The sequence below is a fragment of the Streptomyces sp. NPDC096012 genome (genome assembly GCF_040426375.1).
Classification (GTDB): Bacteria; Actinomycetota; Actinomycetes; order Streptomycetales; family Streptomycetaceae; genus Streptomyces.
On sequence record NZ_JBEOTD010000018.1, the window covers coordinates 1 to 98,640 of the forward strand.

Below are 98,640 nucleotides of genomic sequence, written 5' to 3' on the forward strand. Positions count from 1 at the left end.
TCCGGGTCCCGGGTGCGTGCCGCCCGCCGGGTGCTGGGGCGCGAACGCGGCGGTGACTCGGGGGGGCCGTTCGGCCCCCGGCGGCGTGTGCCACCGGCGGCCGTCCGGGACGGGGGCCGTCACTCGACGAACTCCGGCAGCACCCGCGGGGGCCACTGCCCCGCGGCGAAGAGGCCCGACGCGTGGGCGCGCGCCACGAGGGCGGGACGGTTGGGAGCGTCGAACCGGCGCAGCAGCAGTCCCACGCGGTACTCGACTCCCTGACGGCTCAGGTAGAGGCGCCCGGCCAGCTGAACGGTCGACGCACCGCCGGCCACGCCTTCGAGCACCCGCGCGTCGAGTGCGCTCAGCATCTGGTCGCGCGGTCGCGGCGGCCCCGTGTCCGCCACGGGGCGGAGCAGGATGACCAGTCCGGCCGGGCCGGCCGGACCGGTGACCGCTGTGGCCGTGAGGTCCGCGCAGAAGGTGCGGCCGCTGTCGCTCAGGCCGGTCACCCGCTCCGTGAACCGGTTCGAGCGGCCCTCGGAAAGGTCGGTGAAACGATGCCGCAGACGTGCGGGCGATCCCTCCCGCAGCAGTTCGCACAGCTCCCGGCCGCATATCTCGCCGGGGCTCGAACCGAACTGCTCGGCGAATTCCGTCTCCGCCGCCGTGATCGTCAGGTCCTTCGGGGAGGCGTGGGCCGTGTACGTGCGGCGCCTGCGCGGACCGCCGGGTTCGCCGCGGCCCGCGGCTGCCTTTTCATCGGCGGTGGACGAGGCGGTGATGCTTGTGGTCACCACTGACATACCGTCTTCCCTTTGCACATGGGGGGTTGTGATGCACCGCTCCGCGTCCCGAGCGATCGGGCGCTCGGCACCGGAGGAGGCTCCTGGCCATACTGGATTGGTCGGCAACATGACAGTTGACTCGTGGACAACGTTGTCAGCCACACTCGGCCGCGCGGCTCCCGCCGGACACAAAGGCGCAAGGGGCCACGGAAACCTCCGGCGGGCGAGGGTGAAATCGCATCAGGTCGGCACCTTGGAGACTAAGGTCGGACAACCCCCCTGGCAAGGGTTTGCCTACGTGGTCAACTACATTGCCAACAGTTTTGGCCATAGCCCTGTTTCGGCCATCCACGGACCGGCGCGAAGGCGGGCGGAAAGGCAACCGACGCGGAAACCACGGCAAATGGCAGGGGAAATCTCGCGCACGCAACTGTGTTGCCCCCCTTGCCAAGGCTCCCTAAAGTATGGGCACCTTCCGGACGCCGCCCCGTGAACACATGGCGCGAAGAAGACTCAAAAGGACCTCAGGGGATCAGAGGGCGAAATGCTTGAGCAGCCGCACTTCGGCCGACAGCTGAGGAGGCTCCGGCTGGAGCGGGGCCTGAGCCAGGCAGCGGTCGTCGGCGAGGGCATGTCGACGGGCTACCTCTCACGCCTGGAGTCGGGTGAACGCAGGCCCACCGCGCGCGTCGTCGGCTACCTCGCACAGCAACTCGGCGTCGACGTCCGCGCCCTGACCGAACCGCGCGCCGCCGGCTGTCTGAGCCAGGCGCTCGCCGCGGCGGCCTCGGCCCCGCCCGGCACGGACTGCGCCACGGAGCTGCTCCGGGCGGTGCGGGACGACGCGCGCGACGATCCCGCCGGCCGCTGGCAGGCGCTGTGGCTGCTCGGTCGCATCAGCAACCGCCACGGTGACTACGAGCAGGAACGCGGCCACCTCCTGGAACTGATCGAACTGAGCGACCTGATCGGCGCGCCGGAGCTGAGGGTGCGCTCGAACGTCCGCTACGCACGCTGCCTGTGTGCCCTCGGCGACATGCGAGCGGCCGAGCCGCCGGCCGCCACCGCCCTCGCCGTCGCACACGGCGCGCACCTGCCGGCGGCGGACACCCTTGCCGCGCTGACGGCGCTGATCAGCGTCGAGACCGAGCTGGGCCGGCTGGACTCGGCCGACCGGCACGTCCGCGAGATGGAGCGGGACCTGCTGCCCGCCGTCGCCCCCTCCCAGGCGGCCGAAGCCCTGTGGACGGCGTCCCTGGTCAGCGACCGCCAGGGCGATCACGCCGCCGCCCGGTCCCGGCTGGAGGCGGCTCTCGGCCTGCTCCAGGGCAGGGACGGCCCGACCCTGTGGACGCGGCTGCGTACGGCCGCGTCCGCCGCCGCGCTCCGGATGTCACCGCCCCGCGTCGAGGCGGCCGAACGGTGGCTCGGCGAGGCCGGGGTCATCCTCGAAGTGATCGGTACCCCGCTGCAGTTGCAGGAGCTGCAGGCGCTGCGCGCCCATCTCGCCTTCCACACCGGGAGACTGGACGACGCCCGGGCGCTGTGCCAGGGCCTGCTGTCGCTCGGGGAACTCAGGCTGCCCCATGGGGACCGGGTACGGCTCGCCGTCCTCGAAGGCCGGCTGATGATCATGGACGGCCGCACCGAGCAGGGCATCGCGGCGCTCCGCCGGCTCGGCGAGCAGGCGACCGAGGCGCGCAACCTCGACCTCGCCACCCACGTCTGGCAGTCCCTGGCCACGACCCTGGCCGACGCCCGCGCCCAGGACAGGGTGGCGCGGGCGCCGTACGGTAGCCGGCCCGGTCCACCGGGACGTCGTTGACGAGAGCACGGGTGGTCTCCGGGCCGACGGGTGCCGCGCGGGATCTGTCGCCGAAGTGCCGCGGAATCGTCCGTGATCGGTAACAGAGGGATCCCCTGATCAACCTCGTCCGTCATCACAGGTGCACGGAGACCAAGGGACACGGCAAGGGGTGGGGCGGACATGGCGCGGCATGGCGGGCGGGGATGGTACGGCCGGGTGGTCGCGGCGGCGCTCGGGGTCACCACGGTGGCGGCCGCCGCCTCGGTGTGGACCGCGCAGGCCGGACAGCCGGGGGGCGCGAAGGCCGACCCCGGCGTGTCGGCGCGGCGGACCGCGCCCGAGCGGGCGGCGGTGTCCGACGTCATCGCGCATGCCTCGGACGGTGGTGCGCACGCGGTCAACATCACCATCGACGACGGTCCGGACCCGGTGTGGACCCCGCAGGTGCTGCGACTGCTGCGGGACAACGGCGTGAAGGCGACCTTCTGCATGGTCGGCCCCCAGGCGCAGGCGCACCCGGACCTGGTCAGGCAGGTGGTGGCGGCCGGGCACCGGCTGTGCGACCACACGGTGACGCACGACACCGCCATGGACAAGAAGTCCGAGGCCTACCAGTCGCGGCAGGTCCTGGACGCGGAGCGGCAGATCACCGAGGCGTCCGGCGGTGTGCGCCCGATGTACTACCGGGCCCCGGGCGGCGCCTTCACCCCCTACAGCCGCCACCTGGCGGCCTCGCACGGGATGCGGCCGCTGGGCTGGAACGTCGACTCCAAGGACTTCGAACGGCCGGGCACCGACGCCATCGTCACCACGGTCAGGAACGAGCTGGCCAACGGGCCCACGATCCTCTTCCACGACGCGGGCGGCGACCGCTCCCAGACCGTGGCCGCCCTGCGGACCCTGCTGCCCTGGCTGAAGCAGCAGGGATACTCCTTCGGATTCCCGGTGCGCTGAACGGACGGCGCGCCGGTGGCCGGGCCGCGGGGAGGACGCGGACCACGATCACCGGCGGTCCGGGCCGTGCGCGGGCGCGGACCGTGCCCACGCCGGCGGTCCGGGCGCGCCCGCGGCAGGGGACCGCGGTGCCGCCGGCCGCGGGGTCACGGCAGTACCGCGCACCCCGGGGGTCAGGGCAGCGGGGTGCCGCCGGTCGCGTTGAGGATCTCGGCGGTGATGTAGCTCGCCTCGGGCGAGGCGAGGAAGACGTAGGCCGGGGCGAGTTCGGCAGGCTGGGCCGGGCGGCCGAGCGGCGCCTGCTTCCCGAACTCCTTCGTGTCCGGCATGGTCGCGGGGATGAGCGGCGTCCACACCGGGCCCGGCGCCACCGCGTTGACCCGGATGCCGCGCTCGGCGACCATCTGCGCCAGCCCCTGGGTGAAGGTGACGATCGCCCCCTTGGTCATCGCGTAGTCCAGCAGATGCGGACTCGGCTTGTACGCCTGCACCGACGTGGAGTTGATGACGCAGCCACCGGACGGTATGTGCGGCAGGGCGAACTTGGTCAGCCAGAACATGCCGTACAGGTTCGTGCGCATCACCCGGTCGAACTGCTCGGTGCTGATCGCCTCGATACCGTCCGGCTGGGACATCTGATAGGCGGCGTTGTTCACGAGGACGTCGATGTGCCCGAACTCGGCCACCGCCCGCTCGACCAGCGAACGGCACTGGTCCTCTTCGCGGATGTCGCACGGGACCGCGATCGCCTTGCGGCCCGCGTCCTCCACAAGCCGGGCCGTCTCGCGGGCGTCGTCCTGCTCCTCGGCGAGGTGGGTGAAGAGCACGTCGGCACCCTCGCGGGCGAAGGCGAGCGCCACCGCGCGTCCGATACCGGAGTCCCCGCCCGTGATCACGGTCTTGTGACCGTCGAGCCGGCCGGAACCGCGGTAGGACTCCTCACCGTGGTCGGGCGGCGGGTCCATCGCGCCGGTCCAGCCCGGATGCGGCTGGTCCTGGGAGGGGAAGTCAGGGCGTGCATGCTGTGTGGCCGGGTTCGGCCGGTCCCCGTGCTGGTCCGTCACGGCTGCCTCCGGTGTCTCGGTCGGACAGGTCGGACGATCGGGTTCCCGGATCACACTTCCTGAAAAGTCACAGGTCACTCCTACCGGGAACCGGCCGGCGGCGGAAACCCGCTCCGGGCGGAAAGCCCCGACCACACGGCCGGAAACCCACGATCACGCCCCCCGTGAGCCGCGACCGAGGGCCGGGGCCGTGCGGCTCCCGCCGGCTGCGTCGGGCAGGTCACCGGGCGCTCACCTGCCGGTGGCGCGCATCTGCTCCCTGCGGGCGTTGTTGTAGATCCGCAGAAGATGCTTCGCCACGGCACAGCGCGCGGAGTCGGCATGGCACTGGCGGCACGTGCGCATGTGCTGGTCGTACATGTGGCGCGCGTTCTCGAACGCGTCGTTGACAGAAGACATGGCCATCTCCGGGCAGGGCGCGTCCTGGGACCGGACCGCGCCGAATCGACTGACTGGTGCACCCGAAGACAAGGTGATCATGTTACTGGTGGTACTGGGAAACGCGTCCCGGCACCGCGCCCCTCCCACCGCTCCCCCACCGCTCAGCCCCTCCACCAGGCACGCTCCGTCACAGCCGCCCGGCCGACGCCGCCTGGCCGCCCTCCCCCGGCCGGCCTGCCCGGTCATGCCTACCGGGCTTCTCGCGGGGCGCGGGCGGTGCCGGGTGCCGCCGAGCCGACCGGACCGCGCACGCCCGAGCACCAGGCACCGCCGAACCGACCGGACCGCGCACGCCCGAGCGCCAGGCACCGCCGGGGTCGGCGGGCGCCGACCTGCCGTCCTGGCCGACTCGCCGGGCACCGCCCCGCCGGCCCTTCCTCCTACTCGGTCCTACTCGGTCCTACTCGCCCGGTGCCAGTGTGCGGGCCGCGATGCGCGCCGCCTCGGCCACCAGCGCTTCGTCCACCGGTGCGTCCTGGGCGCCCTTGGTCGACAGCACGGCCAGCACGACCGGTGTCCCGCGGGTCGTCCAGGCCACGCCGATGTCGTTGGCCGTGGCATAGGAGCCGGTGCCGGTCTTGTCGGCCAGGACCCACTCCCGCGGCAACCCGGCGCCGAACCGGCCGGCGCTGGTGGTGTTGCCCTTCAGCCAGGCGACGAGCCGGTCCCGGGCGGAGCCGTCCAGGGCCCGGCCCAGGGTCAGCCGCTCCAGGCTCCCCGCGACGGCCTGCGGGGTCGTGGTGTCACGGAGGTCACCCGGGATCGCGGTGTTCAGTTCGGGCTCCCAGCGGTCGAGCCGGCTCACGTCGTCGCCGAGCGAGCGGAAGAAGCGGGTCAGGCCCTCCGGGCCGCCGATCTGCCGCAGCAGCAGGTTTCCGGCCGCGTTGTCGCTGTACTGGATGGCCGCGGCGCACAGGCCCGCGACGGTCATGCCGGTCCCGACGTGCTCCTGCGTCCTCGGCGAGTTGGGCAGGATGTCGTGCGGCGGATAGTGGACCACCTTGTCCAGCGGGGCACAGCCGCCCTGGTCGCGCAGGACGGCCGCGGCGGCGAACGCCTTGAACGTCGAGCACATCGGGAACCGCTCACCGGCACGATGGGCCACCGTCCGCCCGGTGCGGACGTTGCGCGCGTACACGCCGAGCCGGGCGCCGTACCGCTGCTCCAGGTCGCCGAACCCGGCGTCGGCGGCACGCGGTCCGGCGGCCGCGGTGGCGGGCGTGGCCGTGGCGGCCACGGCCGTGGTGGTCAGCGCGAGTCCCGCCTTGAGCAGGCCACGTCGGGGCATCGGGTCGGTGCTGGTCATGGGCGCAGTCCTCCCAGGGAGTCCGCCGTCGGCGGTCGCCGTGCCGACGGCTGTCGGATCTTCGACGCGGACAGCGAAACAGCCGGACGCCACTCATGTCCAAGAGTGAACTGTGAACACGACATGCCTTTTTGATATGACTGCCGGGTGGATCTTCTCGCACACCTGGAGGCGTACGTGGCGACCGCCGACGAGGCGGGCTTCTCCCGGGCGGCCGACCGGCTCGGCATCGCCCAGCCGCTGCTCAGCCGCCGCATCAAGACGCTGGAGGGGCACTTCGGCGGAGCGCTGTTCGACCGTTCGCGGCGGCAGGTCACGACCACGGAACTGGGTGTGCTGCTGCTCCCGTACGCGCGGGACGTGCTGGACCGCGCCCAGCGGCTGCGCCAGGCCGCCCACTCGGCCGTGCGGTCGCGGGTGAGGGCCGTGGGGGTGCCCGCGGACTGCGCCCCGGCGGCGCTGGCCCGGGTCATCCGTGCCGCCACCGAGCGCGGGATCACGCTGGGGGTGCGGGAACTGCCGCCCGCCGAACGGCTTTCGGGGCTCGCCGACGGTTCGCTCGCCTACGCACTGCTGCGGGTCCCTCCGGAGCAAGCCGCGTTCCGGGTGCCGATGGGACTGGCGTCGGCGGCGGACGGTCCGGATCCTGGGCACGGGTCGCGGCGTGCGGTCCATCTGGAGGACCTACGGCCGCGCCGCGGCCGCGCCGCCGAACCGTCGGCCCCGACGCCGGTCCTCGTCCTGACGGAGGATCAGACTGTGCATGCCGAGGACCGGTTGTGCCGGGCCGCGGCACGCGCCGGGCTGCCCGAGGGGCGGATCCGGCCCGCCGGGCCGGCGGCCACCGCGCTCGCCGAGACCCTGGCGGGCCGCGCGCTGCTGCTGTGCGCGGAGCCGTTCGCCCGGCGGCACGGAGCACGGTGGGCGCCGCTGGGCGACCGCTCGCTGCACCGCGGGTACGACGTGAGCACGCACCCGGACCGGCACGGCACCGCGGAGGTCCCGGACTGGCTGACCGCCCTGCTCGGAGCGGCCGTGGGAGCAGCGGCCCCCGGCCCCGGCGCACGGCCGTCCCCGGACCCGGGCGACGACACCCCGGCACGACTGGCGGCACGCGGATGAACCCGGCTCCGGCGTACGTCGGTGACGACGGCACCCTGCTGGACGTGGCCGAGACGATCGCCGCCGACTGGGCGGCCCTCGGCGTGGACGGCTCCTTCCTCGCCCTGAACCTCGACACCGGGGAGCAGCTCGGCTTCGACGTCACGCGGTCGATGCCCCTGGCCTCGGTGGTGAAGGTCCCGGTCGCCCTGGTCGTACTGGACCGGATCGCGGCCGGGGACCTGGACCCGGCGCACCCGGTGACCGTCGACCCGGCCACCGGCAGCGTCGGTCCCACCGGGCTGGCGGCGTTCCGGCACCCGGCCACCGTGGCCGTCGGCGATCTGGTCCAGCTCATGCTGTCGGTGAGCGACAACGCCGCCGCGGACGCGCTGCTCGACCTGGTGCCGGTGGCGCGGATCGACGCGTCTCTGCGCGCCTGGGGCTGCGCCGGCATCCGGGTGCGGCACCGGATGAACCACATGTACGAGTGCGCGGCCGGTGCCGCGGGCAACGACTTCTCGCTGGCTCTGGAACTGGCCGTGCGGGACGCGCGCGCCGGCCGGCACACCATCGAGACCCTCGACCCGGCGCATGCCAACGCCGGTTCGGCAGCGGCACTGGTCGGCCTGCTCCGGCGCGTGTGGTGCGACGGGATCTCCGCTCCCCGGGCGACCGCGGAGCTGCGCCGGATGATGGGCCTGCAGGTCTTCACGCACCGGCTGGCGAGCGAGTTGCGCGCGGACACGCTGCGGTGGAGCGGCAAGACGGGCACGTTCCTGCATCTGCGCCACGAGATCGGCGTCGTGGAGGCGGCCTGCGGCACCCGGGTGGCCATGGCCGCGCTCACCCGCGCGGACCGGCGGGCCGGTCAGGCACCCGACATCGACCTCGCGATCGGGGTCGCGGGCCGGGAGGCGTTCGAGGCGCTGCGCCGCTGAGGCCCGCCGGGACGCCCTCGTCGGCGGCCTCGTCCGCACCCGGCGAGGCCTCGCCGCCATGGCGCTGCCACCGCCGCTCCGGGGGCGGCGCTGTGTCGCCGCCGGTCGGGATACGGCGGGGCGGACGGCAGGACGTCCGGGTCCGCGCCTGGCGGCGGGCCCGGACGTCCTGGGGGTGGATCAGACGAGGTCGAACCGGTCCAGGTTCATGACCTTCTCCCACGCGGCGGCGAAGTCCTTGACGAACTTCTCCTTGGCGTCGTCGCTCGCGTAGACCTCGGCCAGCGCGCGCAGCTCGGAGTTGGAGCCGAAGACCAGGTCGGCACGGCTGCCGGCCCACTTCACCTCGCCCGTGGCCTCGTCGCGGCCCTCGAAGGTGGTCTGGTCCTCGGAGGTCGCCTTCCACGTCGTGCCCAGGTCGAGCAGGTTGACGAAGAAGTCGTTGGTGAGGACGCCGGGCGTCTTGGTGAAGACGCCGAGCTGGGAACCCTGGTGGTTGGCGCCCAGGACACGCAGGCCGCCCACGAGGACCGTCATCTCGGGCGCGCTCAGGGTGAGCAGGTTCGCCTTGTCGAGCAGCAGGAACTCGGCCGGCAGCCGGTTGCCCTTGCCGAGGTAGTTGCGGAAGCCGTCGGCCGTCGGCTCCAGCGCCTCGAAGGACTCGGCGTCGGTGTGCTCCTCGGTGGCGTCGACACGGCCCGGGGTGAAGGACACCTCCACCTCGAAACCGCCCTCCTTGGCGGCCCTTTCCACGGCCGCGACGCCGCCGAGGACGATGAGGTCGGCCAGGGAGACCTTCTTGGCGCCGGAGGAGGCGTGGAAGTCCTGCTGGACGCCCTCGAGGACGCGCAGCACCTGCGCCAGCTCGTCGGGGTTGTTGACCTCCCAGCCGCGCTGCGGCTGCAGGCGGATGCGGCCGCCGTTGGCGCCACCGCGCTTGTCGCTGCCGCGGAAGGTGGACGCGGACGCCCAGGCGGTGCTGATCAGCTGGGAGACGCTGAGACCGGAGTCGAGCAGCTTGGTCTTCAGGACCGCGATGTCGGCGGCGTCGATCAGCTCGCCCTCGCGCTGCGGCAGCGGGTCCTGCCACAGCAGGGTCTCCTCCGGGACCTCCGGGCCGAGGTACAGCGACTTCGGGCCCATGTCGCGGTGGGTCAGCTTGTACCAGGCGCGGGCGAAGGCGTCCGCGAACTCCGCCGGGTTCTCGTAGAAGCGGCGGGAGATCGGCTCGTAGATCGGGTCGAAGCGCAGCGCCAGGTCCGTCGTGAGCATGTTCGGGGCGAGCTTCTTCGTCGCGTCGTGCGCGTGCGGCACCGTCCCCTCGCCGGCGCCGTCCTTCGGCTTCCACTGGTGGGCGCCGGCCGGGCTCTTCGTCAGCTCCCACTCGTAGCCGAAGAGGTTCTCGAAGAAGTTGTTGCTCCACCGGGTCGGCGTGGTGGTCCACGTGACCTCGAGGCCGGAGGTGATGGCGTCGGCGCCCTTGCCGGTGTTGTAGGTGCTCCGCCAGCCCAGGCCCTGCTCCTCGAGGCCGGCGGCCTCGGGGTCGACGCCGACGTGGTCGGCGTCGCCGGCACCGTGGGTCTTGCCGAAGGTGTGGCCGCCGGCGATCAGGGCGACGGTCTCCTCGTCGTTCATCGCCATGCGGCGGAACGTCTCGCGGATGTCGCGGGCCGCGGCCAGCGGGTCCGGGTTGCCGTTCGGGCCCTCGGGGTTGACGTAGATGAGGCCCATCTGGACGGCGCCGAGCGGGTTCTCCAGCTCACGGTCGCCGGTGTAGCGCTTGTCGTCGAGCCAGGTGGTCTCGGGACCCCAGTAGACGTCCTCCTCCGGCTCCCACACGTCCTCGCGGCCGCCGCCGAAGCCGAAGGGCTGGAAGCCCATCTGCTCCAGTGCGACGTTGCCGGTCAGGATCATCAGGTCGGCCCAGGAGATGCTCTGGCCGTACTTCTTCTTGACCGGCCACAGCAGGCGGCGGGCCTTGTCGAGGTTGACGTTGTCCGGCCAGCTGTTGAGCGGGGCGAAGCGCTGCTGTCCGGCGCCGGCGCCGCCGCGGCCGTCGCTGATGCGGTAGGTGCCCGCGCTGTGCCAGGCCATACGGATCATCAGCGGGCCGTAGTTGCCGAAGTCGGCGGGCCACCAGTCCTGCGAGGTGGTCAGCACCTCGGCGATGTCCCGTTTCACGGCCGCCAGGTCGAGACTCCTGAACGCCTCGGCGTAGTCGAACTCCTCGCCGAGCGGGTTGGCCACGGCCGGGTTCTTGGCAAGGATCTTCACATTGAGCCGCTCCGGCCACCACTGGCGGTTGCCGCCACCCTGGGTGGGGTGCAGGGCGCGGTCGTGGGCGACGGGGCAGCCGCCGCCGCCCTCCGCCTTGGCGTCAGTGACGATCGCGTCGTGGTTCTCAGTCATGGCAATCCTTCCGAACTGTGCGGAACTCGGTGCTCAGGAACTGCGGCCGGTGGAACAGTCGGGGCAGGTGCCCCAGTAGACGACCTCGGCCTCGTCGATGGTGAAGCCGCGGTCGTCGGAGGCGGTCAGGCAGGGCGCGTCGCCGACCGCGCAGTCGACGTCGGCGACGGCGCCGCACGACCGGCACACGATGTGGTGGTGGTTGTCGCCCACGCGTCCCTCGAACCGGGCGGGATGGCCGGCCGGCTCGATACGGCGCACGAGTCCCGCCGCGGTCAGGGCGTGCAGCGCCTCGTAGACGGCTTGCAGGGAGATGTGACCCACGCGGTCGCGGACTCCGGAGGCGATCGCCTCGACACCGAGGTGGTCGCCCGCCCGGACGGTGTCCAGCAGCGCGACTCGGGCTGCCGTCACACGCAGTCCGGCACCGCGCAGCTCCTCGGCGGTCGTCGGGTGCGGGGAGGCGGTCATGCGGGCGAACCTACCCCCATAAACACGAACGGTTCAAGAAAACGAGCGATCCAATTTCGGAAAACGTTCCGGCACCGGGCGCTCGCTTCCGGCCGGACCGTCGCGGATCCCTCCGCGAGGAGGCGTCCCTGCTCCTGGGCACCACTGCGGGGATGCGCCCCGGACGGTGAGAGCGATGGTCGGGGCGGTGGTTGGGGCGGTGGCACGCGGACCGGCGGTCGGGGCATGCACGCATGATGTGTCCGCACCCGCCCGGCGGCCGGGCGGCAAGCCGGGACGTCCTCCTAAGGGGTGAGCGGGGGCCGACGGCAGGTGACCGTCGCCGGACCGGCGGTGGGTGACCCGTGGCCGTGCCGCGGCGTCAGCGTCAGCGTCAGCGTCAGCGTCAGCGTCAGCGGATGGTGACCGCGCCCGCATCACCCCGGCACCGCTCGCGCGCATAGCGGTGGGCCAGCGCGTGGAAGGCCTCCTTCGGCTCCCAGTGCCATCCGGAGGCGGGGTCGTACGGGTGGTCCTCGATGGTCCTGGTGATCGAGTAACTCGCCATGTCGAGGTCGTGCAGCGGGTCGCCGGGGCGGTGCGGTGCGTCGGGGGTCACGAACTCGAAGGCCATCGCCGCGTGCAGGTTCAACGAGGCGAAGACGTCGACGAGTTGCATCAGGTATGCGGCCTGTGTGCGCTCGCTGCGGACCAGGTGCTTCTTGATCTCCTCGGGCTGCTTGTCGTGGTCGACGACGTCCCAGCCCATCCCGGCGGTCTCGGGCGCCCCGACATAGGCGCAGGTGCCGAACTCGGTGATGACCAGCGGCTTGCCCCACCGCAGGTAGCGCCTCAACTCCCGGGCGTAATGGGTACTTTCGGTGAAGTACGAGTAGTAGTCGATGCCGATGAGGTCGAACAGGCGCCAGTCGACCCGGTCGTCCTGGGCCGCGGCGTAGCCGAGCCGGCCGTGGAAGACGGAACGCCCCACCGCGGCGGCCCGCGCCGTGAAGCGGTCCAGCCGGCGTTGCACGGCGACGGGGTCCACCCGGCCGTCGAGCAGGTTGCGGATCCGGTCGAGGACGGTGTCGCCCGGCACGATGCCGGGCACGAAGAGCCAGAACTCGCAGCCCACGCTCAGCTCGACGGCGGCGCCCTGCCCGCGCAGCCGCTCCGCGAACCGGCCGGTCTCGGCGAGGTGTTCGAGGATGTCGTGCTCGGGGACGTCGCCGAGGGTCGGCTGGAGCCAGACGCGCAGGCCCTGCTCGGCGGCCTCGGCGGCGGTGGCCGTGAGGCGCTCGACCCCGTCCCCGGTGACGTCCACGGTGTCGGCGTGCAAGGCGTCGCGGATCACGCGGATGTCCCGCCGCATCCGGCCGGCGCTGAAGGCGGTTCCCGGCTTCTCGCCCGCACCCACGGTGTAGACCACGCCGCGATGCCGGAGTCCCGGCCTCGGCCCGCTCGCCCCGGCCGGGACCGGCAGCGCCGCGGCGGTGTCCACGGGGCCCGCAGCGGCGGCCGGGGCGGGCAACGCCGCGGCGAGCCCGGCGGACGCCAGGGCGGCCAGGAACCGCGCGCGCCCGACGCCCGCGGTCTCCGGTACAGGGGTTCGGACCTGCCGTGTTCGGTCAATAGGTTTCCGCATACGGCCACCCTGCCGGGACCCACCCCGCCGGCGCCGTCCGCCGACGGTCTGCCGCGCGGGTCCGACCGTCTACGGGCGGGAACCGAAAGGTGCGGGATCCGGCACCGGAAGTCGCACCCACGGGAGTCGGTACGCCTCGCCGGCGGCGCCGGTCACGGCGGACGCGCCTCGGCTGCGGCGCCGGTCACGGCGGACCCGTCTCGCCGGCGGCGCCGGTCACGGCGGACCCGTCTCGCCGGCGGCGCCGGTCACGGCTGACCGGTCCCCTCCCGGAGCGGCCTACCCGGACGAACCACCCCGTACGACGCATGGAGCCCACACCGTGCGACACTCGGATCCCGTCACCGGGGTGGCAGTCGAGAGGGACGCTGGTGGACCTGGACGCCGTCGCCGACGAGCTGTACGCGCTGCGGCCGGACGAGTTCGTCGCCGCTCGTGACCGGCACGCCCTGGACGCCCGCCGCTCCGGCGATCGGGACCTCGCCAAGGAGATCGGCGCGCTGCGGCGGCCGAGCCTGGCCGCCTGGGTGAGCAATCTCCTGGTGCGCCGGCAGCCGGAGGAGGTCCGGCCGCTGCTCGGCCTCGGCGAGGAACTGCGCAGGGCGCACCGCGAACTGGACGGTCCGCAGCTGCGCCGGCTCGCCCGGCGGCAGAACGAGGTGATCGGCGCCCTCGGCCGGCAGGCCCGGCGGCTCGCCGCGCAGGCCGGACATCCGGTGGGCGAGGGCGTCCAGCGTGACGTCGAGGAGACTCTGCACGCCGTGCTCGCCGATCCGCGTGCCGCCCGGGAGTGGGCTGCGGGCCGCCTGGTGAAGCCGCTCAGCGCCACGATCGGATTCCCGGCGGCCGACGAGGCCCTGCCGGTACGCCGTCCCGCCGCCGGGGCCGGACCGGGCGAGCACGCCCGGGACCGGAGACCCCCGAGCCGCGCGGGCCGTGCCGAGAACGCCCGGAACGCCGGGAGCGAGGAGCGCCGCCGCCTTCTGGCCGAGGCCCGCGGCAGGGTCCGGGACGCCGAGCGGGAGCTGCGCGCCAGGCAGGAAGAGGCCGAGGCCGCCGAGCGGGAGGCACGGGAAGCCGCCTCCCGGGAGGCCGGGCTGGCGGAGCACGTCCAAGAGCTGCGCGCGCGGCTGCGGCGCGCCCAGGAGGAGCAGCGGCAGGCCCGCACCGACGCGCAGGCGGCGCGGGAGCGGGCGCGCCAGGGCGACCGTGCCGTGCGCGAGGCCCGGCGCCGGGTGGAGGCGGCCACCGCACAGGCGGAACGACGGGCCCGTGCGGCCCCCTCGGTCGCGTCTCCCGGCGATGCGTGACCCCACGACCTCGCCCGACGCCCCCACACGTCGCGTGCCCGGGACTCTCGGGCGTACCGCAATCCCCGAACCGACCCTCACCCGACGCCCCCACCACGTCACGCGCGCGGGACTCTCGGGTGCACCGCAATCCCCGAACCGACCCTCACCCGACGCCCCCACCACGTCACGCGCGCGGGACTCTCGGGCGTACCGCGATCCCCGAACCCGCCCTCACCCGACGCCTCCCACCACGTCACGCGCGCGGGACTCTCGGGCGTACCGCGATCCCCGAACCCGCCCTCACCCGACGCCTCCCACCACGTCACGCGCGCGGGGCTCACGGGCGTACCGCGATCCCCGAACCCGCCCTCACCCGACGCCTCCCACCACGTCACGCGCGCGGGGCTCTCGGGCGTACCGCGATCCCCGAACCGGCCCTCACCCTGAGCGACGGCCGCCTCGATCACCGGACCGGCCCTCGCCCTGAGCGACGTCCGCCTGGCGGGCGGCCAGGCGCGGGCGCCGCCATTTCGTCGCCGCTGCACGGCAGGTCACCGGACAGTGCTGCTGTCGCCCACGGCGGCGAACGGCGTACGCACCGCGCGCGACCGGTGGCGGAGCGACAGCACTCCCCGGACACTGTCCGTGGCAGGTCTGTCCCGCGTTCGCCGTACTCCGGGGCGCACACAGGCGGGCCAGCCGTCCCGGACCCGTCGCCGGAAGGCCACCGACGCCCGACCGCCACGGGATTCGGCCGCGGAATCCGAGACCCCCAGGCCGCCGGCCGGCACCACGGGAAGCGAGGAGCCATGGCGAGACCCATCTGGACCGGCGTCCTGACCTTCGGGCTGGTCACGCTGCCCGTGGGGCTGTACACCGCGACCGAGGACCACACCGTGCACTTCCACCAGCTCCAGCGCGGCACCTCGGACCGCGTGCGCAACAAGCGGGTCAACGAGCGCACGGGCAAGGAGGTCGACACCGACCGGATCGTGAAAGGGTACGAAGTCGGTGACGGCGAGTACGTGGTCGTGGAACCGGAGGAGCTGGAGGAGATCGCGCCGGGCCGCTCGAAGGCGATCGACATCGCGGGGTTCGTCGATCTGCGCCGAGTCGAGCCCGTCTACTTCGCCCGCACGTACTACGTCGGCCCGCGCGGCAAGGAGTACGTGAAGGTCTACGAGCTGATGCGCGCGGCGCTCGAGCGTGCGGACAAGGCCGGGATCGCCACCCTCACCATGCGGGGCAAGGAGTACCTGACCGCGTTGCGCGCCCAGCCCCGCGTCCTCGTCCTGCACACCCTGCACTGGGCCGACGAGGTACGCGACCCCGCCGACGTGGTCGACCTGCTGCCGGACGGGCACACCAAGGTCGGCGACAAGGAGCTGCAGGCGGCCGAGCAGCTGATCGACGCGCTCACCGTCGACTGGGACCCGGCGGAGTACCACGACACCTACGAGGAGCGCGTCGGACGTCTCGTCGCCGCCAAGCGGAAGGGCGAGGAGGTCGTCGGCGAGGCGGAACCGCCGGAGGCCACCAACGTCGTCGACCTCATGGAGGCGCTCAGCCGGAGCGTCGAGGAGAGCAGATCCCGGGGCCGCGAGGGCGGCGACGCCCGGCGCGCGGGCCGCTCGGCCGGCCGTCGGCGCGACGGCGAGGGCGACAGCGGCACCGGCCGTCGCGGCGGCACCGGCCGTGGCACCGGCACCGGGGAGAGCGCCGGACGCCGTGGGCAGACCGACGGCCGCGGGCGGACCGCCGGGGGCAAGCGAGCCGCCGCGGGCAAGCCGACCGCCGCGGGCAAGCGGACCGACGGGCGCGAGCCGGCCGGCGGCCGTAAGCGGGCGGCCGGGCGCAAGAAGTCCGCTGAGCTGGCGTCCCTGTCGAAGGCGGAACTGTACGAGCGGGCGAGCCAGGCAGGTGTGCCGGGCCGCTCCAGGATGACCCGGGAGCAGCTCGCCGAAGCCCTCGCCGGCCCCGGCGCGGCGGCCTGACCTGTACCGACGGACCGGAGACGGGCCGAACCGGGGGGCCGGGAGCAGGGCAGGATCACCCCACCGAGCCCCGCCCGCCGCGCCCCACCCGTACCGGTGTACACGGTCCCGGCACAGGCCGGACCGGGTGAGCCGGGAGCAGGGCAGAACCGGCCCACCGAGCCACGCCCGCCGCGCCACCCGTACGGGTGTACGCGGTCCCGGCATCGGGCCGAACCGGGGGCCGGCAGCAGGGCAGGACCGGCCACCGAGCTTCGCCCGCGACGGCCCCACCCGTACGGGTGTACGCGGTCCCGCCGTCCGTGGCATACCGGGGCCATGTCGACGGGCAGCAGTGTGATGTTTCCGGAGTGACGTGATGGATGCGGGGCCACCGGCAAGGCTCCCCTCCATGCTCCACGCGAACGCCCTGCGGCAGGTGATCCGATGACCACGGCGACGACCCGGGCGCTCCGGACCACGAGAACCGGCGGCGAGCGGTCCGCCGGAGACGCATCCCCGTCACCCGCCGCCCGGCCCTCGCTGCCGTCGCTGACCGGACTGCGCTGGATGGCCGCGCTGCTGGTGTTCGGACTGCACGTGAACAACTTCGGTTACTTCGCGGGCATCGGCGGTCGCGCGGTGTCCTGGGCGTTCGGTGCCGGCGCCACCGGGGTGTCGTTCTTCTTCGTCCTGTCCGGGTTCGTGCTGACCTGGTCGGCACGGCCCGGTGACCGCGCCCTCTCCTTCTGGCGGCGGCGCGTCGCACGCGTCTACCCGGTACATCTGGCCACCCTGGCCATGGCCCTGGTGCTGGCGTACACGCTCGCGCACGAGCCACGCCCGACACCGAAGCAGACGGTGGCCAACACGCTGCTGCTGCACTCCTGGTGGCGCCCGTGGTGGCAGACGCTGAACCCGGTCAGCTGGTCCCTGGCCTGCGAGGCCTTCTTCTACGCCGCCTTCCCGCTGCTGTTCCTGGTGCTGCGCCGGCTCGGCGCCCGCGGGTCGGCCGCGCTCGGCGTGCTGTCGCTGGCCGCGGTCCTGGTACTGGCCCGGTCCGAGGTCCACCACTGGTGGACCTATTCGCTCTATTCCCTTCCCGCGGCCCGGCTGCCCGAGTTCGTGCTCGGCGCGGTCACGGCACGGCTCGTGCTGCTCGGCCGGTGGCGCGGGCCGGGTCTCGAGGCGTCGCTGGCCGTGGCCCTCATCGGCTACTTCTTCGTCCCGCAGCTCAAGCCCGGGTACGCCACGGTGTGCACCGTCGTCGGGTTCGTGCTGCTGATCCCGGCGGCGGCCGTCGCGGACCTGCACGGGCGGCCCTCGATGTGGCGGCGCCCACGGCTCGTGCGGCTCGGTGAACTGTCGTTCGCCTTCTACATGGTTCACCTGCTGGTGCTGCGCGCCGCCACCCACCTGCTGGGCCGGAAGCCGCACTTCGGGCTGCCGGCCGGGGCGGCCGTCACCGCGGCCGTGTTCGCGGTGTCGCTCGCGCTGTCCTGGGCGCTGTACGAGGCGGTGGAGTGCCCGGCGCGAAGGCTGCTGCTGAGGCGCCGCGGGAGGCCCTCGCCGGCCGCGCAGCCCGGGCAGGCGCGCCGCGAGTCCCCGGTGGCGGCGCGGGACTGACACGCGCCGGTCCGGGCGGACACACCGGCACGCACTTTCCTTCGGTCGCCGCGTCCAGGCATAACCCTGGCGCAGCCAGGAACCCGATCCTCTCAACCAGCCGACGCAACGAGAGGAAGTGTTCATGTCTCAGGTCGAGGAGTCCGTGCGGGTCGAGGTGCCGGTGCACACCGCCTACAACCAGTGGACCCAGTTCGAGACCTTCCCGGAGTTCATGGAGGGCGTCGAGCGCATCGAACAGCGGACCGACACGCTCACCCACTGGGTGACGAACATCGGCGGGGTCCGGCGCGAGTTCGACGCCGCGATCACCGAGCAGCGGCCCGACGAGCGGGTGGCGTGGACCACAGTGGACGGTTCGGCCCGGCAGGCCGGCGTGGTGACGTTCCACCGCATCGACGACTCCAGCACGAAGGTGATGCTGCAGCTGGACTTCGAGCCCGAGGGTGTGACCGAGACGGTCGGTGACCGGCTCGGCCTGGTCAAGCGACGTGTAACGGGTGATCTGCACCGCTTCAAGGAGTTCATCGAGGAACGCGGCGGCCGGGCGACCGGGGCCTGGCGCGGCGAGGTCGGCGGCCCCGAGGGCGGCGGCCTGTCGTGACCGGTCGCACTCCCGGGTGACGTCGGCAACACCGGCGGGAGTCCGGCGTGATTCGGGGTAGACGGCTCAGCGACACCGGCCCGGCGGCTTGCAGCCGCCGGGCCGAGACTGCTTGACGCAAGAAAGGAGCCGTGTCGACGTGCGTGGGAAAGAGACCGTGGTGCGGCGGCGGGCGGACGCCGGCCCGTCCGCCGTCCCTCCCCGGCGGCGGCGACCCGCCCGCCCCTCGGCCCGACGGCAGCCCGCCCTCCACCCGTACGAGGGCGAGGACGTGCCCGGGCCCTACCGGAGTGCGGGCACTCCCGCACCGTGCGGGTGCGCGGGCACTCCCGCACGGGAGCGGCGAGCGGGCGTCGCCCGGCCGTACCGCCGTGCGGGCACCCCTCAGCCGTGCCGGCGGGCGGGCACTGCCCGGCCGTACCGGTACGCGCGCGAGCGGAAGGCCACCCAGGGGCACCTCTCACCGGCGCCGGGGCGGTCGTCGGCGTACTAGGCGGCGGCCCCGGAGGGAGCGCCGCCGGTACATACGCCCATGTGGGGACCGTCGAACAGACCCGGTACCGTCGGGCCGCAGGTGTCCGGCTCCCGCCGGACCCCGGAGGCGGACCGGGCGGTCCGCGGGCGAACCGGACGTCGCGGACACCGGCGGGCGGGGAGCCCGCCGAGGAGTTTGGCCGGGCACGGACCGGCGGCTACTGTTGCCGTACGGCAATGATCGGCTCGGAGCCGGCCGACCCGCGACGGCACCCGGCTGCGTGAGAGGAGAGGATGTAAGTGTCCGAGCAGGACGCGGCCGAATCGGCGCCGCAGGTGGTGAGTTCCTTCCTGGAGGAGCGCCGCGAACAGGTCGCGCAGCGCTGGGCCGACGCGTCGCTGTTCCGCTCCGTCTTCACCGTCTCCCGCGACGAGGCGGTCGAGGCGTGCAAGGCCGTGGTGGACGCCCTGTCGGAGGTGGCGGCGAGCGGCCGGCTCGAGGACATCGGGGCACCGGGATTCAGACCGGTGCGCGAGCAGCTGGGGCGGATGACCCAGACCCGGGCCCGCGGGGGCTCCACGCCGGCCCAGATCGCCGACGAGGTGGCCGCGCTGCGCGTCCCCGTCGTCGAACTGCTGCGGGCGGAGCTTTCCGACCCCGCCACCCCGCAGAGCCAGGAGAGCGTGCTCGCGCTGACCCTGCTGATGTGCACCCTTCGCCTGGTGGTGATGGAGACGGCCCTGGACGCGAACGCGGAGCTCATCGAGCGCCAGCGCCAGCAGCTGCTCGAAGTGGCCACGCCCGTCATCAAGTTGTGGGAGGGCACGGTCGCCGTACCGCTGATCGGCACGCTCGACAGCGCGCGCAGCCAGGTCGTCATGGAGTCGCTGCTGGAGGCCATCGTCGAGCAGCGGGCCCGGTACGCCATCCTGGACATCACCGGGGTGCCCACGGTCGACTCGCTGGTAGCGCAGCACCTCATGAAGACGGTGGCGGCCGCGCGGCTGATGGGCGCGGAGTGCATCGTCTCCGGTATCCGCCCGGCCATCGCCCAGACCATCGTGCAGCTGGGCATCGACCTGGGCACGGTGCTGACGCGCGCCTCGCTGGCCGACGCGCTCGCCTACACGCTGAGCCGGCAGGGCATAGAGATCTCCCGTCCGGACGCGGGTGCGAGCGCCCGGTGAACCAGTCCACTCCCGGTCAGCCGACCCAGATCCCGGTGCTCGCCCTGGGCGACGTACTGCTCGTCTCGCTCCAGGGGGAGCTGCACGACGGCATGGCCGAGCAGCTTCAGCACGACATCACGAGCCGTATCGCCACGAACAGGGTGACCGGTGTGGTCATCGACATCTCCGGAGTGGACATCGTCGACTCGTTCCTCGGCCGGGTGCTCGCGGAGATCGCCTCCACGGCCCGGCTGCTGGCGGCACGTACGGTGCTGGCCGGAATGCGGCCCGCCGTGGCGATCACGCTGGTGGAGCTGGGCCTGACGCTGCCCGGTCTGGTCACCGCCCTGGACGTGGACCGTGCCATGGAACTGCTGTCCCAGAGGGGGACATGATGCGGACCTCCGGCCAGGCTTCCGCGACGACGATCCTGCCCATCGGCTCGGACGCGGATCTGGCCTGGGTGCGGCAGGAGGTGCGGCAGTGCGCGGCGCAGCTCGGTTTCGGCCTGGTCCAGCAGACGAAGCTGGTCACGGCGGCGAGTGAGCTCGCCCGCAACACGCTGGTGCACGGCGGCGGCGGCCGGGCGGAGATCGCCCCGCTGGACAACGGCCGCAGCCGGGGTCTGCGGATGCGCTTCATCGACGAGGGCCCGGGCATCCGTGACCTGGAGCTGGCCATGACCGACGGCTACACCAGCGGGGGCGGTCTCGGTCTGGGGATGAGCGGCGCCCGACGGCTGGTGCAGGAGTTCAGTGTGGACACCGAACCGGGCCGGGGCACGACCGTCACGGCCGTCGCCTGGGTGGCCCCGGTTCCCTCGTCGCGTCCGGGGCTCGGATGAGCCGGGTCTGGGAGGTGCCGGTGCACGACGCCACCCGGGTCCGGGACGCCCGGATCGCCGCCCGGGAGGCGTGTGACCACGCGGGCCTGGCGCCGCCGCGCACGGCCGCCGCGGAACTGGTCGCCACCGAGCTGGCCACCAACCTGCTCAAGCACGCGGGCGGCGGCCGCATAGCGGTGAACCTGGTGCTGCCGCCGAACGGCCGTACGGGCACCTCGGTGCAGGTCTTCTCCCTCGATCACGGGCCGGGCATCGCCGATGTCGCCGTGGCGCTGCGGGACGGCTACAGCACCGTGAACGCCTCTCTGGGCGCGGGCCTTGGCAGCTGTGTGCGCAGCGCGAACGCCTTCCACCTGTACAGCGCGCCCGGCCGCGGCACGGTGGCCACCGCGCGCATCGACCGGGAGCCGGAGGGCCGCCGGACACCGGCGGCGGACGTGCCGGCGGGCGGTATCGCCATCGCACTCGCGCAGGCCGAGGAGTGCGGTGACGCGTGGACCTGGGCGCGTTCCGGCCGGCTGCTGACGCTGCTGCTCGCCGACGGCCTGGGACACGGCCCCAAGGCAGCGCACGCGGCCGGTACCGCGGTGGCGGAACTGCACCGCGCCGCGCATCTGCCGCCCGTCGAGATCCTGCGCCTGCTGCACACCGCTCTGCGCCGCACCAGGGGCGCGGCGATCTCCGTGGCCCAGGTCGACACGGAGCGGGCGGAACTGTGCTTCGCCGGGGTCGGCAACGTCGGCGCGCGGATGTGGACCGGGGACGGCTGGACCTCCCTCGTCTCCCACCCGGGGACCGTCGGGGCCTACTTCCCCGCGCACGTCCCGGTGCGGCGGCTGCCCTGGGGCCGGGAGAATCTGCTCGTCGTGCACAGTGACGGACTGCCCAGCCGCTGGATCCCGCCGGAGGACCCCCATCTGCTCGGTCACGACCCGTCGGTGGTGGCCGCGACGATCCTGCGCGACGCCGGCAGCCCGGCCCGCCCAGAACGCGACGACACCAGTGTGGCCGTACTGGCCCCCGACCGCCGGACCAGCGCTCATGACAGCCACCTCTGACACCTGGACCATCGCCTCCGCCGCCGACGCGATCCGCGCCCGCGCGGTGCTGGCCCGGTTCACGGCGGACACCGGCGTGCCGGCGCCCGCACGCGCCCGGCTGCTGGCCGCGCTCGGCGCCCGGCTGCGCCGGGGCCTGGACGAGGCGTGCACGCGTCTGACGGTGACCGCCCACCCGGACGGCCGACTCGAGATCGCCGTGGCCGGGACCGAGCCGTGGCGGCACACGGTCGTCCGCCCCTCCCCCACGGCCGGTCCGCTGCCCGATCCGGCCGACCTGGACGACGCCGGGCTCGCCGAGGCGCTGCTGGCCGCCGACGAGGACGCGGCCGCCGCCCTGGCGGACGTGGACGAGACGGAGCAACTGGTCCGCTTCCACCGGGAGGAGCTGCACCAGACCAACCAGGGTGTGCTCGCCCTGCACGCCGAGCTGGAGGCCGCCGCGCTGGCGCAGCGCGAGCTCCTCGACGCCGAGCGGGCCGCGCGCGCGGAGGCCGAGAACGCCCGCCGGCTGCTGACCTTTCTGGCCAATGCCAGCGCCGCCCTCAACGCCTCCCTGGAGCACGACGACATCCTGCGCCGGCTGCCGGAGCTGCTGGTGCCGGAGTACGCCGCGCACGTGGACATCTGGCTCATGGACGACGAGCGCACGCCCCCGGGCGCGCGGGCGGCGGCCACGGTGGCGGCGGCCCGCACCGGCCGCCCCCAGCACGCCGGCCCCCACCCGGGGGAACTGCCGGGCGTGGACGACCTGCCGGCCTCCGCGCTGTCCCCGGACCGGCCGCTGCTGTGCCTGCCGCTCGGCGCCCGCAGCGTGCAGGGTGTGCTGACGCTGGCCGCGCCCGGCGACCGCTTCGAGCCGGACACCACCGTGATGCTCCTCGAGGTGGCCCGGCGGGCGGGCATCGCGCTCGACAACGCCCGCCGGTACGAGCAGCACCGCGACATCGCCGAAGCCCTGCAACGCGCCCAGCTGACCGACCTGCCCAGCACCGAGGGCCTCGAACTGGCCGCCCGCTACCTGCCGGCCACGCACGGCCTGAACATCGGCGGCGACTGGTACGACGCCTTCCCGCAGCCGGACGGCAGCGTGCTGACGGTGATAGGGGACGTCACCGGGCACGGACTGCGCGCCGCCGTCATCATGGGGCAGTTGCGCACCGCGCTGCGCGCGTACGCCGTCGAGGGCAACGGCCCCGCCCGCATCCTGACCCTGCTGCACCGGATGCTGCGCCACCAGCAGCCCGAGTTGTACGCGACCTGTGCCATCGCCCGGTTCACGCCCGGTGAGCCCGGTGTCGTGTGGGCCGCCGCCGGGCATCCGCCGCCCCTCACCCGGGGCCCCGGGGGCGAGGTGCGCGTGCTGGACGTCAAGCCGGGGATCATGCTGGGCGTTCCGGTGCCGTACGAGTACGAGGAGCAGAGCGTCGAGCTGCCGGCGGGCTCCACACTCGCGCTCTACACCGATGGTCTCGTGGAGCGGCGGTCGGCCGGGATCGACGCGGGCATAGACCGGCTCGCGCAGGCCATGGGCGCGCTCGGCGCCGCGGAGCTGGAGGACCTGGAGACCGCGGCCGACTCCCTGCTCAAGCCGATGCTGCAGGACTCCGAACACGACGACGACATCTGCCTGTTGCTGTGCCGGACGGCCGAATCCTGAACGGCCGCGCGCCATAGGGCCCGCCGCCGCACGGGCCGGGCCGCGTCCTGGGTACGCCGGCCGTGCCGCCGCCCGGGGGCGACGCTGCTGCCTGGCGCGGCGCGCGGCCCGACCAGGACGACGCTCCTGCCTGGCGCGGGGCAGGACCGGGACCGGGCCGGTGGACGCCCGGCCGCGCGTCGCCGCCGTGCCGGTCAGGCGACGGCGGACGGGAAGCGCTCCCAGACCCGGTGGGCGCCCAGCAGCCGGGTCAGCTGCTGCAGGACGTTCTCCGCGCTGTCGCCGACGACCACACCGGGGGCGTCGAGCGGGATGCCGGCCGCCTCCAGGGCGCTCTCGCCGCCCTTGGCCGCGCCGATGGCCTTGCCGTGCCGGTACGCCTCGGTCAGCAGCAGCCCGACCCGCGGGTCGGGGGTGGCCTGCTGGGATGTGGGCAGGCCCGCCTTGGCGTCGCGGGCGCCGTAGGCGTCCGCGCCGACGCCGGGGGTGCCCGCCACCAGCAGGGCGTCGAACTCGACGGAGCGGGCGGTGACGTAGGTCCGCTGTACGGCCAGCGCGTCCGAGCCGTCGCCGAGGGTGCCGCCGGTGGGTGCGACGACGAGCGGGACCATGCCGCCGTCCAGCACGGCCCGGCGCACGGCCCGTACGCCGTCGAGGTCGCCGTCGGGGCCGGTGACGATGCCGATGATCCGGCCGTCGGTCGGCCAGGTGTGTCCGAGCTGCGACAGGACCGGGCTCGGCGTGACGTCGGCCAGCGGCACGGTGGGCTCGGGCACGGGCAGGCCGAGGCCCGCCGCGACGCCGGCGCACAGCTCCGGGTCGATGTTCGCCAGGACCCGCAGTGCCCGCTCGCGGATGGCCACCTCGTAGCACTTGGCCAGTTCGAAGGTGTAGGCGCCGATGATGTGCTCGCGCTCCACCGGGCTCATGCTGAGCCAGAACCGGCGCGGCTGGCTGAAGTGGTCGGCGAACGACTCGGGTGCCGCACGGACCTTCGTCGACTCGGGCACCCGGACGGGGGCCTCGACGTACGCCCCGAGGTCGGCGCCGGCCGTGAACGGGCAGCCGCCGTCCAGGGAGTTGGGGCGGTAGGGGGCCACCCCCCGGTGCACGGCGGTCTGGTGCATGCCGTCGCGCAGCATGTCGTTGACCGGGGCATGCGGCCGGTTGATGGGCAGCTGCGGGAAGTTGGGGCCGCCCAGGCGGGTGATCTGGGTGTCCAGGTAGGAGAACAGGCGCCCGGCGAGCAGCGGGTCGTCGGTGACGTCGATGCCGGGGACGAGGTGGCCGACGTGGAAGGCGACCTGTTCGGTCTCGGCGAAGAAGTTCGACGGGTTGCGGTTCAGGGTGAGCAGCCCGATGGGCTGCACGGGGGCCAGTTCCTCGGGGACGATGTTCGTCGGGTCCAGCAGGTCGATGCCCTCGAAGGTCTGGTCGGGGGTGTCGGGGAAGGTCTGGATGCCGAACTCCCACTCCGGGTAGGCGCCCGACTCGATGGCGTCGGCGAGGTCGCGGCGGTGGAAGTCCGGGTCGACGCCGTTGATGATCTGCGCCTCCTCCCAGACCAGGGAGTGCACGCCCAGCTTCGGCTTCCAGTGGAACTTCACCAGGGTGGTCCGGCCGTCGGCGTCGACCAGGCGGAAGGTGTGGACGCCGAAGCCCTCCATCGTCCGGAAGGAGCGCGGGATGCCGCGGTCGGACATGTTCCACAGGGTGTGGTGGGTGGCCTCGGTGTGCAGGGTGACGAAGTCCCAGAAGGTGTCGTGGGCGCTCTGCGCCTGCGGGATCTCCCGGTCCGGGTGCGGCTTGCCGGCGTGGATGACGTCCGGGAACTTGATCGCGTCCTGGATGAAGAACACCGGGATGTTGTTGCCGACCAGGTCGAAGACGCCCTCGCTGGTGTAGAACTTGGTCGCGAAGCCCCGGGTGTCGCGGACGGTGTCGGCGGAGCCGCGGGAGCCCAGCACGGTGGAGAAGCGTACGAAGACGGGCGTCTCGACGTCCTCGGCGAGGAAGGCCGCCTTCGTCACGTTGGCCGCCGTGCCGTAGCTGCGGAACACCCCGTGCGCTCCGGCGCCGCGGGCGTGGACCACGCGCTCGGGGATGCGCTCGTGGTCGAAGTGCATGACCTTTTCCCGCAGGTGGTGGTCCTGCAGAAGCACCGGTCCGCGGGGTCCCGCCTTGAGCGAGTGGTCGGTGTCGTACAGCCGCGTGCCCTGGGCGTTGGTCAGATAGGCGCCGCTCTGCGCCATCCGTGCCTGGTCGGCGCCGGTGGGCTGGCCGGTGGGCGAGACGGTGGCCGGGCCGGTCTGGTCGGGCTTGGGGGGCAGCGGTTCACGGGGTTCGGTCGGTTCGGCGACCGGCGGCGACTCCGGGCCCGGCTTGCCGGGGATGCCGTTCTCGGGGCCCGCGGGCTCGCCCTTCAGAGCGTCCGACACCTTGTCCGCCGCTCGCTTGAGGGGGTTGGTCTCGCTCATCGGTACCTTTCTTCGCTGGTCACAGGTACGGGCCCGGCACGTGCGGAGGCGGGGTCTCAGACGTGCGGGGCCGCGCCCTAGGGTCATGCGACTGACAAATGAGAACAAAAAAGGTGAATAAGGTGAAAGCAATGAAAGCGGTCGGCGCGTTGCCGTATTGAGGTCCCCGGGCCGGGGCGTCCGAAACCGGGAACCGCGAGGGACTTCCCGGTCGGGGTGAAGTCGGGCCGTCTCCCATCGAGTTGCCGGGGCGGCAGGCCCGCCGGACGCACGGGTCCGGTCCCGGAGACCGCCGGGCAGGGCCGAGCACCCCCTGCCGAGGGGTGTCTTCGTCAGGAGGGCCGGCTTCTTGACCCGGGGAGCGGACGGCCACCGGGCCGCCCGCTGTGGTCACCCTAAGCGCTGGCCGCCGTCCACGCAGTTCGGGACATACCGGTCAGGTGCCGGCGATGACGCGCAGGGTCTTCAGGGAGGGGTCGGCCCCAGGGCCGCTTCGGGCCGCGTGCGCTCACCACCGGCGCCTTGGACGGCCTCGCGGCACTGGTGCGCACGGGCTGGAGCGCCGCACCGCTGGCTGACGGCACGGCCGCACGGGTGGGTGACGGGACGGCCGCACGGGTGGGTGACTGAAGAGCCGCCGCTCAGCTCAGTTCCGCGTACCGCAACTCCGGCTCCTCGCCGCGGCGGTCGGGAGCGCTGTCGCGGGCGTGTTCCACGGCGGCGGTCAGGGTGCGGCGGATCGCCTCGGGCAGCCGGCCGGTGGCCGGCCACTGCACCAGGCAGCGCGCCACCTCGCGCAGTTTGACGTTGGTGTGCTGAGAGATGTGTCTGAGCACCGCCCAGCCCTGCTCGGGACCGAGGGCACCGACGGTGACGACCACGCCGATCGCCTGGTCGACGAGGGCATGCGAGCACACGGCACGCCGCAGCTGGGCCACCTCCTCCCGGAGCGCCCCCAGCCGGTCCGTCTGTTCATCATGGTCGATCATGCCGCCACCATGCGCACCGCGGCCCGGCGGCGACAGCCCGTGGGCGAACAAAATGGCAGGTCGCAGGCCGAAAAACGAAAAACCCCTGATCAGCGGGCACATCACCGCGACACTCCGGGGCAATCGAGAACCATGGAGACGCTCACCTTCGACAGTGACGACCTGGACGTCACGGAGGACTTCCTCAGCCACGCCTACGCCAGGATGCGTATCGGCAGCGCCACGCCCGGCTCGAACCGCGCCCGGGTCCGGCGTGCCGGCATCTCCTCGGTGAGCGTCGACGAACTCTCGCTGGACTTCGAGATGAGCTACTCGGTGACGCCGCTGGGCCGGATCTGTCTGTGCGTCGTCCACGAGGGGACGGTGCGGGACCACGGCTTCCAGGGCGTCGAGGACTCGTTCGGGGCGGGCGACGTGGTGCTGTTCGCCCCACCGGACCTGCCGTATTCGGGGCGGATCTGCAACGCCCGCTACAACATCACGATGCTGGATCCGGCACTGCTCACCCAGGTGGCCGGCGCTCCGGACGGGGCAGGACCGGTACGGCTGACCGGTCACCGGCCGCGGTCGGCTGCCGCGGCCGCCCATCTCGCCCGCACCATCACCCATCTGCGGGATGCGGTGCTGTGCGATCCGCAGATCGCCGACCAGCCGCTCATCGCCGCCACGGCGGCCCAGCACCTGGCGGCGAGCGTGCTGACCGCGTTTCCCAGTACGGCGCTGCCCGAGCCGACCGCGGCCGACCGCAACGACGCGCATCCGGCGATGCTGCGGCGCGCGCTCGCCTACATGGACGACCACGCCGACCAGCCCACCACGGTCGCCGACGTCGCGGCCGCGGCGCATGTGACGGTCCGCGCGCTGCAGTACGCCTTCCGCCGGCATCTGGACACGACCCCGCTCGCCCACCTGCGCCGGGTACGGCTCGCGCACGTCCATCACGACCTGGTGGCCGCCGATCCGGGCTCCGGGGTCACGGTCACGGCGATCGCGGCCCGCTGGGGCTTCCATCACCCCGGCCGGTTCGCGGCCCTCTACCGCGAGACCTACCGGCGGGCTCCGTACGAAACCCTGACCGGGGACTGACCCACATGAGACGTCCCGGGCCGCAGCGGGGCACCGGCCCGGGACGAGGGATCCCGGCTACGGGAAGGACGTCACCTTGGAGGGGACGGTGCTCGTCCCCGAGGTGGGTGCGCCGGTGCTGTTGACGACGTGGGCGTACTGGCCCATGCCGCCGAGGGAGATCACCTGCAGGTCGTGCATCTCGATGCCGGAGCCGGTGGGCACCTGGAAGCCGTGCTGCTGGACGATCGAGGGGTCGGCCGTGTAGTTGCAGTAGCTGCCCAGGCCCCAGGCCTCGTGCGTGGTGACGGAGTCGGCGACCTTGTAGGCCGCGTAGCCGGTGATGCCGTCGTGGGTGACGGCGGCGGCGTTCGGGGCGTCGTACGCCTTCTCGTTCTGGAAGAAGACCGTGCGGCCGCGTTCTCCGCTCCAGTACACGTCGTACTTGTTGAAGTGCTCGACGAACAGCCCGGTGGCGAGGACGTCGTTGCCGTTGACGCGCAGGCCGTAGTCGGCGCGGTTGGTGTCCCAGCCGACGCCGCTGCCGTGGTCGGCGCGCCAGATCCAGGTGTGGTCGATGACGACGTTGTTGCTGTCGACCACCACGGAGTTGGTGGCGAGACCGGGTCCGGCGCCGCCGACGCGGATGAACACGTCCTGCATGGTGGTGGGATCGGCGGAGTGGTCCGCGCCGGCGCCGGGGGTGCCGATGCGCAGGAGCGTGTCGGAGTTGACCTGGCCCGCGTCGATGAGGAATCCGGCGAGCTTCACGCCGTCGACGTCGGCGACGTGCATCGCGTCGACGCCGTTGTCCGGGACGAGGGTGGCGAGACCGAGTCCCAGGACGACCGTACCGGCGCGGGTGACGTCGATGGTCCGGTCGAGGTGGTAGACGCCGGGCGTGAAGAGGAGGTTGAGGCCCTGGGCGAGGGCCGCGTTGATGGTGGTGGCGGTCGCGCCCGGCTTCACGACGTAGAACTGGTCGAGCGACAGGGACGTGCCCGCGTTCGCCGGCCAGGACACGCCTCGGGCGTTGGTGCGCTTGGCCGGGACGAACACCTTGTAGGCGGAGCCGTCCAGGTAGAGGAAGGGCTTCTCGCGGGAGACGGGGGTGGTGTCCAGCGTGGTGTACGGGCCGCTGTCGAAGTTGGTGGCCGGTGCGCCCTGGACGCCGGAGAACGTCATGTTCCACACGCCGTTGGTCCAGCCGCCGACCGAGCTGTCCCGGGTGTACCACTGCTGCTGGGAGTACGGGCCCACGGTGCCGTCGATCTTCGAGTCCGCGATGTAGCCGCCGGAGGCCCAGCCGTAGCCGTTCGGGGCGAGGTTGAGGCCGCCCTGGACGTGAATACGGCGGAACGGCGCCGCCTGGGCGACGGCCCAGCGGTCGGTGCCGTTGGACGGCCTGATCGCGAGGTTCTCCGCCGAACGCCAGAAGTTCTGCGTGGCGTTGCCGTTGAACCAGCCCGCGTCGACGGTGACGTCACCGTTGATCTGGGTGTCGTCCGGGTTCAGCCCGAGTCCGGAGATCGAGGTGTAGAAGCCGACTTGCGCGTTGATGCCGTTGTAGGTGCCCGGCTTGAGCAGGAACTGGTAGCGGCCGGTGCCGAACTGGGCCGACTCCTGCCGGGCGAAGACGTCGTCGAACTTCTGCTGGACGTTCGGGGTGGAGGGGTCGACGACGATGACGTTCGGACCCAGGTCGCCGCCGCCCTGGACCGGCGGGACACCGGTGGAGCCGGTGTGCACGGCGACCTCCCACAGGGAGTACCCGTATCCGGTGCCGCGTGCGGTGCCGTTGATCCGGACGTACCGGCCGGAGCCGCTGACGTCGTACGACGCCGTGCCGCCGGTCGCGCCGGTGACGCTCTTCAGGGTGCTCCAGTTCTGGCCGTCCGTGGAGGTCCGGATCTGGAAGTCCTTGCCGTAGGCGGCCTCCCAGTTCAGGTCCACCTTGCACAGGTCCTGGACGGAACCCAGGTCGACCTGCAGCCACTGGGGGTCGGCGGGCTGGCTGGACCAGCGGGTCGAGGTGCTGCCGTCGAAGGCGGCGGAGGCGGGGGTGCCGGCGTTCTCGGTGGAGGAGGCGGAAGCGGGCCTGCCCTGGGCGGCGTTGGCCGTGCCGCAGGCGGGCTGGGTGCCGCTGGTGCTGCCGAACACCTGGAACTCCCACAGGGAGTAGCCGTACGAGGTCGCGCGGTGCACGCCGAGCATGCGCACGTAGCGGCCCTGTCCGGAGACGTCCAGAGTGTCGACACCGCCGTCACCGCCGGTGACGGATTTCAGGTCGGTCCAGCCGGTGCCGTCCTTGGAGATCTGGACCTTGTAGTCCTTGCCGTAGGCGGTCTCCCAGTTCAGCACCACCTGGGTGACAGAGGCGGTGGCTCCCAGGTCGACCTGCAGCCACTGGTCGTCGGTGGCGGCGGAGGACCAGCGGGTCCCCATGTCTCCGTCGACGGCGCCGGCCGCGCCGGTGCCGTAGTTCTCCTCGGAGGACGCGGTGGCCGACTTCCCCTGGGACAGGGGGGTCTCGGCCGCGGCGGCCGGCGTGGGGGCGAGGGGCAGGGTGATCAGCGCGGCCGTGGCGGCCAGCGCGACCCCGAGGGGTCTGAGTCTGTTGCGGCGTGGTCTCATGCGGCGGCTCCCTGTGGCTACCGGGGTCGGATGGGCGACCCCTCGGCTTACTTCATGTTTTGATTTAAGTGATGAGGCAAGCGGGCCACAAGCCTTCGGAAGGCAATCACTTCAACGATGCCGCTGGCGCCGGGACTTGGTCGGGCCGGGCCGGGCCCGGTCGGACGGGCCCGGGCAACTGGTCGGGTGAGGACGGGTATCGGCAGGGTGCGGCCGCGAATCGGGTTAGCGGGGCCGGGACTTGGCCAGGCCCGGGACTTGGTCCGGCCGGGGCTTGGCCAGCCTGGGCCTTGGCCAGGCCCGGGACTTGGTCCGGCCGGGACTTGGCCAGCCTGGGCCTTGGCCAGGCCCGGGACTTGGTCCGGCCGGGACTTGGCCAGGCCTGGGACTTGGTCCGGCCGGGACTTGGTCCGGCCGGGACTTGGCCAGGCCTGGGACTTGGTCAGGCCCGGGACTTGGTCAGGCCTGGGACTTGGCCAGGCCTGGGACTTGGCCAGGCCTGGGACTTGGCCAGGCCTGGGACTTGGCCAGGCCCGGGACTTGGCCAGGCCCGGGACTTGGCCAGGCCTGGGACTTGGCCAGGCCTGGGACTTGGCCAGGCCTGGGACTTGGTCAGGCCCGGGACTTGGTCAGGCCCGGGACTTGGTCAGGCCCGGCGCGGGAGCCGGTGCTGACGCCGGTCGTGGCACGACCCCAGCGTGTCGGCGGGGTGGCGCCGGAGTCTTCGAACGCCGCCCGATCACGCTAACTCGACCGGCCCGCCTGGCCCTTGATCAGTTCCAGCAGGGCCGCGTGGGTCTGCGCGTCGGCCGCGGCGATCAGCCCGCCCGTGCCGCTGTGCACGGGCTCGCCGTACAGGTCGGACACGGTGCAGCCGGCCGCCCGGCACAGCGCGATCCCCGCCGCGAAGTGGACGCTCTCGCGCAGGTCGCCGTCGGTCACGTAGGCCGCCCTGCGTCCGGCGGCGACCCAGGCGACGGCGAGGGTGCTGGAGACCACTCGGGGCCGAAACCGCTCGGCGAAGCCGGGGTCGCCGAGCAGGCGTGCGGCCCGGAAGCCGGGCGCGTTCGGGAACGGCGGGTCCAGGTTGACGTCCACCAGCGCGGATTCGGCCGACGGTACCGCCACCTGGTCGGCGCCGTCCCGGTGGACCCGGGCCCCGGCGCCGTCGGCCCAGAAGACCTCGCCACTGAACGGGTCGGCCGTCGCCGCGGCCGTCACCTCGTCATCCACGCGCAGCGCGACGTTCACGCCGACGAGCATGGTGTGCACGGCGTAGTTGAGGGTGCCGCAGAGCGGGTCCACCAGCCAGCGCCGGGCGGTACCGGCCACTCCGGTGGGTCCGCTCTCCTCCGCCGTCACCGCGTCCGCGGGGCGGGCCTCGTGCAGCACGTCCAGGATGGCCCGCTCGGCTCGGAGGTCCGCTTCCGTCGCGAAGTCGCCGGCGGACTTCGCATAGTGCTCGAGCCGTTTGCCGTACAGGTGACGCACCACGGCCGCGCCGGCCCGGGCCGCCGTCACGGCCACCCGGGCGTCGGACTCCCCACTCCAGATCGACATGCGAGCAGGATAGGCACAACCCCCCGGCGGAACACGGGAGTCGGGCCCGGCCTCGCCCCGGGCCCGGGCTCCGCCCGGCTGCCGGGAACGGCGATCCGGGAACGGGGCTCCGGACTCCGACGGAGATCGGGGCGCGCGCCACGTGCTCGTAGAACGCCTTCCAGCCGCCGTTCTTGTCGACTCCGCGAGCCGTAGTAGACGTCTAAGTATCCGGAGGCGATGTCCACGAACAGGCGGTGGTCGCGGAACGATCCGGCCCCGGCACTCGCCCCGGCAATGGACTCCGCTGGTTCGCCTCTTGCACTCTCGCGCGCCCCGTACTGCGGCGGCCGCTGCGGTCAGTGCTCTTCGGACGGGGCGGCGGCGAGTGCGATGTCCCAGTGCAGCTGGCGGACGAGCGCCTCGTCCGGCTGCGCGGGACGGGAGGCGGCCGGGCCGGGGCGGGACGGGCCGCCGGTGCCGCGGGAGATGCCGCCGCTGACGGTGATGTTGTGCTCCACCCGCGGGCGGCGGTGCCGCTCGTACGCGGCGAACGCGCTCTCCGGGCCGGGCATGTCACGCAGTGCCTTGGCGAGGACGACGGCGTCCTCCAGGGCCATCGAGGCGCCCTGGCCGGTGGCCGGGGAGGCGGCGTGGGCCGCGTCGCCGACGACCAGGATGCGGCCGGAACGCCAGGTGGCGCCGAGGGGCAGCTCGGTGGCGTTGGTGACCATGACGGTGTCGGCGGCGTCGACGAGGTCCGCGGCCGGCGTGGCGTCCTTGCGCAGCAGCGGCAGCAGCCGCTCGCGCAGCACGGCGTGGGGCTCCGCGGACGCTCCCGGGGGCAGCGGGTCCGCGGCCACGCGGGCGAACCAGTAGGTCTCCCCCACCGGCGAGACCGCGTAGCCGAAGGCGGCCTCGCTGCCCCGCACCATGACGATCGTGCCGCCCGGATCGGCCGTGGGCACGGCGCCGGGGACGGCGGTGGCGGTGTAGCCGTAGTAGACGTGCTGGCCCGCGTAGACGGGGCGGACTCCGGGGGTGATGAGCCGGCGCACCGTCGAGTTCAGCCCGTCGGCGCCGATGAGCAGGTCGCCGGTGGCGCTGGTGCCGTCGGCGAAGCGGACGGTGATGCCGTCGGGGCCGTCCGTCACGGACTCCAGCCGGGCGCCGTGCCGCAGTGGGATGCCGCGCCGGAGCGCCTCGCCCTGCAGGGCCGCGTTCAGCTCGCCGCGGCGCAGGCAGCGGTAGCGCAGGGCGGGGTCGGCGGCCTCGCCGAGCGGTGCCCGCCCCTGCTCGGTGCCCCGGGCGTCGAGCAGCCGCAGGGAAGTCAGCGGAAAACCGACGGCCGTGACGGCATCGGTGGCGTCGAGCTGCGCCAGTGCGCTCATGCCGTTGCTCGCGAGGGTCAGGAAGGCGCCGATGTCCTCGGCCGTGTCGGGGTGCGCCTCGCACACGGTGACGTCGTGTCCGGCCTTGTGCAGGCCCAACGCGGTCGCGGTACCCGCGATGCCGCCGCCGATCACCAGCACCCTCGTCGCATCCGTTCTGGTCAAGACCCGCTCCCCGTGCCGACAGTGGTCATGACCCATCTAAGGGCAGCGTGGGCCGTACGAGGCTCAGGGGGGCCGGGATCCGGACAGGGCGGCCCGCACGGCGCCGGGCATGTGCGCCACGCGACCGGCTCGCCTCGGCCCGGGCGTGCATGGCGGGCTTCGCCGCGTTGTCCGCGTCTGCCGGGCGCTACGGGAGCCCGACAGGGCGGACCGCGCGGCACCGGGCATGTGCGCCACGCGACCGGCTCGCCTCGGCCCGGGCGTGCATGGCGCGCTTCACCGCGTTGTCCGCTCCTGCCGGGCGCTCCGGGATCCGGACAGGGCGGCCCGCACGGCGCCGGGCATGTGCGCCGCGCGCGACCGGCTCGCCTCGGCCGGGCCCACATGGCGCGCTTCACCGCGTTGTCCGCGTGTGCCGGGCGCTCCGGGATCCGGGCGGGGCGGACCGCGGGGCGCTCGGCCCGTGCGGCGCGCGCCACCGGCCCGTGTCGGCCCCGCCGGGCGAGCCGGTCCCGGGAGCACGTCCCGGCACGGTGTGCACCGGCGCGCCCCTCGTGTGACGGGTGGTCACCGGTGGAGTGGGTAGTTGCGGGCCATGCGGGTGAGTGTGGTGGATGCGGGGTCGAACACGGTCCGACTGGTGATCGCGGATGTGGAGGGTGGCGTTCCACTGCCGGTCCACACCGTCAAATGGAAGCTGCGCCTGTCCGAACACGTCGGTCCGGACGGCACCATCGCCGACGAGGCGGTGGAGCGCTTGGTCAAGGCGGTGGCCGCGGCCGGCCACACGGCCCGCAGGTGGCATGCGCCGGGCCCGCTGGCCTTCGCGACCGCGGTCGTGCGCGGCGCCCCCAACCGGCGGGAGGTGCTGCGCCGGGTGGCGTCCGGAACCGGGATCCGGATGTGCACCCTGCCGGGTGAGACCGAGGCCGAGCTGACCTTCCTGGCCGCCCGCCGGTGGCTGGGCTGGAGCGCGGGGCCTCTGGCCCTGCTCGACATCGGCGGAGGCTCGCTGGAGGTGGCCTTCGGCCGGGGCCGGCTGCCCGACTTCGCCGCCTCCCTGCCGCTCGGCGCGAGCCGGCTGACCCGGGAGTACCTGGGAGTCGAGGATCCGCCCGGCCCTGCCGAGTTGAAGGAGCTGCGCCGCCGTATCCGCCATGAGATGCGGGACGTGGCCTCGCGGATACGCTGGGAGAGACCGCGCACCGCCGTCGTCACCTCCCGTACGTTCCAGCAGCTGGCGCGGCTGTGCGGGGCCGCGCCCGGACGCCACGGCCCTTTCGTGGAGCGCGAGTTGGCCTGCCGGGAGCTGCGCAATGCGGTGCACGAGCTGGCCGCGCTGCCCATCGCCGAGCGCGCCCAGCTGCCCGGGATCTCCGCGCCGCGGGCGGCCCAGAGCCTGGCGGGTGCCGTCGTCGGGCACACGGCGCTCAAGCTCATGGGGCTGCGCCGGGCCGTGGTCTGTCCGTGGGCGATCCGTGAGGGCGTCCTGCTCCGTTACATCGAGGACGGCGCCGACTGGTGGACGGACGCCGCGCAGGGCACGGATCCGGAGGCCCCCACCCCGTCGCCCACGCTGCGCATCGCAAGTAGGCCCGGATAGCCGGGCGCGAGGCCCGGCAGAGCCCGTGCCGCCGTCCCCGCACAGCCCGCGACACCGGTCACGCACATGCCGCGACGCCGATCCCGCGCCGCCCGCGACGCCGGCCCGGCGCACCGTACGCCCATAGGAGCCGTCATGCCGGACCGGCGCACCGAACGCCCACCGGAACCATCACGCCGGACCGGCGCACCGCGTGCCGGCCGGGACGCCGTCGCGTGACGGTGATTCCGGCCGGAGCCGCCCCGGCGCCCCACGGTCCCGGTCGCCGGCCTCCCCCTCGGCTTCCGGTGACGGGGGACGACCGGCAGGCGCCCGTCCGGTTCAGGCGTGGCGCGTGCGGGTGGCCTCCTGGGCGCGCGTGCGCAAGGTGCCCACCGTCTTCAGCAGCCGGTCGGCGGGCTCGCGCAGCCGCGGGTGGGCCAGGACCGTGTTCCGCAGGCCGCGTACCGGCCGTCGCCACAGCCGCTGGGCCAGCGCCACCGGGTGCGGGCGGCCGGCGAAGCCTTCGGCGACCCGCAGTTCGCGGGTCTTGAGCCAGTCCTTGTACTCCTTGTCGCCGCGTCCGAGGTCGACGAGGGTCACCCCGTGCCGGGCGGCCGCCTCGGCGGTCCTCAGGTGCATCATCAATCCGGGCGAGTAGTAGTGGAGTTCGGGGTCGTACGCGGTGAACCAGGCCGCCAGCACCGTGCTGGACCGGGGTCCGAAGTGGGCGGCGACCGGGCGCTCGCCCGCGTACAGCACGGACAGCACCCCGGTGAAGTGCTCCTCGCGGACCTGGAACAGATGGTCGGCCAGACCGACGATCCACGGCCGGGAGAACCGGTCCATGCGACCGGTCCTGCGGTACTGCGCGGACTTCCACCGCATGAGGGTGCGCAGCATCGCGGGATCGCGCTCGTCGAAGACGAACCGGACGTCGCCGACGTCCCGGCCCAGCCGGCGTTCCTTCTTCAGGGTCGTCTTGGCCAGCCCCGGGTACGTGCCGCGCAGCCACTCCGGATAGCTGCCGTCGCCCGGTTTCACATCGATCACCGGTGAGGCGAAGGTGCCGGTGACGTGGGGTGCGAACGGCCGTTGCTCCGGCACGAGATGGTCGAACTCGAAGATGCTGAGCCCGCAGGCGCGCAGCAGTTCCTCGGGGTGCCAGGTGACACCGGGCCGGTGGACGAGGGCCTGGCAGTCGGACAGACCGAGCCCGATGGCCCGGCCGGTGCCGAACGGGCCCCGCTCGTACGGCAGGAAGCCGGCCGGCTCCCCGTCCTCGCGCAGCACGGCGACCCGGGCGCCGCGCCGGAAGCGGCCGACCCCGATCGCGAACTCCGGTGCCAGGAACGGGTTGGCGTACTCGGGGGACTCGTCCATCGCGCGGTGCCAGGCCGCGCGCAGCTCGGAGGTCAGCTCGCCGGGTCTGTGCACGGTGATCCGCACGTCAGTTCCACCGCCCTTCCGCCGGCTCCCGGGGCGGTCCGCCGCTCGCGCGACGGGCGGGTGATGCGTGTGGTGCATGGCCGATGGATCGCATGGGCGATCGCTCCCCCCACGACGCGCCGGGCGCGTCCTGCCATTGGTTCCGGTGTCCGCGATCCCCGCCGCGCGTGTCCGTCCCGCGATCGGCGGCCGGGATTCCGAACCGTGGTACAAGGATCAAAACTCGCGAAACAGTACGCACGCTGTCAAGGGCGCCACGGACAGCGGAACGCCCGTACACGCATGCGGGCATCGACGGCGCTCCCGTTCCCCCCTCCGCCGCACCCAACTTCGGGCGGTGGCCGCGGTATTGACATGAACCTGAGCCAACCACCAGGCTGCGTGCGTGAAGTTGCTCGATTGGTGCTGAATTCGAGCGTCTCCGAGCATCTCCAGCTAGGACAGTCAATCCGCAAGGGTGCGAGGGGAGCTGTTCCGCCGTGCGAAGACCACGAAGACTGCGCCATCGTGTGCCGTGGCCGGCCTGGGTTCCGCTGGGGCTGGCGGCCGCCCTGGCCGCGACCGCGCTGGCCGGTCCGGTGCCCGCCGAGGCGGCCGCCACCACCTCCGGCACCGTGCTGGACCCCGCTCACAGCGGCGTCGGCTGGCAGAGCCCGGTCTACGCCAAGGGCACCGGCGGCGGCGCCGAGAGCTGTCCCGCCTCCGACGCCGATCCCGACGGCAAGGTGTGCGGCCGCTTCGATCTGACCGTCTCGGTGCCGGACGGCTACTGGGACGACAACCCCGAGGGGGGCGTCCCGCTGTCGATCAGGTGGGACCGCCCCTCGGCCGACTTCGACCTGTACGTCTACGACGACCACGGCAAGCAGGTGGCCTCCAGTGCCGGCACCGCCGACCCCGAGGCCACGGTGATCCCCCGGGCGTCGGGCACGTACCACGTCCTCGTCGTGCCGTACGAGGTGCACGACGACTCGTTCACCGGCACCGCCTATCTGCCCGCGACCACGGACGCCGGTGACCTCACGTCCTTCTCGGGCCGGGACGGCAGCTACACCATCGGTGCGGGGCAGCTCACCGCCCGCGCCGACTTCCTGAAGGGCGGTCAGCTGCGGCTCCAGGCCGACCCGTCGGGCTCGCTGAGCGATCCGGCCGGTACCGCCATCGTGCGTGAGCAGCCGGCCCCGCAGCGGCACACCTCGTCCTTCGACGCGGGCGACTACTACGGCATCCGCTCCCCGGGGGCCGTCCTGCGCGTCTACAAGAAGCCGCTGCGGTTCGGCCTCTACAAGCCCGACGACCGCACCCGGATCTGGCAGGAGGACAAGCCGCTGCGCTGGTCGACCGGCGGCATGCGGCAGAGCCTGACGCGCGGCCTGGACGAGCAGTTCTTCGGCGGCGGCGAGCAGAACGGCAGCCTCTCGCACCGCGGGCGGACGGTGTACGTGGCCAACAGCTTCGACTGGAACGAGGGCGGATACAACAACTCCCAGCCCTTCTACCTCTCCAGCGCGGGCTACGGCGTCTTCCGCAACACCTTCGCGCCGGGCGTGTACACCTTCGGCTCACCGGTCACCACCGGACAGCAGGAACGGCGCCTGGACGCCTACTACTTCCTCGGTGACGCCAAGCAAGTGATCGGCAAGTACACCGCATTGACGGGCAGGCCGTTCATGCCGCCGGTCTACGGACTCGAGCCGGGCGACTCCGACTGCTATCTGCACAACGCCAACCGGGGCGAGCGGCACACCCTGGACGCACTGAAGATCGCCGACGGATACACCGAGCACCGGATGCCGCTCGGCTGGATGCTGGTCAACGACGGCTACGGCTGCGGGTACGAGAACCTGGAGCAGACCGCCAAGGGCCTGCAGGACCACGACGCCCGGCTCGGGCTGTGGACCCAGGACGGCATCGGCCGACTCGCCGACCAGGTCAAGGCGGGTCAGCGGGTGGCCAAGCTGGACGTGGCCTGGGTGGGCAACGGCTACAGGTTCGCGCTGGACGCCTGCGACGCCGCCAAGAAGGGCATCGAGGACAACAGCGACGCGCGCGGCTTCGTCTGGCTGCCGGTGTCCTGGGCGGGCGCCCAGCGGTGCGGGGTCCTGTGGAGCGGCGACCAGCAGTTGTCCTGGGACTACATCCGCTGGCAGATCCCCACCTACGCCGGTGCGACCATGTCCGGCATCGCCTACAACACCGGTGACGTGGGCAGCATCTACCGCCACGACGCCAAGATGTACGCCCGTGACCTGCAGTGGAAGGCGTTCCTGCCGACCGTCATGACGATGGACGGCTGGGCCACCGACCTCACCACCAAGAAGCCCGCCGACCAGCAGCCCTGGCTCGACGGCGAGCCGTACACCTCCGTCAACCGCAAGTACCTGCAGCTGAAGGAGCGGCTGCTCCCGTACATGTACACCTTGTCCGCCGAGGCGGCGAAGACGGGGGTGGGCGCGGTGCGTCCGCTGTGGCTGGAGTACCCGGACGATCCCCGGACCCTCGGCGACCAGGCCAGGTACGAGTTCCTGTCGGGCCGCGACCTCCTCGTCGCCCCGGTCTACCAGGACTCCGACACCCGCGACGGGATCTACCTGCCCCAGGGCACCTGGACCGACTACTGGACCGGCCGCACCTACCGGGGACCGGCCACCCTGAACGGCTACCACGCCCCGCTGGACACCCTCCCGCTGTTCGTGCGCGAGGGTGCGATCGTGCCCATGTGGCCCAAGGGCACGACGAGTTGGCAGACCCGCGACCGGCACGAGCTGGACTGGGACCTGTACCCGGCCGCCCGCGGCACGAGCCGCTACACGCTGTACGAGGACGACGGTGTGACCCGTGACTTCACCAAGGGTTCGGCCGCCACCCAGCGGGTGTCGGTGCGCGCCGACAGCACGGGGACGAGCGTGACGGTCGGCGCGAGCAGGGGCGCCTACGCGGGCAAGGTCGACGCGCGCACGTACCGGTTCACCGTGCACGGTGACACCGCGCCCGGCCGAGTACTCCTCGACGGACGCCGGCTGCCCCGCTCGGCCTGGTCCTACGACGCGGACACCCACGTCACGACGGTCGCGACGCCGAGCAGGGCGCTGGACCGGGGCTTCACCCTGCGGCTGGTCGACGACAGGTAACGAGATCGTATGGTCTAGTCCAAAGAGCAGGTTGGTCTAGTCCAACTTATTGACGTGACCGCAACACCTCTCAGAGGGTGGGGCTCCCCCGCTCCGGGGCTCTCCCCCACCCTCTGGAGGCACGCAGTGAGACGTCTTCGGGCATGTCTGGGCGCGGCGGCGGCCGTCACGCTCGCCGCCGCCGGCACGACCGCGCTGGTCGCGGGCAGCGCCTCGGGCGCGGCCGGCGCACTCGACAACCGCTGGTACGCCGCAGCTCCCTATCTGATGCCGCTGGACAACGACCCGCCCGACCCGGCCGCCATCATGGACGCCACCGGCCTCAAGGCCTTCCAGCTGGCCTTCGTCCTCGCCCCCAACGGCGGCGGATGCACCCCGACCTGGGGCGGCACCTCGCCCGTCTCCTCGGACACGGCCGTGCAGTCCGTGATCAGCACGATCCGCGCCAAGGGCGGTGACGTCTCCGTCTCCATCGGCGGCTACGGCGGCACCAAGCTCGGCCAGGCCTGCGCGGACGCGTCGTCCACGGCCGCGGCCTACCAGCAGGTGATCACCAAGTACGGGCTGCACGCCATCGACTTCGACCTGGAGGAGCCGGAGTACGAGAACACCGCGGCCATCAGGAACGAGATCGGCGCGGCCAAGATCCTCCAGCAGAACAACCCGGGCCTGTACGTGTCGGTGACAACGGCCGGCACGGCGGACGGCACCGGCTGGTTCGGCAAGCAGATGCTGCTGGAGGCCAAGTCCCAGGGGTTCACCCCGAACAACTTCTCCATCATGCCGTTCGACGGCGGCTTCAACGGGGCCGCGAGCCAGACCGCCGCGCTCACGAACTTCAACTCCGTCCTGCAGTCCACCTTCGGCTGGGACCAGGCGACCGCGTACGCCCACGAGGGCTTCTCCGGCATGAACGGCCGCAGCGACACGGGCGAGTACTTCTCCCAGGCCGACTTCCAGACGGTGCTCGACTACGCGACGAGCCATCACATGGACCGGTTCACGTTCTGGTCGCTGAACCGGGACCGGCAGTGCTCCCCGGTCGACAACGGCGGCCGCACCTCGGGCACCTGCTCCGGCGTGGCCCAGAACTCGTGGGATTTCGCCAAGTACTCGATGAAGTTCGCCGGTGTGACCCCGCCGACCGGCACCCCCACCCCCACGCCCACCCCGACGCCCACGCCGACCTCCTGCAAGGCGGCCTGGTCTGCCTCGTCGGTGTACACGGCGGGCAACGAGGTCTCCTACGGCAAGCACAACTGGAAGGCCAAGTGGTGGACCCAGAACGAGACGCCCGGCGCGTCCGAATGGGGTCCCTGGCAGGACGAGGGAGCCTGCTGACGCTCTTGACGTGTCAGGTTCATACCTCTAGCTTCACGGGTCATCAGTGACCAAGGATGCGTTCAGTGTTCACAAGACTGAACGCATCCTTCTCGTGAAGGGACCCCCCACGTGAACCGCTCACGACTCCTCGCGGCCCCGGCCGCCGCGGGCCTCGCCCTCGCCCTCACGGTGCTCACCGCCGGCAGCGCGGGCGCGGCCGATCCCGGCAAGGCACCCGGCGGCAACTTCGACCTCTCGGTCTGGCAGCTCCAGGAGCCCGTCGGCTCACCCGGCTCCCCGACCACCATCCCGTCGTCCCGGCTGCAGGGCGCGAGCGGCTACCAGGACACGTACTTCTACACCGACACCCGCGACGGCGCGATGACCTTCTGGGCGCCCGAGAAGGGTGTGACCACGCCGAACTCCAACTACGCGCGGTCCGAGCTGCGGGAGATGAACCGCAACGGCAGCGCCGCCGACTGGTCGCTCAGCGGCTCCCACCGCCTCAGCGCCACCCTCCGCGTGGTCTCCGTGACCAAGAACGTCTGCGTCGGCCAGATCCACCTCGGCTCCGGCGGGTCCTCGACGAAGCCGCTGGTGGAGCTGTACTACCACGCCAACGGCGACATCGTGCTGGGCACCGAGGACTCGCCGTCCGGCGGGCAGACCCCGCACACCGTCGGGCATGTGTCCATCGGGAAGACGTGGACCTACACGATCGCCGTCTCGGGCGGGAACACCGTCGACCTGACCGTCAACGGCACCACCACGCACTACGCGATCCCGTCTTCCTTCAAGCCCTACAAGCAGTACTTCAAGGCCGGCTCCTACAACCAGTCCTCCTCGGACAGCACGACCAACGGCGCCCGGGTCGCGTTCTACGGGCTGACCGTCTCGCACGGCTGACGCCTGCCCCGGAACTGCGCGATTGGTGCATTCGGGCGAGCGGTCGTAGCGTCGTTGTGCAGCCCTCGGGGACGATCGACGGGTGGGAGCGACCATGCGCGGATCACTGACGGGAACGGCGCTCACGCTGGCGGCGTCAGCCCTGCTCACGACGTCCATGAGCACGGCGTCGGCCGGTCCGGCCACCACGGCCGCGCAGGCCGGCCCCCCGCCACCCGTGCTCGTCACCTGCCAGTGGCAGCGGGACATCCGCCCGGCCGACTTCCTCCTCGCCTGCGGTGACGGCAACAGCCGGCTCTCCGGGCTGCAGTGGTCGCAGTGGGGCCCGGACGGGGCGACGGCCGTGGGCGTGAACCTGGTCAACGACTGCAAGCCGTACTGCGCGGCGGGCAGGTTCCGCTACTACCAGGTGACCGTGCGCCTGGAGAGCCCGCAGGCGTGGAAGAAGGACCCGAACGTCCAGCACTTCACCCGGATGACCCTCACGTACGCGTCCGCCCGGCCGGACGGCTTCAAGGAGGTCATGATCTACCCGCTCTGGGACTGACGGCCGCCGGCCGGGTGTGCCTCGAACGGTCCGGATACGCGGTGCGGATCCGCGGCCGCCGACACGGGGCCGCGGCGCCGCGCGACGACCGCGGGCGACCGTGCTCTCGACGGCCGCGGGCGACCGTGCTCTCGCGCGCCGCGGCCGTGGTCGACGGCCGCGGCGCGCGCGGGCTCAGGCCAGCTCGGCCAGCAGGTCGCCGCCCTCCACCTGCTGGATCCGGTTGATCGCCAGCCGGGACACCCGGCCCGCCTTCGGCGCCGTGATCGTCGCCTCCATCTTCATCGCCTCGATGGTGGCGATCGTGGCACCGGCCGCCACCTCGTCGCCCTCGGCCACGGTCAGCGTCACCACACCGGCGAAGGGTGCCGCGACATGGCCGGGGTCGGAACGGTCGGCCTTCTCCGTCACCGGGATGTCGGAGGCCGCCGCGCGGTCCCGTACCTGGATCGGGCGCAACTGGCCGTTGAGGGTGGACATCACGGTGCGCAGTCCGCGTTCGTCGGCCTCGCCGATCGCCTGCAGCTCGATCAGCAGCCGGACGCCGGGCTCCAGGTCGACGGCGTACTCCTTGGCCGGGCGCAGACCGTAGAAGAACGCCTTGCTGTCCAGCACGCTGGTGTCGCCGAAGGACTGGCGCTGGGTCTCGAACTCGCGGGTCGGGCCGGGGAACAGCAGCCGGTTGAGGGTGGCCCGCCGGTCCTTGGCCAGCCCGTCGCGGTCCTCGGCGGACAGCTCGGGAACGGGCTTGGCGGTCGCGCGGCCCTGGAGCGCCCTGGTACGGAAGGGCTCGGGCCAGCCGCCGGGCGGGGTGCCCAGTTCGCCGCGCAGGAAGCCGATCACCGAGTCGGGGATGTCGAACTTGTCGGGAGTCGCCTCGAAGTCCGCCGGGGAGACGCCGGCGCCGACGAGGTGCAGGGCGAGGTCTCCGACGACCTTGGAGGACGGGGTGACCTTGACCAGGCGGCCGAGGATGCGGTCGGCGGCGGCGTACATCGCCTCGATGTCCTCGAAGCGGTCGCCGAGTCCGAGGGCGACGGCCTGGGTGCGCAGGTTGGACAGCTGGCCGCCGGGGATCTCGTGGTGGTAGACGCGGCCGGTCGGGGAGGCGAGGCCCGCCTCGAACGGGGCGTAGATCTTGCGGACGCTCTCCCAGTACGGCTCCAGGTCTCCGACCGCCTGCAGGTCGAGACCGGTGGGCCGCTCGGAGTGGTCGGTGGCGGCGACGATCGCCGACAGCGACGGCTGCGAGGTCGTACCCGCCATGGAGGCCGCCGCGCCGTCGACCGCGTCCGCGCCCGCCTGGATCGCGGCCAGGTAGGTGGCGAGCTGCCCGCCCGCGGTGTCGTGCGTGTGCAGGTGCACCGGCAGGTCGAACTCGCGCCGCAGCGCGGAGACGAGCTTGGCGGCGGCCGGGGCGCGCAGCAGTCCGGCCATGTCCTTGATGGCGAGGACATGGGCGCCGGCCTCGACGATCTGCTCCGCGAGGCGCAGGTAGTAGTCGAGGGTGTACAGGCGCTCGGCGGGGTCGTTGAGGTCGGCGGTGTAGCAGAGGGCGACCTCGGCGATCGCCGTGCCGGTCTCGCGTACGGCCTCGATGGCGGGCCGCATCTGGCCGACGTCGTTCAGGGCGTCGAAGACGCGGAAGATGTCGATGCCGGTGGCGGCGGCCTCCTGCACGAAGGCGTCGGTGACCTCGGTCGGGTACGGGGTGTAGCCGACGGTGTTGCGGCCGCGCAGCAGCATCTGCAGGCAGATGTTGGGGACGGCCTCGCGCAGCGCGGCCAGCCGCTCCCAGGGGTCCTCGGCGAGGAAGCGCAGTGCCACGTCGTAGGTGGCGCCGCCCCAGCACTCCAGGGAGAGCAGCTGCGGCAGGGTGCGGGCGACCACCGGGGCGACGGCGAGGAGATCCTTGGTGCGCACGCGGGTGGCGAGCAGGGACTGGTGGGCGTCGCGGAAGGTGGTGTCGGTGACGCCGATCGTCGGGGACTGGCGCAGCCGGCGGGCGAAGCCCTCGGGGCCCAGTTCCACGAGCAGTTGGCGCGAACCGGCGGGCGGCTCGCCCGCGGGCAGCGGCGGCAGCTTGGTCAGCGGGTCGAGCACGTCGGGCCGCTCGCCGTGCGGCTTGTTCACCGTCACGTCGGCGAGGTAGGTGAGCAGCTTGGTGCCGCGGTCGGCGGAGGAGCGGGCGGTCAGCAGCTGGGGGCGCTGCTCGATGAAGGAGGTGGTGACCCGGCCCGCCTGGAAGTCGGGGTCGTCGAGGACCGCCTGCAGGAACGGGATGTTGGTGGCGACACCGCGGATGCGGAACTCGGCGACCGCGCGCCGGGCCCGGCCGATCGCGGCCTTGAAGTCCCGGCCCCGGCAGGTGAGCTTGACCAGCATCGAGTCGAAGTGGGCGCTGATCTCGGTGCCCGCGTGGGTGGTGCCGCCGTCGAGACGGATGCCGGAGCCGCCCGGCGAGCGGTAGGCGCTGATCCGGCCGGTGTCCGGGCGGAAGCCGTTGGCGGGGTCCTCGGTGGTGATACGGCACTGCAGGGCGGCACCGCGCAGCGTGACGGTGTCCTGGGCGAGGCCGAGGTCGGCGAGGGTCTCGCCGCCGGCGATGCGCAGCTGGGCCTGGACCAGGTCGACGTCCGTGACCTCCTCGGTCACGGTGTGCTCGACCTGGATGCGCGGGTTCATCTCGATGAAGACGTGGTTGCCGTCGGGGTCGAGCAGGAATTCCACGGTGCCCGCGTTGCGGTAGCCGATCTCGCGGGCGAAGCGCACGGCGTCGGCGCAGATCCGGTCGCGCAGTTCGGGGTCGAGGTTGGGCGCGGGGGCCATCTCGATGACCTTCTGGTGGCGGCGCTGCAACGAGCAGTCCCGCTCGAAGAGGTGGATCACGTTGCCCTCGCCGTCGGCGAGGATCTGCACCTCGATGTGGCGCGGGTCCACGACGGCCTTCTCCAGGAAGACGGTCGGGTCGCCGAACGCGGACGCGGCCTCGCGGGACGCGGCCTCGATGGACTCGCGCAGCTGGGCGGGGTCCTCCACGCGCCGCATGCCGCGCCCGCCGCCGCCCGCGACCGCCTTGACGAAGACGGGGAAGCCGATCTCCTCGGCGGCGCGGACCAGTTCGTCCACGTCGTTGGAGGGCTGGGAGGAGCCGAGCACGGGCACGCCCGCCGCGCGGGCGGCGGCGACCGCACGGGCCTTGTTGCCGGTCAGCTCCAGCGTCTGGGCGTCGGGGCCGACGAAGGTGATGCCCGCCTCCTCGCAGGCGCGGGCCAGTTCGGGGTTCTCGGACAGGAAGCCGTAGCCGGGGTAGACGGCGTCCGCCCCGGCCCTGCGGGCGGCGCCCACGATCTCCTCCACGGAGAGGTAGGCCCGCACCGGGTGCCCCGGCTCCCCGATCTCGTAGGCCTCGTCGGCCTTGAGCCGGTGCAGCGAATTGCGGTCCTCGTGCGGGAACACGGCGACCGTGCGGGCGCCTAGTTCGTAGCCCGCCCGGAACGCGCGGATCGCGATCTCTCCACGGTTGGCGACCAGCACCTTGCGGAACATCCTGGATTCCCTTCAGCTGCCTGCCGGCGACGAACACCCTGGTGTCAGCCACGCCCTGCCCTGCCTCGCGGCCACCCTAGGGGGTGGCCGTACGGGTCGACGTGCGAAAACCATCACATTGACGGGGTGGGCGGCGCCACAGGGACGCGCCGGGCGGAGCGGGCCCGGCGCACGGGGATGCCGCCGGGGCTCAGGCCCCGCGATCCGCGGGCCGCTCGGCGCACGCCGCCGGGGCCGGAACCGTGCGCGGCTCGGTGGAGGCCGCCGGGAGCGCGTGTGGCTCGGTGGACGCCGCCGGGGCGGAGACGGTGCGCGGCTCCGCGGACGCCGCCGGGAACGCGTGTGGCGCGGTGGACGCCGCCGGGGCGGGAACCGTGCGTGGCTCCGCGGACGCCGCCGGGAACGCGTGTGGCTCGGTGGACGCCGCCGGGGCCGGGAGTGCGCGGGTTTCGGCGGACGCCGCCGGGGCCGGGGCCTGGCTCGTGGGTGCGGGGGGCGGGCCGGTGGGCCCGGGGGTGGGGGTGAGGGCGGGGGTGGGTTCGGGGGGTGGCGCCGGCAGCAGGGACCGTACGGCGGCGCGCAGCCGTTGCGTGCGGCCGTGCAGGAGTCCGAGGACGACCGCCGCGCCCACCGCGATGAGGTGCTCGCGGCCGGCCAGGTTGGGGACGGCGATGGACTCCCACACCATCGAGCCGCCGGTCAGCGCGAACACCACGGGGGCGCGCCGGACGACCGAGAGGTAGGTGAACAGACCCACCACGGCGGCCGAGGGCCCGGTGTCGAGCACCTGCCCGCACTCGGGCGGCAGCCCGAACCCCCACCAGCCGGGCCCCGCCGCGATCATCAGGCGGGCGGTGAGGGTGCCGGCCAGTGTGGTGACGTAGGCGATCATCAGGGTGCGGGCGCGGCCGAGGGTCAGTTCGGCGAGCGCGAACGCGAGGAAGAGCTGGGTGATGCCCGCCCACACCGGCAGGTCGAGCGCGGGCACGTACAGCGACACGGGGGTGCGCAGCAGGGACAGCCACAGTGGCAGGTCCGCCATGACACCGCCGAGCCGCCGTACCCAGACCGCGCCGGCGGGGTGCTGGGCGATGGCGTGGAAGAAGATGACGCCGAACGCGGCGACGAACGCCAGCAGCAGTCCGGACAGTCCCCGCCGGGCGAGCCGCCGCACCGGGTCGGCGACGACGGCGTGCCACTCGGCTCGCAGCGTGCGCCGGGTGAACCGGGCGAGTCGCGCGAGCGGCGGACGTAAGCGCGCGAGACGCCCTTCGGCGCTCATGAGGCTCGGCAGCCCATCGCCTTCGGTTCCCCCGTCACGTCTGTCGCCCCCTTCACCCGCCTGCCGGCCGGCCCGCCCCCGACCGGGATCCCCTAAGCGACGCGCGCCCGGTCGGCAACAGTCCAGCGAGCCCGGAAGCGGGCGTCAAGATCCGTTACGGGTGGGAATGCCCACAGGCGGCACACAACGGAAACCGGGCACCGAGAGGCAACCTTCGTCCCCCCGCTTGCGTCTGCCGGCCCAGGCGCCCGGGGGCCGGATCGTCGTTCGCCGACGCCGTCGCCCCGTGGGTCACGCCGTGGACGGCAGGGCACTCGGTCCCGGGTCCTCCCACTCGTCCGGTTCACCACCAACACGCGGACACGGCCGTCCAGTTCATGGAAAGCCCACGGATCCGTTCTTTTTCGATCAAGAACTCTCGTATAGTGACCGTCAGTTCACGATCGAGTGTCGCGCCGCACCCTTCACGCCTCTTCTGCAAGCTGCCACCCGCCCGTCTTTGCCGCGAGGACCAGACCGGACCGATGACCGCGCCCACCCATCCCGGAGACCGACCCTCCCCGCGTACGTTCGTCTCCGCGTTCGCCGCGACCGGTGTCCTGTCCGCGCTCGCGGTCTGCGCCGCCGTGCTCCTGGCACCGCACTCCGCGGGCACCCCGCTCGTCTGGGGCGGGGCCTCGGCCGCGGTCGCCCTCAGCGCGGCGGTCGCCACGGCCGCACACGCACTGCGGATCGCACGCGGCACCCGGCACCGGCTGGAGAGCGCCACCCAGGAGATCGGGCGGCTGCTGCACCAGCAAGCCCGTACGGCGGAGGACGTGCGCCAGGAGCAGCAGCGCCTCATCGACGAACTGGCGGCGCAGCGCGCCGAATTGACGGATTCGTTCGGCACCGAACGCGACCGGCTGACGCAGCAGAGCGCGCGCGAGACGGACCGGTTGCGCCGGGAGACCGCCCGTCTGACGGCTGAGCTGGAGCGGGCCCGCCGGGAGCGGGACGCGGCGGTCTCCGCCACGTCCAACGCCGCGGCACGGATGCAGGCCCTGGCCACGGCCACGCTGGCCGACCTGCGCACGATGGAGGACCGGCACAGCGACGAGGAGGTCCTCTCCGATCTCCTCCATCTCGACCACCGCACCGCCCAGGCCGGCCGGCTCGCCGACTCCATCGCCGTGCTGACCGGGGCGCGTTCGGGCCGCCGTTGGGCCCGGCCGATCGCCATGGAGTCGATCCTGCGCGGCGCGATGGGCCGGATCGCCGGCTACCGCCGGGTGCGGGTGCACTCGGTCAGCGAGGCCGCCGTCTCCGGGCACGCCGCCGAGGGCGTGATGCACGCGCTCGCCGAACTGCTGGACAACGCCGCGAACTTCTCGCCGCCCACCGCCGAGGTCCACGTCTACGTGGAGGAGGTGCCGGCCGGGCTCATCGTGTCCGTGGAGGACAGTGGCCTGGTCATGGGCGAGGTGCAGCTGCGCCGCGCGGAGCGCGCGGTCTCCGGGGACGTCACCGGGCTGGGTGGCCTGACCGGCACGCGGCTCGGCCTCGCCGTGGTCGGCCGGCTGGCCCGCAAGCACGTCCTCAAGGTGTCGTTCCGGCCGTCGGCGCGCGGTGGCACGGGGGTGCTGATCCTCATCCCGCAGGACATCCTCACCAGCCCCGCCCCTGCCGGGGCGACCGCTCCCGCGCGCCCGCAGACGACGGCGTCCGCCGCGGCCCCCCGCGCCCTGGAGGCCACGCCCGACCACGCGTCCGCGGCGCCGGAGTCCGGGCCGGAGCACGAGTCCGCCGCGCCGGTGCCGGAGCCGGGGGGCCCGGGCGGTCTGCCCAGGCGGCGCCGGGGCCGCACGCTCGCCGAGGCCGAGGGCTCCCGCCCGCACCGCGCCGAGGCCGCGCGCCCGGCATCCGCCCCGGACGAGGTCAAGGCCCGCGCGGCCCGGTTCAGCAGCTTCCGCCAGGCCGTGCGCCCGGCCGCCCCGACCACCCGGCAGGCCGCTGCCGGCTCGTCCGCGGACGAGCAGGGCAGGGGCACCGCGGACGAGCAGGGCAGGGCCGCGGACGAGCAGGGCAGGGGCGCGGACGACGCGGTCGCGGTCGCCGTGCCGCCCACGGCAGGGCACGGCCGCACCGCCGACGCGCCACAGGGTGCCACCGCCGGCGCTCCACACAGCGCCGCGCCCAGCCACCACGCCCCGCAGAGCCCGACCGCCGCTGCTCCCCGGATCGCCACGCCCGGCCCCGAGGCTGCCGATGCCGGCAGCGGCAGCGGCAGCGGCAGCGGCAGCGGCAGCGGCAGCGGCAGCGGCAGCGGGCCCGGTACCCCCGCCCCCACCAGCGAGCACTCCTCCTCCTCTTCCTCCGATCCGCACGCGCACCCGGAAGGCGACCCCACCTCATGACCGGCCCGACCACCGCCGACGACAAGCTCACCTGGCTCCTGGAAGGCCTGCTGGAGAGGACGCCCGGGACCCGGCACGCCCTCGTGCTCTCGCGCGACGGGCTGAAGCTGTGCCGTACCCCGGAGCTGAGCGTCGACCAGGCCGACCAGCTGGCGGCGATCGCGGCCGGCATCCAGTCGCTGTCGCACGGGGCGTCCGTCGAGTTCGGCGACGGCAGCGGCGGTGTCCGCTCGGCCATGGCGGAGTTCTACGGCGGCGTGCTGTTCATCGTGGAGGCGGGCGCGGGCGCTCATCTGGCCGTCGTCACCACCGAGGACGCGGACGCCGGCGTCGTCGGGCACAACATGAGCGAGCTGGTGGAGCAGCTCGGCGAGCACCTGACCGCTCCGCCGCGCACATCATGAGCCGTCCCGGCCCGAACCCTCCCGGTATGAGCCGTCCGGGCAGGGACGACGCCCCCGACCGCCTCTACACCATCACCCAGGGACGCAGCAGGACCGACCCGGACAACCCCTTCGACCTGGTCACGCTGGTGGTCGCGGAGTCCGAACCGGTGGCCGGCATGCAGTCGGAGCACGTGGCCATCCTCGAGACGGCCCGGTTCCCCACCTCGGTGGTGGAGATCGCCGCCGAACTCGGACTGCCCGTGAGCATCACCAAGGTGCTGCTGTGCGACCTGCTGGCGGCGGGCCGGGTCAGTGCCCGTCATCCGCGCACGCCGGCCACAACCGACCCCGACATCCTGGAGCAGGTGCTCGTTGGACTCCGCAACCTCTGACGCCCGCACCCCGTTGGGTGCCTCCGCCGACAACGGTCTGAAGATCGTGGTCGTCGGCGGCTTCGGCGTCGGCAAGACCACCCTGGTCCGTTCCGTCAGCGAGATCCGTCCGCTCAACACCGAGGAGACGATGACCCAGGCAGGCGAGACGGTCGACGACATCCGCCAGGTGCGCGGCAAGACCGCCACCACGGTCGCCTTCGACTTCGGCCGGATCACCCTGGACGCGCACAACGTGCTGTACCTGTTCGGCGCGCCGGGCCAGGAGCGGTTCTGGTTCCTGTGGGACCGGCTGTTCTCCGGCACGCTCGGCGCCGTCGTCCTCGTCGACACCCGCCGGATCGACGACTCCTGGTACGCCATCGACCGCCTGGAGCACCACGGCACGCCGTTCATCGTGGCCTGCAACGACTTCGGCGGGCCGGTCCGCGCCGGCGCGGACGTCCGCGAGGCCCTCGACCTGGATCCGCACGTGCCGCTGCTGGACTGCGACGCCCGCTCGCGCGCCTCCGCCAAGCAGGTCCTGATCACACTCGTCCAGCACGTGAAGGACCGGTACGCCGACCCGTCCGCGCGGGCGGGCCTGCCCCGACAGGAGTTCGTGTGACCACCTCCGACGCCGTTCCGCTCAGCGGCCCGCGGTTCCAGACCGAACCAGCCCGCCTGTACCGGGAGATGCGGCGCGACCACGGTGCCGTGGTGCCGGTGCTGCTCGACGGTGACGTGCCGGCCTGGCTGGTGCTGGGCTACCGCGAACTGCATCAGGTCACCGGGGACCCGGTGCTGTTCAGCCGGGACTCCGAGCTGTGGAACCAGTGGGAGAGCATCCCCGCCGACTGGCCGCTGCTGCCGATGATCGGCCGCAGGCAGCCGTCGATCCTCTACACGGTCGGTGACCGGCACCGGCAGCGCGCCTCGATGGTCAGCAACGCGCTGGAGGCGGTGGACCCCTCCGAACTCCGGCAGCACGCCGAGCGGTTCGCCGACGAGCTGATCGACGCGCTGTGCACGGCGGGCGAGGCCGACCTGATCACGCAGTACGCGATGCTGCTGCCGGTGCGGGTCCTGGCCCGGCTCTACGGCTTCGCGGACGAGGACGGCCCGGGGCTGGTCACCGCCCTCAACGACATGATCGACGGCCGGGAGCGGGCCCTGGCCGGACAGGCCCATCTGGCCACGTCCATGGCGCAGTTGCTGGCCGACCGGAGGAAGGAGCCCGCCGGGGACGTGGCCTCCCGGATGCTCGCCGACGACAGCGGCTTCAGCGACGAGGAGATCGCGCAGGACCTCATGGTGATGCTGGCGGCCGGGCACCAGCCGACCGCCGACTGGATCGGCAACTCGCTCAGGCTGATGCTCACCGATGACCGGTTCGCCGCCTCGCTGTTCGGCGGCCGCCACAGCGTGGCCGAGGCGATGAACGAGGTCCTGTGGGAGGACACGCCCACGCAGAACGTGGCGGGCCGCTGGGCCGCCCGGGACACGCACCTCGGCGGTCGCCGCATCCGTGCCGGCGACCTGCTGCTGCTCGGGCTGCAGGGCGCCAACTCCGATCCGCAGGTGCGTACCGACGCCTCCGCGCTGACCGGCGGGAACAACGCGCACTTCTCCTTCGGTCACGGTGAGCACCGTTGCCCGTTCCCCGCGCAGGAGATCGCCGAGGTGATCGCGCGGACCGGCATCGAGGTCGTGCTGGACCGGCTGCCGGACATCGACCTGGCGGTGGCCCCCGAGTCCCTCGGCCGCCGGCCCTCGCCCTGGCTGCGGGGTCTCGGCGCGCTGCCCGTGCGTTTCACGCCCGTGCCCGCCCTCTGATCCCGCGTCGCCCCGGCCGGCCCGCTTCGCGCCGGGGCCCGGGGGTCGTCCCCCGGACGCGCGCCGTACTCCGACCCCTGCCCTGGGAGGCACGTCATGATGACGACCGGCACCGAAGCATCCCGGATCGCGCTCGACCCCTTCGTCACCGACCTGGACGGCGAGAGCGCGGCGCTGCGCGCGGCCGGCCCGCTCGCAGCCGTCGAACTGCCGGGCGGCGTCCCGGTGTGGGCCGTCACCCACCACGCCGAGGCCAGGGCGCTGCTCACCGACCCGCGTCTGGTGAAGGACATCGAGGTGTGGGGTGCCTGGCGGCGCGGCGAGATACCCGCGGACTGGCCGCTGATCGGTCTCGCCAACCCGGGCCGCTCCATGCTCACCGTGGACGGTGCCGACCACCGCAGGCTGCGCACGCTGGTGGCGCAGGCGCTCACCCCGCGCCGGGTGGAGCGGATGCGCGAGCGGATCGGCAGCCTCACCCAGGATCTGCTGGACGCCCTGCCCGAGGACGCGGAGAGCGTCGATCTCAAGGCGGCCTTCGCCTACCCGCTGCCCATGTACGTCATCGCCGAACTCATGGGCATCGAGGAGGAGCGGCTGCCGCGGCTGAAGGTGCTGTTCGAGAGGTTCTTCTCCACGCAGACCCCGCCCGAGGAGGTCATCGCGACCCTCACCGAGCTGGCCCAGATCATGGGCGAGACGGTGGCGGCCAAGCGGGCCCGGCCCGGGGACGACCTGACCAGCGCGCTGATCCTCGCCTCGGAGGACGGCGATCGGCTCACCGACGCGGAGATCGTCTCCACGCTGCAGCTGATGGTGGCCGCGGGCCACGAGACGACGATCTCCCTGATCGTCAACGCCGTCGTCAACCTCTCCACGCATCCCGAGCAGCGCGCCCTGGTGCTCTCCGGCGAGGCCGACTGGTCGGCGGTCGTCGAGGAGACCCTGCGCTTCTCCACGCCCACCTCGCACGTCCTGATCCGGTTCGCGACCGAGGACGTGCCGGTCGGCGACAAGGTGATCCCGGCCGGGGACGCGCTGATCGTGTCGTACGGCGCGATCGGCCGGGACGAGAGCGCGCACGGGCCGAGCGCCGGGGAGTTCGACATCACCCGGGCGACGAGGAGCCGTCACATCTCCTTCGGTCACGGCCCGCACGTGTGCCCGGGCGCCGCCCTGTCCCGGCTGGAGGCGGGCGTGGCGCTCCCCGCGCTCTACGCCCGGTTCCCCGCCCTGGACCTGGCGGTGCCCGCGAGCGAGCTGCGCAACAAGCCGGTGGTCACCCAGAACGACCTGTTCGAACTGCCGGTGCGGCTCCGTCCGTAGGTCCGCGCGCAGCGCGCCTCGACTTCGAGCGCGCTTCAACTCGTAGCGTCACGGACACCGCACCGGCCACCGGGCCCGGCCTCCCCCACGGGATGCCGGGTGCCGGATTCCGTCGCTAGATGGAAGAAGGCCCTCGCGCCCCGGAGAACGACGAACGAGCGTGCATGAAAGGATCCCCCATGCAGAAGCGCAGCCTGCGGGAGCTCCGGGTATCGGCCATCGGGATGAAATCAAAGAAACACTAGTACTCGCCTGAGGCGGCGACCGTGCCGGAACGCACTCAGCCCCGCCGCGCGGGGAGGCTTCCGGACCTGTGGGGCGCGACGGGGCGGGTGGTGCCTGCATCAGCCTGCTACCGGAATGCCGCATTCAGTAGGGTGCGGCTGGCATATTCGCTTGGAGTTCCGAACACACCCCGTGTGAAGCGCCGGGAGGCGGACGTCACCCAGTCGTTGCCCGCCCCGCAGCGGTCTTCCGGGAGCACCAGGGGGCTGGTGATTGCGGCCCTGACCCGAAGCGGCCGTGTGGTCGATAGTCGCATGACGACCACCTCCGGCGTGCTCTATCCGTTCGCCTCGGCGGCCCCGCCCGTCCTCGACGTCGCGCCGGTGATCGGGAACGCACAGGCCCTCGGCTTCGACGTCTGCGTCGGCCTCACACCGACCGCTGCGCAGTGGCTCACCCCCCAGCTGGCCGACCTCGAACAGCTGACCGCCCACCCGGTGCGCAGTGACTACAAAATGCCCGGTGAGCCGGACGTTTGGCCGGAGGCGGATGTGATCGCGGTGGCGCCGGCCACCCAACACCGTTGCGTTAACGCTGTGACCTGCGGGGCAAGGGGGTTGGGCGAGGCAATGAGGTCATGGTGGCCCGGCCGGTCACGCGCGCTGCGGCACCGCCCGGAGCCGAGCGATTCGACCCGAGGACAGCCGAAGCATCAGTCAGTGGGCGGGTCAGACGCCCGAGCGGTGCCAGGTCCCAGTCCCCATGTCAGTGGGGGATGTCATCCTCGGCTCCGTGGATCACTCTGCGCGGATCACCGCGTTCACAGGTCTCGTCGGACCGCCGCCCGGCCCGGCGCCCGCCGTCGACTGGGCGGCGGTCGAGGGCTGGGTGGGCGCCCCGCTGCCCGGTGACTACAAGGCGCTCGTGTCGGCGTACGGTGCGGCCGAGATAGGCGGCCCGGGTGCGGCGATCCGGCTGCACCCCCCGTGCGTCAGCACCGACGGCCGCTTCGATTACGCAGCATGGATCGTCGAGACGCACCGGCACTCGGCGATCCGGCCCAGCATGTTCACCGCGCGTCGGCGCCCCTTCCTGCCCGAGGAGGGCGGCCTGCTCGCCTTCGCCACGACGTGGAGCGGCGACCACCTCTTCTGGAACACGGGCGCGTCGGACGACCCCGACGAGTGGCCGGTCACGCTCATGACCACGAATGTGGCGGTCGGGGTGAGCGAGCCCTGGGTGGACTACGAAGTCCCGTTCCTGGAGCTGCTGTTCACGGTGCTGCGCACCGGCGTGCCGCACCCGGGCGAGCCCGGCGGGCTGCTGGGCCCGCTGTCCTCACAGATTCGGGTCTGGCCGCCGCTGGCCGGGGCCGCACCCTGGTCGCCACCGCCTGCGGGCACCGCCGTGGACGCGCGGCAGCACGCGGCGCTCACCGAGGGCTCGGGCCTCGACGCCGTCATGGCGCTGGTTCCACCGCCCCTGGAGCCGTACCTGGGCGAGGGCACATGGGAGCAGGTCTTCCAGCGGCTCGGCACCCGGCTGCCGCCGGACTTCGTGGCGCTCGCGGAGCGGTACGGGGCGGGCAACTGGAGCTGGTGGCTGGACATGAGCGCCCCACTGTCCCTGGGCCGGCCACGGGAGCAGGGGCTCGCGGCCACCGCCGAGGGCATGCTTGACGGATACCGCCAACTGCGCGCCGCCCATCCCCAGTACTACCCGATGCCCGCGTGGCCCGAGCCCGGCGGCTTCCTGCCGTTCGCGTCGACGATCGACGGGGACCAGATCGGCTGGCGCGCGGACGGACCGCCCGAGACGTGGCGCGTAGCCGTCAACCCACGCCACTGCCACCAAGGACCACCCCTGCCAGGCGACTTCACGGCAACCCTGCTCACGTGGTTGCGCGGCGGCCCCGCCGAATCCGGCTTCCCCGGTCTGACCGGCCGGGACCTGCATCCGCTGGACGTCATGTTCTTCGAACCGTTCGGGCCGGGCGCGCCGTGGTGAAGACCCCTCGTCACCACGGGCTCGGGCCTAGCCGGCCACCTTCAGCACGATCAACGCCTGGGCGACGGGCAACACCCGGGACGTCGTGATGGGCGTCGTCGCCGAGGCCATCGGCAAGGACATTCCCCATGGTCACCATGCCGTGAATGCCGCCTACGTGCAGCACCGCCAATTCGAGCGGAGCGTCAGGGAGCTGCGCGCCATGGACGTGCCCGTCCTCTACGGCGACTGCGGGGTCGTCCCGAACCCGGCAGGGGCCCGGGTGGGGAAGTCACTCGCCGGTGAGCTCCTGGACCGCATCGAGCACCAGGTACCACGGGTAGACCTTGGAGTCGCCCTGGCCGGGCACTGCCGGTGCGGCTGAATCCGTAGGCCGGCGCGCAGCGCGCCTTGACTTCGAGCGCGCTTCAACTCGTAGCGTCACGGACATCGCACCGGCCACCGGGCCCGGCCTCCCTCACGGGATGCCGGGTGCCGGATTCCGTCGCTAGATGGAAGAAGGCCCTCGCGCCCCGGAGAACGACGAAGAGCGTGTATGAAAGGACCCACCCCATGCAGAAGCGCAGCCTGCGGGACCTCCAGGTATCGGCCATCGGCCTCGGATGCATGGGGATGTCCGCCTTCTACGGCTCCGCCGACCGGGAGGAGGGCATCGCGACCATTCGGCGGGCCCTGGAACTCGGGATCGACTTCCTCGACACCGCGCAGGTCTACGGACCGCTCACCAACGAGTCGCTGGTCGGCGAGGCGATACGCGGGCATCGCGACGAGTATGTGATCGCCACGAAGTTCAACTACCGGATGGACGACGCCGTACCCGGCGACATGAGCACGATCGGCCGGCAGGACGGCTCGGCCGAGCACGTCCGCAGCTCGGTCCACGGCTCGCTGGAGCGCCTGGGCACCGACCACATCGACCTGTACTACCAGCACCGGGTCGACCCGGGCGTGCCCATCGAGGAGACGGTCGGCGCGCTGGGCGAGCTGGTCGCCGAGGGCAAGGTGCGTCACATCGGGCTGAGCGAGGCGAGCGCGGAGACGATCCGGCGCGCGAACGCCGTCCACCCCGTCACCGCCGTGCAGAGCGAGTACTCGCTGTGGACGCGGGACGTGGAGGCCGAGGTGCTGCCCGCCTGCCGGGAGCTCGGCATCGGCTTCGTGCCGTACTCGCCGCTGGGCCGCGGCTTCCTCGCGGGCCGCTTCAGCTCCCCGGAGGAGCTGGACGACAACGACTTCCGCCGTAACAACCCGCGCTTCACCGACGGCAACCTGGAGGCGAACCTGCGGCTGGCGGCGAAGGTCAGGGAGATCGCCGCCGAGAAGGACGTGACCCCGGCCCAGCTGGCCATCGCCTGGGTGCTGGCGCAGGGCGAGGACCTGGTCCCGATCCCTGGCACCAAGCGCCGCACCTACCTGGAGCAGAACGCCGGCGCGGTCGGCATCGAGCTGACCGCGGAGGACCTGGCCCGGATCGACGCCGAGCTGCCGGAGGCGTCGGGCGAGCGGTACGACGAGGCGGGTATGCGGGCGGTCAACCGCTAGAGGCGAGTTTCCCCGGTCGCGGTCTCTGGTTCTTGGCCGCATGTCCGGTTCTCGGCCGCGCATCGGGGGGCCAAGTCGGGGACAGGGGCGTGCGGGTGAGGTGGGCGACACCTCCGCCCCCGGCGGAGGTGCGCCGGCCGCGGGTGACGGCGGGAGCGAGGGTGTCAGCCCCGGAAGACGGCGGTGAGCGACGGTGTCAGTCGCGGGTGACGGCGGGAGCGACGGTGTCAGCCCCGGAGGACGGCGGTGAGCGACGGTGTCAGTCGCGGGTGACGGCGGTGAGCGACGGTGTCGGCCGCGCGTCACCGTCGTTCGCCCCGTTCCCGCCGCCTGCGCGCCGTGACCACCACGAGGTCCAGCGCGGCCCCCAGCGCCAGGACGCCGCAGACCGCCGCGAGGGCGGCCAGCGGTTCGGTGCCCGGGCTGTCGCCGGGGCCCGAGCGCGCCGCCCAGAGAGCGAAGGCGACCGTAGCCACGGTGAACACCGGCAGGAAGACCGCGGACAGCAGCTGCCGCAGGCGCAGGGCGCTGCGCGCGGTGACCGGCTCCTCGCCGGTGCGTACGGGGCGGCCGCCGAGCGCTCCGGAGCGTGAGCGGCGGACCGGCACCCCGGTCCGTCCGTGACGTACGTCGCGCATCACACGCCTCCTTCGGCGAGGCCGTTCGGTGTGGTGTGGGTCTCCGCGTAACCAGGTACGGCACCCGGCAAACGGGGACCTGTGAGGAACCCCACGCGGGGGCCCAAGGAGCGAACGGGGAAGGTCAGTTGAGCGTTCCTGCGCCCCTGGTGGCCGGGGCGACGGCGACGACTCGCCCGTCCCGTCTGCAAGCATGGACGATGCCCTGACCAGGCGACCCGGCCATGCGACGCAGCCTGGCCCAGAGGTTCCGCCGGTCCGTCTCCCACTCCTCTGCCGAGTACCCCCCCTGTGTCTGCTGCCCCTGACCTGTCCGTACCCGTGTCCGTGTCCCGTACCGCCGCCTCCCGTTCGCCGTGGCGGTCCCTGCGCCACCGCGGGATGCGCTGGTGGTCGGCGGCGAACTTCGTCTCCAACGCCGGAACCTGGATGCAGCTCACGGTGCAGAACCTGCTGGTGCTGCACATCACGGGGTCGGCCGCGGCGACCGGTCTGTCGATGTCCGTGCAGGCGGCGCCCGCGCTGTTCGTGAGCCTGCTGGGCGGCGCGGCCGTGGACCGCTGGCCCCGGAAGCTGACGGTCGCCGTCAGCCAGACCCTGCTGGGGGTGGTGGCGTTCACCACCGCGCTGCTCGTGGCGATGGACCGGATCGACATGACGGCGCTGCTGGCGCTGGCCGCCGTGACCGGCCTCATCGCGACCGTCGACGGGCCGGCGTGCGCACTGCTCGGCAACGATCTCGTGCCCGTCGAGGACGTGCCCTCCGCGATCGGCGTCGGCTCGCTCGTGCACAGCGCGGGCCGGCTGGCCGGCACGGCCCTGGCCGGTGTGGCCGTCGGCTTCCTCGGCACATCCGCCGCATACGCCGCCAACGGGCTGTCGTTCCTGTTCGTCGCGTCGGTCGTACCGTTCCTGCGGCCCGCCGCCGGTGCCGGTCAGGTACCGCCGGCCGAGGCGCGGGCCGTTCCCTCGGGCACGGAGATGACCGTGCGGGAGGGGCTGGCCTTCTTCATGCGCCGGCCCCGCCTGGTCGCGCTGGCGGGCATCACGGGGATCAGTTCCGTCTTCGGCCGCAATTACGGCCTCACGCTCGCCGTGCTGGTCACCGGCCCGCTCGCGGGCGGTGCCGGGGCGTTCGGCACGGTCTCCACGGTGCTGGCCGTCGGCGGCATCCTCGGGGCGATACTCGGCGCCCGGCTGCGCAAGCCGTCGGTGCGGTCCGTGGGTCTGCTCGCGGCGGCCGGCGCTCTGCTCCAGGTCGTCGCCGGACTGTCGCCGTCACTGGCCGTCCTGCTGGTGCTGGTGCTGCCCATGGCCGTGGTGGAGTCCGTCTCCGACACGGCGGGAACCTCCGTACTGCAGACCGATCCGCCCGCTCATCTGCGGGGCCGGGTGCTCGGGGTGTGGAACAGCATCGGCACGGTGTGGGGCCTGGGAGGGCCGCCGCTGCTGGGGCTGCTGATGGAGTGTGCCGGGGCGCGCGGCGCCCTGGTCGCCGGCGGACTGCTCATCGCCGGGTCGATCGGCGCGGGCCTGCTGGTGCGCCGGCGCGGTGTCCCGGTCCCGGTGACGCTGACCGCGAAGGACGGCGAGATGGCCGGCCGGGCGGCACTGCTCACGGCGGCCTGACGCCGACGCCGGGCCGGGCCGGGTGCGCACGGTCGCTGCCACGGGACCCGTTCGGCAGGAGCCCGGGCACAGCCGCGGACCCTGTCCGACACCGCCCGGGCTCACGATGGCTCTGCCCCGAGTCCCCGAATCCGCTACGCCGAGCCCCCTCCCCGCTCGGCACCGCCCGGACTCACCGACACGACCCCCGCCCCGCCTGGGCGGCCCCGGGCTCGGCTCACGGCTGCGGCTGCGGCTGCGGCTGCGGCTGCGGCTGCGGCTGCGGCTGCGGTCCCTGGCCGCCGGCCGGCAGGTGGTACACGTGGAAGGCCTGGCCGATCACCGGCTGGGCGACGTTGCGGACGCGGACGCCTCCGCTGGTCAGGCCGTGTTCGGTGCCGGCGTGGGCGTGGCCGTGCACGGCGAGGTCGGCGCCGCCGGTGTCGATGGCCTCCGCCAGCAGGTAGCTGCCGAGGAACGGGTAGATCTCCGGCGGCTCCCCGGCCAGCGTGTCCGGCACGGGTGAGAAGTGGGTCAGCGCGATCCGCACGTCGCAGTCCCGCTCGCCCAGATTCTTCAGGGCCGCGTGCAGACCGTCGGCGCACCGGCGCGTATAGCGGACGAACTCCTTCATGAGCGGCTCGCCGAACTCCCCGGCGCAGCGGCCGACGAACCCGCCGCCGAAGCCCTTGGTCCCGGCCACCCCGATCCGTGCTCCGTCGCAGGTGACGACGGCCGCCTCCCCTTCCAGGACGTGCGCGCCCGCCTCCCGGAGGATCGCGGTGACCTCTTCGGGCCGTTCGTCGTGGTGGTCGTGGTTGCCCAGGACGGCGACGACCGGCACTCCGAGGTCCTTGATCTCGCGGGCGACGACCGCGGCCTCGTCGGGCGTGCCGTGGCGGGTGAGGTCGCCGGCGAGCAGCAGGACGTCGGCACACTCGGGCAGCGTCTCGAAGGCGGGGCGCAGGGTGCCCTGGCTCTCGGGACCCATGTGGATGTCCCCGACCGCCGCGATGCGGATCACGTCAGGTCCTCCCCGCGGTCGGGCGAGGAGGTCCCGGCGACGAGGAGGTCGCAGTGGACCGGGTGCCCCGCCAGTTCCTCGCGGACCGTGCGCAGGATGTCGTCCCGGCACTGGGTGCTCGGCACGGTCCCGGTGAGCAGGACGGCGTCGCCGTGCGGTTCCAGCCGTACGCCGAGTTCGCCCAGGTGTCCCGAGGCGAGGCGCTCGGCGAGGTGGGCGACGCGGTAGTCCAGGTTCGCCGCCACCGAGGGTGTCGGCGGGCTTGCGTCGGTCATGGCTGCTCCTGACGGGGGGCGATCACGTTCAGCCGTTCGAGGAGGAAGAGGAAGGCGGCCGGCATGGGCTGGTCGCCGCAGGCCGCCCGCACGGCGTCCCAGTCGACCTTCTCGCGGACCGCCCGGGCGACCGGCAGCACCGACCCGAAGTCGCAGTAGTGCTCCGAGAAGGCGCTGATCAGGCTGCGGATCAGGTCGGTCGGGGACAGCACCGGCATGAGCACGGAGTCGACCGGCAGGAACTGCGCCCGGTCGATCATGTCCTTGGTGACGGGCTCGTGCGCCAGGTCGAAGATGATGTCGATGTTCTGGCCGTGGCAGGTGGTCTTCAGCAGCCAGTCCTCCGGCGGCGTCCGCACCGCGAACCCCGCCTCGCGCAGTGAGCCGGCCACCGCCTCGGCGTCTTCCCGCAGGACGCAGAAGTCGGCGTCGTGCTGGAGGTAGCGGCTGCCGCCGTGGGCGTAGACGGCCACGCTCCCGGCCAGCGCGAAGGGGTGGCCTGCTCGTTTGAGGAGGGCACCGATCTCTTTGGTGGCCTCCAGGATCGCCTGGCTGCGGTCCTGCGGCAGGGCCGGCGCGTCCGGCGCCGGCCCTGCCTGCTGGTCCACTCCGTCCGCGGCCAGGCGGAGTCCTCCGGTCTCCGGCCGCCTGGCCCGCGCGGCGTCCTCCCCGTCCTGCGTCATCGCCTCTCCATTCACGGCGCCCTCCATGCCCCGGTCCGGTCCCCGGGGAGCTACGGGTACCCGGCGTCCCCGCACCGACACGGTCCACCACCCGAAAGGGGCGGCTGCGCGTCAGTGCGGGAGGGCGTCGTGGGCGGAGCGGGTGTGGTCGCGGCGGAAGTGCCGGGCGCGGGCGAAGGCGGTCTGCGCGTAGCGGCAGCGGATCGTCGGGGCGAGGGCGTGGACGGTGCCGGCCAGGACGTGCTCGCCGAAGAGCGGCATGGGGGCGAAGAGGCGCTGGGAATGCCTGCTCGGGGTGAAGAGGCCCCGGGAAGCCCGCTCCCCTTTCTTCTCGTGTGCCCCGCGCCTTTCTTCCCGTGTGCCCCGCGTCGCGTCCGGCGCCGCCCGGCGGACGGCGAGTGGCCGCCCGTCGGGGCCGGGAGCACGCTGGTACTCATGAGATCCCCACGGTCCGCGGGCGGGCTGCCGTGGCAGTCGGTGCACGCGCTGTTGCTGCTCCCGATCACGCTCATCGTGGTGATCACGGTGGTGGACGTACAGGCGCCGACCGATGTGCACCTCGGCCCGACCCTGGTGATCGCGCCCGCGATCACACCGTCCTTCGCCGGCCCGCGGACCACGGCGGCCATCGGAGCACTGGCGACGGGCGCCCAGATCCTCATCGGCGTCGCCCACGGCGGGATCGCCACCACGAACCACGTCGTGCAGATCATCACCCTCTTCATCCTCTCGGTGCTCTGCGTCCTGTACAGCGCCCTGCGCACCCGCCGGCAGGCCCAGCTGGCCCAGGTCCGTACGGTCGCCGAGGCCGCGCAGCACGTGCTGATGTGGCCGCTGCCCGAGCACATCGGCCCGCTGCGGATCGCCTCCCTCTATCTGGCCGCCGAGGACGAGGCGCAGATCGGCGGCGACCTGTACGCGGCGACCCGCGGCGAAGGCGTCGTACGCGTCCTGATCGGGGACGTACGCGGCAAGGGGCTGCCCGCCATCGGTGAGGCCGCCCTGCTGCTGAGCGCCTTCCGGGAGAGCGCGCACCGGGACATCCCCCTGGCGGAACTGGTCGGCACGCTGGAGCAGAGCGTATGCCGCTACACGGTGGACCTGGAGCCGGCGGAGGAGGCGGGCGAGCGCTTCGCCACCGCGCTGGTGGTGGAGATCCCGGACCACGACCCGGTCACCCGCATGACGAGCTGCGGTCATCCCCCGCCCCTGCTGCTCAGCCCCGGCCATGTCGTCACGGCCCCGAGCCTGCATCCGTCACCGCCGCTCGGCGTGCACCCGGGTGCCGGGCACACCCTGGACGTGTTCTCCTTCGAACCCGGCGACACGCTGCTGCTCTACACGGACGGTGTCGTGGAGGCCCGGGACGCCCAGGGCCGGTTCTACCCGCTCGCCGAGCGGGTAGCGCGGTGGACCGAGGAGAGTCCCGAGGCGCTCATGCACCACCTGCGACGCGACCTGCTCGCGCACGCCGGCGGCCGGCTGGACGACGACGCCGCGCTCATCGCGCTGCACCGCACGCCCGTCGAGCGGCGCCGCCACCACCACGGCCGCGACGCCTTCCGGCAGGGCTCCGAGACGCACGCCGGGCACCTGGCCGGCTGACGCACCAGGCCGGCCGACTCCCCCCTGGCAGCGGCGCACCGCCCCCGCGCGGCCCGCACGGCCGTGCGTACGTTCAACTCCCCTCGTGCCTGAGTTAAGTTCATGAGGTAGCCCGTTCCAGGCGCCGTTGCGAGAATCTGCGGCGGCCCGAGCGGCTCTCCACCTTCGAGCGCCGGCTGCCGGGCAGGATCGCAGAGGTCGAAGAGCCGGAGAGCCGCAAGGCACTGCACGCGTACGTCACCTGCTTCCCGCTGACGCGATGGCGGGCTCCACCGCGGAAACTGGTTTCTGCGCGGCCGAAGTGCGGCGCCAGTACGCGCCCACGAGTCGCTGCTGGAGCGGGAAATGGGGCCTGAGTCCGTCGTTCGTCAGGTTGCCGATTCACCCGTACGGGCGATACTGAAGATATCTCATGACTGCATGTCAGCGGCGCTTGCCGGGCAGCTCGCAGCTCATTCACGGCGTGCCAGGATGTGGAAGCGCAGCACCGTAGCCGCCGGACTCTGCTTGCTCATAGCGGGTGGTAGGGCCGGTTGTCGCTCAAGGCTCGTTGTGAGGAGCGCGCGGGGATGGATTCCTCAACGTCCCCCAGTCGGCGATCGAGGCGGCTCGGCTGTTCCAACCGAATGACACCGAGTTCATCGTCGCGCAGTTCTCAGGGTGGGATCTCTCCCGAAAAGGGGCCGACGAAAGGGCGGAGCACATGACTGCCATAGACGAGAAGTGGGCCACGATCCCTTGGATCGGCGCGCCGGCGGATGCCGGTGCGGGCAGCGACGAGGGCCCGAACCCCGACGGGCGCGGGCGCTCGCGCGACTTCCAGAACGGCACGATCGACTGGTCGCCGGAGACAGGGGCGCACGAAGTGCACGGTGCCATCCGCGACCACTGGGCCCGGTTGGGTGGAGAGAAGTTCCTTGGATATCCGATCACGGACGAGACGGGAACTCCCGACGGGGTCGGCCGCTACAACCACTTCGAGTACGGTTCGATCTACTGGACCCCTGACACCGGGGCATGGGAAGTACATGGGGCGATTCGCGACAAATGGGCGAGCATGGGCTGGGAACGCGGCGAGCTCGGCTACCCGACTTCGGACGAGTACGGGCCCCCGGACCACCGGTCGAGTAATTTTCAGCACGGAATACTGGCCTGGACGCCTGCAGGCGGCGTGACCCTAGTGACCGGTTATGGGGACGACTACGAGGGAAACCCTGTCTAGTACTCCAGCCGTAGTTCGCGATCACGGCGAGTCGCTGCTTACGGCCCGTAGACGAGATCCACGCCGCCGCTGGCCTCGATCAGCCAGGACAGCGAACCGCTGCCGAAGGGCCAGCCAGTGGTGGCCACCTGCACCCAGCCGCCCGACTCGTCGGTTCCTGCGTGCCACCACCACCAGCTGCGATCGTCTCCCATTCCTTCCTCGGTCGGGTCGAAGTAGTACAACCATCCCGAGAGCGTCCACGGCCCCTGGTCGACGGCCGCTTTCTCCTCTGGCGTCATCGCGCGCCACTGACGCAGCCACGCCTCCATGTCGAAGGGCTCGCCGTGCTCCGGTTCCGGGGTCTCGGGCGCGCACCGCTGGATGAACCAGGCTGGCAGCAGTTGCGGCCAGAGCTCATCTGCCGGCCAATCACCCGTTTGGGAGACGACGCACCTCAGTACCGCACGCGCGTTGTCGATGACCTGGGCCGGATCCTCGGCAGTGAACCGGAGGCGCACGAGAAACGGCCGGGGCTCGTCGTCATCCTCTGCGCCCGGTCCAGATCGAAGGCGCCGAAGCTCGCCTGTGATGATCTCCACGGTGAGGAAGTATGCACCGGCACTGACCTCGCGACATCTCGATATCGCCCTCGCTCTGGGGACACGGAACCTCTATAGCTGGACAGTTGCTTGCTGTCGGTAGTGGCAGGCTCGGGCGCGGGCTTGGTGTCGGCGTCGCCAGTGTGACCAGCGCAGGCGGTGTGCGAGGTCGTGGACCGGGCGGATCAGGGCCGCGAACAGGTGCTGGATCTCGTTGCCGGTCAAGGGGATCAGGCCGTCGGGGGCGGGCCTGTCGCGGCGTTCGGTGGCCGCGGTGACGGCAAGGAAGGCGTGGGCGAGCATCGCGAGGGTGACCCAGCGCTGCCAGGAGGTCCAGCGGCGGACCTGGTGCTCGTCCAGACCGGTCAGGCCCTTGCCGGCCTGGAATGTCTCCTCGATCGTCCAGCGCCGCCCGGCGACGCGCACCAGTTCCGACAGCGGCACCAGCCTGGGTGAGAAGCAGCGGTAGAAGGCGAGTTCGCCGGTGCGACGGTTGCGGCGGATCACCAGGCACCAGTGGCCGGGCCGACCGGCGGGGACGTGGATGTCGATCTGTGCCCAGTCGTAGTACTGTTCGCCCTTCGCGCCCGTTCCGGCCGACAGCCGCTGCCAGGCCCGCTCCGGGATCCGCGCGGCCAGGGTCTTGGCCTGGAACTTCCCGGCGTGGGTGATGACGGGGTGAGTGCTGGAGACGGCCAGGGCGTAGCCAGTCCGGCGATGTTCCAGGGCGGTTCGCAGGTGCGGGTTGTCGCCGTAGACCTCGTCTCCCGCGACCCAGCGTGCGGGGGTTCCCGCGTCCAGGGCCCGCTCGACCATGCGCGTCGCGAGCTGGGGCTTGGTGGCGAAGGCCAGACCCTCGGGGATACCCGCGCTCCGGCAACGGTCCGGGTCCTCGGTCCATGAGTGCGGCACGTACAGGGCCCGGTCGATGGCCGCGTGTCCGCGCGCGGCGGAGTACACGAGGTAGACGGCGACCTGGGCGTTCTCGATGCGGCCGGCCGTGCCGGTGTACTGGCGTTGGACGCCGACGGTCGCCGTGCCCTTTTTCAGGTCGCCCGTCTCGTCGACCACGAGCACCGCCTCGGTGTCGTGCAGGTGCTCGACGACGTAGGCGCGTATGTCGTCCCGGATCGCGTCGGCGTCCCATTTCGCACGGTGGAGCAGGTGCTGCATGCCGTCCGGAGTGGCGTCGCCGACGTACTCGGCCAGGGTCCAGCAGTTCTTGCGCGGCAGGTCCGACAGCAGCCCCGAGACCAACCGCCGCACCCGGCGGCGGGGTTCAACTCGGGCGAACCGGCCCGAGATCTGGCTCATCAGGCCCTCGAAGGCCTCCTGCCAGCGGGCAGGCATTACGCTGGCGTCCGAGGTCGCCGAGTGATCATTGGTTGTCCACACAACACCTAATGATCAACGGCGGCCTCACCTGCTCGGACGCCACCGGAACCAGTAGTCCAGACCCTCGACCCGGTAGCGGGCCCCGGCGTCGAAGCGCACCTCGCCCACCCGTCGCCTCGCGTCGTCCGGCGCCTGACGGTGCTGCGCCAGCAGCAGGGCCAGCTCGTCGTAGCGCGCGTCGAGCCCGCCCTGGCCCGGGTGAGTCTCCGGCCCGACCGACCCTGCCTCATAGCGTTCGTTCCACCTGGCGAAGATCGCCCACTGCTCGCGCTCCAGATCCACCGCGGCCTCGCTCGCGGGCCAGACACGGTACTCGTCCGCTTCGTCGGCGTGGTCGTAGTCGTCGTTCAGGAAGTAGTGGGGTCTGCCCTCGATGTCGGCAAGGCCGGCGCGCGGTCCGTCGTGCCACTCCAACTCGGCGTACACCCGCTCGAAGCCGTCCGCGATCAACTGCGCTTCGTCCCAGGTCTCAGCCATACGCGCAGGCTACCGACGAGCGACCTTCACATCCATGATCACGATCTACGGCTGGAGTACTAGGGGCTCTTCACAATCCAGGGTGTGGTCGTGGCCTGAAGGCGCCGGTTTCCCGCAGGGATCTTGCGATGTAGTTGGTGAGGTTGCGGAATCCGAGGGCGGAGCCGCGGAGGTGTTCGAGCCGTCCGTTGACGGCCTCGGTCGGCCCGTTGGACGTACCGGGGCGTTCGAGTAGGCCAGCACGTCGGTGGCTTGCTTCTTCGGTGTCCCGCCGTGATGATCTCGCTCATCGCGCCGGGGACGCCGTGGCTGAGCGACTTGATCAACTTCACCATCAACTCTCGGCCTTTGCTCCGATCGGGTTCGCGGCAGGCGGCGATCATCCGCTGGCAGACCCCCCACGTGGCATCGGCCTCAACGTGAGCGTCGCTCCCAAACAGCGCCGCCGGTCGGTCCTTCTGCTTGTCGGTGAGCAGGTCAGCGCCGGTGTGGAGGGTTCGCCGTGCGGTATAGAGCAGGTCGCTCTTGCGTACGCGGTGCCCGTGAACGGCCAGTTGGGGTCGTCATGACCCCGGAGGACTCCGGCTGAACATCGAGACCAAGGTCGAGGCGGGTGCGCCCGAACCGACCGCGCCGCGCGAGCTGTTCGTCCGCCGGGTGTACGAGGAGATCCACCGCTCGGGCATCGAACGGCAGGTCACCATCGAGTCCTTCGACTGGGGCGCCCTGAAGGCGATGCACCGGCTGGCGCCCGCCTGGCCGCTGGTGGCGCTGACCAACTACGACTTCCTGGAGGTGGGCCCGCCCGGCGCGTCCCCGTGGCTCGGAGGGATCGACGCGGACGACTACGGCGGCGACTTCGTCCGGGCGGCCGCGACGATCCCCGGCGTCACGGCCCTCTCCCCCAACTACGGCTTCCCGCAGAACGGCAAGGTCGGCGACCCCGGCTTCCGTTTCTACCCGGACCCGGCGATGGTCGCCGAGGCGCACGCACGCGGGCTGAAGGTGGTCCCGTGGACCTGCGACGACATGGCGACGGTGGCGGCACTGATGGACATGGGCGTCGACGGCGTCATCACCGACTATCCCGACCGGGTACGGCGGCTCATGGCCGACCGCGGGCTGCCCCTGCCCCGGCGCTACCACCCGCGCCGACACCACTGACACCCCGCCAGGGGTGAGCCCCGCCCCGAATGGGGCGGGGCGGGGCCCACGCCCGGTATCCCCCGGTCAGCCGGCCCGCTTCAGATCGGTGATCTTCAGGGTCTTCAGGTCGGACTGCACGTCGATCAGGCTGACCTGTGCGTGCGGTCCGTCGCCCCAGGTGAGCGTGACCCGGTTGGTGGCGTGACCCATGCCGGAGCCGGTGTAGGCCACCTTCCACTTCACCGGCACGTTCTGCGCGAACAGGATGCCGTCGGCGTGCTCCTTCTTCTCGAAGGCGGCGACCTTCTTCTGGGCGGCGGCGGAGAGGTAGAAGCCGCGCAGGGCCTTGGCGCTCGCCGCGGCGGTGGGGTCGTCGGTGGCCCAGACCGCGTCGATGTAGGCGCCGTAGAAGTCGGCCACGTGCTGGGTGGCGTTGCGCGGGTCGCCCTGGGCGGACGACACGGCGGCGGCGCGGGTGGCGTGGCTCGCGGAGGCCCCCGCGAGGGCGGGCGTGACGGCGGCCAGGGAGAGGCCGGCGGTGAGGGCCGCGGCGGTCAGGAGGGTCTTGCGACTACGGACGGACATCTGTCTCATTCCCCCGGTTTGTTCTCGACCGGGCTGATCCCGGCCTGCTACGGATCTTAAGACCCTATTTCCCGCGGACCGGTTCCGCTTCTTTTCCAGTTCTTCCCCGGGAAAGTACGGCGCATGAATTGCCGAAAAGGTTGTGCCGTATTCCGGACGGCCTGCCTCTCTCTTTCGGTCATTCGGGTACGGGCGGCCGCCGCCCCTCGGCGAGCCGGGCGAGGTTGTCCAGGGCCATCCGGGTGCCCAGCTCGTTGTCCCGCCGGGGGATCGCGTCGGGGACGCCGTCGTGCCGGATCTCCACGTCCGTACCACCGCCGGCCGCGGTGAGCGTCGTCGTCAGGGTCATGATGGAGCGCAGGACCTCGTCGCCGGTCTCGAAGGCGAAGACCTCGACGACCAGTTCGCCGGGCACCAGCCGGGTGAAGTGACCCCGGTAGGTGTCCGTGCGTCCGCCGGATTTCCCGGCGCCGCCCGGGTCGTCGTAGACGAGGGAGACCCGGAACGAGCCGCCCTCGCGGGCGTCGAACGTGTGCACGCGGGCGGTCATGCCGGCCGGGACCCGCCAGGCCGCGACCGCTTCCGGGTCGGTCAGGAGCCGGTAGACGGCGTGCGGGGACGCCTGCACGTGCCGGACCACGCGGGTGGTGTACATGGGCCTCACGGTAGCGGCCGGGCGCCCGCCCGGTGCGTCGTACGGGGTGCGGGGTACGGCCGGGACGGGGCCGAGGTCCGGGAGGTGGGTGCGGACCCCGGCCCCGGGTCTGTCAGGGCTTGCGGGCGACAGCGCCGTACATCGCGATGTCCGCGTCGCGGATGCCCTTCTCGCTGGTGCCGTCGGGATGCCACCTGTGCACCTGGACGACTCCCGGTTCGGCCAGTTCCAGGCCCTCGAAGAACTCGTGGGCCTCGGCGAGGGTGCGCAGCCGCATCGGCATGTTGCGGGCCGCGTACTCGCGGGCGACCCGCCCGACCTCCTCGGGGGCGAAGTCGGCGGTGCCGATGGACATGGCCAGCCAGCTGCCCGGGGGCAGGGGCTCCAGCAGCCGGCGTACGACGCCGACCGCGTCGTCCTCGTCGAGCATGAAGTGGACGATGGCGATGACCGTGAGCGCGACCGGGCGGCTCAGGTCCAGGGTCCCGAGCAGCTCGGGTGCGTCCAGGATGGCGGCCGGATCGCGGAAGTCGGCCTCGATGTAGGAGGTACGGCCCTCGGGGGCGCTGGCGAGCAGGCCGTGCGAAAGGGTGAGCACGATCGGGTCGTTGTCGACGTAGACGACCCGGGAGCCGGGGGCCACCGCCTGTGCGATCTCGTGCAGGTTGGGCGAGGTGGGGATGCCGGTGCCGACGTCCAGGAACTGGCGTACGCCCGCCTCCTCGGCGAGCCAGCGCACGGCGCGGTTCATGAAGTCGCGGTTGGCCCGCATGTGGACCGGGAGGGCGGGCCACTCCCGGGACATGGCGTCACCCGCCTCCTGGTCGGCGGGGTAGTAGTCCTTGCCGCCCAGGATGTAGTCGTAGATGCGGGCGGAGTGGGCGTTCTCGGTGTCGATACGGTCGGCCGGCCATCCGTTGTCGGGCAACGCCGTGTCTCCCATCGATTCGGGGGTGGACTCGCGCAACGAGGGGTCGGTGGCGAGGGGGCCGCTCACCGCGGGCACGGTCACCACTCCTTGCGGATCGCGCCGAGCAGGGTCTCCGTCCTGCGCGCGGGCGCGGCCTGGGCGCCCACCCGGTCGAAGGCCTCGCGGTACACCACGACGTCCTCGGCCTTGTCGAGGTAGGCGGCCCCGACCAGTCCGTTGAGGTGGACGACGTCGGGCAGTTCGGGGACCCGGAACCGGAAGACCTCGAAGGCGCCCGCCCGCATCGCGGGGTGCGGCCCGTTGGCGAACGGCATGAGCTGGACGGTCACCTGGGGCAGCCGGTTGACCTCGATGAGACGGTCGATCTGCGCGCGCATCACCTCGGGGCCGCCGACCGGCCAGCGCAGCACGGTCTCGTCCATCACCACCCACAACCGCGGTGGTGCCTTCCTGGCCAGCAGCTCCTGGCGGCGCATGCGCAGCGCGACCCGGCGTTCGGTGGCCTCCGCGGAGGCGTGCGGGTGGGCCGCGCCGAGCAGGGCGCGCGCGTAGTCCTCGGTCTGCAGCAGGCCGTGCACGAACTGGTTCCCGTACACCCGGATCTGCGACGCCGCCTGTTCGAGGCCGAGGTAGGCGGCGAACCAGTCGGGCATCACGTCGCGGTAGGTGTGCCACCAGCCGCGCTTGTTGGCCTCGCGCACGGACTGCAGGAAGGTGTCGATCTCCTGCCGGTCGGTGACGCCGTACACCTGGAGCAGCTTCTCGGCGTCCGTGAGGCGCAGCCGGGCCACCTTGGCGGCCTCCATGCGGCGGATCGTGGAATGACTCACCCCGATGGCGGCGCCCGCCTCGGCGTAGTCGAGACCGGCCCGGGTCCGCAGCTCCTCCAGTTGCCGGCCGAGGATCATGCGCAGGACGGCGGGGGCGCCGCCCCAGTCGGTCTCCGCGGTCACGCCCCCACCCCCCACAGGAACTGCCTCGCGAACGGTCGCTCGTGGTCGGTCGTTCGATCACGTTCTGGCCCGAGCAGCATGCACCTGAGTACTTGCAAATTTCAACTTGCCGGTTGCGGGGTGAAGTTGGCAGGTGCCACAGTGGGGGCACTGCACCGGGCGATCCAAGGAGCAGGCGGCGCGGCCGGGTTGGGCAGACCGGGCCGCACCACGGCCTCGTGGGAGGCGGTGGGTCGTCCGCTCCTCGAGCGGCCGGCCGATCCGACACCCCCACACGCACGAGGCCGGAAAGGCGCACGGCGATGGCTCCGCCCTCTCTCCCCCGACCGCTGCACCGACCGGCCGAGAGCCGGAGAGCGCACCGACCACCCTCGGGACGAGCCCTCGCGTGCCGGCCCGCGGTGCCATGCCCGACCCGGCGCCCGGACACCACGGAGCGTCCTCACCGGACCCCCCGACACCACGGCCCGCCACCCCCGGGCCGGTGACACCCCGCCCCGTCCCCACGGGGCTGCGCACACCCGACCCCGTCCCCACGGGACCCGGGCCGCTCCCGCCGGGCCCCCGGCGGGAGCGGCCGGCCCTGCCGGGCGGCGGACCCCGCCGGTCGGCCGCACCCGTGGCCGGTCGCGGCCGGAGTGCGCAGACCACCCGGAGGCGAGCGCCTCGGCCGACTCCCCGGGCCCCACGGCCCCGGCCGGCTCGCCTCCGGGACCCCGCTCCCCACCCCGGCCGCCGCCCTCCGCCACTGAGGCTCGAGGCCAGGACGGCGGCGGCTCCGCGCACCCGGCGCGGGCCCTGCCCCGCCCCGCGTCAGGTGCACTCCCGGGCCTTCCCGGCCGACGCACCGGGCGCCGGGCCGGGGGGACGCCCCCACCGGCCGGGAGCCGCACCCGGGGCGTCCGGGCGGATCACCCACCCGCCCCGTTCCCGGCACCGCAGCCCCACGGACCACCCCCCACTACGTCCGAAGGAATCCCCATGCACCGCATCGCACTCAGCCCTGTCCCGGCCGCCGACCCGTCCTGGACCCGCACCCGGCCCAAGCCTGGTTCGCAGGGGCAGGCGGGCCGAATGGCCCCCCACGCCCCCCGGCGGCACGACGCCGGGCCCGCCACACGCTAGATTCACCGCTGATGCGGGCCGTCCGCATCCGTCGGCGGCTCGCCTCCCCCACGAGGCTCCGGGTCCGCCGCGCAAGCCGCTCCGCCGGGGCTGCGAGGGCTTCATGGTCTGGTCGCTCATCCGCCGACGCCGTGCCGCGCCCGGCCTGCCGGTGCCCGGGCGGTGCACGGCGGACCGGCACGTCCTCACCACGCAACGGCTGCTGTTGTTCACACCGCGCAACCGGCTCGACGTGGCGGCGGCACTCGCCGCCTGCGCGGACGCCGAGGCGCAGCGATGGCTCGGCACCCAGGCCGACCGGGTGCTGCCCGATCCGGGTGTCCGAAGGGCGTTGCTGCGCCGGCGGCCCGCCGGTGACGACGGCCGCCGGGTCCCGCGGCAGCTGGCCGAGCCGTTCGTGCCCGGGGCCGACGACCCCATGCTCCTGGTCTGCGTGCGCAGGTCCGACCTCAGCTATGCCGGGGCACTCGAACTGGAGCCGGCGTCGGGCGAGATGGGCGGCTGGCTGGCGCCCGCCTGCCGAGGGCAGGGGCTGGGTGCGGAGCTGTTCCGCGCCGGGCTCGCCCTCGCCCACACCCACGTCGGGCTGACGACCGTCCGGGCGGGCGCCGAACCCGGGAACGCCGCGAGCCGTCGGGCCCTGACGCGTGCGGGTCTCGTCCCGGACGCGGCGCCGCGCCGGCACACCCTGCCCGACGGCAGGGTGGTCGACGCGGTCTGGCACCGGCACGACACCGCGACGGCCTCGCGTTGCCACTGATCCGGCACGGCGGGTGACACTGTGATCCCGCACGGCGGGTGCCGCTGATCCACCTCGACGGGTGCGCTGACCCCGCGCGACGGAGAGCGCGCGGGCCCAGGCAGTGAGCTCGTCAAACGTTGTCATGTGAGAGTCCTTCCGCGGCTGGCTGCGATGCGGACCCTTTCGAGCGGGGCTGACCGGCACGTGGCCCCATCGGGGGTGCACTCCTTAGTGGCCGCCGGGGGCGTATCGGCTCCAGGTTCCGCCGGCCACGGTGACCGGGCGGGTAGAGGTCCTGTCGTGATAGCCGAGTGCCTTCGCGATGACGGGGGCCGGGGAGGGGCAGCGGCCGCTCTGACGCGAGAATTTCGCATCAGATGCGACTCGGGGGAGTCTTCGCAGTTCAATCGCTCGATGGAGTGAGGCCCGCAGATGGCCGCCAACAAGACCGCTACCGTGACTCCGAGGCCAACAACCCTGCTCGGACCGCTTCCGTGCAGCTCCGGCCAGCTTCCAGGACGAGTGTCGCCTATTCGCATCCGATGCAATTGGCGTCGGTAATAGTTGAGGTACAGCAAGTAGCGCTGAGATTGATCACGACCGGGAGCTGCTTCGATATGGGTCCGCAGCCTGCGCCTGGCGCTTGGCGTGTTCGGCGAGAACCCGGTAGATGCCGGCCACCGAGCAGTTCCGACGCCCTCGGCCAGCGGGCCGTCCGCGGCCTTGTCCGCGACCGTTGCTCCTCGGCATTGCTATGTGCCGGATCCAGAGATCTCCGTCGCGTAGGAGAGGCCTGACGGGTCCTGCGATGGCTCTGTCGCATGTCCGGGTGAGACCACGCCTGCCGAATGGCCTACCTGAGTTGCCTTGAGCCGACACAGTCGGCCTTTGCTGCTTATCTTCACCCGAGGGACAACTCATCCCCATGTGCGCCCTTACGGGCCGGAGGGGTGAAGGGGATGGAGCGGTTGAAGACTAGCGGGGCCGCCATCGGAGAAGAATTCCGGGTACCAAGGAGGTCGGTAATGACGACGCGAGAGCCGCGGTCTCGCCGGACACGGAGAAGGACCCGCCGCACCGTCGGTGCCTGCGTGCTCGCTGCGGGGTGCGCTCTCGCAAACTGCGTGCCCTCGGCCGCGACGACCCCGCAAGGGGACGCGTCCCGCCTGTGCGCGACGAAGCCCTTCCCTCCGTCGGAAAGTACTCCGCCCCCGATCCTTTCGGGCAGCGATGTGTGGAGTTTCGTTTCCGAGCCGGGCCTTCACCCCATGCGGGTGAGCGTGACGGCGAACAAACGGGGGACGGCTCGCGGAGACATCTTCGTCGCCCCGTTCAGTGCGGACCAGATGGTCGGCCAAACCGGTGCACTGATCAACGAAAACTCCGGTGATCCGGTCTGGTTCCGCCCGCTACCCTCCACGAATCTGCAGAATGCCGACTTCAAGGTCCAGACCTATTACCCCACCCGCAGGGACCGGGGACGACCGGTGCTGACCTGGTGGCAGGGAAGCCTCGCCCTCCCACCGGCGTATACGAACCTGCCGGCCGGCGCGCCCGAACCGGGCGGGTGCTACTACATCTACGACACCCACTACCGCCTGCTCAAGACGGTGTTCGCGCATCACGGCTACTACCCGGACGAGCACGAGTTCACCCTGACCCGCCGGGGTACCGCGCTGTTCATTGCATCCAAGCCCGTGCCCATGGATCTCACACGGTACGGAGGCCCGAAGAACGGCTCCATCGAGAACAGCGAAATCCAGGAGGTCGACCTCGCGACGGGCAGACTTCTCTTCTCCTGGAACGCACTCGACCACCTGGACCCCGCGGATTCCGAGGAGCCGGTCTCCAGTGCGTCATCGTCCGACGGGGTGTGGGACGCGTTTCACATCAACTCGGTCGACGAGGGTTCTGAGGGCCGGCTGCTGATCTCGGCCCGGAACATGTGGGCGATCTACGACGTCACCAAGAGGTCCGGGGAGATCCGCTATCAGATCGGAGGAAAGAAAAGCGACTTCACCTTCGGCCCGAACGCGGACTTCTACTGGCAGCACGATGCCCGGTTCCGGCCAGGCAACCGGATCAGCATGTTCGACGACGGCTGCTGCGACCTGCCCGACGGTGAACCCGAACAGGTGTCGCACGGCCTGATCCTCAACCTCGACGTGCGCAGCCGGAAGGCGACCGTGGACAGGACCTACTACCACCAGCCGCCGCTGGAGTCGCCGACCCAGGGAAACACCCAGGCCCTCCCCAACGGCAACGAATTCATCGGATGGGGCCAGAGCCCGTACTACTCGGAGTACACGGGTGCGGGAAACACCCAGGGCAACGGCTCGCACAACCTGCTCTACGACGCGAAGCAGCCGGGCTCCGACATCTCGTACCGAGCGTTCCGGAACGAATGGATCGGCACACCGTACTACCCACCGAGTGCCGCGGCACGGTCCGACGGCGGGCACAGTGTCGTCTACGCCTCCTGGAACGGCTCGACACAGACCAGAGCATGGCGGGTACTCGCCGGGGCCGACCCCCACTTGCTGTCGGTCGTTGTCAGACACGCCCCACGGTCCGGATTCGAGACAGCCATCACAACGAACGCTCCTGGACCGTACTTCCAGGTGAAAGCGCTGGACGAAAAGGGACACGTCCTCAAGTCCTCCGACGTCGTGACCCTGACCCGATAAGGGCCGGCACATGACGGAACCGCGCCCCGATCCCGACCGTCAGAACCACCTGGGCATGCGGCCCGACGAAATCGACGGCAAATGGTACGCGACATACTGGAACCTGCACGACGATGGTGTCGCCGGGGCGGGCGATAGGCGAGCAGGCCGGCCAGGCCGGGGCGTTCGACGGTGGCTCCGCTCTTCTTGTCCACATGGACCGCCCGCCCCGGCCCTGCCGGCCGCCGTCGCGGCCAAGCCGATCCGGATCGGGTACGCCCGCTGCTCGACCGCCCAGCAGGAACCCGCCTCCCAGCTCGCCGCACTCGAACCGCTCTTCAAGCGGATCTTCTCCGAGAAGATCTCCACCCGCGTCAAGACCCGGCCTGAGCCGGAGAAGGCCCTGGGGCTCGCCTACCGGGATTTCCTGTACCTCAACTACTCACACCCGGTTCTCCGCCCGCCGCCCTTCGGTCGGTTCGCCCGGCCGCCGCGTCCGGTCGGTTCACCGAACGTGACGGCCGGGCGACGGTCACACGGTCCGGGCGAGGCGGTCGGCGAGCAGCTTGGCGAAGCGTGCCGGGTCGGCCAGGTCGCCGCCCTCCGCGAGCAGGGCGGTGCCGTACAGCAGCTCGGCCGTCTCGGTCAGCTCCGGCGCCGCCTCTGGGTCCGCCGCACGCTGCTCGTGCGCCGACCTCAGCCCGCTGACCAGCGGGTGCTCCGGGTTCAGTTCGAGGATGCGCTTGACCGGCGGCACCTCCTGGCCCATCGCCCGGTACATCCTCTCCAGCGCCGGCGTGAGCCCGTCGGCGTCGCTGACCAGGCAGGCCGGTGAGCTGGTCAGGCGGGTGGTCAGCCGTACGGACTTCACGCCGTCGAGCGTCTCGTCGAGCCAGGCCAGCAGCGGCGCGTAGGCCCCGGACTCCTCCTCCGACAGTTCCGCCTCGGCGGGCAGGTCGACCGCGCCGCGCGCGACGGACCGGAACTCGTGGCCGTCGTACTCGCGCACCGACTCGACCCAGATCTCGTCCACCGGGTCGGTGAGCAGCAGCACCTCGTACTCCTTGGCCCGGAACGCCTCCAGGTGCGGGGAGTTCTCGACCTGTGCGCGGCTCTCACCGGTCATGAAGTAGATCTTGTCCTGGCCGTCCTTCATCCGGGCGACGTAGTCGGCCAGCGTGGTGGGCTCGTCGCCGGCGCTGGAGGCGAACGACGCGATGTCGAGGATGGCCTTGTGGTCCTCGTTCCCGTCGAGCAGGCCCTCCTTGACCACGGATCCGAACTCGCGCCAGAAGGTGCGGTACTTGTCCGTGTCGTTGCGCATCAGGTCCTTGATGGTGGACAGGACCTTCTTCGCCAGGCGGCGGCGGATCAGCTGGATGTGCCGGTCCTGCTGGAGGATCTCGCGGGAGATGTTCAGCGACAGGTCGGCCGCGTCCACGACGCCCTTGACGAAGCGGAGGTGGCCGGGCAGGAGTTCGCGGCTGTCGTCCATGATGAACACGCGCTTGACGTACAGCTGGATGCCGTGGCGGGCGTCGCGCTGGAAGAGGTCGTGCGGGGCGCGTGCCGGGATGAAGAGCAGCGCCTCGTACTCGAAGGTGCCCTCCGCCCTCATCTGGATGATCTCCAGCGGCTCCGACCAGTCATGGCTGACGTGCCGGTAGAACTCCCGGTACTCCTCGTCCTCGACGTCGGAACGCGGCCGGGCCCACAGCGCCTTCATGGAGTTGAGGGTGTCGTCCCCCATCCGGATGGGGAACGAGATGAAGTCCGAGTACCGCTTGACGATCTCCCGGATCTTCCAGTCGGCCGCGTAGTCGTGGAGTGCGTCCTCCTCGTCCGCGGGGCGCAGGTGGAGGGTCACCGACGTGCCCTCCGGCGCGTCCTCGACGGTCTCGATCGTGTAGGTGCCGTCGCCGTCCGACTCCCAGCGCACGCCGGTCTCCTCGCCGGCCTTGCGGGTGAGCAGAACGACCCGGTCGGCGACCATGAAGACGGAGTAGAAGCCGACACCGAACTGACCGATCAGTTCGGCCGACTCCTCGCTCTCCCGCAGCCGGCGGAGCGTCTCGGCCGTACCGGACTTGGCGATGGTGCCGATGAGGCCCACCACGTCGTCGCGGGACATGCCGATGCCGTTGTCCCGCACGGTCAGTGTGCGGGCCTCCTTGTCGACCTCGATGGCGATGTGCAGGTCGTCTGCCTTGAGGCCGTCGTCCGTCAGTCCGACGAGGCGCCGTTTGTCGAGGGCGTCGGAGGCGTTCGAGATCAGCTCACGCAGGAAGATGTCCTTGTTCGAGTAGATCGAGTGGACCATCAGCTGCAGGAGTTGCCGTGCCTCGGCCTGAAACTCCAGCGTCTCGGTGCTCATTGCGTCCCTTCTGGTCAGACGGTGTGTGCGAGCGCATGTCATCGAAATCTGACACACCGGCAACTGCGCGCACAAGCGCTCCCAGCACGCCGGGCCGACGCCACCGCCCGCACACCTGTGCTGCGGCCGCGCGGGAAGGCGGCCGCCGTCGGCCGGCGGGGGTGCGCGCCGGCTCCGGCGCGGAGCCGCCCGGCCACGGGCACGGCGGGCACGGCGGAGCGCCGGTGGCGGCACGGCGGCCACGGCGGGCACGGCGGGCACGGCGGAGCACCGGTGGCGGCGGGGCAGCCCGTGCGGACATATGCTGCGAAACACCGCACCGAAGGGAGCCCTCATGGCCGACGCCAGGCCGACCTCCGCGCTGGAGCTGCGAGAACTCGGCTTCGAGCACCTCGCCGCCGTCCTCGACCTCGGTCACCGGGTCTACGACACCGAGGCCATGCCCTACACCGGCTGGTCGCTGTCCGCCGTCGCCGGGCACCTGGACGCGCCGCACTCCGCGTGCCTGGTGATGCTGGACGGCGACCGGGTGGCCGGCTTCGTCCTCGGATCCCTGTCGTTCGAACAGCGCGCGGACTGGGGCTACTTGGAGTGGATCGCCGTCGACCCGGGTCATCAGGGGCGCGGGGTGGCCTCACGGCTGGTGAAGGAGTGCTGCGCGCGCCTCGCGGCGGCCGGGGCGGTGTGCGTGGTGACCGACGTGGAGCGCCGCAACACGGCCTCCGCGGAACTGATGCGCCGCAACGCCTTCACGGAACAGGCCACGGTCAGCCTGTTCGTGCGGACCCTCGCCGGCACCGGCGCACCGGACGACCGGACGGACCACGCCCGGGCCGCCTCCCGCCGGCACTTCACCCGGGCGGCCGAGCGCGCCCGCTGAGCCTCCGCGCCGCGCACCCACCGACGACCGCCAGGACGGGCCCGGCTCCACTCGGGTGCGGCCGGGCAGCCGCTCAGCGCGGCCGCGGAGGCGAGCAGCCGCCAGGCGTAGTAGCCGTCCATGAGGAAGGCGTCGGCGCGCAAGGTGACGTTTTGGGCGAGGAGTTCGTCGGGCGCGGTCGCGGTCGCGGTTTTTCGCGGGGACTCGGTCACCACGGCGGCTCCACACCGGGGCGGCAGGTGCTTTGGGGGACTTCGGGGCGACAGCGGGGGCTTGGGCTCGGTTGCCACTCCTGCGCCGGCCGCCCGGTTCGGGCACGGCGGGCACATGACTGCCGCGCCGTCGACACACATGCTTCAGCAGTCGGTCATGAGTCCCGCCGCGACCGTGGCACCGAGCTCCCAGCACGCCTGGGTGCCGGGCTTTCCGGGCTCACCGGTGACGGTCACCGGGTCGGCCGCGCGGCGCCAGCCCAGCCCGGTGGTGATGGCCTCGATGGCCCGGACGGCCCCGGTGACGTCGTTGCCGCCGTGGACGTAGTAGCCGAAGGGACGGCCCCGCGTCTCGTCCAGACAGGGATAGTAGATCTGGTCGAGGAAGTGCTTCAGCGCGCCGGACATGTAGCCCAGGTTCGCGGGCGTGCCGAGCAGGTAGCCGTCGGCTTCGAGCACGTCGGAGGCGGTGGCGGCCAGCGCCGCCCGCCGCACGACACGGACGCCCTCGATCTCCGGTGTCGTGGCGCCGGACACGACGGCCTCGAACAGGGCCTGGCAGTTGGGCGAGGGGGTGTGATGGACGATCAGGAGAGTAGGCACGTGCCGCACCCTGCCGTGCCGCGGCCACCCGCCGCAAACGATAGGCGCACCCGTCGCACCGGGGGGCGTCCGGAAACGTCGCGGGCTGCGGGCGGCCGTGGAGTCGTGGGTGCTGTGGGCGGGTGCCGTCTCGTGCGCGCTGTGGGCGGGTGCCGTCTCGTGCGCCCTGTGGGCGGGTGCCGTCTCGTGCGCCCTGTGGGCGGGTGCGGAGTCGTGGGCCCCGCGGGCCGGGCGTGGCGGCGTGGGCCGGGCAAGGCGGCGCGGGCCGAGCAGGCGGCGTAGGCCGGGCAAGGCGGCGTAGGCCGGGCGTGGCGGCGTAGGCCAGGCGTGGCGGCGTAGGCCAGGCGTAGCGGCGTAGGCCAGGCGTCGTGGGTGGCCGCCCGGGGTAGGACGATGCCCGGCAGGCTGCACGGAACGACGCGAGGAGACAGAGTGGACGAGGACGAGCGCCGGGCGCCGGCCGCCGAGGTGTTCGATGCGCTGGGTGCCGCCTACGAGGAGGCGTTCGCCGCGTCCGAGCCGCACCGGGCGTCGCTGCGGTGGCTGCTGGAGCGGCTGGCGCCCGGCAGCAGGGTGCTGGACGTGGGCAGCGGCACGGGACGGCCGACCGCGCAGACCCTCACCGAGGCGGGGCACCGGGTGCTGGGCGTCGACGTCTCACCGGTCATGGTGGAACTGGCCGGCAGACAGGTGCCGGAGGCCGCCTTCCGGCTCGCCGACATCCGGGAACTCGCCCTGGAGGGCGACTCGTTCGACGCGGTATGCGGTTACTTCTCGCTGCTGCAGATGTCCCGCGCCGAGCAGGCGGCCGTCGTGGCGAAACTCGCGCGGGCGGTGCGGCCGGGCGGGCTGGTCGTGCTGGCCACCGTGCCCCTCGACGTGGAGGGCGTCGAGGCGCTGTTCATGGGGCAGCCGGTCCGGGTGACGAGCTTCAGCGCCGGGGCCTTCACCGAACTGGTGGCCGGCGCGGGCCTGTCGGTACTGGCCGAGGAGCAGACCGTGTTCACACCGGCCCACCCCGAGGCCGTACCGGAGCCGCACCTGTTCCTGCACTGCCGGCGCGACGCGGGATGACGGGACGAGGTGGGTGTCCTGAGGGGAATCGGTGCGGTCGGCAGGGAGGTAATTGCGTACGGCGGTGTCGGGGCGCTCGGTTACAGTGGCCGCCTTGAACCGGAGGGGAGACAACAGTGCAGGTCAGGGTGGGGACCATCGGCGGCCGGGTGATCGCGGCGGTGGCACTTGCGGCCGCGCTCGGCGGCTGTGCGGATTCGGCGGACGAGGACGGGAAGAAGGCCGCGAACGCTTCGCCGACGGCGCGGGACGGCGGCAGCGGGAACGCGGGGGCCGCGAGCGGCGGCACGATCGGCGCGGCCGGTTCCGCCTGCGAACTGCCCGTCAGCTTCTCGATCGCCAAGGACTGGAAGGCCAAGGCCGTCGACGGGGAGGCGGAGTTGTCCAAGGCGTCGAAGGGTTCCGGTGACGACCTGAGCGGAGCGGTCGCAGAGGCGATGCTGCGCCAGGGTCCGGTCACGGCCGCCTGCGAGATCGACGCCAAGCCGGCCGGCAACATCGGCTTCCTGCGCGTGTGGAGAGGCAGGACGGGCGACGCCGACGCGGGCGGTGTACTGCGGCAGTTCGTCGCCGCCGAGGACAACACCAGCAAGGCGAAGTACCGCTCCTTCAGGACCGGCGGCGGTGTCTCCGGCGTCGAGGTGGAGTACCTGTACACGAGCAAGCTGCTGGAGGAGACCAAGAAGGAGAGCGCCTTCGCGGTCAGCACTCCCGACGGCCCGGTCGTCCTGCACCTCGGCGGCATGGACACCGAGGAGCACGAGGCGATGCGGCCCGCCTACGACCTCGCCAAGCGGACTCTCAAGCTCGTCTGAGGTACGCCGCCCGCGCCCGGCCGGTCCACGGGTCCCCTACTGGGGCCGGTCTGGCGATGTTGCGGTGGGCCTGCCCGGCATGACGGTGTTCTGCGGTGGGACGGGCCGCATGACCGTGTTCCGGGGCGGGACGGGCCGAACTGGCCTCTCTGCGGCCTGCCGCGCGCGGGGGGCGAGGCCGACGACGCACGGCGGCGCGCCTCGTAGGAGGCGGGCCGCGGTGTTGGAGGCGGGCCGCCGCGTGGGGACCGGGTACGGATGGTCGGTGCCGAACGAGCCCGCCAAGGCCGCCAAGCCCGCCGAGCCGGTCGCGATGGACCGGTCTCGACGGATCGGACTTGCGGGCCGGCCACGGCCGGATCCTTCGATGTGGAGCGGTCGCGGCCGGTCAGGCCGGTCACGGATGGGTCGGTCAGTAGCGCAGGCGCCTGGCCCGGAGCAGCATCAGAAGACCTGACAGGGCGAGCAGCGTGCCGATGGCCGCGGGCCAGAGGTGGGCACCCGTTTCGGCCAGGCCGCCCTGTGTCGCCTGGGGCTGTGTCTGTGCGGAGGGGGGCGGGACGTATCCGGCCGGGCCCGTGGAGGCCGGCGCGGAGGCGGCGGGTGCGGAGGTGGCCGGTGCGGCGGCGGGTGCCGACCGGGCCGGTGCCGCCGAACGGTTCACCGTGGAGGCCGTCCCTGCGGACCCGGCCGGCGCGCCCTTCTGACCTCCGTCGCGCTTGGTCGTACGGACCGGATCGCTCGTCGAATCGGTCCTGGGTGCCTCGCCCGAGCCGGACTGCGACGGCGCCGGCGCAGGGGTGGCGCCCGCTCCGGTTCCGGCCCCCGCGCCGTCGCCCGCGGCCCCCGTCGGCCCGTCGCCGGAACCAGCCGTGGGCCCGGCACTCGTTCCCGTGCCGGAACCCTGTGTCGGCGTCGCGGTCACCTCGTGGCCGCTGCCGCCCCCGGCGCCGCCGCCGCCCGTGCCCTTGCCACCACCGTCGCCGTTGCCGCTACCGCTCCCGGTACCGCTCCCGCCGTCACCGGCGCCGCTCCCGCCGTCGCCGTTGCCGCCGTTGCCGTCACCCTTGCCGTCCGGGCCGCAGGTGCGGCCGGAGTTGATGCAGTCGACCATCTTCCGCATCAGGTCCTCGTCGAAGACGTTGATGAAGTCGCCGTGATCGGTCACGGGCTTGTGCAGCTGCTCGGGGAAGGAGTCCACCGCGAACAGCGGGACGGTACGGCCGCCGTCCTGCAGGCTCGGTGCCTTGACGTCGTAGACGATGCGCTGCACGAGCTGCGGAACGGGGCTGAAGCCCGCCGGACAAGAACCGTCGGGGGCGGTGAAGGCCACGTGGGTGCGGTGGTTGGCACTGTCGATGTTGCGGCCGTCCCAGCAGCTCTGGAACCGGAAGGTGCGTACGACGTCACTGCCCTGCGGGCACAGCGGGTACTTGTCCTTCAGCTGCCGGTCCTCGAACCCGGTGCAGCTCCAGGAGGCGTTGGCGTTGCCGGGCCCGTTGACGAAGGCCTTGGCGTCGCCGGTGATGATGCGCAGCAGGCGGGGCATGGCGGTGACCTTCGCGCGCGGGTTGCCCACGAACGTCAGCGTCACCTGCGCGGGCGTGACGATCTGGCCCGCGTTGCCCTCCGTGCCGCCGCCGGGAGCGCCGGCGTCCCGCTCCTGCTTGCCGTTCTGCAGGCGCAGCACGGGCCAGTAGTACGTCGACTTGTCGCCCTGGTCCACGCAGCTGGTGTCGGCGTTCGCCAGGTCGTCGTCGGTCGCGAAGGCGCTGTTGCCCTGGTTGCCGACGTAGTCGTGGAAGTGGTGGGCGCCGTTGGCGACGCCGGGAGCCACGATGACGTTGTCCGAGTTGAACAGGCCGCCCGCGTTGACGCCGCAGTCGGAGGCGAAGGTGCCGCGCGAGGCGCCGGCCTGCTGGGGCGGGTTCGGCACGTCGGGCTGTACGGAGGTGATGTCCGCGTAGTCGGAGACGACGGGTCCGTTGCCGCCCTGGCCCGCACCGCCCTGCTGGGCCCCACCGCTCGGGGCGGCCGTGGCCTGACCGGCACCGCCGGCCGTGGCCTGACCGGCACCGCCGGCGCCGCCGTCACCACCGCCCCCTTCGCCGGGACGCAGCGTGCAGTCGGCCAGGCCCTCCAGGCCCCCGGGACGCTCCCCTTCCCGGTCGATGGCGTCGGCGATCCGGCCGATGGTCTCCGCCCGCTTCTCCTTCAGCGGGTTCATGATCGCGGCGTCGACGGAGTCGCCGGAGCGGCCGCCGTCCCGCATCGCGGCCTGGAGCTGCTGGTACGCCGTCGTCGTCTGCCCGTCGAGCGCGGCGAGTTCACGGTCGACGTCCGGCCGGGCCCCGTCCGGAACGGCCGTCAGCCGGCTGCCGACGTCGGGGCAGTCGATCGTCGCCGTGCCCGCGGACAGGACCTGTCCATGGGCGCTCGTGCCGGAACCGTCGCCCCAGTTCTCGCTGGCCGAGGCGTACACGTTCGCCGCGACCAGGCCACCTCCGCCCAGCATCAGGGCGACTGCTGCGTAGGTCGCGCGTCGTGCGCCGGTCGGGCGTCTGCGCCTGTTGCGTACCAAGGTCGTCCCCTGTGTGTCATCGCCTGTCGGGCATGGAGTCCCCCCGCCCATACGGAGGACGGTGCCACTGTGTTCAACCGGTTGGCGAATTCATCGGTTTTTCATAGGGAATCCTGCGCCCCACCGCTCCCGCACCGAACACCGCCGCGAAGATCACACCTACGTATCGGGCATTTCACACCTCAACCTTCACACGGGGCACACACGTTGGCTAGGTTGACGCGAGGCCGCCCGGCTCGGCCCCGGCCGGTAGCCGTGTGGTCCGGCGCCGGGTGCTCGTCACGGCCGGACGAAACGGCCCAACTGCCCCTCGTGGGTGAGGAAGGAGCACGTCTTCCATGGCGCCGGAGAACCGCGACGAGGTACGGCGGCGGATCGACTACCTCTACAGCCAGGCCGAGGACGCGACCGGGAACTTCAACGCGACCCGGGCGAGGGCGGCAGGCACGCGTTCGCGGGGAGTCCCGCTGGCCAAGCGGCGGGGCCGGAGCTCGGATCCGGTGCTCGACGAGGTGGCCCGGCAGTGGTTCGACGCGGCACGCGCCGAACTCGGCCCCACCGTCCCCGCTGCCCTGCCCGCCGACCGGCTGCCCACCGCGCCTGCCGCACCGGCCCGTTCCCGGGACCGCGTGACGGACGGGCTCGCGCCGGGCAGAGCCCTTGAACGGTGGGCGGACGGACGGCCCGACACCGCCCTTCCGGGCGGTGAACGGCCGGCCCTGGACACCGGGCCGACCGGACGGCTGCCCGAACTGGAGCGGGGCGCCGACCGCGCGGTGGCCGAACTGGAATCCGGCGCGGGGCGCACGGTGGCCGCACTGGAGCCGGCCGCCGGAGTGGCCGGCTTCGCGGCGGAGTCGACCGGTGGGGCCGTACCGGACCCGATCCGGCTCGGCGGAGCCCCCTCGGTGCCCGAGGCGCCCAGTTTCGGTACGGCGAATACGGGCGCGGCCGTGAGGGGGTCGTCCAAGTCCGAAAATCGGCGCAAACTCGCCGCGGCGCGGGAGCTGTTGGCCGGACACACCGCCCGCGGCGCCGTACCCGACACCGGCGCACTCACCACGCTCACCGCCCCAGAGGCCCTCGCCATGCCCGGCGCCGGGGCCTTCTCGAACCGGAGCACCACCGGCACCGGCTCACTCTCGGCACTCACCGACACCGGCTCACTCTCGGCGGTCACCGACACCGGCTCCCTCACCGTCTTCCCCGGCACAGGAGCCTTCGCCGCGCCTGCCATCGACACCGGAGCCTTCGCCACCCCCGTCACCGACACCGGCTCGCTCACCGCGTACACCGACACCGGAGTCTTCGCCGCCCCCGTCATCGACACCGGCGCCCTCCCCCAGTGGGGCACCACCGGCACCGCCCCCCTCACCGCGTACACCGACACCGGAGTCTTCGCCGCCCCCGCCATCGACACCGGCGCCCTCCCCCAGTGGGGCACCACCGGCACCGCCCCCCTCACCGCGTACACCGGCAGCGGGGCCTTCGCCCAGCTGGGCGCTGTCGCGGGTCCCCTTCCGGTGCCGGTCCCCGAGTCACCCCGTGCGCTGCGCGCCGCGAAGGCGATCGCGTTCGCGCGGGCGCAGGTCGGCAAGCCGTGCGTCTGGGGCGCGACCGGGCCGGACTCCTACGACTGCTCCAGTCTCACGCAGGCCGCGTGGAAGGCGGCCGGCGTCACGCTGCCGCGCGCCGCGCACCGGCAGGCTGTCGCCGGCACCCCGGTCACGCTCGCCGGTCTCGAGCCCGGTGATCTCGTCCTCTTCTTCGACGACGACCGGCACGTCGGGCTGCATGTCGGCGACGGCATGATGGTCCACGCCCCGGGGCCCGGCTCGTCCATCACCGAGGAGTCGATCTACGGCGCCGGGGAAGCGGCGATCCACCGGATCATCAGACCCGCCTGACGTCCGGGCGTCCCTCCCGTCCGCACCCCTCGGCGTCCGGGCGTCCGTCCGTCCGCACCCCTCGGCGTCCGGGCGTCCCTCCCGTCCCCACCCCTCGGCGTCCGGGGGCCCGCGCATAAGCGGCCCCTGGGTCAGGCATAAGATCACCTTATGGGGTCATAGACCGGACCCCGGTACCAACTTAGGATTGCCTCAGTTTAGGCTCCCAGTCGAGTCGTCATCTTCGCTCGAAGGGAACCTGATCATGCCGCGCCCCCTGCGGGTAGCCATCGTCGGAGCCGGTCCCGCCGGGATCTACGCCGCCGACGCCCTGCTCAAGTCCGAGGTGGCCGCCGACCCAGGTGTGTCCATCGACCTCTTCGAGCGGATGCCCGCCCCGTTCGGCCTGATCCGGTACGGCGTCGCACCCGACCACCCGCGCATCAAGGGCATCATCACCGCCCTGCACCAGGTGCTGGACAAGCCGCAGATACGCCTGTTCGGCAACGTCGACTATCCGTCGGACATCAGCCTGGACGACCTGCGCGCCTTCTACGACGCGGTGATCTTCTCCACGGGCGCGATGGCCGACCGTGAGCTGACCGTGCCGGGCATCGACCTCGACGGCTCCTACGGCGCCGCCGACTTCGTCTCCTGGTACGACGGCCACCCGGACGTGCCGCGTACGTGGCCGCTTGAGGCCGAGAAGGTCGCCGTGCTCGGCGTCGGCAACGTGGCGCTCGACGTGGCCCGCATCCTCGCCAAGACCGCCGACGAACTGCTGCCCACCGAGATCCCGGCGAACGTGTACGACGGGCTGAAGGCCAACAAGGCCGTCGAGATCCACGTCTTCGGCCGCCGCGGTCCCGCGCAGGCGAAGTTCAGCCCGATGGAGCTGCGCGAGCTGGACCACTCCCCGAACATCGAGGTCATCGTCGACCCCGAGGACATCGACTACGACGCGGGCTCCATCGAGACCCGGCGCGGCAACAAGCAGGCCGACATGGTCGCCAAGACCCTGGAGAACTGGGCGATCCGGGACGTCGGCGACCGCCCGCACAAGCTGTTCCTGCACTTCTTCGAGTCCCCCACGGAGATCCTCGGCGAGGACGGAAAGGTCGTCGGCCTGCGCACCGAGCGCACGGCTCTCGACGGCACCGGCAACGTCAAGGGCACCGGCGAGTTCAAGGACTGGGACGTCACCGCCGTCTACCGCGCGGTCGGCTACCTCTCGGAGAAGCTGCCCAAGCTCCCCTGGGACATCGACTCCGGCACCGTCCCGGACGAGGGCGGCCGGGTGATCGAGGAAGGCGGCGCCCACCTGCAGTCGACGTACGTCACCGGCTGGATCCGGCGCGGCCCGGTCGGACTGATCGGCCACACCAAGGGCGACGCCAACGAGACCGTGGCCAACCTGCTGGACGACCACGCCCATGGCCGTCTGCACACGCCCGCCTCGCCCGCCCCGGAGGCCGTGGACGCGTTCCTGGCCGAGCGCAACGTCCGCTTCACCACCTGGGAGGGCTGGTACAGGCTGGACGCCGCCGAGCGCGCGCTGGGCGAGCCGCAGAGCCGCGAACGCGTGAAGATCGTCGAGCGTGAGGACATGCTGCGGGAGAGCGGGGCGTAGCACCCCCGGCCGGCGGCTCCACGGGCGGACACCCGTCCCGGATCCCGGAGCCGTACGGGGGGGCCGGCGCCGAGGTGCCGGCCCCCTCTTCCGTGTGCGCCCGGGTCCGCCCGGGACTCGGGTGGCCTCAGCGCCGGGCGAGCTCCCGGCCGCCCACCACCGCCAGTGCCGTGACGAGCACGGCGAGCGCCGCCGTCTGCCCGAGACCGCCGCCGACGATCACACCGGCTCCCGGCACGTGCCGCCAGGGATACAGCGCGGTGAGCCGGGCGGCCAGCACCAGCAGGCCGAGGGCGGCCAGGGCGAGCGCCGCGCCGGGCGGGGTGCGGTCGGTTCGGCGAGCGCGCCACAGGAGCCAGCCGAGCGCACCGACGACGAACCCGGTGGCCGGTGCCCACACCGCGTCCGCGGCCGACGGCACCAGCACGACGGACGCACCCATCACCACGCAGCCGGCCAGATAGACCTGCCCGGCGGAACCGACCGGAAGCCGGGCGGCCGGCGCGTCGCGGTGCTGGGCGGCGCACAGCGCGAACGCCGCCGCCCAGGCCAGCAGCGCGCCGGCCGTGGCGTACGGCGCATCCGGCGGCACCCTCTCGCTGACCAGCGGTCCGACCAGCGGCCAGACCGTGGGCAGGGCGGCGCCGAGCGCGGCGCGGCGGGCGAGGCGACGGTGGTCGTGGGCCAGGGCGAAGTAGGCGACCGTCCACAGCAGGGGCAGGACCCAGGTGACGACGGCGGACACCGCGACGGCGGTTCCCTGGCCGGTGAAGCCGGTGAAGCCGGTGAGGAAGTAGTGCCGGCCGGTCGCGCCCCGGGTCGCCGCCCAGGTCAGCTCCAGGGCCCGGTCGACGACCGCGGAGGCCGCCTGCAACAGGACGGCGAACAGCGCGAACTGGCGCAGACCCGAGCCCAGGAGGGCGTAGCGCCGGGGCGCGCCCGGCCCGCCGAGCCTGCTGCGCACGGCGAGGGCCACGATGCTCGCCACCTCGCCGAAGGTGGGCCGGCTCTGGTCCTGGACGGACGGGTCGACGTCCCACAGGTACGTCTCGACCATCTCCTCCTCCCGCTCCCGGCGGTAGTAGGCGGGGAGCAGGCGCAGCACGGCGCGGTAGCGGGCCTCGAGCAGCGTGGTCATGCGTAGCCTCCCGCGAGTCCGGGTGGTGCCGGTGGGGGTTCGAGCCCGGCGGGGCCGTCGGTGACGGGCCGGCCGGGGGCGCCGGCGCGGCGGCCTTCGGCTATGCGCCGCTTCGCGGCCCCGGCACCGGCCGCCATCCGCTCGGCCTCAGCATCGAGAGCCGCCACACCGTCGTCGGTGAGCCGGTAGTAGCGCCGCAGCCGGCCCTCCCGGACCTCCTCCCGGTCCAGCAGGATCAGGCCGTCCGTGGTGAGCCGGTCCAGCACGCCGTAGAGGGTGCCGACCCGCAACTGCACCTCCCCGTCGGACAGTTCCTCGACCTCACGCAGGATGCCGTAGCCGTGCCGCGGCTGGTCGGCGAGCGCGGTGAGGACGAAGAACGCCGCCCGGGTCATGCTCTTCGCTGTCACGCTCCCAGGATATATCGGCTGCCGATATATTTCGCGCGACAGGAAAAAAGAGCGGCCGCGTCGGGTTCGCCCGGGTGGGAGGTGAACGGGGTCCGCCCCTGGGCGGATGGGCGGGCGGGCCCCGTTCGCCTGACCATTGTGGGCGTCGCGGAAAGGCTCGGACACGTGCGAACCGCGGCCCTCCGACGCGTTCCGCGCGCGCCCCGGGTGTGGAATGCAGGCCCGAGTGAGGGGTGCAGCTGCCGGACGGGCGGAGCAGTGGCGGTCGAGCGGCGCTGCTGCAAGGCGGGCGGGGCATGCCCCGTGCGCGGTGCGCGGCCCGTGCGCGGTGCAGATCACGGTTGAGCCGTGCAGATGCCGGGCGGGGTGGCAGACGCCGGTTAAGCAGCGCTGCTGCCGGGCGGGCCGGGCATGCCCCGTGCGCGGTGCACGGCCCGTGCGCGGTGCAGATCACGGTTGAGCCGTGCAGATGCCGGGCGGGGTGGCAGACGCCGGTGAGCGGCGCTGCCGCAAGGCGGGCGGGGCATGCCCCGTGCGCGGTGCGCGGCCCGTGCGCCGGGCGTGCGCCCCTCGCCACGCGCCGGTCCCCGGCACCCGGCGGACATGTCCGGCCGCCGAGTGGTGATACTGATAGGCGGACCTGCCCCCATCAGCAGATTGGCTCATGTCGAACTCCGCCACGGACCGCGCCGTCATCCCGCCAACCCTCTGGGCGGCCCGCGGCCGTCACACCGGTCCCGCTCCCGAGGACGTCGTCCGGCGCACGCTGCGCCGGCGCAAGGACAGCGGCGACATCGACGACTTCACCGAACCTCCCGCACCCGCGGACGCCGCCCACCGGGTGTTCGAGGCCCGCTGGCGGCCGGACGGGGCGGTGACCGTGCGGGCCCGGCTGACCCTCGTACCCCTGGCCGCCCGGCCACAGGGGCACGAATGGCGGCTCGTCGCCGAGGCGGAGCGCCCGTGGGACGAGGCGTGGCCCTCGCCGGCGACCCTGTTCTGGCCCGAGGGCGGGTCGAGCGAGCAGGAGGACGGCTGCTGGGACCACCACGCCACCCTCGCGGATGTGCACCTGCGCCAGGTCAACGCTCTGCCCGCGGACGACAAGGAGATGCGGCGCCGGCTGCGGGACGCGGCGCGCGAGGCCTGGTGCGTCAACATCGTCGTGCACGAGGCCATGACCCCGGACGAACGGGGCCGGCTGCCGCTCACGCGGCTGCTGCCGCCCGGCCTGAGGCACCGCGTGGTGGAGCACCGGGCCGCCCCTCACCAGTTCCGTGCCGTGAACTGGGCGCTGAAAGTGCTCGGCGTCGAGGTGCCGCGCGGCGGTGCCGTGCTGCTGCCACCGGACCCGGCGCCGAAGGACTACGACGGCGGCCCGCACACCGTGCGCAACGTCTTCCTGGACGGATCCGAGCCCACCGAACTCCTCGCCGCTCTGCGGCACTTCGTCGCCCTGCCGCGACCCCTGCCGAAGGACGCCGAGGAAGCACTGACGGATCTGCGGGACAACTGGACCCTGTTGACCCTGCGGGAGGAACTGGAGCACGAACGGCGGCTGGTCGCCGTGTACGCCGAGGCGCTCGAGGCGATGACGAGGTCCCGGGACCTGTACAAACAGGCCGCCGAACAGACCCTGGAGGCGCTGTCCGCCTACCGCGACGTCCCCGCGCCCGCCCTGCCGCAGCAGCAGCGGTCCACCTCCCGCACGCCCGGCGCGCTGCAACAGTTGACACGGACGTTCGAACGGCTGAAGTTCACCGCCAAGGGCCAGCGGCCCACGGCACTCGCCGTGGACGGCACGGACCACGCCGAACCCGTGGACCGCGTGCCTGACTCGGACGAGGCCGAGCGCACGTACCGCGCGGTCCCCGCCGACAGCGCGGTGCGCATGGACCACGCCGACAGCACGGACCGCGGGGACGGCGGCGCGGACCGCACGGGTGCCACGGACTCCGATGAGGGCGTGGGCCGTGCGGAGGGCCTGAAGGGCGCGGCGGGGGCGGCCGGCCCGGACCGGTCGTCGTAGCGCGAACGTCGGTACCGTCGTAGTCCTCGTGCCGCAGAGCGCCGGTACCGTCGTAGTCCTGCGTACCGCAGAAGGAGGCCGGATGGATTCCACCACCACGACCCTGCTGGTGGTCGGCGTCGTCGTCGCGGCGGTGCTCCTCGCCGTGGCCGTCGCCCTGCTGGTCCGGCTGGTGCGCGCCCGGCGCACCCTGCGCCGGGCCGGCCTGCCGACTGGCCCGCGCTGGGTGTTCTGGGGCGCGGTGGCCTACCTGCTGCTGCCCACGGACCTACTGCCCGACCCCGTCTACCTGGACGACATCGGCGTGCTGTTCCTCGCGCTGCGCAGCGTGCGCGGCGCGAGGCCGTTGCCGCCCGGGACGACCGATCTCTGAACGCCGGCCCGGGACGAGCGATCTGTGAACGCCGGCCCGGGACGAGCGGGCCCCGGACACCGGCCGGAACGACTGGAACCCGGACACCGGCCCGGTGCCGCACCACGGGCAGGTGAGGCCCGAGTTCGCCGCACCGGCTCTGTCGGACGCGGGCGGGGTGGCTCAACGTCCGCTCCCAGCCACGGAGTTGCCCGCGATGAGGGTGGCCGTCAACGTCGCCAGAGCCGTGACGGCGGCCACCGTCGCCACTGTACCGGCGAGCCAGGGCGGGGCCAGGGTCGCGTCCCACACCCGAGACAGTCCGGGCGGGCTGAACCGGCCGAGCAGCCGTCCCGCGGCGAGTACCGTCGTGACCCCGACGGCGGCCGTCGTGGCGACGAGGCGGGCCTGCGCGGCCCGGGCGGGAAGGGCCAGGGCCAGCAGCATGCAGAGCCCCGCCTCGACGACCGTGGCCCCGAGGGCGCCCTGGGACAGGCCGGACCAGTAGCGCGGGGCGTGGGCGATCCCGCACAGCAGCACCAGCACCGTGGCGGCGCGAGCGCCCCACAGCGAGACGGCGAGACTCCGGCCGCCGCGGGAGTCGCTCCGCACCGGCCCGTCCATCATGTGCCCGTCCTGCGCGTGCCCGGCCTGTGTGTGTCCGTCCTGCGCGTGCCCGGCCTGTGTGTGTCCGTCCTGCGCGTGCGCGGCCTGCGCGTGCGCGGCCTGTGCGTGCGCGGCCTGTGCGTGGCCATCCTGTGCGTGCCCGGCCTGCGCGTGCCCGGCCTGCGTGTGCCCGCCCTGCGTGTGCCCGTCCATCGCGTGTCGGCCCGTCACCGCCCGGCCCGTCACTGACCGGCCCGTCACCACGCGGCCCGGCGTCGGCTGGTCCTCCCCCGAGCGCTCGTCGGCCGCCCGGTCGTCCCCCAGCCGGCCGCCCCGCGTCAGATCGCTCCCCTCCAGGTCCTCCGCCGCCCTGTCGTACGCCATCCGCTCGTGCGCCAGCCTGTTGCGCGCCGGCCGGTCGTTCCGCATCGGGCCGTTCGGCGTCCGGTCGTCCCGCGTCCGGCCGTTCGGCGTCCGGTCCTTCAAACCGGGCACGGCCGCCAAACCGGGCACGGCCGCGACCGGTGACGCGGCGGAGGAGGAGGCGGCGGCGGACGATGTGGCAGTGCCCGGGGGCACGGTGGCAGCCGGCGACGCGGCGGCCGATGTGCCCATGGCGGCACCGGGCCCGTGGCCGGCGGTTCCGGACCGGCCGCCGGGCGCCTCCCGCTTGCAGTCGGCGGGCGCGGCGGGCACCGGATCGGTCAGCGGGTCCTGGTCGACGGACCGGTCCGCGGCCAGCAGGCTGATCAGCTCGGCGAGTTCCTCGACGGGCCGGCCGACGGCCGCCGCCCGTACGGCCGCCTGCCCGCAGTGCGGTCCCACCGGCGTGCGGTGCAGCAGCCGCATCAGCCGGGTGACCTCGTCCAGGGGCCGGCGCTCGGCGGCGGTCCGGATCGCCTCGTCCGCGCTGTCGGAGCCCCGGGGCTCCTCGGTGAGCAGGGTCACCAGGCGCGTGACGTCCTCCACGGATCGGCCGACCGCGGCCGCCCGCAGCGCCTCCGCGGTGGTCCGGGCGTGCTCGGGCGAGCGCTCCAGCAGCGTGATGAGCCGGACGACGTCCTCCACGGGGCGGTCGGCCACGGCCGCGCGGACCAGGTCGCCCAGCGGATCACCGTACGGCGGCGGATCGTCCTGGAGGGGGACGTCGCGTACCTGCTCCAGGAGTGGTGCGGAACGTATCGGGAGCCGCGCGGACAGGCTGGGGACGCCGGGAACGGCAGGTGCGGGAGTTATGAGGGAGTCGTCGGGAGGGGAGGACGAAGAGCTGACGGTCATCTCGGCTCCAGGAGAAGGGTGCGGCCGCACCGGCGCCCCCGCGTGCGGCGCGCGGCGTTACGCAGTCCATTACTAGGAGTGGGCAGGCGGCCCCGCCACCGGGGTGAGGCAGTGGTGTGAGCCGGCGGTGCGGTGGCCGACCGTGCGAGCCGACGAACACGGCGACGGACCCCGCGAACCGGCGACCACGACGGCAGACCCCGTGAACCGGCGGACACGACGGCCGACACTGCGAACCGGCGACCACTGCGACGGACCCCCCGAACCGACGGCCGCGACGGCCGACCTCGCGAACCGACGAACATGACGGCCCACCCCGCGAACCGACGACACGACAGCCCACCCCGCGAACCGACGGACACGACAGCCCACCCCGCGAGCCCCGGGCAACCCCGAACCCCACCACCCCACACGACCAGGCGCCCCCCATCTGCCGGGTTCGCAGGGCATGGACGTGGGCGGCGACTGGTACGACGTGGTGGCGGCCGGGGACGGGCTCGCGCTCGTCATCGGCGACGTGCAGGGGCACGGGGTGCAGGCCGCGGCCACCATGGGTCAACTGCGCAGCGAAGGTCCGCGCGTTCGCGCTCGGCGACCGGCCGCCGGACGAGGTGCTGAGCGGTACCGACCATCTGCTGATCGACCTCGATCCCGGGCAGTTCGCCAGCTGCTGCTACCTGCGGCTGGATCCGGCCAGCGGCCGCGCCCGGGTGGCCCGCGCGGGTCATCCGCCGCCCGTGCTGCGCTGCCCCGACGGGCGGACCCGGGTGCTGGACATTCCCGGCGGCGTGGTTCTCGGGGTGGATCCGCGGGCCCGGTACCCGGTGACCGAGCTGCTGCTGGAGCCGGACGCGATCCTCGCCCTGTACACCGACGGCCTGGTGGAGCGGCCGGGCGCCGACATCGACGAGAGCATCACGGCGTTGCGGCTGGCGCTCGCCAGGGCCGGTGCCGCCGCCGGACGGCGGGGCGGGCGGTCGCTGACGGGTGTCGCCGACCGGCTCACCTCCACCGCCCGGCAGGCCGCGGACCGCCCCGACGACATCGCCCTGCTCCTCGCCGTCCGCCGCGCGACACCCACCCACCGGTGACCCGCCGGCATCCCGCTGCCAAGCCGACGGCCCCCGTCAACAACCGTGTCGCAGGGGGCCGTTGCCCCGCCGCCCGGGACCCGGTGGCCGACGACATCGCGCAGTCGCCCGCGCCCCGCTCCGGCGCCCCGGCGACATCACGCAGTCGGCCGCCGCCCGCACCGATGACCGACCGGCGCCGCGCCACCACGCGACGCCCGCCCGCCGGCCCACAACCCGCAACGGCACGCCGCCACTCAGCGCCCACGCCGGCGAGCGGCCGGCGCCGTTGCGGTCCGGCGGGCCTTGCCTGTGGTCACACCCTCGCCTGACGGGGCCGCGCGGTGTAGACATGGCACATGGTGCGACTGCCCGGCCGGCCCGCGACTCGGCCGCCCCTTCCGCTCTGGCCGTCGCACGCACGGCGGGGCCCGGGTCCGAAGGACCGGCAGGCGAAGGGCGATCGGGCGGGGATGCTGCGGTCGGCGGTGACCGGACGCAGCGTCGCCGGACAGGTGTTCCTGCTCCAGGTGGTGATCGTGCTGCTGCTGGTCGTCTCGGCCGTGGTGGCACAGGTGTTGCAGGTCCGCAACGACACCGACGACGAGGCCGCCCATCGTTCCCTGGCGGTCGCCGAGGCCTTCGCCGAGGCGCCCGGTACCGCGGCCGCGCTGCGCTCCCCGGATCCCACGGCCGTACTGCAGCCGAGGGCGGAGGCCGTCCGCCGGGCGACCGGAGTGGACTTCGTCGTCGTGATGAACACCGACGGCGTCCGCTACACGCACCCGAAGACCGATCGCATCGGCAAGAAGTTCGTCGGTTCGATCGGCCCGGCGGTGGCCGGGGGCACGGTCACCGAGCACGTCGAAGGCACGATCGGCCCGCTGGTGCAGGTCGTGGTGCCGGTGAAGGACAGAGGCGGCAAGGTGGTGGGGCTGGTGTCGGCCGGGATCACCACCGCGCACGTGGGCGGGAGGGCCGACCGGCAGCTGCCGCTCCTGCTCGCCGCGGCCGCGGCGGCGCTCGTGCTGGCCACCGCGGGCACCGCCCTGGTCAGCAGGCGCCTGGTGCGCCAGACGCACGGGCTCGGACCGTACGAGATGACCCGGATGTACGAGCACCACGACGCGGTGCTGCACGCGGTCCGTGAGGGCGTGCTGATCGTCGGCGGCGACGGCCGGCTGCTGCTCGCCAACGACGAGGCGCACCGCCTGCTGGGCCTGCCCGAGGACGCCGAGCGGCGCAGTGTGCTGGAGCTGGGCCTGGACGAGGAGACGGCGTCCCTGCTGGCCTCGGGGCGGGTCGCCACGGACGAGGTGCATCTGGTCAAGGACCGGCTGCTGGCGATCAATCAGCGGCCCACCGATCTGCGCGGCGGACCGGCGGGCAGTGTCACGACACTGCGCGACTCCACCGAACTGCGGGCCCTGTCCGGCCGTGCGGAGGTGGCGCGGGAACGGCTGAACATGCTGTACGAAGCCGGGGTGGGCATCGGCACCAGCCTGGACGTGACCCGCACCGCCGAGGAGCTGGCCCGGCTGGCGGTGCCCAGGTTCGCGGACTTCGCGACGGTGGACCTGTTCGAGGCGGTGCTCGGCGGGGACGAACCGAGGCCCGGCACCGCGCTGGTCCGCGCCGCCTGCGCCGGGATCCGCGAGGACGCCCCGCTGTACCCGGTCGGCGAGCGCATCCGGTTCGCGGCCACCTCGCCGCAGGCCCACAGCCTGGCCACCGGGCAGTCGGTGGCGGCGCCCCGGCTGCGCGGGACGTCGGGCTGGCGCCCCCGGGATCTGGAGCGCAGCGGCGAGGTGCTGGCGTACGGCATGCATGCGCTGATCACGGTGCCGTTGCGGGCGGGCAGCCTGGTGCTGGGCGTGGCGAACTTCTGGCGGTCGCAGACGTCGCAGCCGTTCGACTCCGAGGAACTGGCCCTGGCCGAGGAGCTGGTGGCGCGGGCCGCGGTGTCCATCGACAACGCCCGCCGCTACACGCGCGAGCACAGCATGGCGGTCACGCTGCAGCGCAGTCTGCTGCCGCGGTCGCTGCCCGAGCAGGGCGCGCTGGACATCGCCTACCGCTATCTGCCGGCGCAGTCCGGGGTGGGTGGCGACTGGTTCGACGTGCTGCCGCTGTCCGGGGCCCGGGTGGCGCTCGTCGTCGGCGACGTCGTGGGGCACGGGCTGCATGCGGCGGCGACCATGGGGCGACTGCGCACGGCCGTGCACAACTTCTCGTCGCTCGACCTGCCGCCCGACGAACTCCTGGGTCTGCTGGACGAGTTGGTGGGCCGGATCGACCAGGACGAGACCCCGCCGGAGGGCGGCGCCGTGGTCACGGGGGCGACCTGTCTGTACGCCGTCTACGACCCGGTGTCCCGGTTGTGCACCATGGCCCGGGCCGGTCATCCGCCGCCCGCGCTGGTGCGTCCCGACGGCGGCGTGGAGTTCGTCGACCTGCCCGCGGGTCCGCCGTTGGGCCTGGGCGGGCTGCCGTTCGAGACGGCCGAGCTGGAGCTGCCGGAGGGCAGCCGGCTGGTGCTGTACACCGACGGGCTGGTGGAGGACCGGGAACGGGACATCGACGAGGGGCTGGAGCTGCTGGGCGACGCCTTGCGCCGCGCGCCGGGTGCCTCCCCGGAGGAGACCTGCCGCAGAGTGCTGGACCGGCTGCCGAACCGGCCGAGCGACGACGTGGCACTCATCGTGGCCCGCACCCGGGTGCTGGGCGCGGACCGGGTGGCGCAGTGGCAGGTGCCGTCCGATCCGGCGGCCGTGTCGCGGGTGCGGGCGTCGGTGGCCCGGCAGTTGGCCGACTGGGGTCTGGACGAGCAGGCCTTCGCCACGGAGCTGATCCTGAGCGAGCTGGTGACCAACGCCATCCGCTACGGGCGCGGTCCGATCGGGGTACGGCTGCTGCGTGAGCGCACACTGATCTGCGAGGTCTCCGACCGCAGCACGACCTCGCCGCACCTGCGGTACGCGGCGAGCACCGACGAGGGCGGCCGGGGGCTGTTCCTGGTCGCGCAGCTGGCCGAGCGGTGGGGTACCCGCTACACCCGCCAGGGCAAGATCATCTGGGCGGAGCAGCCGCTGCCCTGAGCAGCCGCCCGGTGTCCAGGCCCGTCGCGCACGGGTGTTGAGGCGACGGCGGGTGTCCCAGGTCCGCCCGGTCCCCGGGGACGACGAGGGGCCCGCGGATCGCGGCGCGGTGTTCGCCGCGTTCGCCACGGCCGTCGGGGACGACCGGCCGTGCGGCGACCGCGGGCGTCCGTGGTCCGCCGGGCCGGTACCGGATTGCCGGTCCCCCGGGCAGGTCGCCAGTTCCGGCCCGCGGGGCCGGCGGGGGCCCGGTCCGCGGACCCGTAGCGCGTTCCCGGTCGGCCCGAGCGGGTACGAGGGTCAGCCCGGGCAGGTACGACGGCCAGCCCGGGCAGGTACGACGGCCAGCCACTGGTGAGGCGGTCGGCCTGAGCAGGCGACGGTCGGCCGAGCGGGTACGACGGCCAGCCCGAGCGGGGACGACGGTCAGCCGCTGGCGAGGCGGCCAGCCCGAGCAGGTACGACGGTCAGCCCGGGCAGGTACGACGGTCAGCCACTGGTGAGGCGGTCGGCCTGAGCAGGCGACGGTCGGCCGAGCGGGTACGACGGCCAGCCCGAGCGGGGACGACGGTCAGCCGCTGGCGAG

The 98,640-nt window shown here is 72.8% G+C and carries 74 protein-coding genes and 5 pseudogenes; 45 read left to right on the top strand and 34 right to left on the bottom strand.

The genetic code is table 11. The annotated features are described in order from the left end of the window. Positions 1–119: 119 nt before the first annotated feature. Positions 120–788 carry a PAS domain-containing protein gene (locus ABVB68_RS18870; protein WP_353602227.1) on the bottom strand — a complete coding sequence of 223 codons (669 nt, stop codon included), beginning with the start codon at positions 786–788 and terminating at the stop codon, positions 120–122. Between the two features lie 526 nt (positions 789–1,314). Between ABVB68_RS18870 and ABVB68_RS18875 the strand changes: the two genes are divergently transcribed. Further along, positions 1,315–2,595, top strand: coding sequence for a helix-turn-helix domain-containing protein (locus ABVB68_RS18875; protein WP_353602228.1), 1,281 nt, complete (start codon positions 1,315–1,317; stop codon positions 2,593–2,595). Positions 2,596–2,757: 162 nt separating this feature from the next. Then, positions 2,758–3,531 carry a polysaccharide deacetylase family protein gene (locus ABVB68_RS18880; protein ID WP_353602229.1) on the top strand — a complete coding sequence of 258 codons (774 nt, stop codon included), beginning with the start codon at positions 2,758–2,760 and terminating at the stop codon, positions 3,529–3,531. Positions 3,532–3,704: 173 nt separating this feature from the next. On the opposite strand, the gene ABVB68_RS18885 is transcribed toward ABVB68_RS18880, so the two are convergent. The 3 genes from ABVB68_RS18885 to bla form a co-directional block, all read right to left on the bottom strand. Continuing rightward, positions 3,705–4,595, bottom strand: a complete 891-nt coding sequence (locus ABVB68_RS18885; RefSeq protein ID WP_353602230.1) for an SDR family oxidoreductase — start codon at positions 4,593–4,595, stop codon at positions 3,705–3,707. Positions 4,596–4,826: 231 nt separating this feature from the next. Next, entirely contained in the window at positions 4,827–4,994 is a 168-nt protein-coding gene (locus ABVB68_RS18890; protein WP_353602231.1) for a hypothetical protein, read from the bottom strand. A gap of 442 nt (positions 4,995–5,436) precedes the next feature. Beyond that, a complete protein-coding gene (gene bla / locus ABVB68_RS18895) occupies positions 5,437–6,342 on the bottom strand; it encodes a class A beta-lactamase (protein ID WP_353602232.1) in 906 nt (301 codons plus the stop codon). A gap of 147 nt (positions 6,343–6,489) precedes the next feature. Here bla and ABVB68_RS18900 point away from each other — a divergent pair, with 147 nt between their 5' ends. Together ABVB68_RS18900 and ABVB68_RS18905 are read left to right on the top strand one after the other, a co-directional pair. Further along, a complete protein-coding gene (locus tag ABVB68_RS18900) occupies positions 6,490–7,464 on the top strand; it encodes a LysR family transcriptional regulator (protein ID WP_353602233.1) in 975 nt (324 codons plus the stop codon). Next, a complete protein-coding gene (locus tag ABVB68_RS18905; protein ID WP_353602234.1) occupies positions 7,461–8,384 on the top strand; it encodes a serine hydrolase in 924 nt (307 codons plus the stop codon). Before ABVB68_RS18900 ends, ABVB68_RS18905 begins: the two co-directional genes overlap by 4 nt. 180 nt (positions 8,385–8,564) lie before the next feature. Here ABVB68_RS18905 and katG read toward each other — a convergent pair whose 3' ends face one another. The 3 genes from katG to ABVB68_RS18920 all read right to left on the bottom strand — a co-directional run bounded on the left by katG (position 8,565) and on the right by ABVB68_RS18920 (position 12,888). Next, the gene (gene katG, locus ABVB68_RS18910) at positions 8,565–10,793 is read right to left on the bottom strand and encodes a catalase/peroxidase HPI (RefSeq protein ID WP_353602235.1); all 2,229 of its coding nucleotides are present in this window, start codon (positions 10,791–10,793) and stop codon (positions 8,565–8,567) included. Between the two features lie 33 nt (positions 10,794–10,826). Then, positions 10,827–11,264, bottom strand: a complete 438-nt coding sequence (locus tag ABVB68_RS18915; protein ID WP_353602236.1) for a Fur family transcriptional regulator — start codon at positions 11,262–11,264, stop codon at positions 10,827–10,829. 391 nt (positions 11,265–11,655) lie between these two features. Further along, entirely contained in the window at positions 11,656–12,888 is a 1,233-nt protein-coding gene (locus tag ABVB68_RS18920; protein WP_353602237.1) for a glycoside hydrolase family 113 protein, read from the bottom strand. Between the two features lie 371 nt (positions 12,889–13,259). On the opposite strand from ABVB68_RS18920, the gene ABVB68_RS18925 reads away from it, so the two are divergent. From ABVB68_RS18925 to ABVB68_RS18965, 9 genes are all read left to right on the top strand, one after another. Further along, positions 13,260–14,198, top strand: a complete 939-nt coding sequence (locus ABVB68_RS18925) for a hypothetical protein (RefSeq protein ID WP_353602238.1) — start codon at positions 13,260–13,262, stop codon at positions 14,196–14,198. 791 nt (positions 14,199–14,989) lie between these two features. Beyond that, the gene (gene ku / locus ABVB68_RS18930; RefSeq protein ID WP_353602239.1) at positions 14,990–16,174 is read left to right on the top strand and encodes a non-homologous end joining protein Ku; all 1,185 of its coding nucleotides are present in this window, start codon (positions 14,990–14,992) and stop codon (positions 16,172–16,174) included. Positions 16,175–16,600: 426 nt separating this feature from the next. Next, positions 16,601–17,779, top strand: coding sequence for an acyltransferase family protein (locus tag ABVB68_RS18935; RefSeq protein ID WP_353602240.1), 1,179 nt, complete (start codon positions 16,601–16,603; stop codon positions 17,777–17,779). A gap of 124 nt (positions 17,780–17,903) precedes the next feature. Then, the gene (locus tag ABVB68_RS18940) at positions 17,904–18,383 is read left to right on the top strand and encodes an SRPBCC family protein (RefSeq protein WP_353602241.1); all 480 of its coding nucleotides are present in this window, start codon (positions 17,904–17,906) and stop codon (positions 18,381–18,383) included. Positions 18,384–19,157: 774 nt separating this feature from the next. Continuing rightward, positions 19,158–20,045 (top strand): STAS domain-containing protein, encoded by an 888-nt coding sequence (locus ABVB68_RS18945; RefSeq protein ID WP_353602242.1) that lies wholly within the window; start codon positions 19,158–19,160, stop codon positions 20,043–20,045. After that, a complete protein-coding gene (locus ABVB68_RS18950; RefSeq protein WP_353602243.1) occupies positions 20,042–20,422 on the top strand; it encodes an STAS domain-containing protein in 381 nt (126 codons plus the stop codon). Before ABVB68_RS18945 ends, ABVB68_RS18950 begins: the two co-directional genes overlap by 4 nt. Then, positions 20,422–20,871 carry an anti-sigma regulatory factor gene (locus tag ABVB68_RS18955; protein ID WP_353602323.1) on the top strand — a complete coding sequence of 150 codons (450 nt, stop codon included), beginning with the start codon at positions 20,422–20,424 and terminating at the stop codon, positions 20,869–20,871. The genes ABVB68_RS18950 and ABVB68_RS18955 overlap by 1 nt, the downstream gene beginning before the upstream one ends. Then, positions 20,868–21,929 (top strand): SpoIIE family protein phosphatase, encoded by a 1,062-nt coding sequence (locus ABVB68_RS18960; protein WP_353602244.1) that lies wholly within the window; start codon positions 20,868–20,870, stop codon positions 21,927–21,929. The genes ABVB68_RS18955 and ABVB68_RS18960 overlap by 4 nt, the downstream gene beginning before the upstream one ends. Then, on the top strand, positions 21,913–23,589 hold the full coding sequence (locus tag ABVB68_RS18965) for a PP2C family protein-serine/threonine phosphatase (protein ID WP_353602245.1): 1,677 nt from the start codon (positions 21,913–21,915) through the stop codon (positions 23,587–23,589). Before ABVB68_RS18960 ends, ABVB68_RS18965 begins: the two co-directional genes overlap by 17 nt. 194 nt (positions 23,590–23,783) lie before the next feature. Here the strand turns inward: ABVB68_RS18965 and ABVB68_RS18970 are convergent, their stop codons facing one another. Together ABVB68_RS18970 and ABVB68_RS18975 are read right to left on the bottom strand one after the other, a co-directional pair. Beyond that, positions 23,784–26,066: a catalase gene (locus ABVB68_RS18970; RefSeq protein WP_353602246.1), complete on the bottom strand. Its 2,283-nt coding sequence runs from the start codon at positions 26,064–26,066 to the stop codon at positions 23,784–23,786. A gap of 641 nt (positions 26,067–26,707) precedes the next feature. Then, complete coding sequence (locus ABVB68_RS18975) at positions 26,708–27,055, bottom strand: ANTAR domain-containing protein (RefSeq protein ID WP_353602247.1); 348 nt, start codon at positions 27,053–27,055, stop codon at positions 26,708–26,710. Positions 27,056–27,187: 132 nt separating this feature from the next. On the opposite strand from ABVB68_RS18975, the gene ABVB68_RS18980 reads away from it, so the two are divergent. Beyond that, entirely contained in the window at positions 27,188–28,141 is a 954-nt protein-coding gene (locus ABVB68_RS18980) for a helix-turn-helix domain-containing protein (RefSeq protein ID WP_353602248.1), read from the top strand. 57 nt (positions 28,142–28,198) lie between these two features. Here the strand turns inward: ABVB68_RS18980 and ABVB68_RS18985 are convergent, their stop codons facing one another. From ABVB68_RS18985 to ABVB68_RS18995, 3 genes are all read right to left on the bottom strand, one after another. After that, positions 28,199–30,754 (bottom strand): pectate lyase-like domain-containing protein, encoded by a 2,556-nt coding sequence (locus tag ABVB68_RS18985; protein WP_353602249.1) that lies wholly within the window; start codon positions 30,752–30,754, stop codon positions 28,199–28,201. Positions 30,755–31,498: 744 nt separating this feature from the next. Further along, on the bottom strand, positions 31,499–32,314 hold the full coding sequence (locus ABVB68_RS18990; RefSeq protein ID WP_353602250.1) for an inositol monophosphatase family protein: 816 nt from the start codon (positions 32,312–32,314) through the stop codon (positions 31,499–31,501). Between the two features lie 338 nt (positions 32,315–32,652). Continuing rightward, the gene (locus ABVB68_RS18995) at positions 32,653–33,849 is read right to left on the bottom strand and encodes an FAD-dependent oxidoreductase (RefSeq protein ID WP_353602251.1); all 1,197 of its coding nucleotides are present in this window, start codon (positions 33,847–33,849) and stop codon (positions 32,653–32,655) included. A 595-nt stretch (positions 33,850–34,444) separates the two neighbouring features. Between ABVB68_RS18995 and ABVB68_RS19000 the strand changes: the two genes are divergently transcribed. Then, positions 34,445–35,452 carry a Ppx/GppA family phosphatase gene (locus ABVB68_RS19000; protein WP_353602252.1) on the top strand — a complete coding sequence of 336 codons (1,008 nt, stop codon included), beginning with the start codon at positions 34,445–34,447 and terminating at the stop codon, positions 35,450–35,452. Positions 35,453–35,773: 321 nt separating this feature from the next. Here ABVB68_RS19000 and ABVB68_RS19005 read toward each other — a convergent pair whose 3' ends face one another. Next, positions 35,774–36,880: a GNAT family N-acetyltransferase gene (locus ABVB68_RS19005; protein WP_353602253.1), complete on the bottom strand. Its 1,107-nt coding sequence runs from the start codon at positions 36,878–36,880 to the stop codon at positions 35,774–35,776. Positions 36,881–37,839: 959 nt separating this feature from the next. Between ABVB68_RS19005 and ABVB68_RS19010 the strand changes: the two genes are divergently transcribed. The 4 genes from ABVB68_RS19010 to ABVB68_RS19025 all read left to right on the top strand — a co-directional run bounded on the left by ABVB68_RS19010 (position 37,840) and on the right by ABVB68_RS19025 (position 42,787). Then, positions 37,840–40,011 carry a glycoside hydrolase family 31 protein gene (locus ABVB68_RS19010; RefSeq protein ID WP_503006183.1) on the top strand — a complete coding sequence of 724 codons (2,172 nt, stop codon included), beginning with the start codon at positions 37,840–37,842 and terminating at the stop codon, positions 40,009–40,011. A gap of 126 nt (positions 40,012–40,137) precedes the next feature. Next, on the top strand, positions 40,138–41,352 hold the full coding sequence (locus ABVB68_RS19015) for a chitinase (protein WP_353602254.1): 1,215 nt from the start codon (positions 40,138–40,140) through the stop codon (positions 41,350–41,352). 111 nt (positions 41,353–41,463) lie between these two features. Continuing rightward, on the top strand, positions 41,464–42,240 hold the full coding sequence (locus tag ABVB68_RS19020; RefSeq protein WP_353602255.1) for a polysaccharide lyase family 7 protein: 777 nt from the start codon (positions 41,464–41,466) through the stop codon (positions 42,238–42,240). A gap of 94 nt (positions 42,241–42,334) precedes the next feature. Further along, complete coding sequence (locus ABVB68_RS19025) at positions 42,335–42,787, top strand: hypothetical protein (RefSeq protein WP_353602256.1); 453 nt, start codon at positions 42,335–42,337, stop codon at positions 42,785–42,787. Between the two features lie 174 nt (positions 42,788–42,961). Here the strand turns inward: ABVB68_RS19025 and ABVB68_RS19030 are convergent, their stop codons facing one another. Beyond that, positions 42,962–46,336 (bottom strand): pyruvate carboxylase, encoded by a 3,375-nt coding sequence (locus ABVB68_RS19030; RefSeq protein WP_353602257.1) that lies wholly within the window; start codon positions 46,334–46,336, stop codon positions 42,962–42,964. 190 nt (positions 46,337–46,526) lie between these two features. Then, positions 46,527–47,618, bottom strand: a complete 1,092-nt coding sequence (locus ABVB68_RS36955) for a hypothetical protein (protein WP_503006179.1) — start codon at positions 47,616–47,618, stop codon at positions 46,527–46,529. Positions 47,619–48,142: 524 nt separating this feature from the next. Between ABVB68_RS36955 and ABVB68_RS19040 the strand changes: the two genes are divergently transcribed. The 10 genes and pseudogenes from ABVB68_RS19040 to ABVB68_RS19085 all read left to right on the top strand — a co-directional run bounded on the left by ABVB68_RS19040 (position 48,143) and on the right by ABVB68_RS19085 (position 57,707). Then, complete coding sequence (locus ABVB68_RS19040) at positions 48,143–50,014, top strand: ATP-binding protein (protein WP_353602258.1); 1,872 nt, start codon at positions 48,143–48,145, stop codon at positions 50,012–50,014. Next, a complete protein-coding gene (locus ABVB68_RS19045) occupies positions 50,011–50,418 on the top strand; it encodes a roadblock/LC7 domain-containing protein (RefSeq protein WP_353602259.1) in 408 nt (135 codons plus the stop codon). The genes ABVB68_RS19040 and ABVB68_RS19045 overlap by 4 nt, the downstream gene beginning before the upstream one ends. 26 nt (positions 50,419–50,444) lie before the next feature. Further along, positions 50,445–50,792: a DUF742 domain-containing protein gene (locus tag ABVB68_RS19050; protein ID WP_353602260.1), complete on the top strand. Its 348-nt coding sequence runs from the start codon at positions 50,445–50,447 to the stop codon at positions 50,790–50,792. Continuing rightward, entirely contained in the window at positions 50,773–51,399 is a 627-nt protein-coding gene (locus tag ABVB68_RS19055; RefSeq protein WP_503006180.1) for a GTP-binding protein, read from the top strand. Before ABVB68_RS19050 ends, ABVB68_RS19055 begins: the two co-directional genes overlap by 20 nt. After that, on the top strand, positions 51,396–52,607 hold the full coding sequence (locus ABVB68_RS19060; RefSeq protein WP_353602261.1) for a cytochrome P450: 1,212 nt from the start codon (positions 51,396–51,398) through the stop codon (positions 52,605–52,607). The genes ABVB68_RS19055 and ABVB68_RS19060 overlap by 4 nt, the downstream gene beginning before the upstream one ends. Before the next feature lie 99 nt (positions 52,608–52,706). Continuing rightward, positions 52,707–53,933 (top strand): cytochrome P450 family protein, encoded by a 1,227-nt coding sequence (locus ABVB68_RS19065; RefSeq protein ID WP_353602325.1) that lies wholly within the window; start codon positions 52,707–52,709, stop codon positions 53,931–53,933. Between the two features lie 539 nt (positions 53,934–54,472). Beyond that, a pseudogene (locus ABVB68_RS19070) lies at positions 54,473–54,778 on the top strand (HFCD family protein); the annotation flags it as partial. A 172-nt stretch (positions 54,779–54,950) separates the two neighbouring features. Continuing rightward, entirely contained in the window at positions 54,951–56,165 is a 1,215-nt protein-coding gene (locus ABVB68_RS19075) for an SMI1/KNR4 family protein (RefSeq protein ID WP_353602262.1), read from the top strand. Between the two features lie 85 nt (positions 56,166–56,250). Continuing rightward, complete coding sequence (locus ABVB68_RS19080) at positions 56,251–56,529, top strand: hypothetical protein (RefSeq protein WP_503006181.1); 279 nt, start codon at positions 56,251–56,253, stop codon at positions 56,527–56,529. 188 nt (positions 56,530–56,717) lie between these two features. Further along, positions 56,718–57,707, top strand: coding sequence for an aldo/keto reductase (locus tag ABVB68_RS19085; RefSeq protein WP_353602263.1), 990 nt, complete (start codon positions 56,718–56,720; stop codon positions 57,705–57,707). A gap of 302 nt (positions 57,708–58,009) precedes the next feature. On the opposite strand, the gene ABVB68_RS19090 is transcribed toward ABVB68_RS19085, so the two are convergent. Further along, complete coding sequence (locus ABVB68_RS19090; protein WP_353602264.1) at positions 58,010–58,345, bottom strand: DUF6343 family protein; 336 nt, start codon at positions 58,343–58,345, stop codon at positions 58,010–58,012. A 321-nt stretch (positions 58,346–58,666) separates the two neighbouring features. Between ABVB68_RS19090 and ABVB68_RS19095 the strand changes: the two genes are divergently transcribed. Then, the gene (locus ABVB68_RS19095; RefSeq protein WP_353602326.1) at positions 58,667–59,974 is read left to right on the top strand and encodes an MFS transporter; all 1,308 of its coding nucleotides are present in this window, start codon (positions 58,667–58,669) and stop codon (positions 59,972–59,974) included. Between the two features lie 217 nt (positions 59,975–60,191). Here ABVB68_RS19095 and ABVB68_RS19100 read toward each other — a convergent pair whose 3' ends face one another. From ABVB68_RS19100 to ABVB68_RS19115, 4 genes are all read right to left on the bottom strand, one after another. Further along, the gene (locus tag ABVB68_RS19100) at positions 60,192–60,977 is read right to left on the bottom strand and encodes a metallophosphoesterase family protein (RefSeq protein ID WP_353602265.1); all 786 of its coding nucleotides are present in this window, start codon (positions 60,975–60,977) and stop codon (positions 60,192–60,194) included. After that, a complete protein-coding gene (locus tag ABVB68_RS19105; RefSeq protein WP_353602266.1) occupies positions 60,974–61,252 on the bottom strand; it encodes a BON domain-containing protein in 279 nt (92 codons plus the stop codon). The genes ABVB68_RS19100 and ABVB68_RS19105 overlap by 4 nt, the downstream gene beginning before the upstream one ends. Beyond that, positions 61,249–61,935, bottom strand: coding sequence for a nucleotidyltransferase family protein (locus ABVB68_RS19110; protein WP_353602267.1), 687 nt, complete (start codon positions 61,933–61,935; stop codon positions 61,249–61,251). Before ABVB68_RS19110 ends, ABVB68_RS19105 begins: the two co-directional genes overlap by 4 nt. A gap of 111 nt (positions 61,936–62,046) precedes the next feature. Then, positions 62,047–62,196 carry a hypothetical protein gene (locus ABVB68_RS19115; RefSeq protein WP_353602268.1) on the bottom strand — a complete coding sequence of 50 codons (150 nt, stop codon included), beginning with the start codon at positions 62,194–62,196 and terminating at the stop codon, positions 62,047–62,049. A gap of 174 nt (positions 62,197–62,370) precedes the next feature. On the opposite strand from ABVB68_RS19115, the gene ABVB68_RS19120 reads away from it, so the two are divergent. After that, positions 62,371–63,540 (top strand): PP2C family protein-serine/threonine phosphatase, encoded by a 1,170-nt coding sequence (locus tag ABVB68_RS19120; protein ID WP_353602269.1) that lies wholly within the window; start codon positions 62,371–62,373, stop codon positions 63,538–63,540. Positions 63,541–64,243: 703 nt separating this feature from the next. Next, positions 64,244–64,762 (top strand): LGFP repeat-containing protein, encoded by a 519-nt coding sequence (locus ABVB68_RS19125; RefSeq protein WP_353602270.1) that lies wholly within the window; start codon positions 64,244–64,246, stop codon positions 64,760–64,762. 38 nt (positions 64,763–64,800) lie between these two features. Here the strand turns inward: ABVB68_RS19125 and ABVB68_RS19130 are convergent, their stop codons facing one another. The 4 genes and pseudogenes from ABVB68_RS19130 to ABVB68_RS19145 form a co-directional block, all read right to left on the bottom strand. Further along, the gene (locus ABVB68_RS19130; protein WP_353602271.1) at positions 64,801–65,343 is read right to left on the bottom strand and encodes a hypothetical protein; all 543 of its coding nucleotides are present in this window, start codon (positions 65,341–65,343) and stop codon (positions 64,801–64,803) included. A 72-nt stretch (positions 65,344–65,415) separates the two neighbouring features. After that, a complete protein-coding gene (locus tag ABVB68_RS19135) occupies positions 65,416–66,657 on the bottom strand; it encodes an IS701 family transposase (protein ID WP_353602327.1) in 1,242 nt (413 codons plus the stop codon). 105 nt (positions 66,658–66,762) lie between these two features. After that, positions 66,763–67,215 carry a hypothetical protein gene (locus ABVB68_RS19140; RefSeq protein ID WP_353602272.1) on the bottom strand — a complete coding sequence of 151 codons (453 nt, stop codon included), beginning with the start codon at positions 67,213–67,215 and terminating at the stop codon, positions 66,763–66,765. Positions 67,216–67,285: 70 nt separating this feature from the next. After that, positions 67,286–67,778: pseudogene (locus tag ABVB68_RS19145) on the bottom strand (transposase); the annotation flags it as partial. 16 nt (positions 67,779–67,794) lie between these two features. On the opposite strand from ABVB68_RS19145, the pseudogene ABVB68_RS19150 reads away from it, so the two are divergent. Beyond that, positions 67,795–68,379: pseudogene (locus ABVB68_RS19150) on the top strand (glycerophosphodiester phosphodiesterase family protein); the annotation flags it as partial. A 66-nt stretch (positions 68,380–68,445) separates the two neighbouring features. On the opposite strand, the gene ABVB68_RS19155 reads toward ABVB68_RS19150, so the two are convergent. From ABVB68_RS19155 to ABVB68_RS19170, 4 genes are all read right to left on the bottom strand, one after another. Then, positions 68,446–68,946, bottom strand: a complete 501-nt coding sequence (locus ABVB68_RS19155) for a hypothetical protein (RefSeq protein WP_353602273.1) — start codon at positions 68,944–68,946, stop codon at positions 68,446–68,448. A gap of 178 nt (positions 68,947–69,124) precedes the next feature. Further along, on the bottom strand, positions 69,125–69,601 hold the full coding sequence (locus tag ABVB68_RS19160) for an SRPBCC domain-containing protein (RefSeq protein ID WP_353602274.1): 477 nt from the start codon (positions 69,599–69,601) through the stop codon (positions 69,125–69,127). 112 nt (positions 69,602–69,713) lie between these two features. Beyond that, positions 69,714–70,529, bottom strand: coding sequence for an SAM-dependent methyltransferase (locus tag ABVB68_RS19165; protein WP_353602328.1), 816 nt, complete (start codon positions 70,527–70,529; stop codon positions 69,714–69,716). An 80-nt stretch (positions 70,530–70,609) separates the two neighbouring features. Continuing rightward, positions 70,610–71,485: a Sco1979 family transcriptional regulator gene (locus ABVB68_RS19170; RefSeq protein WP_353602275.1), complete on the bottom strand. Its 876-nt coding sequence runs from the start codon at positions 71,483–71,485 to the stop codon at positions 70,610–70,612. Between the two features lie 1,228 nt (positions 71,486–72,713). On the opposite strand from ABVB68_RS19170, the gene ABVB68_RS19175 reads away from it, so the two are divergent. The 3 genes and pseudogenes from ABVB68_RS19175 to ABVB68_RS36960 form a co-directional block, all read left to right on the top strand. Beyond that, positions 72,714–73,370: a GNAT family N-acetyltransferase gene (locus ABVB68_RS19175; protein WP_353602276.1), complete on the top strand. Its 657-nt coding sequence runs from the start codon at positions 72,714–72,716 to the stop codon at positions 73,368–73,370. A 1,262-nt stretch (positions 73,371–74,632) separates the two neighbouring features. After that, complete coding sequence (locus ABVB68_RS19180) at positions 74,633–76,039, top strand: arylsulfotransferase family protein (protein ID WP_353602277.1); 1,407 nt, start codon at positions 74,633–74,635, stop codon at positions 76,037–76,039. Between the two features lie 55 nt (positions 76,040–76,094). Then, a pseudogene (locus ABVB68_RS36960) lies at positions 76,095–76,424 on the top strand (recombinase family protein); the annotation flags it as partial. Between the two features lie 126 nt (positions 76,425–76,550). On the opposite strand, the gene htpG reads toward ABVB68_RS36960, so the two are convergent. After that, complete coding sequence (gene htpG / locus ABVB68_RS19185; protein ID WP_353602278.1) at positions 76,551–78,392, bottom strand: molecular chaperone HtpG; 1,842 nt, start codon at positions 78,390–78,392, stop codon at positions 76,551–76,553. Between the two features lie 334 nt (positions 78,393–78,726). Here htpG and ABVB68_RS19190 point away from each other — a divergent pair, with 334 nt between their 5' ends. After that, positions 78,727–79,272: a GNAT family N-acetyltransferase gene (locus tag ABVB68_RS19190; RefSeq protein WP_353602279.1), complete on the top strand. Its 546-nt coding sequence runs from the start codon at positions 78,727–78,729 to the stop codon at positions 79,270–79,272. Between the two features lie 356 nt (positions 79,273–79,628). On the opposite strand, the gene ABVB68_RS19195 is transcribed toward ABVB68_RS19190, so the two are convergent. Then, positions 79,629–80,087 (bottom strand): flavodoxin family protein, encoded by a 459-nt coding sequence (locus ABVB68_RS19195; protein ID WP_353602280.1) that lies wholly within the window; start codon positions 80,085–80,087, stop codon positions 79,629–79,631. 393 nt (positions 80,088–80,480) lie between these two features. On the opposite strand from ABVB68_RS19195, the gene ABVB68_RS19200 reads away from it, so the two are divergent. Both ABVB68_RS19200 and ABVB68_RS19205 read left to right on the top strand, forming a co-directional pair. Beyond that, a complete protein-coding gene (locus ABVB68_RS19200) occupies positions 80,481–81,161 on the top strand; it encodes a class I SAM-dependent methyltransferase (RefSeq protein ID WP_353602281.1) in 681 nt (226 codons plus the stop codon). 116 nt (positions 81,162–81,277) lie between these two features. Next, positions 81,278–81,976 (top strand): lipoprotein, encoded by a 699-nt coding sequence (locus tag ABVB68_RS19205; RefSeq protein WP_353602282.1) that lies wholly within the window; start codon positions 81,278–81,280, stop codon positions 81,974–81,976. 412 nt (positions 81,977–82,388) lie between these two features. On the opposite strand, the gene ABVB68_RS19210 is transcribed toward ABVB68_RS19205, so the two are convergent. Then, the gene (locus ABVB68_RS19210; protein ID WP_353602283.1) at positions 82,389–84,491 is read right to left on the bottom strand and encodes a DUF1996 domain-containing protein; all 2,103 of its coding nucleotides are present in this window, start codon (positions 84,489–84,491) and stop codon (positions 82,389–82,391) included. 404 nt (positions 84,492–84,895) lie between these two features. On the opposite strand from ABVB68_RS19210, the gene ABVB68_RS19215 reads away from it, so the two are divergent. Then, positions 84,896–86,464, top strand: a complete 1,569-nt coding sequence (locus ABVB68_RS19215; RefSeq protein ID WP_353602284.1) for an NlpC/P60 family protein — start codon at positions 84,896–84,898, stop codon at positions 86,462–86,464. A 244-nt stretch (positions 86,465–86,708) separates the two neighbouring features. Beyond that, complete coding sequence (locus ABVB68_RS19220; RefSeq protein WP_353602285.1) at positions 86,709–88,073, top strand: FAD-dependent oxidoreductase; 1,365 nt, start codon at positions 86,709–86,711, stop codon at positions 88,071–88,073. A 127-nt stretch (positions 88,074–88,200) separates the two neighbouring features. Here ABVB68_RS19220 and ABVB68_RS19225 read toward each other — a convergent pair whose 3' ends face one another. Both ABVB68_RS19225 and ABVB68_RS19230 read right to left on the bottom strand, forming a co-directional pair. Continuing rightward, positions 88,201–89,211, bottom strand: coding sequence for a hypothetical protein (locus ABVB68_RS19225; protein WP_353602286.1), 1,011 nt, complete (start codon positions 89,209–89,211; stop codon positions 88,201–88,203). Further along, positions 89,208–89,606, bottom strand: a complete 399-nt coding sequence (locus ABVB68_RS19230) for a PadR family transcriptional regulator (protein ID WP_353602329.1) — start codon at positions 89,604–89,606, stop codon at positions 89,208–89,210. The genes ABVB68_RS19225 and ABVB68_RS19230 overlap by 4 nt, the downstream gene beginning before the upstream one ends. Before the next feature lie 679 nt (positions 89,607–90,285). Between ABVB68_RS19230 and ABVB68_RS19235 the strand changes: the two genes are divergently transcribed. Both ABVB68_RS19235 and ABVB68_RS19240 read left to right on the top strand, forming a co-directional pair. Next, a complete protein-coding gene (locus ABVB68_RS19235; RefSeq protein WP_353602287.1) occupies positions 90,286–91,650 on the top strand; it encodes a hypothetical protein in 1,365 nt (454 codons plus the stop codon). An 82-nt stretch (positions 91,651–91,732) separates the two neighbouring features. Continuing rightward, the gene (locus ABVB68_RS19240; RefSeq protein WP_353602288.1) at positions 91,733–92,023 is read left to right on the top strand and encodes a DUF1232 domain-containing protein; all 291 of its coding nucleotides are present in this window, start codon (positions 91,733–91,735) and stop codon (positions 92,021–92,023) included. Positions 92,024–92,185: 162 nt separating this feature from the next. On the opposite strand, the gene ABVB68_RS19245 is transcribed toward ABVB68_RS19240, so the two are convergent. Further along, a complete protein-coding gene (locus ABVB68_RS19245) occupies positions 92,186–93,886 on the bottom strand; it encodes a hypothetical protein (protein ID WP_353602289.1) in 1,701 nt (566 codons plus the stop codon). Between the two features lie 427 nt (positions 93,887–94,313). On the opposite strand from ABVB68_RS19245, the pseudogene ABVB68_RS19250 reads away from it, so the two are divergent. Together ABVB68_RS19250 and ABVB68_RS19255 are read left to right on the top strand one after the other, a co-directional pair. Beyond that, a pseudogene (locus ABVB68_RS19250) lies at positions 94,314–94,977 on the top strand (PP2C family protein-serine/threonine phosphatase); the annotation flags it as partial. 452 nt (positions 94,978–95,429) lie between these two features. Further along, entirely contained in the window at positions 95,430–98,054 is a 2,625-nt protein-coding gene (locus ABVB68_RS19255; protein WP_353602290.1) for a SpoIIE family protein phosphatase, read from the top strand. Positions 98,055–98,640 lie beyond the last annotated feature (586 nt).

Bases quoted from the DNA above. Each gene is read 5' to 3' on its own strand.
- ABVB68_RS18870 (WP_353602227.1), bottom strand. From the start codon at position 788: ATGTCAGTGGTGACCACAAGCATCACCGCCTCGTCCACCGCCGATGAA.
- ABVB68_RS18875 (WP_353602228.1), top strand. From the start codon at position 1,315: ATGCTTGAGCAGCCGCACTTCGGCCGACAGCTGAGGAGGCTCCGGCTG.
- ABVB68_RS18880 (WP_353602229.1), top strand. From the start codon at position 2,758: ATGGCGCGGCATGGCGGGCGGGGATGGTACGGCCGGGTGGTCGCGGCG.
- ABVB68_RS18890 (WP_353602231.1), bottom strand. From the start codon at position 4,994: ATGTCTTCTGTCAACGACGCGTTCGAGAACGCGCGCCACATGTACGAC.
- bla (WP_353602232.1), bottom strand. From the start codon at position 6,342: ATGACCAGCACCGACCCGATGCCCCGACGTGGCCTGCTCAAGGCGGGA.
- ABVB68_RS18905 (WP_353602234.1), top strand. From the start codon at position 7,461: ATGAACCCGGCTCCGGCGTACGTCGGTGACGACGGCACCCTGCTGGAC.
- katG (WP_353602235.1), bottom strand. From the start codon at position 10,793: ATGACTGAGAACCACGACGCGATCGTCACTGACGCCAAGGCGGAGGGC.
- ABVB68_RS18915 (WP_353602236.1), bottom strand. From the start codon at position 11,264: ATGACCGCCTCCCCGCACCCGACGACCGCCGAGGAGCTGCGCGGTGCC.
- ABVB68_RS18920 (WP_353602237.1), bottom strand. From the start codon at position 12,888: ATGCGGAAACCTATTGACCGAACACGGCAGGTCCGAACCCCTGTACCG.
- ku (WP_353602239.1), top strand. From the start codon at position 14,990: ATGGCGAGACCCATCTGGACCGGCGTCCTGACCTTCGGGCTGGTCACG.
- ABVB68_RS18935 (WP_353602240.1), top strand. From the start codon at position 16,601: ATGACCACGGCGACGACCCGGGCGCTCCGGACCACGAGAACCGGCGGC.
- ABVB68_RS18940 (WP_353602241.1), top strand. From the start codon at position 17,904: ATGTCTCAGGTCGAGGAGTCCGTGCGGGTCGAGGTGCCGGTGCACACC.
- ABVB68_RS18955 (WP_353602323.1), top strand. From the start codon at position 20,422: ATGCGGACCTCCGGCCAGGCTTCCGCGACGACGATCCTGCCCATCGGC.
- ABVB68_RS18960 (WP_353602244.1), top strand. From the start codon at position 20,868: ATGAGCCGGGTCTGGGAGGTGCCGGTGCACGACGCCACCCGGGTCCGG.
- ABVB68_RS18965 (WP_353602245.1), top strand. From the start codon at position 21,913: ATGACAGCCACCTCTGACACCTGGACCATCGCCTCCGCCGCCGACGCG.
- ABVB68_RS18970 (WP_353602246.1), bottom strand. From the start codon at position 26,066: ATGAGCGAGACCAACCCCCTCAAGCGAGCGGCGGACAAGGTGTCGGAC.
- ABVB68_RS18975 (WP_353602247.1), bottom strand. From the start codon at position 27,055: ATGATCGACCATGATGAACAGACGGACCGGCTGGGGGCGCTCCGGGAG.
- ABVB68_RS18980 (WP_353602248.1), top strand. From the start codon at position 27,188: ATGGAGACGCTCACCTTCGACAGTGACGACCTGGACGTCACGGAGGAC.
- ABVB68_RS18985 (WP_353602249.1), bottom strand. From the start codon at position 30,754: ATGAGACCACGCCGCAACAGACTCAGACCCCTCGGGGTCGCGCTGGCC.
- ABVB68_RS18990 (WP_353602250.1), bottom strand. From the start codon at position 32,314: ATGTCGATCTGGAGTGGGGAGTCCGACGCCCGGGTGGCCGTGACGGCG.
- ABVB68_RS19000 (WP_353602252.1), top strand. From the start codon at position 34,445: ATGCGGGTGAGTGTGGTGGATGCGGGGTCGAACACGGTCCGACTGGTG.
- ABVB68_RS19025 (WP_353602256.1), top strand. From the start codon at position 42,335: ATGCGCGGATCACTGACGGGAACGGCGCTCACGCTGGCGGCGTCAGCC.
- ABVB68_RS19030 (WP_353602257.1), bottom strand. From the start codon at position 46,336: ATGTTCCGCAAGGTGCTGGTCGCCAACCGTGGAGAGATCGCGATCCGC.
- ABVB68_RS36955 (WP_503006179.1), bottom strand. From the start codon at position 47,618: ATGAGCGCCGAAGGGCGTCTCGCGCGCTTACGTCCGCCGCTCGCGCGA.
- ABVB68_RS19040 (WP_353602258.1), top strand. From the start codon at position 48,143: ATGACCGCGCCCACCCATCCCGGAGACCGACCCTCCCCGCGTACGTTC.
- ABVB68_RS19045 (WP_353602259.1), top strand. From the start codon at position 50,011: ATGACCGGCCCGACCACCGCCGACGACAAGCTCACCTGGCTCCTGGAA.
- ABVB68_RS19050 (WP_353602260.1), top strand. From the start codon at position 50,445: ATGAGCCGTCCGGGCAGGGACGACGCCCCCGACCGCCTCTACACCATC.
- ABVB68_RS19065 (WP_353602325.1), top strand. From the start codon at position 52,707: ATGACGACCGGCACCGAAGCATCCCGGATCGCGCTCGACCCCTTCGTC.
- ABVB68_RS19085 (WP_353602263.1), top strand. From the start codon at position 56,718: ATGCAGAAGCGCAGCCTGCGGGACCTCCAGGTATCGGCCATCGGCCTC.
- ABVB68_RS19090 (WP_353602264.1), bottom strand. From the start codon at position 58,345: ATGCGCGACGTACGTCACGGACGGACCGGGGTGCCGGTCCGCCGCTCA.
- ABVB68_RS19105 (WP_353602266.1), bottom strand. From the start codon at position 61,252: ATGACCGACGCAAGCCCGCCGACACCCTCGGTGGCGGCGAACCTGGAC.
- ABVB68_RS19110 (WP_353602267.1), bottom strand. From the start codon at position 61,935: ATGACGCAGGACGGGGAGGACGCCGCGCGGGCCAGGCGGCCGGAGACC.
- ABVB68_RS19115 (WP_353602268.1), bottom strand. From the start codon at position 62,196: ATGCCGCTCTTCGGCGAGCACGTCCTGGCCGGCACCGTCCACGCCCTC.
- ABVB68_RS19120 (WP_353602269.1), top strand. From the start codon at position 62,371: ATGAGATCCCCACGGTCCGCGGGCGGGCTGCCGTGGCAGTCGGTGCAC.
- ABVB68_RS19125 (WP_353602270.1), top strand. From the start codon at position 64,244: ATGACTGCCATAGACGAGAAGTGGGCCACGATCCCTTGGATCGGCGCG.
- ABVB68_RS19135 (WP_353602327.1), bottom strand. From the start codon at position 66,657: ATGAGCCAGATCTCGGGCCGGTTCGCCCGAGTTGAACCCCGCCGCCGG.
- ABVB68_RS19140 (WP_353602272.1), bottom strand. From the start codon at position 67,215: ATGGCTGAGACCTGGGACGAAGCGCAGTTGATCGCGGACGGCTTCGAG.
- ABVB68_RS19155 (WP_353602273.1), bottom strand. From the start codon at position 68,946: ATGTCCGTCCGTAGTCGCAAGACCCTCCTGACCGCCGCGGCCCTCACC.
- ABVB68_RS19160 (WP_353602274.1), bottom strand. From the start codon at position 69,601: ATGTACACCACCCGCGTGGTCCGGCACGTGCAGGCGTCCCCGCACGCC.
- ABVB68_RS19175 (WP_353602276.1), top strand. From the start codon at position 72,714: ATGGTCTGGTCGCTCATCCGCCGACGCCGTGCCGCGCCCGGCCTGCCG.
- htpG (WP_353602278.1), bottom strand. From the start codon at position 78,392: ATGAGCACCGAGACGCTGGAGTTTCAGGCCGAGGCACGGCAACTCCTG.
- ABVB68_RS19190 (WP_353602279.1), top strand. From the start codon at position 78,727: ATGGCCGACGCCAGGCCGACCTCCGCGCTGGAGCTGCGAGAACTCGGC.
- ABVB68_RS19200 (WP_353602281.1), top strand. From the start codon at position 80,481: ATGCCCGGCAGGCTGCACGGAACGACGCGAGGAGACAGAGTGGACGAG.
- ABVB68_RS19210 (WP_353602283.1), bottom strand. From the start codon at position 84,491: ATGCTGGGCGGAGGTGGCCTGGTCGCGGCGAACGTGTACGCCTCGGCC.
- ABVB68_RS19215 (WP_353602284.1), top strand. From the start codon at position 84,896: ATGGCGCCGGAGAACCGCGACGAGGTACGGCGGCGGATCGACTACCTC.
- ABVB68_RS19220 (WP_353602285.1), top strand. From the start codon at position 86,709: ATGCCGCGCCCCCTGCGGGTAGCCATCGTCGGAGCCGGTCCCGCCGGG.
- ABVB68_RS19225 (WP_353602286.1), bottom strand. From the start codon at position 89,211: ATGACCACGCTGCTCGAGGCCCGCTACCGCGCCGTGCTGCGCCTGCTC.
- ABVB68_RS19230 (WP_353602329.1), bottom strand. From the start codon at position 89,606: ATGACCCGGGCGGCGTTCTTCGTCCTCACCGCGCTCGCCGACCAGCCG.
- ABVB68_RS19235 (WP_353602287.1), top strand. From the start codon at position 90,286: ATGTCGAACTCCGCCACGGACCGCGCCGTCATCCCGCCAACCCTCTGG.
- ABVB68_RS19240 (WP_353602288.1), top strand. From the start codon at position 91,733: ATGGATTCCACCACCACGACCCTGCTGGTGGTCGGCGTCGTCGTCGCG.
- ABVB68_RS19245 (WP_353602289.1), bottom strand. From the start codon at position 93,886: ATGACCGTCAGCTCTTCGTCCTCCCCTCCCGACGACTCCCTCATAACT.
- ABVB68_RS19255 (WP_353602290.1), top strand. From the start codon at position 95,430: ATGCTGCGGTCGGCGGTGACCGGACGCAGCGTCGCCGGACAGGTGTTC.